The 94,673-nt window shown below is 37.0% G+C and carries 92 protein-coding genes, 1 tRNA gene, 3 pseudogenes and 1 other annotated feature (1 of these 97 running past the window's edge); of the genes and pseudogenes, 27 read left to right on the top strand and 69 right to left on the bottom strand.

The window, feature by feature from the left end:
- Positions 1 to 113 precede the first annotated feature (113 nt).
- From nox to HMPREF1135_RS11570, 9 genes are all read right to left on the bottom strand, one after another.
- The gene (gene nox, locus HMPREF1135_RS11610; RefSeq protein ID WP_007595402.1) at positions 114 to 1,448 is read right to left on the bottom strand and encodes a H2O-forming NADH oxidase; all 1,335 of its coding nucleotides are present in this window, start codon (positions 1,446 to 1,448) and stop codon (positions 114 to 116) included.
- Between the two features lie 125 nt (positions 1,449 to 1,573).
- Entirely contained in the window at positions 1,574 to 2,869 is a 1,296-nt protein-coding gene (locus HMPREF1135_RS11605; RefSeq protein WP_007595401.1) for a TRAP transporter large permease, read from the bottom strand.
- Entirely contained in the window at positions 2,866 to 3,402 is a 537-nt protein-coding gene (locus HMPREF1135_RS11600; RefSeq protein ID WP_007595399.1) for a TRAP transporter small permease, read from the bottom strand. The genes HMPREF1135_RS11605 and HMPREF1135_RS11600 overlap by 4 nt, the downstream gene beginning before the upstream one ends.
- 56 nt (positions 3,403 to 3,458) lie before the next feature.
- Positions 3,459 to 4,517: a TRAP transporter substrate-binding protein gene (locus HMPREF1135_RS11595; RefSeq protein ID WP_007595398.1), complete on the bottom strand. Its 1,059-nt coding sequence runs from the start codon at positions 4,515 to 4,517 to the stop codon at positions 3,459 to 3,461.
- A 126-nt stretch (positions 4,518 to 4,643) separates the two neighbouring features.
- A complete protein-coding gene (locus HMPREF1135_RS11590; RefSeq protein WP_007595397.1) occupies positions 4,644 to 5,366 on the bottom strand; it encodes a response regulator transcription factor in 723 nt (240 codons plus the stop codon).
- Between the two features lie 12 nt (positions 5,367 to 5,378).
- A complete protein-coding gene (locus HMPREF1135_RS11585) occupies positions 5,379 to 6,842 on the bottom strand; it encodes a sensor histidine kinase (protein WP_007595396.1) in 1,464 nt (487 codons plus the stop codon).
- 70 nt (positions 6,843 to 6,912) lie between these two features.
- The gene (locus tag HMPREF1135_RS11580) at positions 6,913 to 7,602 is read right to left on the bottom strand and encodes a hypothetical protein (protein ID WP_007595395.1); all 690 of its coding nucleotides are present in this window, start codon (positions 7,600 to 7,602) and stop codon (positions 6,913 to 6,915) included.
- Positions 7,574 to 8,122, bottom strand: a complete 549-nt coding sequence (nrdG, locus tag HMPREF1135_RS11575; RefSeq protein ID WP_007595393.1) for an anaerobic ribonucleoside-triphosphate reductase activating protein — start codon at positions 8,120 to 8,122, stop codon at positions 7,574 to 7,576. Before nrdG ends, HMPREF1135_RS11580 begins: the two co-directional genes overlap by 29 nt.
- Positions 8,122 to 9,150, bottom strand: a complete 1,029-nt coding sequence (locus HMPREF1135_RS11570) for a 3-deoxy-7-phosphoheptulonate synthase (protein ID WP_007595391.1) — start codon at positions 9,148 to 9,150, stop codon at positions 8,122 to 8,124. The genes nrdG and HMPREF1135_RS11570 overlap by 1 nt, the downstream gene beginning before the upstream one ends.
- 259 nt (positions 9,151 to 9,409) lie before the next feature.
- On the opposite strand from HMPREF1135_RS11570, the gene tyrS reads away from it, so the two are divergent.
- Positions 9,410 to 10,636 carry a tyrosine--tRNA ligase gene (gene tyrS, locus HMPREF1135_RS11565; RefSeq protein WP_007595389.1) on the top strand — a complete coding sequence of 409 codons (1,227 nt, stop codon included), beginning with the start codon at positions 9,410 to 9,412 and terminating at the stop codon, positions 10,634 to 10,636.
- A gap of 814 nt (positions 10,637 to 11,450) precedes the next feature.
- Positions 11,451 to 12,970, top strand: a pseudogene (locus HMPREF1135_RS14475) (IS1634 family transposase); the annotation flags it as partial.
- A 1,345-nt stretch (positions 12,971 to 14,315) separates the two neighbouring features.
- Here HMPREF1135_RS14475 and HMPREF1135_RS11545 read toward each other — a convergent pair.
- Positions 14,316 to 14,843 carry a hypothetical protein gene (locus tag HMPREF1135_RS11545; RefSeq protein WP_007595382.1) on the bottom strand — a complete coding sequence of 176 codons (528 nt, stop codon included), beginning with the start codon at positions 14,841 to 14,843 and terminating at the stop codon, positions 14,316 to 14,318.
- Positions 14,843 to 15,973, bottom strand: coding sequence for an AAA family ATPase (locus HMPREF1135_RS11540; RefSeq protein WP_007595378.1), 1,131 nt, complete (start codon positions 15,971 to 15,973; stop codon positions 14,843 to 14,845). The genes HMPREF1135_RS11545 and HMPREF1135_RS11540 overlap by 1 nt, the downstream gene beginning before the upstream one ends.
- 227 nt (positions 15,974 to 16,200) lie before the next feature.
- On the opposite strand from HMPREF1135_RS11540, the pseudogene HMPREF1135_RS14560 reads away from it, so the two are divergent.
- Positions 16,201 to 16,446: pseudogene (locus tag HMPREF1135_RS14560) on the top strand (IS1634 family transposase); the annotation flags it as partial.
- A 473-nt stretch (positions 16,447 to 16,919) separates the two neighbouring features.
- Here the strand turns inward: HMPREF1135_RS14560 and HMPREF1135_RS11535 are convergent.
- The 3 genes from HMPREF1135_RS11535 to nrdD form a co-directional block, all read right to left on the bottom strand.
- Entirely contained in the window at positions 16,920 to 17,708 is a 789-nt protein-coding gene (locus HMPREF1135_RS11535) for a hypothetical protein (RefSeq protein WP_007595376.1), read from the bottom strand.
- A gap of 91 nt (positions 17,709 to 17,799) precedes the next feature.
- A complete protein-coding gene (locus HMPREF1135_RS11530; RefSeq protein ID WP_007595368.1) occupies positions 17,800 to 18,363 on the bottom strand; it encodes a TetR/AcrR family transcriptional regulator in 564 nt (187 codons plus the stop codon).
- Positions 18,364 to 18,502: 139 nt separating this feature from the next.
- Complete coding sequence (nrdD, locus tag HMPREF1135_RS11525) at positions 18,503 to 20,671, bottom strand: anaerobic ribonucleoside-triphosphate reductase (RefSeq protein ID WP_007595367.1); 2,169 nt, start codon at positions 20,669 to 20,671, stop codon at positions 18,503 to 18,505.
- A 275-nt stretch (positions 20,672 to 20,946) separates the two neighbouring features.
- Here nrdD and HMPREF1135_RS11520 point away from each other — a divergent pair, with 275 nt between their 5' ends.
- From HMPREF1135_RS11520 to HMPREF1135_RS11485, 8 genes are all read left to right on the top strand, one after another.
- Complete coding sequence (locus HMPREF1135_RS11520) at positions 20,947 to 21,885, top strand: FMN-dependent dehydrogenase (protein WP_007595366.1); 939 nt, start codon at positions 20,947 to 20,949, stop codon at positions 21,883 to 21,885.
- A gap of 166 nt (positions 21,886 to 22,051) precedes the next feature.
- Entirely contained in the window at positions 22,052 to 23,002 is a 951-nt protein-coding gene (locus HMPREF1135_RS11515; protein ID WP_007595365.1) for an ABC transporter permease, read from the top strand.
- A complete protein-coding gene (locus HMPREF1135_RS11510) occupies positions 22,992 to 23,786 on the top strand; it encodes an ABC transporter permease (protein ID WP_007595364.1) in 795 nt (264 codons plus the stop codon). Before HMPREF1135_RS11515 ends, HMPREF1135_RS11510 begins: the two co-directional genes overlap by 11 nt.
- Positions 23,787 to 23,872: 86 nt before the next feature.
- Positions 23,873 to 25,453, top strand: a complete 1,581-nt coding sequence (locus tag HMPREF1135_RS11505) for an ABC transporter substrate-binding protein (RefSeq protein WP_007595363.1) — start codon at positions 23,873 to 23,875, stop codon at positions 25,451 to 25,453.
- Positions 25,453 to 26,217 carry an ABC transporter ATP-binding protein gene (locus tag HMPREF1135_RS11500; RefSeq protein WP_007595362.1) on the top strand — a complete coding sequence of 255 codons (765 nt, stop codon included), beginning with the start codon at positions 25,453 to 25,455 and terminating at the stop codon, positions 26,215 to 26,217. The genes HMPREF1135_RS11505 and HMPREF1135_RS11500 overlap by 1 nt, the downstream gene beginning before the upstream one ends.
- A 25-nt stretch (positions 26,218 to 26,242) precedes the next feature.
- The gene (locus HMPREF1135_RS11495) at positions 26,243 to 26,995 is read left to right on the top strand and encodes an ABC transporter ATP-binding protein (RefSeq protein ID WP_007595361.1); all 753 of its coding nucleotides are present in this window, start codon (positions 26,243 to 26,245) and stop codon (positions 26,993 to 26,995) included.
- 149 nt (positions 26,996 to 27,144) lie between these two features.
- A complete protein-coding gene (locus HMPREF1135_RS11490) occupies positions 27,145 to 27,594 on the top strand; it encodes a DUF3290 domain-containing protein (protein ID WP_007595360.1) in 450 nt (149 codons plus the stop codon).
- 3 nt (positions 27,595 to 27,597) lie between these two features.
- On the top strand, positions 27,598 to 28,287 hold the full coding sequence (locus tag HMPREF1135_RS11485; protein ID WP_007595359.1) for a DUF421 domain-containing protein: 690 nt from the start codon (positions 27,598 to 27,600) through the stop codon (positions 28,285 to 28,287).
- A gap of 70 nt (positions 28,288 to 28,357) precedes the next feature.
- On the opposite strand, the gene HMPREF1135_RS11480 is transcribed toward HMPREF1135_RS11485, so the two are convergent.
- The 7 genes from HMPREF1135_RS11480 to HMPREF1135_RS11450 all read right to left on the bottom strand — a co-directional run bounded on the left by HMPREF1135_RS11480 (position 28,358) and on the right by HMPREF1135_RS11450 (position 33,511).
- The gene (locus tag HMPREF1135_RS11480; RefSeq protein ID WP_007595358.1) at positions 28,358 to 28,849 is read right to left on the bottom strand and encodes an HD domain-containing protein; all 492 of its coding nucleotides are present in this window, start codon (positions 28,847 to 28,849) and stop codon (positions 28,358 to 28,360) included.
- Between the two features lie 97 nt (positions 28,850 to 28,946).
- The gene (locus HMPREF1135_RS11475) at positions 28,947 to 29,798 is read right to left on the bottom strand and encodes a transporter substrate-binding domain-containing protein (protein WP_007595357.1); all 852 of its coding nucleotides are present in this window, start codon (positions 29,796 to 29,798) and stop codon (positions 28,947 to 28,949) included.
- A 24-nt stretch (positions 29,799 to 29,822) separates the two neighbouring features.
- On the bottom strand, positions 29,823 to 30,596 hold the full coding sequence (locus HMPREF1135_RS11470; protein WP_007595356.1) for an amino acid ABC transporter ATP-binding protein: 774 nt from the start codon (positions 30,594 to 30,596) through the stop codon (positions 29,823 to 29,825).
- Between the two features lie 19 nt (positions 30,597 to 30,615).
- Positions 30,616 to 31,287: an amino acid ABC transporter permease gene (locus HMPREF1135_RS11465; RefSeq protein ID WP_007595355.1), complete on the bottom strand. Its 672-nt coding sequence runs from the start codon at positions 31,285 to 31,287 to the stop codon at positions 30,616 to 30,618.
- Entirely contained in the window at positions 31,268 to 31,927 is a 660-nt protein-coding gene (locus HMPREF1135_RS11460) for an amino acid ABC transporter permease (RefSeq protein WP_007595354.1), read from the bottom strand. The genes HMPREF1135_RS11465 and HMPREF1135_RS11460 overlap by 20 nt, the downstream gene beginning before the upstream one ends.
- 223 nt (positions 31,928 to 32,150) lie before the next feature.
- Complete coding sequence (locus HMPREF1135_RS11455; protein WP_007595353.1) at positions 32,151 to 32,984, bottom strand: CAP domain-containing protein; 834 nt, start codon at positions 32,982 to 32,984, stop codon at positions 32,151 to 32,153.
- Between the two features lie 74 nt (positions 32,985 to 33,058).
- Positions 33,059 to 33,511, bottom strand: a complete 453-nt coding sequence (locus HMPREF1135_RS11450) for a hypothetical protein (protein WP_008749950.1) — start codon at positions 33,509 to 33,511, stop codon at positions 33,059 to 33,061.
- 151 nt (positions 33,512 to 33,662) lie between these two features.
- Between HMPREF1135_RS11450 and HMPREF1135_RS13580 the strand changes: the two are divergent.
- Positions 33,663 to 34,187, top strand: a pseudogene (locus tag HMPREF1135_RS13580) (transposase); the annotation flags it as partial.
- Positions 34,188 to 34,298: 111 nt separating this feature from the next.
- On the opposite strand, the gene HMPREF1135_RS14470 reads toward HMPREF1135_RS13580, so the two are convergent.
- From HMPREF1135_RS14470 to trkA, 15 genes are all read right to left on the bottom strand, one after another.
- On the bottom strand, positions 34,299 to 34,442 hold the full coding sequence (locus HMPREF1135_RS14470) for a cyclic lactone autoinducer peptide (RefSeq protein ID WP_008749952.1): 144 nt from the start codon (positions 34,440 to 34,442) through the stop codon (positions 34,299 to 34,301).
- A 118-nt stretch (positions 34,443 to 34,560) separates the two neighbouring features.
- A complete protein-coding gene (locus tag HMPREF1135_RS11435; protein WP_007595342.1) occupies positions 34,561 to 35,079 on the bottom strand; it encodes an NUDIX hydrolase in 519 nt (172 codons plus the stop codon).
- Positions 35,080 to 35,119: 40 nt separating this feature from the next.
- Positions 35,120 to 35,563 (bottom strand): MarR family winged helix-turn-helix transcriptional regulator, encoded by a 444-nt coding sequence (locus HMPREF1135_RS11430; RefSeq protein WP_007595340.1) that lies wholly within the window; start codon positions 35,561 to 35,563, stop codon positions 35,120 to 35,122.
- Between the two features lie 75 nt (positions 35,564 to 35,638).
- The gene (locus tag HMPREF1135_RS11425) at positions 35,639 to 36,184 is read right to left on the bottom strand and encodes a glutathione peroxidase (protein WP_007595338.1); all 546 of its coding nucleotides are present in this window, start codon (positions 36,182 to 36,184) and stop codon (positions 35,639 to 35,641) included.
- Between the two features lie 14 nt (positions 36,185 to 36,198).
- Complete coding sequence (locus HMPREF1135_RS11420; protein WP_007595336.1) at positions 36,199 to 37,116, bottom strand: NAD(P)/FAD-dependent oxidoreductase; 918 nt, start codon at positions 37,114 to 37,116, stop codon at positions 36,199 to 36,201.
- Positions 37,117 to 37,181: 65 nt separating this feature from the next.
- On the bottom strand, positions 37,182 to 37,490 hold the full coding sequence (gene trxA, locus HMPREF1135_RS11415; RefSeq protein WP_007595330.1) for a thioredoxin: 309 nt from the start codon (positions 37,488 to 37,490) through the stop codon (positions 37,182 to 37,184).
- A gap of 79 nt (positions 37,491 to 37,569) precedes the next feature.
- Complete coding sequence (locus HMPREF1135_RS11410) at positions 37,570 to 38,967, bottom strand: alanine/glycine:cation symporter family protein (RefSeq protein WP_007595329.1); 1,398 nt, start codon at positions 38,965 to 38,967, stop codon at positions 37,570 to 37,572.
- A 35-nt stretch (positions 38,968 to 39,002) separates the two neighbouring features.
- Positions 39,003 to 39,764 (bottom strand): tRNA threonylcarbamoyladenosine dehydratase, encoded by a 762-nt coding sequence (locus HMPREF1135_RS11405; protein WP_007595328.1) that lies wholly within the window; start codon positions 39,762 to 39,764, stop codon positions 39,003 to 39,005.
- Between the two features lie 166 nt (positions 39,765 to 39,930).
- Positions 39,931 to 40,479: a DUF2812 domain-containing protein gene (locus tag HMPREF1135_RS11400; protein ID WP_007595326.1), complete on the bottom strand. Its 549-nt coding sequence runs from the start codon at positions 40,477 to 40,479 to the stop codon at positions 39,931 to 39,933.
- Between the two features lies 1 nt (position 40,480).
- Positions 40,481 to 40,801 carry a PadR family transcriptional regulator gene (locus HMPREF1135_RS11395; protein WP_007595324.1) on the bottom strand — a complete coding sequence of 107 codons (321 nt, stop codon included), beginning with the start codon at positions 40,799 to 40,801 and terminating at the stop codon, positions 40,481 to 40,483.
- A gap of 504 nt (positions 40,802 to 41,305) precedes the next feature.
- A complete protein-coding gene (locus HMPREF1135_RS11390; protein WP_007595321.1) occupies positions 41,306 to 42,205 on the bottom strand; it encodes a MetQ/NlpA family ABC transporter substrate-binding protein in 900 nt (299 codons plus the stop codon).
- Positions 42,206 to 42,279: 74 nt separating this feature from the next.
- On the bottom strand, positions 42,280 to 42,960 hold the full coding sequence (locus HMPREF1135_RS11385) for a methionine ABC transporter permease (RefSeq protein WP_007595319.1): 681 nt from the start codon (positions 42,958 to 42,960) through the stop codon (positions 42,280 to 42,282).
- Entirely contained in the window at positions 42,917 to 43,987 is a 1,071-nt protein-coding gene (locus HMPREF1135_RS11380; protein WP_007595317.1) for a methionine ABC transporter ATP-binding protein, read from the bottom strand. The genes HMPREF1135_RS11385 and HMPREF1135_RS11380 overlap by 44 nt, the downstream gene beginning before the upstream one ends.
- Before the next feature lie 84 nt (positions 43,988 to 44,071).
- A complete protein-coding gene (locus tag HMPREF1135_RS11375) occupies positions 44,072 to 45,520 on the bottom strand; it encodes a TrkH family potassium uptake protein (RefSeq protein ID WP_007595315.1) in 1,449 nt (482 codons plus the stop codon).
- Positions 45,520 to 46,878, bottom strand: coding sequence for a Trk system potassium transporter TrkA (gene trkA / locus HMPREF1135_RS11370; protein ID WP_007595313.1), 1,359 nt, complete (start codon positions 46,876 to 46,878; stop codon positions 45,520 to 45,522). The genes HMPREF1135_RS11375 and trkA overlap by 1 nt, the downstream gene beginning before the upstream one ends.
- Positions 46,879 to 47,062: 184 nt before the next feature.
- On the opposite strand from trkA, the gene HMPREF1135_RS11365 reads away from it, so the two are divergent.
- Positions 47,063 to 47,299, top strand: coding sequence for a hypothetical protein (locus tag HMPREF1135_RS11365; protein WP_007595311.1), 237 nt, complete (start codon positions 47,063 to 47,065; stop codon positions 47,297 to 47,299).
- A 48-nt stretch (positions 47,300 to 47,347) separates the two neighbouring features.
- Here HMPREF1135_RS11365 and HMPREF1135_RS11360 read toward each other — a convergent pair whose 3' ends face one another.
- From HMPREF1135_RS11360 to lepB, 16 genes are all read right to left on the bottom strand, one after another.
- Positions 47,348 to 48,361, bottom strand: coding sequence for an SH3 domain-containing protein (locus HMPREF1135_RS11360; RefSeq protein ID WP_007595309.1), 1,014 nt, complete (start codon positions 48,359 to 48,361; stop codon positions 47,348 to 47,350).
- Entirely contained in the window at positions 48,352 to 49,173 is an 822-nt protein-coding gene (locus HMPREF1135_RS11355) for a CvfB family protein (protein WP_007595307.1), read from the bottom strand. The genes HMPREF1135_RS11360 and HMPREF1135_RS11355 overlap by 10 nt, the downstream gene beginning before the upstream one ends.
- Before the next feature lie 9 nt (positions 49,174 to 49,182).
- The gene (locus tag HMPREF1135_RS11350; RefSeq protein ID WP_007595305.1) at positions 49,183 to 49,893 is read right to left on the bottom strand and encodes an acyl-[acyl-carrier-protein] thioesterase; all 711 of its coding nucleotides are present in this window, start codon (positions 49,891 to 49,893) and stop codon (positions 49,183 to 49,185) included.
- Between the two features lie 24 nt (positions 49,894 to 49,917).
- Entirely contained in the window at positions 49,918 to 50,565 is a 648-nt protein-coding gene (locus tag HMPREF1135_RS11345) for a gamma-glutamyl-gamma-aminobutyrate hydrolase family protein (protein WP_007595303.1), read from the bottom strand.
- A gap of 69 nt (positions 50,566 to 50,634) precedes the next feature.
- Positions 50,635 to 50,706, bottom strand: a tRNA-Gln gene (locus HMPREF1135_RS11340).
- Positions 50,707 to 50,824: 118 nt separating this feature from the next.
- Positions 50,825 to 51,517, bottom strand: a complete 693-nt coding sequence (locus tag HMPREF1135_RS11335) for a hypothetical protein (RefSeq protein ID WP_007595302.1) — start codon at positions 51,515 to 51,517, stop codon at positions 50,825 to 50,827.
- The gene (locus HMPREF1135_RS11330; RefSeq protein ID WP_007595301.1) at positions 51,514 to 53,313 is read right to left on the bottom strand and encodes a hypothetical protein; all 1,800 of its coding nucleotides are present in this window, start codon (positions 53,311 to 53,313) and stop codon (positions 51,514 to 51,516) included. The genes HMPREF1135_RS11335 and HMPREF1135_RS11330 overlap by 4 nt, the downstream gene beginning before the upstream one ends.
- Before the next feature lie 25 nt (positions 53,314 to 53,338).
- Positions 53,339 to 54,127, bottom strand: coding sequence for an exodeoxyribonuclease III (locus HMPREF1135_RS11325; protein WP_034211461.1), 789 nt, complete (start codon positions 54,125 to 54,127; stop codon positions 53,339 to 53,341).
- Positions 54,108 to 55,745: an ABC-F family ATP-binding cassette domain-containing protein gene (locus HMPREF1135_RS11320; protein ID WP_007595296.1), complete on the bottom strand. Its 1,638-nt coding sequence runs from the start codon at positions 55,743 to 55,745 to the stop codon at positions 54,108 to 54,110. Before HMPREF1135_RS11320 ends, HMPREF1135_RS11325 begins: the two co-directional genes overlap by 20 nt.
- Positions 55,745 to 57,031: an aminotransferase gene (locus HMPREF1135_RS11315; protein WP_007595293.1), complete on the bottom strand. Its 1,287-nt coding sequence runs from the start codon at positions 57,029 to 57,031 to the stop codon at positions 55,745 to 55,747. The genes HMPREF1135_RS11320 and HMPREF1135_RS11315 overlap by 1 nt, the downstream gene beginning before the upstream one ends.
- Before the next feature lie 10 nt (positions 57,032 to 57,041).
- Positions 57,042 to 57,356: a hypothetical protein gene (locus HMPREF1135_RS11310; RefSeq protein ID WP_007595291.1), complete on the bottom strand. Its 315-nt coding sequence runs from the start codon at positions 57,354 to 57,356 to the stop codon at positions 57,042 to 57,044.
- An 81-nt stretch (positions 57,357 to 57,437) separates the two neighbouring features.
- The gene (pgeF, locus tag HMPREF1135_RS11305) at positions 57,438 to 58,295 is read right to left on the bottom strand and encodes a peptidoglycan editing factor PgeF (RefSeq protein WP_007595289.1); all 858 of its coding nucleotides are present in this window, start codon (positions 58,293 to 58,295) and stop codon (positions 57,438 to 57,440) included.
- Positions 58,292 to 58,633, bottom strand: a complete 342-nt coding sequence (locus tag HMPREF1135_RS11300) for a YraN family protein (RefSeq protein ID WP_007595287.1) — start codon at positions 58,631 to 58,633, stop codon at positions 58,292 to 58,294. The genes pgeF and HMPREF1135_RS11300 overlap by 4 nt, the downstream gene beginning before the upstream one ends.
- A complete protein-coding gene (locus HMPREF1135_RS11295; protein ID WP_007595286.1) occupies positions 58,626 to 59,270 on the bottom strand; it encodes a ribonuclease HII in 645 nt (214 codons plus the stop codon). Before HMPREF1135_RS11295 ends, HMPREF1135_RS11300 begins: the two co-directional genes overlap by 8 nt.
- 9 nt (positions 59,271 to 59,279) lie before the next feature.
- Positions 59,280 to 60,119, bottom strand: a complete 840-nt coding sequence (gene ylqF / locus HMPREF1135_RS11290; protein WP_007595285.1) for a ribosome biogenesis GTPase YlqF — start codon at positions 60,117 to 60,119, stop codon at positions 59,280 to 59,282.
- Positions 60,120 to 60,140: 21 nt separating this feature from the next.
- Complete coding sequence (lepB, locus tag HMPREF1135_RS11285; RefSeq protein ID WP_007595283.1) at positions 60,141 to 60,671, bottom strand: signal peptidase I; 531 nt, start codon at positions 60,669 to 60,671, stop codon at positions 60,141 to 60,143.
- A gap of 70 nt (positions 60,672 to 60,741) precedes the next feature.
- On the opposite strand from lepB, the gene fumC reads away from it, so the two are divergent.
- The gene (fumC, locus tag HMPREF1135_RS11280; RefSeq protein ID WP_007595282.1) at positions 60,742 to 62,106 is read left to right on the top strand and encodes a class II fumarate hydratase; all 1,365 of its coding nucleotides are present in this window, start codon (positions 60,742 to 60,744) and stop codon (positions 62,104 to 62,106) included.
- A 14-nt stretch (positions 62,107 to 62,120) separates the two neighbouring features.
- The gene (locus HMPREF1135_RS11275) at positions 62,121 to 63,491 is read left to right on the top strand and encodes an MATE family efflux transporter (RefSeq protein ID WP_007595281.1); all 1,371 of its coding nucleotides are present in this window, start codon (positions 62,121 to 62,123) and stop codon (positions 63,489 to 63,491) included.
- Positions 63,492 to 63,536: 45 nt separating this feature from the next.
- On the opposite strand, the gene HMPREF1135_RS11270 is transcribed toward HMPREF1135_RS11275, so the two are convergent.
- The 3 genes from HMPREF1135_RS11270 to HMPREF1135_RS11260 all read right to left on the bottom strand — a co-directional run bounded on the left by HMPREF1135_RS11270 (position 63,537) and on the right by HMPREF1135_RS11260 (position 68,667).
- The gene (locus HMPREF1135_RS11270) at positions 63,537 to 64,250 is read right to left on the bottom strand and encodes a GTP pyrophosphokinase (protein WP_007595280.1); all 714 of its coding nucleotides are present in this window, start codon (positions 64,248 to 64,250) and stop codon (positions 63,537 to 63,539) included.
- A gap of 54 nt (positions 64,251 to 64,304) precedes the next feature.
- On the bottom strand, positions 64,305 to 65,075 hold the full coding sequence (locus HMPREF1135_RS11265) for an Mrp/NBP35 family ATP-binding protein (RefSeq protein WP_007595279.1): 771 nt from the start codon (positions 65,073 to 65,075) through the stop codon (positions 64,305 to 64,307).
- A 133-nt stretch (positions 65,076 to 65,208) separates the two neighbouring features.
- Positions 65,209 to 68,667: a DNA polymerase III subunit alpha gene (locus HMPREF1135_RS11260; RefSeq protein WP_007595277.1), complete on the bottom strand. Its 3,459-nt coding sequence runs from the start codon at positions 68,665 to 68,667 to the stop codon at positions 65,209 to 65,211.
- Positions 68,668 to 68,844: 177 nt separating this feature from the next.
- Here HMPREF1135_RS11260 and HMPREF1135_RS11255 point away from each other — a divergent pair, with 177 nt between their 5' ends.
- The gene (locus tag HMPREF1135_RS11255; protein WP_007595268.1) at positions 68,845 to 69,102 is read left to right on the top strand and encodes a type II toxin-antitoxin system RelB/DinJ family antitoxin; all 258 of its coding nucleotides are present in this window, start codon (positions 68,845 to 68,847) and stop codon (positions 69,100 to 69,102) included.
- 171 nt (positions 69,103 to 69,273) lie between these two features.
- Here the strand turns inward: HMPREF1135_RS11255 and HMPREF1135_RS11250 are convergent, their stop codons facing one another.
- The 13 genes from HMPREF1135_RS11250 to HMPREF1135_RS11190 form a co-directional block, all read right to left on the bottom strand.
- Positions 69,274 to 69,813, bottom strand: a complete 540-nt coding sequence (locus HMPREF1135_RS11250; RefSeq protein ID WP_242824857.1) for a hypothetical protein — start codon at positions 69,811 to 69,813, stop codon at positions 69,274 to 69,276.
- The gene (locus tag HMPREF1135_RS11245) at positions 69,791 to 70,021 is read right to left on the bottom strand and encodes a DUF3791 domain-containing protein (RefSeq protein ID WP_007595266.1); all 231 of its coding nucleotides are present in this window, start codon (positions 70,019 to 70,021) and stop codon (positions 69,791 to 69,793) included. The genes HMPREF1135_RS11250 and HMPREF1135_RS11245 overlap by 23 nt, the downstream gene beginning before the upstream one ends.
- Positions 70,018 to 70,254, bottom strand: a complete 237-nt coding sequence (locus HMPREF1135_RS11240; protein ID WP_007595265.1) for a DUF3791 domain-containing protein — start codon at positions 70,252 to 70,254, stop codon at positions 70,018 to 70,020. Before HMPREF1135_RS11240 ends, HMPREF1135_RS11245 begins: the two co-directional genes overlap by 4 nt.
- A 7-nt stretch (positions 70,255 to 70,261) precedes the next feature.
- Positions 70,262 to 70,843 carry a rhomboid family intramembrane serine protease gene (locus HMPREF1135_RS11235; RefSeq protein ID WP_007595251.1) on the bottom strand — a complete coding sequence of 194 codons (582 nt, stop codon included), beginning with the start codon at positions 70,841 to 70,843 and terminating at the stop codon, positions 70,262 to 70,264.
- 49 nt (positions 70,844 to 70,892) lie between these two features.
- A complete protein-coding gene (locus HMPREF1135_RS11230; protein WP_007595250.1) occupies positions 70,893 to 71,339 on the bottom strand; it encodes a DUF1934 domain-containing protein in 447 nt (148 codons plus the stop codon).
- Between the two features lie 289 nt (positions 71,340 to 71,628).
- Positions 71,629 to 72,432, bottom strand: coding sequence for a glutamate racemase (gene murI / locus HMPREF1135_RS11225; protein WP_007595249.1), 804 nt, complete (start codon positions 72,430 to 72,432; stop codon positions 71,629 to 71,631).
- Positions 72,433 to 72,438: 6 nt separating this feature from the next.
- The gene (locus tag HMPREF1135_RS11220; protein WP_007595248.1) at positions 72,439 to 73,488 is read right to left on the bottom strand and encodes a D-alanine--D-alanine ligase family protein; all 1,050 of its coding nucleotides are present in this window, start codon (positions 73,486 to 73,488) and stop codon (positions 72,439 to 72,441) included.
- Entirely contained in the window at positions 73,488 to 74,168 is a 681-nt protein-coding gene (locus HMPREF1135_RS11215) for a GntR family transcriptional regulator (RefSeq protein ID WP_007595247.1), read from the bottom strand. Before HMPREF1135_RS11215 ends, HMPREF1135_RS11220 begins: the two co-directional genes overlap by 1 nt.
- 20 nt (positions 74,169 to 74,188) lie before the next feature.
- Positions 74,189 to 75,067: a 4-(cytidine 5'-diphospho)-2-C-methyl-D-erythritol kinase gene (gene ispE / locus HMPREF1135_RS11210; protein WP_007595246.1), complete on the bottom strand. Its 879-nt coding sequence runs from the start codon at positions 75,065 to 75,067 to the stop codon at positions 74,189 to 74,191.
- Positions 75,068 to 75,180: 113 nt separating this feature from the next.
- Positions 75,181 to 75,819: a GNAT family N-acetyltransferase gene (locus HMPREF1135_RS11205; protein WP_007595245.1), complete on the bottom strand. Its 639-nt coding sequence runs from the start codon at positions 75,817 to 75,819 to the stop codon at positions 75,181 to 75,183.
- A complete protein-coding gene (locus tag HMPREF1135_RS11200) occupies positions 75,797 to 76,315 on the bottom strand; it encodes a peptidylprolyl isomerase (RefSeq protein WP_007595243.1) in 519 nt (172 codons plus the stop codon). Before HMPREF1135_RS11200 ends, HMPREF1135_RS11205 begins: the two co-directional genes overlap by 23 nt.
- Positions 76,316 to 76,461: 146 nt before the next feature.
- The gene (gene pyk / locus HMPREF1135_RS11195) at positions 76,462 to 77,898 is read right to left on the bottom strand and encodes a pyruvate kinase (protein ID WP_007595242.1); all 1,437 of its coding nucleotides are present in this window, start codon (positions 77,896 to 77,898) and stop codon (positions 76,462 to 76,464) included.
- Between the two features lie 115 nt (positions 77,899 to 78,013).
- On the bottom strand, positions 78,014 to 78,835 hold the full coding sequence (locus HMPREF1135_RS11190; protein WP_007595239.1) for a hypothetical protein: 822 nt from the start codon (positions 78,833 to 78,835) through the stop codon (positions 78,014 to 78,016).
- A gap of 181 nt (positions 78,836 to 79,016) precedes the next feature.
- Positions 79,017 to 79,261 (top strand) — a binding site (T-box leader).
- Positions 79,262 to 79,322: 61 nt separating this feature from the next.
- On the opposite strand from HMPREF1135_RS11190, the gene aroF reads away from it, so the two are divergent.
- From aroF to HMPREF1135_RS11135, 11 genes are all read left to right on the top strand, one after another.
- A complete protein-coding gene (gene aroF, locus HMPREF1135_RS11185; protein WP_007595238.1) occupies positions 79,323 to 80,336 on the top strand; it encodes a 3-deoxy-7-phosphoheptulonate synthase in 1,014 nt (337 codons plus the stop codon).
- Between the two features lies 1 nt (position 80,337).
- A complete protein-coding gene (trpE, locus tag HMPREF1135_RS11180; RefSeq protein ID WP_007595235.1) occupies positions 80,338 to 81,801 on the top strand; it encodes an anthranilate synthase component I in 1,464 nt (487 codons plus the stop codon).
- Positions 81,798 to 82,364 (top strand): anthranilate synthase component II, encoded by a 567-nt coding sequence (locus HMPREF1135_RS11175; RefSeq protein WP_007595233.1) that lies wholly within the window; start codon positions 81,798 to 81,800, stop codon positions 82,362 to 82,364. The genes trpE and HMPREF1135_RS11175 overlap by 4 nt, the downstream gene beginning before the upstream one ends.
- Before the next feature lie 231 nt (positions 82,365 to 82,595).
- On the top strand, positions 82,596 to 83,612 hold the full coding sequence (gene trpD, locus HMPREF1135_RS11170; RefSeq protein ID WP_007595231.1) for an anthranilate phosphoribosyltransferase: 1,017 nt from the start codon (positions 82,596 to 82,598) through the stop codon (positions 83,610 to 83,612).
- Complete coding sequence (gene trpC / locus HMPREF1135_RS11165) at positions 83,605 to 84,408, top strand: indole-3-glycerol phosphate synthase TrpC (RefSeq protein WP_007595229.1); 804 nt, start codon at positions 83,605 to 83,607, stop codon at positions 84,406 to 84,408. The genes trpD and trpC overlap by 8 nt, the downstream gene beginning before the upstream one ends.
- A complete protein-coding gene (locus HMPREF1135_RS11160) occupies positions 84,395 to 85,006 on the top strand; it encodes a phosphoribosylanthranilate isomerase (protein WP_007595228.1) in 612 nt (203 codons plus the stop codon). The genes trpC and HMPREF1135_RS11160 overlap by 14 nt, the downstream gene beginning before the upstream one ends.
- A complete protein-coding gene (gene trpB, locus HMPREF1135_RS11155; protein ID WP_007595227.1) occupies positions 84,993 to 86,183 on the top strand; it encodes a tryptophan synthase subunit beta in 1,191 nt (396 codons plus the stop codon). Before HMPREF1135_RS11160 ends, trpB begins: the two co-directional genes overlap by 14 nt.
- The gene (trpA, locus tag HMPREF1135_RS11150; RefSeq protein ID WP_007595226.1) at positions 86,176 to 86,946 is read left to right on the top strand and encodes a tryptophan synthase subunit alpha; all 771 of its coding nucleotides are present in this window, start codon (positions 86,176 to 86,178) and stop codon (positions 86,944 to 86,946) included. Before trpB ends, trpA begins: the two co-directional genes overlap by 8 nt.
- Before the next feature lie 229 nt (positions 86,947 to 87,175).
- Entirely contained in the window at positions 87,176 to 91,438 is a 4,263-nt protein-coding gene (locus HMPREF1135_RS11145; protein WP_007595225.1) for a 2-hydroxyacyl-CoA dehydratase, read from the top strand.
- 111 nt (positions 91,439 to 91,549) lie between these two features.
- Complete coding sequence (locus HMPREF1135_RS11140) at positions 91,550 to 92,974, top strand: putative DNA modification/repair radical SAM protein (RefSeq protein WP_007595224.1); 1,425 nt, start codon at positions 91,550 to 91,552, stop codon at positions 92,972 to 92,974.
- A complete protein-coding gene (locus HMPREF1135_RS11135) occupies positions 92,974 to 93,738 on the top strand; it encodes a TIGR03915 family putative DNA repair protein (RefSeq protein ID WP_007595223.1) in 765 nt (254 codons plus the stop codon). Before HMPREF1135_RS11140 ends, HMPREF1135_RS11135 begins: the two co-directional genes overlap by 1 nt.
- Before the next feature lie 87 nt (positions 93,739 to 93,825).
- On the opposite strand, the gene HMPREF1135_RS11130 is transcribed toward HMPREF1135_RS11135, so the two are convergent.
- Positions 93,826 to 94,673 carry the end of a peptide ABC transporter substrate-binding protein gene (locus HMPREF1135_RS11130; RefSeq protein WP_007595220.1) on the bottom strand. It continues 850 nt past the right edge of the window, so 848 of the gene's 1,698 nt are visible here — the last part of the coding sequence; its start codon lies off the right edge, out of view — the gene reads right to left on this strand; the stop codon is at positions 93,826 to 93,828.

Genomic DNA, 94,673 nt, shown 5'->3' with positions numbered 1-94,673 from the left:
TAAATTTTTCATTGCAAGTTAATTTTACCACAAAAATAGGACCTTTCGCATGATCGAATGGTCCTATTTCTTTTAGGTACTTATTTCACAGCCCCTTTTGGTTTACTATAATTTTATTTTGCGGATAATGCAGCCATTGTGATGTAGTTATATGGCTGATTAAAATGTGGAAGGAAGAATATATCAAGCAGTTTAAGCTTGTCTATAGTTACCTTCTCCTGTATTGCAAGCGAGAACATATGGATACCCATTGACATATCATATGTAGATGCCATCTGTGCCCCAAGTATCACTCTCGTCTTTGCATCATATACTATCTTTATATTTACCTTAGGATTTGTTGTTTCAATAAATGTTGCCTTTTGTAAGTCTTCAAATGAAGTGGAAAGCACATCCATACCGAGCTGCTTTGCCTTCTGCTCGCTAAGTCCTGTGGATACAAGTTTTAAATCATAAATTGAAATAGCATTTGATCCCTGAACACCGATAGTTTCAAGTTTCTTACCGCATGCATTATATGCGGCTATAATTCCCGAACGTACGGCATTTGTTGCAAGTGCGATATATGACTTCTCTCCTGTAGAGTTAAAAAGCACTGTTGCACAGTCGCCGATTGCATATACATCCTTCTTGCTTGTCTGCTGAGTCTCATCAACTATATATGCACCGTTTGACATTGTTTCAAGATAATCTTTTCCAAGCTCGGTATTAGGTCTGAATCCTATAGCAAGAATAACCATATCACACTGATATTCATTCTTATCTGTTACTATAGCCTCTACCTTGCCGTTACCCTTAATCTCCTTTACAGTCTCACCGAAAGCAAGCTTGATACCGTGATCTGAGAGGTTCTTGTCCATAAGTGCACTGAACTCCGGATCATAGTAACTTGAAAGTGAGGTCTTTGCTATATCAACAACTATTACCTTCTTATTATGTCTCTCAAACGCCTCTGCAAGCTCTACTCCGATATATCCCGCACCGACTACCGCAATTGTCTTGATATCAGGATTTTCAAGCTTCTTAATTACTTCTTCGGCATTTTGGAAAAGCTTTACAAGCTGAACATTCTCCAAATCTTTGCCCGGTATCTGTGGTACTATAGGAAGTGAACCTGTAGCCAGTATCAATTTGTCATAGCTTTCTTCTACCTTCTGACCGTTCTCCAAAGTTGCATATACAAACTTTTTATCAAAGTCTATTCTCTCAACCTTGCTGTTCATATTTACTTTTGCGCCCTGTGACTCAAGCTTTTCCTTGTTTGAATAGAAAAGTCCGTCAGGCTTTGATATCTGACCGCCTATCCAAAGTGCCATACCACATCCCAGGAAGCTGATATTTGAGTTCTGATCGAATACTACTACCTCATCTCCCTCATTGAATCCTGTGATTGTATTGATTGCACAAGTACCTGCATGATTTGCTCCAACAACTACTACCTTGCTCATATTTTCCTCCAAAATATATTTTAATATTTATTGTCATCTCTTTAACAAATTGTACTATGTTTTATAACTTTTAACAAGCATTTTCGGGCTTGTACAGTTAAATTTTTTAAAATATATTTTGTTATTTATAAGCTTCCCAAAAGCATTGGAAGTCCAAGGCTTATAACAGGTATAAATGTTATAAGTAAAAGTGTGATTATCATACAAAGATAGAATGGCAATGTTGCCTTTACTACCTTTTCCATAGGCAATTTTGCTACGGCCGAACCGATAAAGAGTACTCCTCCAACCGGTGGTGTAAGAAGTCCTATACCGCAGTTTAAGATAACCATTACACCGAACTGTATCGGTCCTATTCCTATAGAGTTTGCTATCGGAAGAAGTATAGGTGTGGCAATAAGTATGATAGGTGCCATATCCATGATACATCCGAGTATAAGCAAAATAAGGTTAAGAAGTAATGCAAGTATTATAGGGTTGTTTGTAAACCCTGTGATTGCACTTGCAGCCATATCCGGAACATGAAGTGTTGTAAGGCAATATCCGAAGATACTTGATGTTGAAATAAGGATAAGTACAATTGACAATGTATTTACACATTCATCAAGAGTCTTCCATACACCCTTCCAGTCAAGACCTTTATATATGAATACGCTGACAATAAGGCTGTAGATAACCGCAATAGCTGCCGACTCTGTAGCTGTGAACACACCGCCTACTACACCTACAACTACTATAAGCACTGCCGCCAATGCCCAGAATGATACGCTGAGCTGCTTTAAAAGCACCTTCATTGAGAACTTCTCACCCTTCGGATAATTCTTTCTCACAGAAATTATGTATGAACCGATCATAAGTGATACTGCAAGCAATGCTCCCGGAATATATCCTGCAAGGAATAAGCTTCCTACCGATACACCGCCCGCTGTGGTAGCATATATAACCATGTTATGTGAAGGAGGTACCAAAAGTCCCTCGCATGATGATGTAATTGTAACCGCTGTAGAAAAATCCGCATCATATCCCTGATCCACCATCATAGGTATAAGGATTGAACCGAGTGATGCCGTATCTGCTGCCGCAGAACCTGAAATTCCTCCAAAGAAGTATGAAGCCACGATATTAACCATCGCCATACCTCCACGCATCCAGCCTACACAGGCATTTGCCAGTGCAATAAGTTTCTCCGATATACCGCCGCTTCCCATAAGGCAACCCATTGTTATAAAGAACGGTACCGCCATAAGTGAGAATGATGAAATACCCTTAACCATCTGCTGACATATTGTTGAAAGCGGTTGTCCCTGTGCCAAAAGGCAGAGCAAAGATGAAAGTGCTACCGCATATGCAATCGGGAAACGCAAAAATATCATTACAAAAAAGCTTATAAGTAATATAGTAATTGCTACTCCTGTACTCATGCCTGCACCTCCTTAGGATCTTCTTTTAAGCAAATAGCCTTTATATGGTTATAAAGTGCCTCAAGCTCAAATATTAACATTGCAACACCTGCTAAAGGTATCGGGAAGTACTGCCAGAATTTTGAAAGTCCCGGCATACTTACATAAGTACCCTTTGCACCAATCTTCATAGCATATTTCCAGCCTACCACTATCATTACCACTGCAAGTATCAAAACCGCAACATCTGAAAGCACATCCAAAAATCTTACAACACTCTTAGGCAGATACGGATCAAAGGCCGTCATTCTGATATGTGCGCCTCTTCTTATTGCAAGTGCGGCTGAAAGCACTGCCATATATGCCATAAATGTAAGAACTATCTCCTCACTCCATGCAGGATCCGGTATAAATGATATATATCTTCCGGCAACCGCCATTGTTGTGATGGCAATATCTCCTATCAATAAAAGTTTACAAATAAGCAAAACAAATTTGTATGTAGCATCATATGCCGGCTTTATTTTATCTACCGCCTTAAAAAAATCTGACATAATTACCTCTTATTCTATCAACAAACCTCTTGGAGAAGTCTCCAAGAGGCATAATATTATTTATCCAAGTCAACTATCTGCTGATATAATTCTTTCTGATCAGTTGTGTTCTTTTCGATAACATTCTTTGTAGCTTCTTTCCAAGGTGTTTTGTCTGTTACTTCAACAACATTTACACCTGATGACTTAAGCTCCTCTAAAACTTTGTCCTCCGCCTTTTGAGCGATTTCTCTGTTTACCTCACCTACATACTTTCCTGCTTCAACAAGGATATCCTGCTGCTCAGGTGTAAGCTTATTCCAAGCGTCATCTGTGATTACTACCTGGAATGCTCCAAGTGTATGACCGTCAAGGATGATATTAGGTGCCACCTCAGGGAAAGCGTTTGACTTATAGTTTGTTATAGGCTGCTCCGCACCGTCTACAACACCTGTCTGAAGTGCTGAATAAAGCTCATTAAATGCAACTACTGTAGGAGATGCACCGAGACCCTCAACCATTCCGTTCATTACAGGGTCATTTGAAACTCTCATCTTCATTCCCTTTAAATCCTCAACTGAATTTACAGGATTCTTTGTAAAGAAATGTCTGAAACCTTCCTCTCCATAGTACAAGCTCTTGATACCAAGGTTAAGATCTGATGTTTCCTCTAAGAACTCCTTTGACAGATCACTGTCTACAAACTTCCAGAAATGCTCTCTTGAGTTAAATGTGTACGGTAATGAAAGAAGTGAAGCCTTCTTTGCACCATAGCTTGTAAGAGCGAAAGCTGAAATTCTTGACATATCTACTGTACCTGTTCCACCAAGCATTCCGTCAAGTACATCGTTCTCTGAACCGAGTACACCGCTTGCCTGAACATCGATATGAATCTTTCCGCCTGAAAGCTCTTCCACCTTCTCCTTGAATGCCGTACCGCTCTGTCCTACGATTGTATCAAGCGGGTTTACCTCCGCATAAACCAAGGTTACCTCTGCACCCTCGCTACCGCCGTCTGCCTTTGCAGCAGTTGTTTCGTTGCTGTTTGCTGCAGTTGTTGTTGTCTCAGGACTCTTAAGTCCGCAAGCTGATAATGCTAATGTAGCGATTGCTAATGCAAAAAATCTCTTTTTCATTGTTCCTCCAAAAAATAAATACTTAAGACTAAAAAGTCTTACATCTCTTTTATATATTCTATATTTAAGAAAAACTTATGTGAATGGTAATATTTTAATATAATCAGTAAATTTTTAATCTTTAAATTAAATGTTACCCCTGTACTCTGAAGGACTCATTCCTACAGCTCTTTTAAAAACCTTTGTAAAGTAGTTTGAATCCGTATACCCCACACTTGCACCGACTTCTTTTATATTAAAGCTGACATCCTTTAAAAGTACCTTTGCCTTTTCTATTCTCAGATTGGTCAGATAATTTATAAAGGTATCATCAAAGAGCTGCTTAAATATCTTTGAAAAATAAACATCAGAATAACCAAGTATACCTGCCACATCACCGGCACTTATATCTCTTTTATAATTTTCCTTTATATATTTTTTTATAATGCTTTTTTGTGAATCCTGAAGATTTTCACTTTTACCGTCATCAAAACTTATTTCTTTTATACTTGATATGGCTTCAGTGATAAGTCCTGTAAGCTTTTCCTCCTTCCACGGCTTCAAAAGATAGTCAAATGCCTTTATATGCATAGCCTCTATGGCGTATTCAAATCTGTCATATGCCGTTATAAATATGATAACACAATCAGGATTCTTCTCTCTTATAAGCTTTGCCAACTCTATTCCGTTCATACCCGGCATTTCAATATCCAAAAGTGCAATATTTATATCTGTATTTTCAACTATACCTGCCGCCTGCTTTCCGTTACTTGCCATGAAAATATCAAGCTCATTTAAAAAAAACTTCTTAATTGTTTTTTCAAGTACCTTAAGCTCAAGGTTTTCATCATCAGCTATCAGTAAATTCACATTTTCTCCTTCCTAAACGGTTTGCGGTATCAGAAAATATACCACTGTCATCTTTCCTTCTTTGGAGTATATTCTCAAATCACCTGTTTTATATATATTCTTTATACGCTTATAGATATTTCCGAAACCTATTCCGAGTTTTGCGGTAGGCCTCTCTCTCATAAAATCTTTCAGCTGATTAAGCCTTTCAGTACTCATTCCGACACCTGTGTCCGCAACAATAATGTGAAGCATATTTTCTCTTTCCCATACTCTTATGACTACCTTACCGCCCTCTTCCTTTTTGGAAATCCCATGTACTATCGCATTTTCCACTATAGGCTGAAGTGAAAATGACGGAATATACACCTTATCATTTTCAACTTTTGAAACTATATCGTATGAAACACGGTCACCGAAGCGCATCTTTTGTATATACATATAATCATTTACAATACTCAGTTCCCTCTCAAGACTCACCTGCTTTTCATCGGTCTTTAAGCTGTATCTGAATATATTTCCAAGTGCCCTTATCATATCCTCGGTATCCTTGGCATCTTCCAGATTGGCCGAAGCCGCTATGATATTTAAGGTATTAAATAAAAAATGCGGATTGATCTGATTTTTAAGCAGGTCAAATCTTGCCTCATTGAGCCTTTTTTCCATGTTCATCTTTTCCATGGCCTCTTTGTGCAAAAGTTCCGAAAGCTCATACCTTTCCTCCAAACTTGAAATATATACCGAGGTGGCATGCTTCATCTTGTTAAAGGCATTTGTCAAATCTCCCATCTCATCCTTATTGCGTATTATGATATCCTTATCTGAAAAATCATTTTTGGCAATATTTTTTGATATCTCAACCATCCTGTTTATCGGTGAGATTATAAGAGCCTGTAGCTTGAATGCCATATAAATTATCAATACTATGATAGGTATCAGTATTATCCCCAGTACAAGAGGCATTTTCTTAAAGAATTCGGATCTCTTTTGATATATGGCATTTTTCTCACTGAGAGTAACATCCATCAGTCTTTCCCCATAGCTTATCAGATAATCCTGCATTTCATACACATTATATACTTTTTCTATAAAGTCCTTGGCTTCATATTTATCATCCAGTATTTCCTGTCTTTTGGCCGCATATACCGGATAGCTGTTTTTTATACTCCATATTTTGGCATATCTTTCATTATCCATATGCATTATATCAAGTTTCAACTTGTCAACTATTTCATCCGTTCTTTTGCAACTTGCCAACAATTCATCTATATTGTCCCTGTTTCTTATAAAGATGCTAAAGTCCGCCTTTTCTTTTGTCATCGCATCCTGCAACTCATAACAAAGCGATATCTCATTTATTATCTCACCGAAACCTGAAGAGGTATATTCCACAACAAAAAAATCAAAACATAAATTCACTATCAACGCAGAAACTACGGCAATAATGAAGATACCGATTTTTACTTTTATTGATTGATTTAAAACTTTTTTTCTCATAAATGCCATCCTAAAAATGTATAATAAAAGGATACTACAAAAAATTTTTTTCTTCCATAGTATCCCTCATTTATATATTATGTATTTCCAGTATATTTGATAATAAAAATCCCAAAAATGTTTTCTTTTGATATCTTATAAAATCACTGTAGGCAAGCTTATACCCTCTACCCCATGATGATATATAAAAAAAGTCTTCTCCGTTTTCTTTTTTACAGTCATAAATCAGCACATAATGTGCATATATCTTTGCTGTATTGCCGGTTTGAATATCTGTAACCTCTATTCCCTTTTCCTTTTTTAGAAAAGATAAAAGATCCGGTCCTACTCCGAGTATTACAGGCATCCCTGTATGCAGACTTTTATTTACCTTTGAAAGTATATTGTATCCCAATCCCCATCTTGCTTTCAAAGAAAGTTTATTTTCTCTGAAATAAGAATTTATTCCTCTTGCAAGGGCAAATCCTGTCAGTCCCTTTATAAGAGGTGTATCAAGTATATTTAAATACTTCCTGTAGACCATAAGTACAAAGGCTGTAAATGTATTTTTGCTTACTGTATTTTTGCTCTTATATACAGACTTCCAAAAGCACATCAAAAAATTGCATATGGCAATTATTCCGCAACCGTATTCTTCTATATCTTTATAGCCAAGGTTTAGAAACCAGCCTTGATTTCCGCCTGTATAAGATTTTTTATCATCTGTTATAAGAAGATCGTTTTCAAGCGATCTACATGCTGTGGTCGGCAAATGTGGCATCTCCCTCCCAAAGTACTGTCTTTCCTTCTTTAGCACTTTGTTTCACATCTATAATTCTCTGATTTGAACTTCCCCTAAATCTCAATGTAATATCATAGAGTTCCTGTACAAACTCACCGTCCACCATCACATCACAAAGCGATAGGATTTTCGATGTTTCATCAAAATAGGCTCTTCCGCCCGGAACAAGGTCCACATCATAGGTGTACCCTGAATATATCCAAAGGTTTTTATCAGGATATCTTTTTTTAAACTCCTCTATAAGCGGCAGTATTCCCTTTTGATTTGCCTTTTCCATAGGTTCTCCGCCAAGTATGGTAATTCCCGATATATACTCGGGCTCTACAGATTTTAATATATCCTCTATAGTTTCATCTGTAAATTCTTCACCGTATTTAAAATCCCATGCCGTCTCGTTAAAGCAACCTTTGCACGCATGTGTACAACCTGATACAAACAGAGAAGTCCTTACTCCCGGACCGTTTGCTATATCATCATATTTTATATTTGCATAATTCATTATAACATTTCAGCCATTTCCAAAAGGAGCTTCTTTGAATCTTCAAATCCTAAGCATGGATCTGTAATAGATTTTCCGTATATATGCTCCTCAATTTTCTGGTTTCCTTCTTCTATATAGCTCTCAATCATTACACCCTTTACAAAATTTCCTATCTCCTGTGAATATCTCATAGAGTGTAACACCTCTTTTACTATACGAACCTGCTCTTTATACTTCTTATTTGAATTTGAATGATTTGCATCCACAATAACGGCAGGATTTTTAATATCTCTTTCCATATAGAGATCCAAAAGAAGTCTAAGATCCTCATAGTGATAGTTCGGCAGGCACTGGCCGTGCTTATTTACCGCACCTCTGAGTATTGCATGTGATAAAGGATTTCCGTCAGTCTTTATCTCAAAGTTTCTATAGATAAACTCATGTGACTGCTGTGCGGCATATATCGCATTGAGCATTACGGACATATCACCGCTTGTAGGATTTTTCATACCTACAGGTACATCAACTCCTGACGATGTAAGTCTGTGCTGCTGATTTTCCACAGACCTCGCACCGACTGCAATATAACTCATTAAATCATCCAGGTATCCGAGATTGTCAGGGTAGAGCATCTCATCTGCTGTAAATAACCCCGTTTCTTCTATAACTCTAAGATGCATCTTTCTGATTGCGATAATTCCCTCATGTACATTGGGCTTTTTCTCAGGATTCGGCTGATGCAAAAGCCCCTTATATCCGTCTCCGTTGGTTCTGGGTTTATTTGTATAGACTCTTGGAATAACTATTATTTTATCCTTGACTTCCTTCGCCACTTTTACAAGTCTGCTTGCGTAATCAAGCACGGAATCCTCATTATCTGCAGAACAAGGACCTATTACAGCCAAAAACTTTTTGCTGTTTCCTGTGATTACATCAGCTATTTCTTTATCAAATTCTTTTTTCTTTGCCACAAGTTCTTTACTTAAAGGATACTTTTCTATGATTTCTTCCGGACTCGGAAGATTTCTAATATATTTTATTCCCATAGTTGCCTCTTTCATTATATATGTTTCAAACTTAAATTATGTGAAACTTTACTTAATGTATTTATAGTCATACGGCATTTTTGTCCGTAATATTTTAACAGTATAAATTAATCGTAAAAAATTATCAAGTCTTTATTGCTTTAAAGTTCTGAACTTTAAATATTCAAAGTTCAAGCTTGATTCTTTTTAATTACTTTGTTATACTTCTTTTTATGAATTTTTATCAGCCGAAGCTGCAATAAATAAAGGATGGATATGTATGAATTGTTATGATGAATTAAAGGCAAGAGGACTTATTGCCCAGGTTACAAATGAAGAAGAAATCAGCAAAATGATAAATAACGGAGAAGCCACATTCTATATCGGTTTCGACCCTACAGCAGACAGCTTACATGTAGGTCATTTTATGGCGCTTTGCCTTATGAAGAGACTACAGATGGCAGGCAACAAGCCTATCGCTTTGGTAGGTGGAGGTACCGGTATGATTGGGGATCCTTCAGGAAGAAGTGACCTTAGAAAGGTGCTTACTATAGAAGATATCGATCACAACTGTGAATGTTTCAAAAAGCAGATGAGTCGCTTTATTGAATTCGGTGAGGATAAAGCCAGAATGGTAAACAATGCCGATTGGCTTAGAGATCTCAACTATATGGAATTTATCCGTGATATAGGTCCGCATTTTTCAGTCAACAATATGCTCAGAGCAAAATGTTATGAAAACCGTATGGCAAACGGACTCTCATTCCTTGAGTTTAACTATATGATACTTCAAAGTTTTGACTTCTATAAGCTTTTCCTTGACTACGGCTGCAATATGCAGTTCGGTGGTGACGATCAGTGGTCAAATATGCTTGGCGGTACCGAGCTTATCAGAAGAAAGCTTGGAAAAGATGCACATGCTATGACTATTACTCTTTTACTGAACTCTGAGGGTAAAAAGATGGGTAAGACTGTAGGTGGTGCAGTTTGGCTTGATCCAAATAAAACAACTCCTTTTGAGTTCTATCAGTACTGGAGAAATCTTCCTGATGCTGACGTTCTCACATGCCTTAGGATGCTTACCTTCCTTCCTCTTGAGCAGATAGAGGAAATGTCCAAATGGGAAGGTGCCAAACTTAATGAAGCTAAGGAAATCCTTGCAATGCATCTTACAGAGCTTGTACATGGCAAGGAAGAGGCCGATAAGGCAAATGCAGCAAGCAAGTCTCTATTTGTAGGCGGTGGCGATATGAGCAATGTTCCTACATATGTTCTGCAGGATGAGGATTACAGAGACGGTACTATAGATCTTTCAGGTGTGCTTGTAGTAAGCGGACTTTCAAAGACCAGATCCGAAGCCAGAAGAAATATCGAACAGGGCGGTGTTTACATAGAAGGTGAAGTTATAAATGATGTAAAGAAAACTTTTACAAAAGAAGATTTTGCAGGCGAAGGACTTCTTGTTAAGAGAGGAAAGAAAAACTTCTGCAAGGTTAAATCAGAATAAAATTTTTTAAGGGGCTGTCGGGAAGTAAAATTACTTATTTCCCGACAGCCCCTTATATATAAAACATTGATATATCACTGTACAAAAATAATGTTTCAAAAAATCATCTTAAATGATCATTTGCTTCATATATATAAACAAATATATATAGAGCAAGTGTAAGAAAAAAACTTAATATTTCCAAAAATAAACTATCAACAATTATTCCTATTATACATACTGCCATTGAAGCAGCTATTCCAAAAAAGTAGATAGATAGTAGTTTAGAAATCTTATTATAATTATAATATCCTGCTTTCATATTTGCCAAGGCTCTGGATATATTATTATCTTTGCAAAATAAAAAATATAAGCCTAATACAATTGAAATTATTAAAATTATTATACATTTAAACATTTATGACCAACCCACAACATTCCAAACACTATAAGAAAACATTTTTACAATATACTTTTTAAGGTAGTTATAGACTGTCGCCGTTCTTATACCGCATAGGATTAATCTTCTTCATATATTATCCTTCCCAAGACTGATGAAAAAACAGTTAAAACTAAAAAATATATTTTCTAATAGTTTTTTCAAACTATAGAATACAATTATATACTTTGAATCTTTGTATTGTCCATTATTTCACAATTATTTACATCTTCTATACAAAGGACTTTCTATTTCGTTCTTAAATATTTATATTATAACTATATACATGAATGTTTTTTATGTCAATCTAATTCCATTTTTTTAAATTTGTTTAAACCTCATCTTCCCGGGTCTTTGACAGTTTGTTTGCCTAAATAGGCATAAAAAAAGTCCTGGCATGAACCCACTAGAGATGATGTTATGAAATGGGCTCGTGCTGAAGCAAAACTTGAAACACAGAAGTACAAAAAAGATAAAATAGTAAATATTTCTTTTAACTCAAGCAAAAGACTACAGCCACAGCAACAGGTCTTCTATCGTGTAGGTTACCTGTTTTTGCAGTACTTTTATTATAAACTTGGCTTACATAAAGTTTGCAGAAAGATAAGGGATAAGTATAGCTTCAAGTTTGATATCAACTCTATATTATCCGATTTGATTTACTCAAGAATACTCGAACCTTCCGGTAAACGCTCAAGTTACTCTTGTTCTATGGGATTTTTAGAGCCACCATCTTACCAATTACATGATGTATATCGCTCTTTAAATGTACTCGGTAAAGAATGTGACCTTATACAATCTGAAACTTATAGAAATAGTCATTTAGCAGGTAAGCGCAATGATAAACTTCTTTTTTATGATTGTACTAACTATTATTTTGAGATTGAGGATGAAGATGGCATTAAGAGATATGGCAAAAGCAAAGAACATAGACCAAACCCTATAATACAAATAAACAAACCTCTATTAAACCACTTGAAGAAAAAATTTTAAAAGAGTTTGATTGTCAAAAGTTTATTTACTGTAGTGATACCGGACTTGGTTTGGAAAAAATAAGAAAGCACAATCATATGGGTGAAAGAGCTTTTGTAGTTACCCAATCAATAAAAACGCTTAATGCACAGGATAGGCAATGGGCTTTAGATACTAAGGGATTTAAAAGTTTGTACGATGATAAAGTGGTAGATCCGGCTGAAATCTCAAAGGATGATGAGACTATATATTACAAAAATACTCCTTATACACCGAAAGATTTGCCTCAAAGACTTATCATCACATATTCACCAAAATATGCTAAATACCAGAAGTCTATTAGAGAAAAACAAGTTGAAAGAGCTAAGTTAATGCTTGAAAGAGGCAGTATCAAAAAAGAAAGAAGAAATCCTAATGATCCGGCCAGGTTTCTTGGTAGTATTGCGGTAACTGATGATGGTGAAACAGCAAATGTATATAACTATCTTAATACAGAAAAAATAGATGAGGAAGCCAAGTATGATGGTATGTATGCCGTCTCAACAGACCTACTTGACGATAATGTAAGTGAAATACTAAGTATAAGTGAAAAGCGTTGGCAAATAGAAGAATGCTTTAGAATTATGAAAACCGAGTTTGAAGCAAGACCGGTATTTTTACAAAGAACTGATAGAATTACGTTTCACTTCTTAACCTGCTTTTTAGCCTTGATTATTTACAGATATCTTGAAAAATTTTTAGAACACAAGTATACATGCGAAGAGATTCTAAAGACCTTAAAAGATTTTAATTTTGCATATATAAAAGAGCAAGGTTTCATACCTCTATATAAACGAACAGAGCTCACAGATAAACTGCATGAGATTTGTCATTTTAATACAGATTTTGAATTTATAACCAAAAGTCAAATGAGGACAATACAAAAACAAAGTAAAGGAAAATAAAATACTATTTTTTAAGTTTCAAAACGAAATAAAAATGCCCTGAAAGCCGGTAAAACACTGGGTTTCATGGGCATTTTAAGTTTTGAAACTGTCAAAGACAGGAATTTATTTAAAACCATTATAGATTGAGTAGAATGTGAAATCAAATAATTTCCTTGACCTTTCACACCACGATGTGTACCTTTAGGTACACATCGGCTCTTTAGCTTTCATATAATTGTAGGTAATATCCGGCTAAAGATATATATCCAAGCTCGACTATTCGCTTCTTGTCTAATACCATATTGAGTATTAGCACAGAATGCCATATTACTTTTCGGTGTTTTACTATCTCAAATATATCCCCTTCGGATAAATAAATTCAAGTTCCACAGTTTCTTTATTTCTATTTATACTCTCTTCAATTGTTTCCAATAAAATTCTTTAATATAGTATCTCATTTATTCATCTGTTTCTTATAACCGTTGTTTCATATCTTCCAACTTAAAGTGATTTACCTTACCTATCCCTTTATATACTTTTGTAATTTCAAAATACTATTTTCATTGTTTCATCCATTATAACTATTCTTTACCTCCAGAAGTTTCTTCTTCACCTTTTCCAATGATTTTGTATGTTCTAGGAATCAAAGTCCTCTATAGTTGTAAAAAAGTATGTATCAGATACTCAGTCTTGCTGATTATAAAATAGATCTAATGGAAAACTTCATCAATGAAAACATATTTTTATTTTACTTCTCTTAACAGTCATATAAAAATTGTAAATGCTAATAAACTTCAACTACATGAATTAGTAATTTACATGGATATTATATTTCTATTTTGAAAAGTACAGAAAATCATTTTTTGATTTCATTGTAATTAATTCGGTTGATAGAGTTTCTATCGATAAACTTTACCAACTGAATTTTTTGCATCTGAGTTATAAACAGAATTCCTCTATATTCTTCATACAAGAATCAATGTGACCATTATTTATGGATAGTTTTGCAGAATACGTCTTTGAAAACGATTCATTACAAAGAGTTATCTACATAGCTAAATGACAAATGTTATTTTCCGTCAAATTAACATAAATCCAATATTTCTGCCATAATCATCTCATGAAACGAGATGTAAACATGCATCATATGTCTGGTAAGATCAAACAGCTCTTAACCTTATAAGAAACATTATGTAAGGAATACGAAAATGAAAAAATGTACTTTTTGAAACAATCCAAATCTTTACACCGCTGTCAAGGAAATCTTTAATAGATAATAAGGAGCCTACTCGCCTTATTAGACTCCATAAGTTTAACGGATTAAGATCTATAAGGCAAGCCTACCCATGTACAGTAACTGATTTTATTGAAAATTTTTATTTTCTAATTTACTTAGTTCACATTTAAATCCTGAAAATACTCCAACCGGTTCTGTTCTCCACAATTTTTTAAAATTAAAGTCTTTATCTTTAAGTATACAACGGATTCTCTGGTTTGTAGCTTTATTAAAATCCGTTTTAAATTCTTTTTTTGATTTACTTTTTAACAAGTCCTTAATATTATTTATATTGCAACTTCTAACCAGTTCATCTTCTATATTATGTACCTGAGGAATAAGTATAACATCCTTTATCTTTTTACTTTTTACCAGACGTTTTAGGTATTCTATATTAGCTTCTAAAGTTTTTGTATTATTTGTATCTGTATCAAAAACTAAAATAATAACATGGTTTTCCTTAAAATTCCTTATACGAGTATTTTTAATTGATTTTTCAACCACATTAAAAACTTCAACTTTACCGGCTTTAATATATTTATACTCTTTACTTAAAACTTCCACCAATTTTTTTTCATTTTCTCCCTCAACATAGTACTGGTATATAAAGTCCATCAGTCAATATCCTCCAAGTCATACAATAATTCCAATCTTGGAGCTGCTGTGAAAACATCATTTTCCAATGCATTTCTTACAGAGTCTGTAGTTTTTTTTAATTTGCTTGATGCAGACTCACATGCAATAGAGATATTTCCTCCATTATTAGCTTTTTTCATAAACCAAAACGCATGCTTAGGCAAATTCATGTCTACAATATCTAAGTTATGGGTTGTAAAAAACAGCTGTTCCCCCTCTTTTAGCTTAGATATCATTACAGATAGCATGACTCTTTCTATATCGCTATGTATATATGAAAACATTTCATCACAATAATAGAATCCGTTTTTATGTTCTATTATTGATGTCAACAAATCGGCTATATATATTCCGGCTTTAGTACCGCTTGAAAGGATATTATTCGGATCCAGCAATTCACCCTCTTGTATAATAAGCTTTTTATTATCCATAACTATAGCATAAGTATTGTCAATATCCTTTACTCTTATAACATCCACAATGGAATTATCTAATGTCGTAAGTGTGTTTTTTAAGATCTTTAAATACCTAGCATTTTCCAAGTCACCGATTTTTATATTGCTGCTAATGCTAAAAGGATATATAAAATACCAGCCAAATCCAACAGCCTTTGAAAACTTCTCCAAGCCCCCAAGACCATTTAATTCCTTAACTTCCTTACCTAAGTCAATCTTTTTGGCACATCTTTCATAGCTGTCTTCTTTTTTAATTTTTACCCATTTAATAGATATTTTACATCTATCAATTGAATACTCTTCATCTCCTTTAGGAGGAATATTAACCTCCACTCTACATAAATGAGTTTTATCCGGTATGAAATCAATTAAAAAATAACTTTCCTTTTCAACATCAGCTATACTGTCTGTTATATTTACAAGTTCTTTCCTTCTTATAAAACTAAATATAGTTTTAAACATTTTCCCCAAAGAAGTCTTTCCGCTTGCATTTGTACCAATCAATATATTTACTTTTCTATATCTGAAATTGGGAAAATCCGGAAGAAATTCATTTTCTATTGTACTGTTTAATATCTTTTTAGGATATGAAAAATTTATGTGAAAGTCTTTAAATGCACATAAATTGTTTAATTTTACATTCATAATTATCATAGGCTTCCCCTTTTATTACTTCTTGTTAATAGAACTAATATATTAAATTATAGCATATTTATATTAATTTTCAATTATTTAATAAATATCATTTATAACCCTAGATTATTCACAGCAAAGCCATATAATTACTATATTTTAACTGTACATTGTTTTTCACCTATCAAGTGAATACAAAAGATTATCCATTTTTTATAAAATTAAGGTGCGGGTCTTCAACAGATACTTTTAGCAACCTTTTTTTCATATACCAATATATTCTTCGTACTATGGATATTCTTTATAGGAACTATTACGAGTATATCTCTTACCTATACGAACAAAGTGGAAATATTATAAAAAGAGATCAATCAGTCTGTTACTTTGACTGTGCTAATTATTATTTTGAAACAGAAACTTAAGATGTATTTGAAAGTGAACAAACGTTTGCCATTTCTCTTGAAAAGGAGATAACGCAAATGTTCAAAGGCAAATAGAAACATTACAAAATATAAAAGTATACAATGTACAAGATATGCACTATATGTCAACATATAAAGGTTGACATGCACTTAACGCATTAAATACCATTTACGACCTGAAATCGGACATAAAGTATTATCAACCCAAAGAATTGCATTAAAAAATAAATCAAATTTTTGTAAAATATTTTGTGCTTAAAGGAAATGTACATACAACATTTCTAGTAATAAAAAATGTCAAAAGCACTTATCTTACAAAGGCTTTCGGCATTTTTATTTTCTTAAGCTGTTGAATATATGATTTACATTTTATAATACTAAGTATAAAGTGGAAGTATAGGGCTGTCAGAAATAATCAAATTAAGTCCCTACAATATAAAATGGAAGTATCTGAGAAACCACATTTTTGCCTTTCCCCAAATACTTCCTTTTTTCTATATTTTTTAATCGATATGTTAAATTGACAAATATAAAATTAAGTTTGACTATTTTAAACCTCTAAAATACTCTGTCTTAATATTCTTTTTATCAATTCCATTTTCGGTAAGGAATATCTTCATAGCCTCGACATCATCTTTTTGTCCTGATAAAAGATACATGGCTGTATTTCCATATTTATCTATTGACTTCTTTAATTGTTCTTTGCTTTTAGAAATACTATCTGCATTTTCATAAGTCAAATTTGTATATGACTTTGTAAGTTCTGATATTTCCCCATCAAAGGCAGTCACTCCTTTATTTAGATGACTTAGACTAATTTCATATTTCCCAACCCTTTCTCTGATAATCGGTCTTATTGCTGCAATACCCACATCAGATGCAAAACAGACAAGCACTTCTTTGTCGTATGGAAGTGGTAATCCGGCTCCCACCCAGTTCATCTTAACCTTACTGCCTGTCGGTAAGGATGTGAAGTTTTTCTTATATGTACTGCCACTATTATGTGTTAAAATAAGTATCTCATTCTCATCGGGATTTGAGGCAATGGTCAACCAACGGCTTTTTTCTTTACCATCATATGTGGCTCCTGATACTGCATCACGAGTATTTTGTCCACTCTGTGTTAAGCTGATATTTGCATAAGAGCCGGCTTTCCATGTCATAGATTCAGGTTTTGTCATATGAATAAGATAAATATCTCCACCTAAACTTTCAACAGATTTGACCTCTAAAGTTTGACTACGCCCGAGATAGGCAATTAGCCCCCAGCTAATGAGGCTTATAGCTACAATAAAAGATATAATAATTACTAACATTTTTTTACCTCTTTTCATCTTTACTCCTTATTTATTAATGGGAAAAGTTTTTGAATGAATAAATAATATATTCATTCACATATATTCAAAAAATAAAGAATTTAATTCTTTATTTTAAGATACCCTTAATGAAGTTGGTTGCAAGTATTTCAATGATTCTACCGATATCATGAAAATCATTTTCTGTGATATTCATATCCATATAGTAAAATAAATTATAAACCTGTAAAATATCCTGAATTTTTTCTTGTGAATAGCCCTCTTTCTCCATGCGATCGGTAAATGTCTTCACCAAAAATTTATGAAAGTGATTGGCTGCTTTGCCTTCTTCTGAAGAATAGTAATTGTGAAGTTCTTCAGAAACGGCGGTATTATACCATTCTGCCAGAATTTTATTTGATGAAACCAAGCTTCGTGACTGCCTAAAAAGTTTACTGATAAGTTCAACCATATCCATCTTCCAGTCAATTTCATTTATCATTGCCTGACGCACACGGTTATTTTCGTCTATATAAATATCTAAAAAAATAGCTTCTTTACTTTCATAATAATTATAAAAAGAACCGACTGCCACACCGGCTTGTTTTGCAATTTCTGAAATTCCTGTCCCTTTATAGCCCTTTTTAGAGAATACATCATAGGCAGCTGTCTTTAATGCCTGTTTCTTGTCCAATGCTATAAACCTCCTCCAATTCATATTGTGAATGAATTTTATTTTTTATTCATTCACAGTATACCAACTTATAACCATCCTGTCAACCAACAAAAAAGCTGTCGCACCTACAGGTGCAACAGCTTTTTTATGATTTTAATTATAGATGTAATACTCTGTCCGCAATCTCCTGAGTTCTTCCCTGGTTCCAGAACTGTGTTCCTATATAACCGCAGGTTCTTCTTGCAACATTAAGCTTACTTTGATCCGTATTTCCGCATTTAGGACATTTCCATACAAGCTTACCCGCATCTTTAACGATCTTTATCTCTCCGTCAAATCCACACTCCTGACAGTAGTCGGACTTGGTATTCAGCTCAGCATACATTATATTGTCATAGATAAATCCAAGCAAACTCATTACGGCTTCAAGATTATCCTGCATATTCGGAACTTCTACATAACTGATGGCACCGCCCGGTGAAAGCTTTTGGAATTCACTCTCAAACTTAAGCTTTGTAAATGCATCAATATTCTCAGATACATGTACATGATAGCTGTTTGTAATATAGTTTTTATCTGTGATACCTTCTATAATACCGAATCTTTTTTGGAGTGCCTTGGCAAATTTATATGTTGTGGACTCAAGCGGTGTACCGTATAATGAATAATCAATATTCTCCGCCTGCTTCCATTCATTACATTTATCATTCATCTTCTGCATCACACTGAGTGCAAAAGGTTTTGCCACATCATCTGTATGGCTCTTTCCGGTCATATACTTTACGCACTCATAAAGTCCGGCATATCCAAGGCTTATGGTTGAATATCCACCATACAAAAGCTTGTCTATCGGCTCACCCTTCTTTAATCTGGAAAGAGCCCCATGCTGCCAGAGTATAGGTGCAACATCTGAAGGTGTTCCCTTTAATCTCTCATGTCTTGCTCTGAGTGCACGATGGCAAAGTTCAAGTCTTTCCTCAAAGATATTCCAAAACTTTGTAGTATCTCCACCTGATGAAAGTGCAACATCTACAAGATTTATAGTAACAACACCTTGATTGAATCTGCCGTAGTATTTAGGCTTACCGTTCTCATCCACATAAGGTGTTAAAAAGCTTCTGCATCCCATAGGTGTGTAGCAATTTCCGTTGCCGTTTTTATCCACCTTATACTCAAACATCTTCTTTTCCGAAACATAATCAGGTACAAGTCTCTTTGCGGTACATTTTGCAGCAAGCTTTGTAAGATGGTAATATCTGGTTCCGGGGCGAATATTGTCCTCCTCTAAAACATATATAAGCTTAGGGAATGCAGGTGTTACCCAAACACCGTTCTCATTCTTTACCCCCTGATATCTCTGTCTTATCATCTCTTCAATGATAAGTGCAAGATCTTCTTTTTCTCTTTCGTCCTTGGCTTCATTTAAGTACATAAATACTGTGATAAACGGAGCCTGACCGTTTGTAGTCATCAAAGTCACTACTTGATACTGTATAGTCTGTACACCCTTTGTGATTTCTCTGCGAAGTCTTTTTTCAATAATCTCTTCTTTTCTTTCAGTAGACACATTTAATCCGTACATCTCGGCTTCCACTTCATCACGGATCTTCTGTCTGCTTATATCCACAAAAGGAGCAAGATGGGTAAGAGAAATACTCTGTCCGCCATACTGGCTTGAAGCAACCTGCGCAATTATCTGTGTCGCAATATTACATGCTGTCGAAAAGCTGTGCGGCTTCTCAATAAATGTGCCTGATATGACAGTCCCGTTTTGAAGCATATCCTCAAGATTTACAAGATCACAGTTGTGCATATGCTGTGCAAAATAATCCGCATCATGGAAGTGAAGAATACCTGTCTTATGAGCTTCCACTATCTCAGTATCAAGAAGTATTCTTTCTGTAAGATCCTTTGAAACCTCTCCTGCCATATAATCTCTTTGCACTGATGCAACTGTAGGATTCTTGTTTGAGTTCTCCTGCTTTACTTCCTCATTGTCACATTCTATAAGCGCCAATATCTTATCATCTGTTGTATTTTGTTTTCTCTTTATACTCTGAACATATCTGTATGTGATATATCTTCTGGCTACCTCATAAGCATTCTCTCTCATGATGCCGTCCTCTACCATATCCTGTATCTCTTCCACGCTCATCGCACGGTTCATACTCATGCACTGATTCTCTACAGTATTGGCAATACGGTCAACCTGGGCTTTCTTTAATTTATCATCTTCACCTACTACAGCATTTGCTTTATAGATTGCAGCAATAATTTTTGAAATATCAAAATCAACTTCAGCGCCGCTTCTTTTAATGATCCTCATGTCGGTAACCTCTCTTTATTATTACATAGTATCTGCTTATTGTCGCAGTTCTTATAAGTACCTTTTTAAGAGTATATAACTCTCTCGAATTCATAGTATACACAATATATTGTGCTTGGTCAACGACTTTATTACCACATGGTGTAAGCAGCGGTATGAATATTAAATAGAAAAAATCGACGAAAATTTGCAAAAAAAATTTCAACTGTGGTATTATTAAGTTAAAAGCAATATAAATATTACATAATAACAATATATTTTTAGAAAGGATAATTATGTCGGAAAATGTAAAATGGCCGGGGCCTGCAGGACTTATTCCTGTAACAAGCGGTAAGGCGGAAGATGCAAATGTGCACAACAGAAACTATTTAAATAATATTCTTGTGGAGATGAGAATAATAGATGCAATACTTCCCGATAAGCATAAAAAAATATTCGGGACTGAATTTGACTCTCCGATAATGATGCCTGCTTTTTCTCATTTGAATAAGGTCGGCAAGGACGGCAATAAGCCTATGCTTGAATATGCAAAGGCTGCAAAGAGCTTAAATATACTCAATTGGGTAGGCATGGAGCCGGATGACGAATTTAAAGAGATAGCGGATACAGGAGCCAAAACTGTCAGAATTATAAAACCTTTTGCCGACCATGATATAATATTTGAGCAGATAGAGTTTGCAAAAAAATGCGGTGCCGTTGCTGTGGGTGTGGATATTGACCATGTTCCCGGAACGGACGGAAAATATGATATAGTTGACGGTATTGCAATGGGTCCGGTTACTCAAAGCGATTTGGAAGAATATGCAAAATTTGCAAAAATACCTTTTGTGGCTAAAGGAGTTTTATCGCTTCAAGATGCCGCAAAGGCAAAACAGGCGGGCTGCAGTGCTATAGTAGTATCTCACCACCACGGTCGCATTCCTTTCGGTATACCTCCCGTTATGATACTTCCCGATATAAAGAATGAAATAAGCGGTATGGAGATATTTGTAGACTGTTCAATAGATACAGGCTATGATGCCTACAAGGCTTTAGCGCTTGGTGCAGATGCCGTATCTGTCGGCAGGGGGATACTTTCTCCACTTTTGAAGGAGGGTGAAAGCGGCGTCATTGAAAAAATAAACAAAATGAATGAAGAACTTTCAGAGCTTATGATGTATACAGGCGTGAAAGATGCAAACTCATTCGATCCTTCGGTTTTATATATAAGATAAAAATACAGGCTTTATTTTTCAATATTTTATATTGTAAAATAAGGCCTTTTTAAATTTGAAACTCATTTTCATTTTCTCTTGACATATCCCTTTCTCTTTTATATTCTATTATCATGTTTACAGCTTTGCTTAAACAAATAAATTTTACCTTTTCTTGGTGGAAAAATTGTTTAAATATATTTTAAAAAGATTATTATCATTAATTCCTATACTTATAGGTATAAGCTTTATATCCTTTGCACTTATATACTTTACAGGCGGCGATGCGGTGGCGGTAAGATATGAAGCCATAGGCGGAGTACTTTCTCCGGAACTTATAAATCAAAAGAGAGAAGAACTTGGTTTAAACCATCCCTTTATCGTTCAATATATAAGCTGGCTTTTGGGGGTGGTTCAAGGTGATATGGGTATCAGCTATGTATCGGGAAAACCGGTATTTGGCTATATTTTCTCTAAACTACCGAATACTCTCTTACTGAGTATCAGCTCTTTACTTACTACCCTAATTATCTCCCTGCCGCTTGGTATACTTTCAGCGGTAAAGAAAAACTCTGTATTTGACAATATTATAAAAGCGCTGTCATTTGTAGGCAATTCTCTGCCCAACTTTTTTGTGGCGCTTGTGCTTTCATATATATTTGCATTACAGTTAAAGCTTCTTCCGGTAATCTCACAGGGAACAAGTATAAAAAGTCTGATACTTCCCACACTTACTCTTGCACTGGCAATGAGCGCAAAGTATATAAGGCAGATTCGTGCACTTATTATATCGGAGCTCTCAAAACCTTATGTGACCGGAGCAAGAGCCAGAGGTATAAAAGAAAATACAATCATATTCTTTAATGTACTGAGGCTTACATCTCTCACTCTCATCACATTGATGTCACTGAGTTTCGGAAGTCTGCTTGGCGGAAGCTCCATTGTTGAGAGTATCTTCATGTGGGACGGAATCGGAAAGCTGGCTATTGAATCTATAAATTTACGTGACTATCCTGTGATTTTGGCTTATGTACTGTGGATGGCTTTTATATATGTATTTATAAATTTAATATCGGATATTTCATATTATTTCTTGGATCCGAGACTTAGAATCGGAGGTGGAAAATATGCGAACTGAAAAATTAATCTTTCCGTCTTTTTTGGTGATTGCACTGCTTGTATTTGCACTCTTTTCTCCAATGCTTACACCTTTTGATATCACAGCACAAAACCTGATGACGGCAAAATCTCCTCCGTCCTTTCCTCATATAATGGGAACTGATATATATGGCAGAGATATGCTTTCAAGAGTGATTGCCGCATCAAGAATCAGTATATTTTCAGCTTTGGCGGTAGTACTTTTGATGGCTGTTATCGGTGTGGTAATCGGAATCTTTTGCGGATATCTCGGAGGAATTGCAGACACTTTACTTATGCGTGTATCGGATATATTTTTGGCGTTTCCGGGACTTGTGCTTGCAATTGCAACTGCAGGACTTTTTAAAAACGGTGTATTCGGGGCGATAATAGCGCTTGCCTCCGTGGGATGGCCAAGATATGCAAGACTCTCAAGAGGTCTTGTACTGTCTACAAAAACCTCCACATATATAAATGCCGCAAAAATAAGCGGCAGTGATACGATACAAATAGTATTTACGGAAATACTTCCAAATATTATCGGACCGATAGTAGTGACGGCAAGCCTTGATATAGGTACAAGCCTTATGGAAATGTCCGCTCTGTCATTTTTGGGACTCGGTGCCACCCCTCCCACTCCTGAATGGGGAAGCATGATAAGTGAAAGCAGGAGTTTGCTTCAGCTAACTCCATGGATCACACTTTCACCGGGAATTGCCATCTTTATCACAGTCTCTATATTCAATATATTCGGTGAATCACTTAGAGATTACTTCAACGTATAAATTAATATACTTTTGAAATTATTAAACAGCACATAAACGGTTAAACAGATGTTTATCCGTAAATATATAAAGGAGTTTTTACATACATGAAAAAACAAATAAAATTACTTTCTGTTGCCTTCAGTGCCGCTCTGCTTCTGGGTGCATGTACCTCTTCTTCAAAAACTTTGTCTGAGAGCTCGGCAGGTTCCGAAACCTCGTCAGTTTCATCCGATACTTCCGATACTGCAAAGACTCTTGTATACGGCACCGGCAGTTACGGTGTGGGTATGTCCGATGCAGGTCTTAATCCACATGAGGACTACTCGGGATGGAGCTGTGTACGATATGGTGTCGGGGAGACATTGTTCAGATTAAATGAAGATATAGAGCTTGTACCATGGCTTGCCGATTCTTACAAGTTCTTAGATGATAATACTCTTGAAGTTGTGATTAAGGACGGAATCAATTTTTCATCAGGCAGAAAGCTTGATGCAGCTGCCGCAAAAGAATGTTTTGAAGATTTGATAGCGGTACATGACAGAGCACCTAAGGATATGAAGATACAGGAAATAAAGGCTGACGGTCAAACACTCACATTTGTAACTACCGAACCGAATCCGGCTCTTTTAAACTTTCTTGCGGAGCCTTATACCGCAATTATAGATATGCAGGCAGGTGTGGATGCAAGTAAGAATATTTCAGGTACAGGTCCTTACAAAGCAACCGCAGTGTCTGACAGTGAAATAAGCCTCGTATCAAGAGATGACTACTGGGGCGGTGAAGTATCAAAGAAAAACATCACCGTAAAGTCTATCACAGACGGTGACACATTGACTATGGGACTTCAGTCGGGAGAACTTGATGTAACCTCCGGACTTCCTTATGCAAGCTACCCGCTTTTTGAAAATGACAATTATAATATAAACTCTGTGGCCACAAGCAGAGCATTCTTCCTGCAGTTAAACTTTGACAATGAACTTCTCACAAATAAAAACATCAGATCCGCCATAGCTATGGCCATCGATAAAGAAGGCTTTGTAAATGTTTTGCTTGGCGGTCATGGAAAAGTTGCAAACGGACCGTTCCCTATGAAGGATAGCGAAAACCCGACATACAGTTTTTCTCCTGAAAAGTCAAAGGAGTTACTTGCAAACGCAGGATGGAGTGACAGTGATAATGACGGATATGTAGATAAGGACGGCAAAAATTTAGAACTTAACTACATCACATATCCGGGAAGAACCGAGCTTCCTATACTTGCACAAAGTATACAGGCAAACTTAAAGGATATCGGTATCAAGCTTAATATAAACAGTACGGAGAATTATCTTGAGGTGATGAAGGACAGCACTACATGGGATATCTTCGGCAGTGCAATGGTTACAAATCCTACCGGAAACAAGGGATATTTCTTTGATATGACTTCTCTTACCGAGTCACCAAAGAACAGAGGACATTACTCAAATGCCGAACTTGACGAACTTGCAAAAAATCTTTCCACAACATTTGAAAGTGAAAAACGTGAAGAGATTGCAAAAAAGATGAGCGATATTTTAGTGGATGATTGCGGTTTTATATTCGTTTCACACTTACAGATGAGTCTTGTAAGCAAGAAAAATATAAAAGGTCTTACTCCTATGCCAAGTGACTATTATGAATTCAGTAAGGATCTGGTAATCGAATAATGAAAGAACTTTTGAAATTTGAGAATATAAATATTTCATATGAAAAAAGACAAGTTTTATATGATCTGTCATTTTCTCTTAACTCCGGTGAAATTCTGGGTGTAGTCGGAAACAGCGGTTGTGGAAAATCCACATTGCTAAAGAGTATCTTGGGGCTTTCAGGCCCCAAAGTACTTTCCGGTAATATTTTTTTTGAAAACGAAGATCTGTTATCACTTAATGCTTCTGAAATGAGGAGAATTCGCGGTAATCGTATCAGTATGGTTTTTCAGGAATCCGGTATTCATACCAATCCTTTAAAAACTATAGGTGACACTGTTTTTGAAAGTATGAAAGCACATAAACAGATTTCAAAAGAAGAAGCTCTTGATATTGCAACAGGCATCTTTGAAAACCTCTCATTACCTGACCCGAAAAGGATTTTGAGAGCATACCCATTTGAGCTTTCAGGCGGTATGAATCAAAGAGTGGGTATAGCGCTTGCCATGCTGAACAGACCTTCTTTAATTTTAGCCGATGAGCCTACCAGTGCACTTGATCCTATAGTTGCTGTGCAAATAGTGAATGAGCTGAAATCACTGCGTGAAAAGTACAATACAGCTGTTATACTTGTAACCCATAATATAAAAATAGCAAAAAGTATCACAGACAGGATATTGGTATTAAATAACGGTAAAACGGTTGATTACGGAAAAACATGTGACGTACTCTCCTCTCCTAAAAATGATTTCACAAAGGAGCTGATACTTTCCGCTTTCGGTTAGGGTATCTCTTTATTTCGGAGTATATATGAATGATATTTTAATTATAAACAAACTTACAAAACAATTTGACGGCGAGAAAAAGCCAAGTATTGAAAATATCGATCTTACATTAAAATCGGGACGATGCCTTGGCGTTGTAGGTGAAAGCGGTTCAGGAAAAAGCACACTTGCAAGAGCAATAACAGGTTTGATACCGGTAACATCCGGAGAAGTTATATTTGACGGCAAATGTATCAGTAAATTTTCAGCCTCACAGTACAGGAGAATATACAAAGATTTACAAATGATTTTTCAGCTTCCGAGGGAGAGCTTTAATCCTGTCAGAAGCCTTGGTGAGAGCATAGTTTTAAACCTGAAAAACTTCGGTTTTAGAGGTAATTATAAAAACAAAGCGATATCTCTTTTAAACCGCTGTGGTCTTGATTCTTCTTTCTATGGTAAATATCCCGGTGAAGTCAGCGGAGGTGAATGTCAAAGGGCCGCTATTGCCAGAGCCATCGCCTGCTCACCAAAACTTCTTATCTGTGATGAGGCTACCTCTGCACTTGATATGATAGTTCAAAGAAAAATAATATCACTACTGGGTGAACTGAAGGATGAACTGGGAATGGCGATACTTTTTATCTGCCATGATATATCTTTGGTTCATTATATGTGTGATGATGTAGCCGTGATGAAGGACGGTCATATAGTGGAAAAAGATGTTACAAGCAGAATAATCCACCGCCCGCAAAATGAATATACCAAGGCACTTATAGAAGCATCCGATGTATACTGATTTATCGGATGCTGTTTTTATTAAACGTATGTAAAATCACCTTAATAAAAGTATAATATCGCTTAAAATATCCGGTATGAAACAGCTTGAATCCAAATAGAGTTTATGCTATAAATTACAAAGATTATTGAAAGGAGTGCAAGTATCATATGAATTTTTATACTATGGATTATATTATAGAACACCAGTCTACCGATATGATTATCAGATCCACTTTTATCATTCTTCTCTTAGCTATCGTTATAATTACAGGCTTTCGCTTTATGAAGGATAGAATGAAAACAAGGCTTAGAGACATTTCCATAGGTATTGCCGTTTTTACATTTATACTTTTAGGAATTCATGTGGAAAATTATACTAAAAACCACAAAGACTTTTCCCAGTCACATGTACTTGTAAAATTTATAGAGAGTGTAGCTACGGCTGCACATGTATCACCTGAAGAAATACTGGTAAATTCCACCACTTTAAAAGACGGTATTATAGTCCGCTACAATGAAGAGGACTATACCGTGCATCTTAATGATGACAACAACTCATATACTTTACAACGTACACATGTTATAGATCATAATGTATATATAAACGGAGAGAGATAATTTATGAATATATATTTATTAGTCGGTATCAAATTTATTCTCGGTATCATGGTAATGATTTTACAGATACATATACTTGGAAAGTATGAGTTCTCTATAAATACTCCGCTAAACCAGATACAAAACTATGTACTCGGTGGAATTATCGGAGGTGTGATCTATAATACTTCCATTTCCATCATAACATTCCTTATTTTTATATTGATCTGGTCTTTAGTCGTTATTATCGTAAAATTGCTGGTCAATATAAAGGCCGTAAAGTCATTGGTAGTCGGAAATCCCGTTATCCTTATAAAAAACGGTAAGGTAAATGTTGAAAACTGCGCCAAAGTAGGAATATCTGCAGACCAGCTTATGCTGCATATACGGATGGAAGGACTCTTTTCTACAAAAGAGGTAAAGTCTGCAATAATGGAAACTAACGGTAAGCTTACCATTATAGATATGCAATCAGCTACACCTAAGTTCCCTATTATTTCAAACGGCAGAATAAACCAAGATATACTTGAGGTTATCGGACACGATGAAAAATGGTTGCTTTCTTCAATCAATGAACAGGGCATTGAAAACATACAGGATATTTTCCTAGGTGAATATGTAAACGGCGAATTGAATCTTACTATTTATCCGAATATTGATAATCTGTTATATAAAAAATGCATAACTATACTGAAACGGCACAGATGCTTGTAGTTTTACTTCCACCTTCACAAAACTGAATACTGAATTAAAAGGGCCCTCTGAAACTTAGAGGGTTCTTATTTTATCTGTCTAAAAACAGGGATTTCAGATATCTTATACCGGTTTCCGTTTTGAAAACCTTTCTCATCATCTCTTCTATTGCTTCTTTTTTCAACTTCATCTCATCTGCATTGACCAAAAAGTCGGCTTCCAATAAAATTTGTAAATCAATGCCGTCAATATCCGTATATGTATGATGATGTGCTATCATAAAGTCTATCCTGTCCAGCATAGATTTTGATATATCTGTATCTTCAAAAAATTTTCCAATCATCGGTGAAGATACCTCTTCCTGCTTTTTACCGTCCGCTTCACCATACTTTTCTCTGAGCGAAGGGCAGGAAATATCATGCACTATAGCGGCTATTTCAAGTGTTTTTTGAGTATTATCATCAAGATTCTCTCCCTTTCCTATATTTCTTGCATATCCCCATACCTTTAAAAAATGATTGATATCCCTAAAGCTGCCCTTGCTTTCTTTTATCATCTTCTCCATTACTTCACTGACAGTCATATAACACCTCTTACAAAAATATTTGCTTAATATTATATATTAATTTTTTACACTTATAAATAAAAAACGGGCTTTTATCCAAAACCCGCTTTAATCCTTATTCCGCTTTTCCGCCTTCTATTACAAGAGTATCTGCATATTCACTGCCATAAGTATCTGTAAGTGTCTCTGCATAATCCTTGTGGAAGAAGTTCTCTTTTCCAAGACTTTCAATCTCTGTATTGATCCATTCAAGTAATGTAGTATTTCCCTTTGTTACAGCCGGTGCGATTGTATCCTTTGCACCAAGATTGTCAATACCTACAGTATATCCCGGATTGCTCTTTGCAAATGCGATAACCTCAGTATTGTCATTTACCCATGCCTTGCCTGAACCGTTTAAAAGCGCATTCTTGGCATTCGCATATGTATCATACTTTTGAAGCTTGATATCAGGATAGTTCTTAATCATATAAGTCTCGGCTGTTGTTCCTGAAATAACTATCATCTCATCCTCAGCCTTCCAATTGTCAAGGCTTGTTACAGGCTCTTTATCGGATGATATAACTCCAAGTCCTACATTCATATATGGAAGTGCAAAATCTACCGCCTCCGCTCTTTCAGGTGTAACTGTAAAGTTTGCAAGTATAATATCAACCTTACCTGTCTCAAGATATTCCACTCTGTTTGCGGCCTCTGTACTTACATAATTGATTTTAACACCAAGATCCTCTGCAAGTCTGTTTCCGAAGTAAATATCATATCCCTGATACTCACCGTTCTCATCGACATATCCGAAAGGATGCTTATCTGAGAAAACACCTATATTTATAGTTCCCGCACTCTTTATCTCATCTAAAGTCCTGAATTTATTCTTAGCAGCACTCTTTGAAGATGAACCACATGCACTGAGTGCCAAAGCTCCTGCAGCCAAAATACCTAACAATCCTATTAATTTACCTTTTTTCATTTTATATTCCTCCTATATGAAAATCTATATATTATATTCTTCCTTATCATCCTTAATGGATTCAAATTCGAAAATATTCAAAAATTGTCTTGCTCTTTCAGTCTTCGGCGAAGTGAAAAAGCTCTTAGGTCTACCCGTTTCCACTATATTTCCTTTGTCAAGGAAATATACTCTGTCGGCAACCGCCTCCGCAAATTGCATCTCATGGGTTACAATAATCATCGTTGAACCCTGTTTAGCCAAATCAAGCATTACATCAAGCACTTCTCTTACCATCTCAGGGTCAAGAGCAGCTGTAACCTCATCAAATAATAAAATCTCAGGATGCATTGCCAACGCTCTTACTATTGCCACTCTTTGCTTTTGTCCGCCTGAAAGCTCTCTCGGATAGGCATTTGATTTGTGTACAAGGCCTACTCTTTTAAGAAGCTCCATCGCCTCCTTTTTTGCACTCTCTTTATCTACTCCGGCTACCTTTGTAGGTGCCAGAATGATATTTTCAAGTATTGTCATATGTGGAAAAAGTTCATAGCTTTGAAAAACCATACCTATTTTTTGTCTGAGTTTTGTCAAATCATTTTGCTTATAGTCAATGACTTTTCCGTCAAGGCTTATACTTCCACCCTGTATTTCTTCCAGACCGTTTATACATCGAAGTAATGTGGACTTACCGCAACCGCTTGGCCCTATAAGTACTATTACCTCTCCCTTGTTCAGTTCAAGGCTCACACCGTCAAGTACAGCATTTTTTCCGTCATAATTTTTTACAACATTGTTTATTTCCAATAATGCCGGCATATTCTCTCCTTCCTTCACACTAATTTCTTTTTTCCAGATATCTTGCAAGCATACTTATCGGGGTACAAGCGATAAAATACATCATAAACACCACCAGATATACTCCGAAAGCCGCATTCGGGCTTGAATTTCTGTTTGCCTCCGTTATCTGCTGTGCCACCTTTATTACCTCAACAACTCCTATCATAAGTACAAGTGATGTAGTCTTTATCATTCTGGTAATCAGGTTAATTGAAAGCGGAATAAGTCGCTTTATTGTCTGAGGTATAATGATGTAGATAAAAGTCTGTTTCTTATTAAGTCCCAGTGCCTCACTGCTCTCATACTGATGCTTGGGAATACTTGTAATAGCTCCCCTTACCAGATCTCCCATCTCAGCAGTTCCCCAAAGGCTGAATACTATGATTGCTGAAAGTTCGGCGGAGATATCTATTCCAAGTGCTCTTGTACTTCCGAAAAATACTATAAACAAAAGTACAAGCTGCGGCATTATTCTTATAATTTCAAGATATATCCTAAGCACCGCTTTTAATATCGGATTTTTAAAAGTCATCAAAATACCGACCAGGATACCCAGGGGGATACTGATAAGCACAGATATTAAACTGATTCTAAGTGCTATACCAAGTCCGCCAAGAAGTCTTATGGCATTCTTTCCTTTAAATATCACATCAAGACCCAAATCCGGCATATCGTACCCTCCTTTCTACATAGGAACCGAGTATTGATACCGGTAATAATATAATTAAATAGAAAAATACCAGCAGTACAAGGCTCTCAACAGTTTTATAATACAGGCCTATCAAATCTTTTGCGGTAAACATAAGATCCATTAAGCTGATAGCCGAGAACACGGATGTTTCTTTCAAAAGAAATATTATATTGGCTACAAATGCGGGTGTACTTATTGAAACAGCCTGAGGAAGTAAAATATAAAAGAGTGTCTGATTGTGGCTAAGTCCAAGACTTAATGCACTCTCTTCCTGTATTTTATCTATAGTTTCTATTCCGCTTCTGAAAGCCTCACACATATAGCTACCTCCCAGAAATGCAAGTCCGAACACTCCGCATACAAAGGCGTCTATCTTTAACCCAAGCTTCGGCAAACCGTAGTATATAAAAAACAACTGTATGATAAGCGGCGTATTTCTGCTCATTTCAATATATACACTTACAAGTTGACTAAGTATCGGTATCTTCTTATGTAAAACAAGTGTACATAAGAGCCCTACAATTATTGCAAGTATGATTCCCAGTATACCTATTTTCAATGTCAGTATGGCTGCATGTATGTATAAAGGAAACACCTGTTTTATAAATTCAAAATCCATAATGTTACTCTCCAAGATACTCTTTGTATCTCTGCATTTATTTTATGGAGATGATAATATCACTATAAACCCTTTTTGTCTATAGGTTTATAGTATTTATTTTTATATCTGCATAATGCCAAAAAATCTTTACAAATATCGTACAGTCTTTAGCAAAAAAACCTATACTCCAAAGCAAAATAATGCTTTAAAGTATAGGTTTAATTTGGTACTTATAAAATATTTATCTTCTTGCACCGAAGTTTTGAACCCAGTAAAGTGTACTGCCGTCATTATAACAACCTACACCTATTAAGCTGAAATCGTCACTTAGTATATTTTCTCTATGCCCCTGTGAGTTCATCCATGAGTCCATAACACTTTCAGGGCTTCTTTGTCCCATTGCAACATTTTCTCCCCAGGTCATAAGTCCTGAAGGCATTAAAGTACGATAGCTTGAACCGTCAGGTCTTGTATGTGAGAACAATGTCACAAGTTCCTTTGCTCTTATATCCGCACTGTTCATAAGTGCACTGTCGGCTGAGAGTGGGGAAAGTCCGTATTTTGCTCTCTCCTCGTTCACAAGCTCAATAACTCTCTGCGCAAGGGCGGCTGTAGAAGTCTGATTTGAAGCCGATCCCGATGTTGTATTTGCACTGTTGTTTTGCCTGCCGTTTGTTTCGGTCATTCTTCCGCCCGGCTGATATGCTCCGCTTGCATCAACAAAGTATCCGTCAGGTGTATATGTGTTTGCATCCATTCTGCCGTCGTTGAAAGGATTCATATAATACCATGTATTATTTACATTGACCCAGCCTACTTTCATATCACCGTTGTTTGTATCCAGATAATACCAGTCTTTTCCGTCTTTTAACCAGCCTGTTTGCATATATCCCGATCCGTTCATATAATACCGGACATTGTTTATACTAAGCCATGATGACCTTACATATGATCCGTCCGAAAGCTGATACCACCATCCGTTATTATCTCTTTTCCAACCTCCGGTTGCTCCAAATGTAGGCACAGCCATCAATAATGTACTTGCTACCAATCCGAGAAAAACTCTTTTTTTCATACATTGCTCCTTTCAATATTAATTTTAAAATTATTATCTAACAAAATATTTACCATAGATAAAATTTGCTTTGTCTATAATCTACTTTCTCCATGATATACTTCTTCTGCAGTATCACTATTGACATCAACTATTACTTTATCAACATTCTCCTTAAAATTAGGGATATTAACAAATATTTCTGAAGATACTTCATCATCGCTGTAAACTGGAATAGCCTTTAAATTAATTTTTAATATACTGTTCTCATATGTTATCACATTTACTTTGAGCTTTGAATAAAAGATAATATCTCCATAAGTTCGATAATAAAAATTGTAATTATCACTATTATTTATAATATAATACCTATTATCAATAAGTTGCTTAATATCTACTTCAAATTTATTTTGTTCATAATACAAAATAGAACCATTATTTTGTGTTTTTTCACAACCTGATAAATATAAAGCACTTAATAACAAAATTAAAAATAAACTATTCTTATAGAATATCATAATTACACCCACTAATCCTAAATTATTCATAGCATAGCTATGTCTGCGGCTGAAAGCCACATAATTACTGCATTTACAAAACTTTCTTACTTTCACCTAAAAAGTGAATAGAAAAAAGACCTCTTTCTTGGTAAAATTAAGGTGTCAAATCAAAACAATGCCAAGGAAAGGAAGTCCTCTTATGTCAATTTTAAACACTATTTCACTTGAAAGCAACAAGAAAATTAAAATAAATTTTAACGGTGGAAATCTCTCTTCTGATGGAGGGCTGCTCCTCATCAAAGAATTTGCTGCAAAGGTAGGTCTTATAAAGCTTTTGAAAAAGCTCTTCAAAATCAATGACCATACAAACAGCCGTATTCATACAGATTCTGATAACCTTATGCAGATGCTCTACCAAATTATAGCAGCCTATTTTGAGGATGATTGTGCAGATAAACTGACTAATGACCCGGTATTAACATCTATTTTGGAAAAAGAAGCCTTGGCTTCTCAACCTACACTATCTCGTTTTTGAAATAGAATGGACAACGACACTCTTACACAGCTTGATTCTATAAATGCAAAAATGCGTGATATTGTCTATTCTATTAAGGCTCCGGAGCACATGTTTTTTGACCTTGATTCTACACTGCTTAACACCTACGGCAAGCAGGAAGGCGAAGGTTTTAACTTTCATTATCAGGCTCACGGTTATCATCCACTACAGCTCTTATCATTTGTGTTAATCCAAATGCATAAATTTCCTTATCATCTTCCAGAAAAATATTATTTTCGATCACATATTGTATGATTTTTTTGATAGCCTTTCCATAACTTAAAATTTACGCAACTTTTTCACTTTGTCAGGTAACTCAGGCTGATGATAAATAAAAGCACACGCTGAATTTGCATTAAAAAGTGCAAATACAAATGAGCATAGAGCAATGCCTTTACTTATTAGCAATAAATACTTTTTCATAGTTAAATCTTCTTCCGGTAATAAATATTACATATAGTTTACCCTAAATAGAAGCAAAATAAAATAACAAATTTCATACAAAAAAGCCGCGATTTTCTCGCAGCTTCAAAAAAACATCTTATAAATTATATAAAACTTCCTTTACATTATCAAAATGTAGGAATTCACCTCTTTTTGCTATCTCTTTTATCTTTGGAACACTTAATATCTTAAAATCCGATACTTCCTCTACCTGCATTTTTATATTTCGCACATCATCTTCCGATATAATATAAGAATACATATCCACAAAATAACTGTTGCTTTCAGTATTTATCCTCTTATAGGTATACAGCTTTTCATAGTCTCTGTCATAAAGATTTATACCTGTTTCTTCCAAAATTTCTCTACGTACGGCATCCTGCGAGTTCTCTCCGGCTCTTACTCCACCTCCGGGTATTTCCCAGAGTCCTCCGGCATATCTCTTATCAGGTGAACGTTTTGTAATCAATACTTTTTTATCCTCTGTAAAGAGTATTCCTATTACAACCAAATGAAATTGTTTAGGGTTTAGAGAAAGATTATATCTGTCTACAGTCTCTCCTGTAGGCATCTTGTTTTCATCATATATGTCCCAAAGTTCTTTTTCTGCACTCATTCTTACTACCGTTGCTGCAAATTGTCAGCTCTTTCAAGGTCTATGCAACATCTCCCATTTCACTTAAAATTTTATTCAGCATGGTACGAAGCTGTGCCATCTCTTCATCATTTATATTCAAACAGCCTCTCATACCTACCGGTATGTCAAGCGCGCTTTCTCTAAGTTCTTCTCCGCTTTTTGTCAATGTAACTATAAGTGTTCTCTCATCTATCTTTGAACGTTCTCTTGTAACATAACCCTTTGATTCAAGCTTCTTTAATACAGGTGTAAGTGTACCTGAGTCAAGGAAGAGTTTATCTCCCAACTCTTTTACATTCAATTCCTTATCTTCCCACATTACCATCATTACAATATACTGTGTATATGTAAGATCAAGCTTATCAAGATATACTTTATATCTTCTTACTATTTCCTTTGAGCAGGCATACAGTGGAAAGCAAAGTTGATTTTCCAGTTTAAGTGAGTCGTACTTATCCGCCATTTTAATATTCCCTCTTTCTTTTAAAAGACTTTAAGGAGCCTTTATTTTCATAAACGCTCCCCTGTCTTTTCTATATTAGATTAATTTTTTTACAGCCTCTTCTACTACTTCAACACCTTCTGTAGGCTCAAATCTTCTTACAACATTTCCGTTCTTGTCGATAAGGAATTTTGTAAAGTTCCACTTGATATCAGGCTTGCTTGCATAGTCGGGATCGGCCTCACCAAGCATCTTTGTAAGAAGCTTTGACATATCATTGTCTGCGCCCCAGCCTGCAAAACCTTTCTCGCTCTTAAGATACTTAAATAACTCACAAGCTCCGTCACCGTTTACTTCTACTTTTGAGAACAACGGGAAAGTTACACCGAATCTTGAACTGCAGAACTTAGCAATCTCCTCATCACTTCCCGGTGCCTGATGTCCGAACTGATTACATGGGAAATCAAGTATCACGAAATCCTTATCCTGATAGTCTGCATAGAGCTTTTGTAACTGCTCATACTGTGGTGTAAATCCACACTCTGTTGCAGAGTTTATTATAAGCACTACCTTGTTCTTATAATCACTAAGGCTTACTTCCTCGCCCTTGTTGTTCTTTGCTTTAAAATCATATATATTCATATCTTTTCTCCTAACTATATATTAAGTGTTTCCACATATTTTGCCGCTGCAATTCCTGCTACCGCACCGTCTCCCGCTGCAGTTACAAGCTGGCGTACTTCCTTTGTTCTGCCGTCTCCTGCCGCAAATACGCCTTCCGTCTTTGTCTTACAGTCTTCACCTGATACGATATAACCTGCCTTATCAAGCTCTACTACATCTGCAAAGGCCGCATTATCAGGTACCTGACCTATTGCTACAAAGAGTCCGTCCACTGCAATCTCTCTTTTTTCACCGGTATTTTTATCTTCTACAACTACTCCTGTAACTGCAAAGGACTCTTCCTTTATCTCCACAATATTTGAGTTTAAAACAAACTCTACATTGTCTTTCTTCTTTAAAGCCGCAACTACAGCTTCCTCAGCTCTGAACTCGTCTCTACGATGTATCACATATACTTTCTTTGCAACATTGGCCAAGAATGTAGCATCCTCTATGGCTGTATTACCTCCACCGTTCACAGCAACAACTCTGTCTCTGTAAAACATTCCGTCACAGGTTGCACAGTATGATATGCCTGAACCAACCAATTTTTTCTCATTAGGAAGTCCGAGAGGTCTGTTCTTTGCGCCGGTAGCAAGTATTACCGACTTTGCATCATAAATTTCCTTTTCAGTCTTTACTTTCTTTATATTACCTTCAAGGCTGATGCCAACCACCTTTTCATATTTTACTTCAGCACCCAGATCTTTTGCCTGATTAAATAAATCTGTGGCAAATTCAAATCCTGAAGTTTTCTTGATAGCAGGATAATTTTCTATCTCAGGAGTATTTATTATCTGTCCTCCATAAGATGCGCCCTCAAGTACGAGTACCGATTTTCCCGCTCTTACTCCGTATATTGCAGCTGACAATCCGGCTGTTCCGGCGCCCACTACTACTATATCGTACATATAATCACTTCTTTCTTTAATGTAAATGTATCTGAATATGCGATACCGCTCTTAATCAGCTACTATTATGCCAACAAAGCCTTTACTTCATCCTTTGTTATAAGACCTACCGACTTGTTTACAACTTCACCGTTTTTGAATACCAAAAGTGTAGGTATTGACATAACATGGAACTTGTTTACCAAATCAGGATTCTCATCCGCATTGATCTTAGCTACCGAGAAACCTTCCGCCTCCTCAGCCACTTCATCAACTATAGGTGAAAGCATCTTACATGGACCGCACCATGGTGCCCAAATATCTACCAATACAGGTTCTTTTGCGTTTAAAACTTCCGCTTCAAAATTCTCACTTGTAATTGTCTTTACTGCCATAACTTTTTCTCCTCCGAATCTTTTCTTAAATAGCTTATGATTATATTTTACACAATCTTATTTTATTGTCAAGTGTTTTTTATTTTTCTTTTCCCTCAGTCTCAAAATATTCCTTTGTCAGCTTAACCACTACATTTGAAAGTAGGAATAGTGCTATAAGGTTAGGTATAGCCATAAGTCCGTTAAAAGTCTCCGATATATCCCATAAAAGCCCGAGGTCCATCGTAGCACCTACTATTGCAGTCAAAGAATATACCACCATAAAAGGCTTTATAACCTTTTCACTGAGTAAGAACTCTATGCATCTTGCACCGTAAAGTCCCCATCCTATAATTGTTGAGAAAGCAAATGAGCACATAGCTATTGCTGTAAATATTGATACTCCGTTACCGTATGTCTTTATAAATCCGCCTATGGTAAGTTCGGCACCTGAAGGCGAACCGAAAGGAATAGTTACTCCCGAGCAAAGTATTACCAAAGCTGTAAGTGTACATATAACTATGGTATCGGCAAACACTTCAAATATTCCGAAAAATCCCTGTTTTACCGGTTTTCCTGTATCTGCCGATGCATGTGCAATAGGGCCTGTTCCAAGTCCCGCCTCATTTGAGAATATACCTCTGGACACTCCCTTTTTCATGCTTAAAAAGAAGCTTCCTATAATACCTCCGGTGACCGCTCTCGGATTGAACGCTCCGTATATAATACTTCCAAAGACCTCAGGTAATCTGTTTATGTTTAGAAAAACAACTCCAAGTGCCAATATTACATATATAAGCGCCATGAAGGGTACAAGCTTTTCAGTCACCGATCCTATTCTTTTGATACCGCCGAGTAAAACCAGTCCCACAAGTAGGGTTACAATGATTCCTATGACCAAGTTTATCATCTCATGTCCACCCGGTTTTACTATTCCATATCCTTCAAGTGCTACATTTATAGCTGCCGTAATCGTATTTACCTGAGTGGCATTTCCTGTTCCGAATACCGTAAGAGTACCGAATGTTGCAAATAAGTAAGCCAAAAACAGCCATCTTTTTGAAAGACCGTTTTGAATATAATACATCGGTCCTCCTACAAGATCTCCATGCTTATTTGTTTTTCTGAAATATACGGCAAGAGTAACCTCCGCGAATTTTGTACACATTCCAAGTATTGCGGATATCCACATCCAGAATACACTTCCCGGACCGCCTATTGATATGGCACCTGCAACACCTGCGATATTTCCTGTTCCCACTGTGGCCGCAAGTGCCGTAGTAGCAGCTTGGAAAGGAGAAAGTGCACCGTCTGCTACATCTCTTTTCTTAAAAATTCTACCGACAGTGGTCTTCATTATATATCTGAATTTTCTTATCTGTAAAAATCCTGTCCTGATACTTAAGAATATGCCTACACCCATAAGAGCTATCATTGCCGGCACACCCCATATGAACCCGCTTAGAGCCGCGTTCAGCTTCGTAATAGTTTCAATCATATTTCCCTCTCAAAATATTATTTAATTGATGATACTTATTCCGTAACATCCTTTATCAAATCCTTTATTACTTCTCCGGCTATTATAAGTCCCACAACAGAAGGGACAAAAGCAACGGAACCCGGGATCGATCTTCTGTCAGTACATTTTCTCTCAGTTCCCGGAGGACATACACAGTGAGAACTGCAACTTATACTTTCATCCTCAAAAGGTACTATAGGCGCTTCTTTTGAATATACCACCTTAAGCTTTTTTATATTTCTTTTCTTAAGCTCACGCCTCATAACCTTTGCAAGCGGGCAAACACTTGTCTTATATATATCGCTCACAATAAAGCCTGTAGGGTCGAGCTTATTTCCCGCACCCATACTGCTTATTATCTTTACATTACTTTCATTTGCCTGCATTACGAGGTTTATCTTGGCAGTGACCGTATCAACCGCATCTATCACATAATCATAATTTGAAAAATCAAATTCGGATGCATTCTCCGGCAAATAAAAGCATCTGTAAGTGGTAACCTTACACTTTGGGTTAATACTCAATATCCTCTCCTTTGCCACATCCACCTTATATTTTCCGATACTTTTTGTATCCGCTATTATCTGTCTGTTAATATTTGTAAGACATACCTTATCATCATCTATAATATCAATAGCTCCCACTCCTGACCTTGCCAGTGCCTCTACACTGTATCCTCCGACTCCTCCGACTCCAAATACGGCAACTCTTGAATTTTTCAGCTTTTCCATGGCTTTTTCTCCCAGCAAAAGCTGTGTTCTTGCAAACTGATCCATATATCTAATTTGGATAATAAATCCATCCTCTCATAATTTTACGCTATCATGCAAGTTTATATTTTATAATGATAATTGTCAATAAATATCAAATATGATTTTTACACAATATTTACAGACAAAAAACCCCTCAAATCCGAAAAACGAATCTGAGGGGTTAATAATTTTATTCCCAAATATCTCTGTCCACATCACTGTTTAAATTTTTCTTTTGCTTACAAATACCTGTAGTAAAAAATATTATTCCGGAAATCATAAATCCAAGCCCAAATACAAGCAGTATCCAAAAAGGTGCATTCTTTTCATTAATATAGTTAAACATTTGAATAAATAAAAATACTCCTAAGATAAATTGTGATACACCAATACTTATAAAAAATGAATATCGCTTTTTCATTTGATTATCTACCTCCTTGCTCTCGGTATAAAGTTCCAATTCTCCATCTGCTTTATTTTTTCTCAAATACACTCTGCCGGCATATTCTGTAATCACACTGATACCGGTCTGCTCCAAAAACTTTAAATATTCCTTTCTGCTTTTACCCATATAATTCGGGATATCTATTTTATATTGAAATTTTGCCGGAGAAACATCTTCAAACTCATATATGCCGTTAGAGTATCCTATAAGCATCTTTCCCTGTTCTCCCTGTTCATTCAGCCAATTCTCTTCCTCGCTTATATCCAAAAAAACTTTTTTAACTGTAGACTTCATCTTACGCCTCCTTTAACTTTCTTGCATTTGAGAGTAATTCCTCCAATCTTGAAATTTCTTTTTCAAAATATTCTTTACCCTCATCCGTTATAATATACTCAATCTTTCTATCCATTGACTGTTCATCAGTCTGTTTTATCCAGCCTTTTTTTTGTAATGTGTCGAGTGCTCCGTATAATGTTCCGGCTCCCAGATTTACACGCCCATCTGTCATCTCCATTATATCCTTCATAAGTGCATATCCATGTGCTTTCCTATGCAGCCTGAGTAAGATGTAATAAATGGACTCTGTCAACGCCCCGCTGTTTGATAACCTACCCATATTCCCTCCTTCTAATTGTTCGGATTTTGAATATTACGTTTTATGTTATTACACTTTTCTATATATCTTTAACTGTAATATATCATAATCCGTAATAGCTGTCAATATTTTTCTCTAAAATATATTAAAATTAATTGTTAAAGTTACTTCTTATTTAAGCTTCAACACAAAAAGATTGCAAAACTATATTCATTTCGCAATCTTTTTTTTAATATATAAAAGCCGACATCTCTGTCGGCTTGTATTTTTTGGGAGGAGAGCCGAATGTATCGGCTCGAGTATTATGAAAAAAATCTTTTATTTTTATAGACTCGCTATCTCTCGTCTATGTTTTGTATTATAGAAAACAAAAGTGGCTAAAGTTTGTTTTTTATGTAAAAGGTTTTTGAATTAGATATGAACAATATATGAACTCTGTCCGGAGCCGGTATTCTTATAAAAAAAGCCGCCGTATATTCCGACTTTTGAAATATACGACAGCTCTTTTTTATTTTTTAGAGAAAATTATTTCCATGCAGGTAAATAAGCACCCTTATATACGTCTTCAATGACTTTCTTCACATCATCACTCTGATATGCCTTTACAATCTTTTTGTAATTCTCATTGTCCTTGTCCTCAGTTCTTGCAACAATAACATTTACATACGGATTGTCTGTTCCCTCCTGTACCTTCTCAAGGAAGATAGAATCGTTCTCAGGATTTAAACCGTTGTCTACAGCATGTCCGCCGTTGATTACTGCGGCAGCCACATCAGGTAAAAGACTTGGTGTATTTGCAGCCTCTACTTCTGTAAACTTGATATTCTTAGGATTCTCTGTAATATCGCTGAGTGTAGGTGTATATCCGGCATCAGGATTTACTTTGATAACTCCTGCACTCTCAAGTACCTTTAAAGCTCTACCGCCGTTTGTAGCATCACTTGGGATTGCAATTGTGTCGCCGTCCTTTAACTCTGAAAGGTCGGTAATCTTCTTTGAATATACTCCAAGAGGTGCAACGATTGTATCACCGATTGCCTCAATCTTATATCCGTTATCCTTTATATCATTTGCAAGATATGCCTTGTGCTGGAAAGCATTTAAATCGATCTCTCCGTCATTTAAAGCTCTGTTCGGCAATGAATAGTCTGCAAACTTTACAAGCTCTACAGTGATGCCTTCTTTTGCCATAGCATCTATTACAGGAGTCCACTGCTCGTTGTTCTCACCTACAACACCGATTTTGATTGTTGTATCGCCTTCTGTCTTAGCGCTCTCCCCCGCTTTAGTGCTTTCTTCCATCTTCTGACTTGCATCAGCCTTTGTACTCTCTGCACTTGTATCCGCCTTCTGACTTGAACCGCATGCAGTAAGTCCCAAAGTTAAAATAGCGCCTACTGCCAATAATTTACTTAATTTTCTCATAATTAACCTCCTTATGATTATATATATATTTTATCAGTGCTCCGAATATAATCAAATCACTGCATAAAATCCTGTTAATGTGTGTTTTTCTTTATTGCTCTGTTTCCAATGCCCTGTATCAAGCTTACCATTACAAGTATAATGATTACCGTTACATAGGTTACATCAGTCTGATTTCTTTGATGTCCGTATCTTATGGCAAAGTCTCCAAGACCTCCACCGCCTATAGCTCCGGCCATCGCTGTAAGTCCCAAAAGTGATATAAATGTAATCTGTACACCTCTGATAATTCCCGTCATACTTTCTCTTAAATACACTCTGAAAATAATCTCTATAGGTGATGAACCCATACTCTGTGCCGCTTCTATCAGGCCGTTGTCCACTTCATGCAATGCACTTTCAATCTGTCTTGTAAAGAAAGGTACAGTACCGAATACCAAAGGAAGTATCGCACCCTTTGTTCCTATTGCAGTTCCTACCACCATTCTTGTAAAAGGTATAAGAGCCGCAAGAAGTATTACAAAAGGTATTGATCTGAACACATTGATAAGCTTATCTAATATATTATAAATAAATGCATTCTTAAGTATCCCCTTCGGTGCGGTCACAACTATCATAACTCCGAATATAAGACCGAATAAAAGTGAAATTGCACCTGATAATACCATCATATTCAAAGTTTGTAAAGTAGCTTCGATAAGTTCATTCGGTTTAGCCGATATGTTTGGTAAGAGAATGTGTAAAAATTCTTTCATCCTTTATCACCTCCACTCCTACTTCCTTATCGTGCAAATGCTTGATAGCGGCATCTATATCGGCCTTTTCTCCGCTGACTATCGCCACGGTTCCTCCTATAGGTGCTCCTTTTACTATTTCCACATCCGCATATATTATATTAAGATTTATATTAAACTTTCTGGAAACTTCCGAAATCAGAGCCTCCGAAGTATTGGCTTTCTTATAACTGAGTCTAAGTATAACTTCTCCGGGACTTAACTTAACCACATCAGAGCCTGATGCTATAAGTCCCTCTATCTTTTGAAGATTTGAGGTGGTCTTTATAAAGTCCTTGGTAATCTGATGTTTAGGGTTTGCAAATATTGAGAATACATCTCCTTCTTCCACTACATTACCGTTTTCCATTACCGCCACTCTGTCACAGATCTGCTTTACAACAGCCATCTCATGTGTAATGACCACTATTGTGATTCCGAGCTTTTTATTAAGACTTTGCAAAAGTTCCAAAATGGAAGCCGTGGTCTGAGGATCGAGTGCCGATGTCGCCTCGTCACATAAAAGTACCTTAGGATCGTTTGCAAGAGCCCTGGCTATCGCCACTCTTTGCTTTTGACCTCCCGAGAGCTGACTCGGATATGAATTTTCTTTATCCGCTATATCTACAAGTGCCAAGAGTTCTCTGACCTTAGCCTTTTTTTGAGCCTTTGTAAGTCCGCTTCCAAAAAGTGAATATTCTACATTATCGGCTACCGTCCTTGACGGCATCAAATTAAAGTGCTGGAAAATCATTCCGATTTTTTTTCTTGCTTTTCTTAAATCTCTAGCTGAAAGGGCTGTCAGATCCTTGTCGTCTACAAATACTTTTCCCGAGTTCGGTCTTTCCAAAAGATTTATACATCTTACAAGTGTGGATTTTCCCGCGCCGGAAAATCCAATAATTCCGAATATCTCTCCCTTTTCTATCACTAAAGATACATCTTTCACCGCATGAACCGTATTACTTCCTGCACTGAAAGTCTTTGTAACATTTTTCAGTTCAATCATTGTATCTTTATTTCCTCTTTCCTATCATATTAGTAGGAATTATAAAGCACCTGCAAAGATTTTGCAAGTGCTTTAAAAATAAAATTATTTATCTTTTCCTATTCTCCATACTCCGGGGCTGAATAAAAGAAGCATCGGATATAACTCAAGTCTTCCCGCCAACATATCAAATGTAAGCACCAGCTTTGAAAAATATGAATATATATTGAAGTTTGCCATAGGTCCCACCTTAGCAAGTCCCGGACCTATATTGTTGAATGTAGCCGCTATGGCTGTAAAATTGGTTTCAAAGTCAAAATTATTGAGTGATAGTAAAAACATTGATATTACATATATCATAATATATGTGAGCATAAATACTCTTATATTGTTAAGTACCGGCTTTTCAAGTACCTTACCGTCCATCTTTATAGTTTTTACACCTCTTGGATGAATATAGTAACCAATCTCCTGAAATACAGATTTTAACATAACTATAATTCTTGAAACCTTAATTCCACCACCTGTACTTCCGGCACAGGCACCGCACATCATAAGGAAGATTATTACATTTCTTGAAAGCTGCGGCCAAAGATCAAAGTCTGTGGTTGAATATCCTGTGGTGGTAATAATCGATCCCACCTGGAATGCCGCATGGTTTAGTGCTATCAAAATATTTTCAAAATATCCTCTGATATTTATTGTGATAATAATAATTGCGGCAAAAATTATTCCGAAATACCATCTCACCTCTTCTATCTTAAAGGCATCTTTTTTATGCTTTCCAAGCAGTAAGAAGTAAGCATTAAAGTTAACACCGAAAAGTATCATAAAGACGGTCACCACCACCTGTATCGCATAGGAATAACTTCCAAGGCTGTCCGCCTTTATACCGAAACCTCCCGTACCTGCCGTACCGAAGGTAATACAGAGGGCATCAAATACAGGCATCTTTACAACAAGTAAAATAACAAACTCTATAACCGTCATTACCAGATATATAAGATAAAGAATCTTTGCAGTATCTCTAAGCCTTGGAACAAGTTTTCCGACTACAGGTCCCGGGCTCTCCGCCTTCATAAGATGCATATTGTAGCCGCCTGCCATAGGAAGTATCGCAAGAAGTAACACAATAACACCCATACCGCCTACCCAGTGTGTAAAGCTTCTCCAGATAAGTGATGTATGGCTGAGGCTCTCCACATCTTCAAGTATACTGGCACCCGTGGTGGTAAATCCTGATACCGTTTCAAATAAAGCATCTACCATATTCGGAATCTCACCTGTAAGTACAAAGGGAATTGCTCCCACCACACTGAGTACTATCCATGAGAGTGCAACCATTACAAAACCTTCTCTTGCAAAGAAAACATTTTCAAATTTTTTCTTACTTGAAATAAGGTATCCTATAATTGCAGACACCGCACCTACAACCAAGTACGCCATGCCCTCATGTTCACCGTATATAAGTGATGTTACCGCCGGTATCAAAAAACAGGCAGACTCCAGCATCATCACCTTTCCCACTATATATAATATAATTGAATAGTTCATTACTTTAATATATCCTCTAAATTTTGCATACCCGTAATTCTTGTTATTATAATAACAGAATCATTTCTTTGTAATGTTGACTTACCGTTAGGTATCATCACTTTTCCGTCTCTGATAATACCGGCAACAAGTACACCTTCTCTTATAGGCAATGCCTCCAAGGTGGCACCTGTCATACCGGAATCTTCCTTTATATAAAACTCCAAAGCTTCTACCTTGCCATGTATAATCCTATAAAGTGCCTCGACATTATTGCTTCCTACACTGTTTTGTAATCCTCTTACGTATCTTACAATATATTCCGCCGTGATATGCTTAGGATAGATCATACTTCCAAGATCGAACTTCTCTATAATATCATCAAATGCAATACGATTTATCTTTGTAACTATTTTGGCATTTGAAACACTCTTTGCATAAAGTGAAAGGAATGCATTCTCCTCATCAATTCCGGTAAGCGAAACAAAGGATGAACATTTCTCTATTCCCTCCTCCAATAATACATCCTTATCAGCCGCATCGCCGTGGATGATGACCGCATTCGGAAGCATTGCGGAAAGTTCCTCACATCTTTCATAGGATTTTTCTATTATCTTTACTTTTATTCCAAGAGGTAAGAGCTGCTTTGCCAGGTAGTAGGCGATCGTTCCTCCACCGACTATCATGGTATCTCTTACACCGCTACTGTTGCATCCGACTTTCTTAAAGAAGTCTTTTGCATTTTCTGTGGAGGCCACAATACTTACAATATCTCCGTTTTGCAGTACAAAGCCACCATTTGGTATAATTACCTCCTCTTCTCTTTCCACCGCACATATAAGTACATCCGACTTTATATTTCTTCCGACATCTATAAGGCTCTTTCCGACAAGTATATTGCCCTCAGGTATCTTATATTCCAAAAGCTCCACTCTTCCTCTTCCGAAAGTATCTATTTCTATAGCCGAAGGGAACCTTAAAAGTCTTGCCATTTCTGTAGAAGCCGCATACTCAGGATTGATAGTCATAGCAAGTCCAAGTTCTTTTTTCATAAATCCGATGTCCTGACTGTACTCAGGATTTCTTACTCTGGCTATGGTATGTTCCGCTCCGGCCTTTTTTCCTACCATGCAGCACAGAAGGTTTAACTCATCCGATTCTGTAACTGCAATCAATAGATCCGAATCTTCTATTCCGGCTTCCTCCAATATACTATGTGTCGCTCCGTTTCCTGTAACACCCATTATATCAAGTCTGGCCGCCAAAGCCTTTACAACCGCTTCATCTGTATCAACTATTGTTATATCATGTCCTTCTGCACTAAGTTGCTCCGCGATAGTCGAACCAACCTTACCGCAGCCTACAATTATTATCTGCATTTCCGTCTCCATTATTGAAATACTTATATTATGTTACCTTGTAACATCTGCCTATTGTAGCACAATAAACTTATATTTGCCATATCTAAGAAATTCACTTCTGCCATATCTAAGAAATTCACTTCTTTACTCTGCATATCTATTTTGCTATACTGTAGAAAAATATATTTGTATGGAGGTTTATGTGAAAGTACAAAATATCAAAGACGTTGATGCTTTTTTCAAAGTAATCGATGAATGCAAAGGAACAGTTGAGCTTGTTTCCCCTGAAGGTGACAGAATCAACCTTAAGAGTAAGCTTACACAGTATCTTTCAATGGCAAACATCTTTTCAAACGGCTATATCAAGGAACTTGATCTTGTAGCACATGATAAAGAAGACGTTGAAAGAATAATAAAATTCATGTATCAGGGTGAATAAAATATATTTACCTAAAAAAGATCCGGCATTAAACTGCCGGACCTTTTTTTATACCTTATAAGCATTCTCATTCTTATAATTTTCCACTATTCTGTATTTTCTACTTGGGCTTTCGGTATCATATCGCTTTTGATAAACACCGTCATCATCCACCCAATAATAAGTACCGTTTATAGCCGACTTGATATAGCATTTTACAAACAGATAGTAGTCCTTACCGAAGCAGTAATCCTTTCCTTCAATAGTTTTCCACTCCGCTTTGGCATATTTGTAGTCCTTGTCCACATACCACCATCTGTTATTATCATTGTAATCCTTTATCCAGCCCCTTACAAAGTTTCCGCTTATATAGCCTTCGGATATATGAAACCATGGATTATATCTGCTTGCAATTCTGCCTACAGCCTTCAGCTTTTCCCCTTCACTTAAGTTTTTTACTATGGAAGATGAGGTATTCGGTGCGTTTCTGACTCTTACACCGCTTCCTGTAACTGTAAGTCTTGCACTTATGGGAATTTCATTAACTCCTGTATCGGTAGAGCTTTGTTTAACTGACTTTTTTTCATAGCCGGGCCTTGCAAACCCCACTATTGTATAGCCTTTCCCTTCAAAGCTTCTCTTTCTTGTCATTACCATACCGCCGTTTGCGATATTTCCGCTGCCGGTATTGCCCTCTATTGTTTCATATGTACCGTCTCTGTTTGCCGAAATTACAATTCCCGCATGATTTACTCTTCTTGATTTTGATGCCTCTGCAGTCAGAATAAGAATGATATCTCCTCTTTGTCCCTTATCAAAAAGCATATTTTTATTTTTGTAATAACTGTATACGCTTTCCGTGGAGGCTGTCTTCATTCCGTCACAAAAAACATGTTCCACTCCGGCCATCCTGAAAATATCCCAAAGAAAAGTCACACACCATGGATATGTTGCCACACTGCCGTCATATACTTCCTGCCCGTAATAATCTGTGTTAAATACTACATTATTGCTTTCCGGCGGATCTTCAGTAACACCGACATATTCTTTTGCTTTGTTTATTACATCATCAATTAAAGACATTTGATGTCTCCGTCCGCTATTTCTATTTTGCCTTCTTTTAAAAGATGTCCTACCGCTCTTTTGAAAGCATTCTTACTAAGCTTAAGCTCCGCCTTTATTCTATCGGGAGAAACGCTCTCATCAAAACCTAAGCTTCCGCCTCTACTCTCAATTATATTGTAAAGAATATCCGCATCGGTAAGCAGCTGTCTGTAAGCCTTTTTTCTCGGACTCAAGTCAAGCTTTCCGTCTTCTCTTACTCTTATAACTCTCATATCAAGTCTGTCACCGATTTTGATGTCCTCAAAACTCTCATTTGGCGGTATCATGCCGTTGTACTTGTCGTCTACCGCTACAAATATACCCATCTTTTTGATTTCAAATACCGTTCCGACAACTTCATCGTCCTTTTTATACGGACTGTTCGGTGAAAGATGTGAATAGACCTTTGCACTGGCCGCAAGTCTGTTACTCTTATCTACATAAAGATATACAAGTATCTCATCACCCTCTTTTACCTTATTCACAGTCTCCTTAAAAGGTAAAAGCACATCTCTTTCAAGTCCTATATCAAGAAACGCTCCTATTCCTGTTGTAGATTTTACAAGTAGTCTTCCGACTTCTCCAACCAAAATTTTAGGTCTTCTTGTAGTCGCAATAAGTCTGTCTTTACTGTCACGATATACAAATACTTCTATCTCACTTCCCACTTCACAGCCTTCCGGTACTTCCTTCATAGGCAAAAGTACTTCTTCACCGTTCCCGTCTGTAAGATATACACCGAAATCTTTCTTTCTGTCAACTTTCAGGCTCTGTATTTTTCCTAATTCCATAAATCCCCCTTAATATTCAAATCTGGCGATAGCATATGTATCTCCCTTTGGATCTGCCAGATTTACAATATATGAATTTTCATTCTTTGTAATTCTAGGTAAAATCACATCATTCAATACGGCCGCCTTCTTGTATTGTACACTTATTTTTTTTACTTTGAAATCTTCTTCAATAATATTTTTTGCTTTACTTACATATACCGCATTATTCATATGATGATTTGTATCCAAATCATTCTTGCTTACCACAATTTCCTTGCCGAGTTCGTACTCTGTCGGTATATCAAATTTTCTGACAATCTCAGTCATATCGAGGCGTTTCTCATTTCCTGCCAAATACTTTTTTAAAGCTTCATCTGTAGGTTTGGTAGGTCTTTTATTGTCCAAATCATAATGAAACCATATGGAATCCGCTTTTACCAAAAACTCACCGTTTTCATCTTTTAAAAAGAAATTTCTATAGCCGTAAAAGCTTTTAAAGTTGTAGGCAAATGTGCCTACTTCCACTTTCTGTGCAAGTCCCGGCAATCTGCTTATATCTATCTGCCAGGAATTCACCCACCAGGCTTCCTTTTTCCCTTGTAAATATTTTATTCCAAGTCCCATGTCCTCAGATTGAAATGTTGAACAGTCCTGAAATAAATTCAAAAGTCCTACCAAAGACAGCTCTCCATTCTCCCCCAACTCACTGTATCTGATTCTTTCATTAAATGAATACATTTGACTACCTTACCTCACTGTCTCTTATTTTAAAAGAGATTTGAAATACTCAAAAATTTCCTCACCTACTACCGCATCATCTCTTCTTTGTTTATAAGACATTCTCTCAGGATGAAACTGTGTAGCTATAATCGGTAATTCTTCATGTATAACGGCTTCACATACTCCGTCCTCGGAGCGTAAAACCGCCTTCAGTCCTTTCCCGAGTTTTTTTGCGCCTTGGTGATGTGCGGAGTTTATATTGAAAGTTTTACCGTAAAATTTTTCAAACAAATTTCCTTCTTCTACACTTTTTACACTGTGTATGCTGTCATTATCATTTTTTCTTGTATGAATATCTCTTGTTGCAAGATCCTGATGTAAACTTCCTCCAAAGTATATATTTATAAGCTGCATACCTCTGCAAATGCCTAAGATGGGCTTTTTTGCCTTTACAAATGCATCTAAAATATCTCTTTGTGCTTTATCAAGCTCTCTGTCAGGCTCATCCGAACCGTTCATTTCTTCACCATAGTAAACAGGATCTATATCTCCACCACCGGGAAGAAGCAGACCGTCACATTTTATGGCTTCATCCACATCAAGAGTTGCGATAACTTCTATATCATTTTCTTTTAAAGCATCGATATAATTTGTCAAGTTTTCAGTCCCTGCAAGTGCTACCTTCTTCATAAAAAATCCTCGTCTATATATACTAAAAAACTCCCACAAACATCATTGTTTGAATGGGAGTTGTAAAAGCTGGGCTACTAGGATTCGAACCTAGAAATGCTGGAGTCAGAGTCCAGTGCCTTACCATTTGGCGATAACCCAAAACTGACTTTAATAGGATACTGCACTTAAATACATTTGTCAATAGAAAAATGAACTTTTTATTTAAAATTTTCAAATAAATAGAGCCTATTAAACAGGCCCTATCTTCTAAAAAATTTTATTCCCATCTTTCAAACAAATCTTCAAACTTCAGGGTATCATCTTTTTTTATAACCTTACTTCTGCCGTCTCCGTAATCATAGCAAAAAGTCGTCCATAGGTTTCTCTTTCCAAATCCTATTTTTACAAGTTTATCTAAAACGATACCGCCCTGTGGAAGCTCTTTTTTTAAAAAATCGCACAGCTCATCAAGAGTTTTTATATCGACAAAATCATTTATACCCTGTTTAAAGGTTATAGACTTATACTCATTGTCGTCTTTATCAAAAATTCTTATATGCTTCATATTTTGATTGAAGTTATTTATTCTCTCGGCTGTTTCATTGCCCTCTATAAGAGAAAAACCTCCCTGCATATAGGCTTTTTCTATCTTATAATCCTTTAATGTATCATCTTTTTCGGTTTCTCTTTCGATGTCCACATTTTTACCGTCATACTTCACATCATAAATATCGCCTTTAAAATCCATATATTTTAAACGGGAACATGTGGCATTTGCAACCATGCATTTTACACTTGCCTCTTCCTGAAATCCCTTTTTAAGGCTTGGCTTTGAAAACTCTTTTTTATCCTCTTTAGACTTTGAGTATTCAGCCATATCATCCTCGGAACTCTTAGGCCTTGATCTATTCATCATTAGAAGAACCGCCACTATCGCTACCGCAACCGCCGCTATAATAATTAAATTCATATCTTCTTCTTTCCGACAGTCGCCTTTTTATCTTCCCCGGCAATAAGTACCATACAACTTCTGCCTTCAACAGATATCTTTCTTTGGTCTTCTGTCTTAACAACATCTTTCTTAAACGGGGTATTTATATCATCCGTATTTACCAATACTTTCCATGAGCTTCCTCTCTTTATGGTAGGAAGCGAAAACTCATGTCTGTCCCAATGCATATTTAAGATAATATATATATCCTGTTTTCCTTCTATAAGTATTCCCATCTGCCTGTTATAGTATTCAAAATCCGGCTTCCACACCTGCATACCGTGGACAGAGGTTTTAGACTTTTCCACGCCCGAAATATACTCTCTTCTGAATTCAAGCATAGCCCTTACAAAGTCAAGAAAGTCCTTATTCTTGTTTACAAGCTTCCAATTGAAATAGCTTATCTCATTGTCCTGACAATATGTATTATTATTTCCGTTCTTTGACTGTAATATCTCATCTCCGCTGCATATACATGGAGTTCCTTTAGATATCATTAAAAGTAAAACAGCATTCAAATACATCCTCTTTCTTAGGTTAAGTACCTGCATCTTTTTTGTATCACCCTCAAATCCGCAGTTCCAGGAAAAGTTCATATTTGATCCGTCAGCATTGTCTTCACCATTGTCTTCATTATGCTTATAATCATATCTGTATATATCGGCAAGTGCAAATCCGTTGATATCCGAAATAAAGTTTAAATAATTGCTCTTATCCGCAATCACATTTGCAACGAAAGGAACCATTCCCTCATCACTTTTCAGATATTTTCTCATATTGTTCATATAATCATAATCCATAGAGATGATGTTTTTGCCCTTGTTTTCATATATCTTATTTGTAAATATGAATTTGCTGTCAAGAAGATAAGGATCTTTTACAATATCATCACAGTAATCAACTCCTGTGAGATGAAAACCGTCTATATGGTATTCAATTTTCCAGTATCTTAATACATCAATTATATAGCTGATATTTTTCTTGGCAAAGAAAAACTCCTGTATGACTCCGATACCTGCTTCATGCAGGGCCTTTACCATACTCTTATATTCATTTACAGGATTTCTGTTTTTTCTCGTAGAATAACTTGCCTTAGGTGCAAAGTTTAAACTGTCTGCATATCCCCAATAGTTTATTCTGATTTTTTCCTGCTTTTCTTTCTTCTCCTTATCAAAAAGGGAAATCCAACTTCCTCCGACTCTTATAAATTCATCAAATTCTGTAGCAGGCATTATATCAGCAAAATCCACGCCAATGTCTTTTAAATAGTCTACCTTACTTATAAGTCCTTTAAATGTACCCTTGTCCACAACCTTTGAGCTGTTTGATTTTGTAAAACCTCTTATATGAAGCCTGTAAATAAATGCTTCATCCAAAGTTTTATTGTCCAAGTTGTTTTCAAAATCATTACCCCAGTCAAATTCACTTATATACACAGGGCTTCTTCTCGGGTTATCTATAAGACTAGTTTTACCGAAACTGTCTCTACCCGAAAAGCATTTACCGTATTCATCCGGAAAAAGTCCTTTTTCATCTTCAAAAGCATACTCAAAAGTTTTCTTAAGGCGTGTATTTACCTGTAAAAACCACACATCTCCTATTCTTGATTCTTTTGGAAACTCTATTCTTTCTACAGGCGCTTCTTCATTTCTTTCATAAAGGTTTAAATAAAGGTGTTCACATTTTCTTATAACCTTTATAAAAAAACAAGAGGGCGTCACAGTCATACCAAGCGGATAAGAATAACTTCTACCTCTCTCTTTCTGAACTACCATAACGCACCTCCTTTAAGTCATATATTTATATTTCAATATCCAGTTCTACCGGACAATGATCCGAACCTAAGATATCACTGTGTATCTTAGCTTCCTTTATTCTATCTTTTAATTTATCAGATACTATAAAATAGTCAATACGCCAACCGACATTCTTTGCTCTGGCACCGCCCATATAGGACCACCATGAGTAAGCATCCGTTTTATCCGGATACAGTACTCTGAAGCTGTCGCAAAAGCCTGAGGTCAAAATAACATCCATCTTGCCTCTTTCCTCATCTGTAAATCCGGCATTTTTCCTATTGGTCTTAGGATTTTTCAAATCTATCTCTTTATGAGCAACATTCAAATCACCGCAGAATATCACCGGCTTTTTTTCTTCAAGCTTTAAGATATAGGAGAGGAAAGCATCTTCCCAAGTCATTCTGTAGTCAAGTCTTGTAAGACCTCTTTGAGAGTTTGGAGTATAGCAGGTTATCAGATAAAAATCTTCATACTCCGCCGTAATAACTCTACCCTCATTATCATGTTCCTCTATACCGATGCCGTAAGTTACATTAAGAGGCTTATCTTTAGTAAATACAGCCACGCCTGAGTAGCCTTTTTTTTGCGCATAATTCCAATAGTCATAATATCCCGGAAGGTCAAGCTCTATTTGACCTTCTGAGAGCTTTGACTCCTGTATGCAGAAAATATCTGCATCAATATCTCTAAAGAAGTCTAAAAACCCCTTGGTAACGGCGGCTCTAAGTCCGTTGACATTCCATGAAATCATTTTCTTTGTACTTGCCATATCAATCATCACTCTCTTCATCTGCTGAAACAGTATATGTAAATCTCTTTCTTGCCATCTCATCAGACTCAAGGTACTCATCATATGTAGTAATCTTGTCTATAAGACTTCCGTTAATGATTTCCATAATTCTGTTAGCTGTAGTCTGTACTACCTGATGGTCTCTTGATGAGAAGATAAGTACACCCTTGAACTTTTCAAGTCCGGTGTTGAGTGCTGTAATAGACTCCATATCAAGGTGGTCGGTAGGCTCGTCAAGTATAAGTACATTTGCTCCGCTTATCATAAGCTTTGATAGCATACAACGAACCTTCTCTCCTCCTGAGAGTACATTCACTTTCTTTACACCGTCTTCACCTGCAAAAAGCATTCTTCCAAGGAAACCTCTTACATATGTAGCATCCTTGATTTCAGAATATCCTGTAAGCCAGTCAACTATTGTTTCATCACCTGAGAAATCCTTGGTATTGTCCTTAGGGAAATAGCTCTGTGTAGTGGTAAGACCCCATTTATAGCTTCCGCTGTCAGGCTCCATCTCTCCTGCAAGGATCTTGAAAAGTACGGTCTTTGCCTTTTCATTAGGTCCTACAAGTGCCACCTTGTCTTCTCTGTTTAACACAAAGCTGATATTATCAAGAATTTTCTCTCCGTCGATAGTCTTTGAAAGATTCTCAACTGTAAGAACTTCATTACCTATCTCTCTTGCAGGTCTGAAGTCGATATATGGATATTTTCTTGAAGAAGGCTTAATGTCATCAAGCTCTATTTTTTCCAAAGCTCTCTTTCTGGATGTAGCCTGCTTTGATTTTGAAGCATTTGCAGAGAATCTTTGGATAAACTCCTGCAACTCCTTGATCTTTTCTTCTTTCTTTCTGTTTGCTTCCTTCATCTGGCGAACCATAAGCTGACTTGACTCATACCAGAAATCATAGTTTCCTGCATAAAGCTGTATCTTGCCATAGTCGATATCTGCAATCATTGTACAGACTTTATTAAGGAAATATCTGTCATGAGATACAACTATAATTGTGTTTTCAAAGTTTATAAGGAACTCTTCAAGCCAGGCAATAGCATCCAAATCAAGGTGGTTTGTAGGCTCGTCAAGTAAAAGTATATCCGGATTACCGAAGAGCGCCTTTGCAAGAAGCACCTTTACCTTAAGGTTTGACGGCATATCACTCATCAATGTATAGTGATGTTCAGTATCGACTCCAAGTCCGTTCAGAAGTGCCGCCGCATCGGATTCTGCCTCCCAACCGTTCATATTTGCAAACTCACCTTCAAGGTCAGCCGCCTTTATACCGTCTTCTTCAGTAAAATCAGGCTTTGCATATATTGCATCCTTTTCCTTCATTATCTCATACAGCCTTGCATTTCCCATTATTACCGTATCCAAAACAGTATATGTATCATATTTGAAATGGTCCTGCTCCAAGAATGAAAGTCTCTCTCCCGGTGTTATTACTATATCACCGTTTGTAGGTTCTATCTTCCCTGAGAGTATCTTAAGGAATGTTGACTTTCCGGCACCGTTTGCACCTATAAGTCCATAACAGTTGCCCGGTGTAAATTTTATATTAACATCTTCAAAAAGGGCTTTCTTCCCTAATCTGAGTGTTATTCCGTTTGCACTAATCATTATAATTCTCCTAAGAGTTTATCAACTGCCGCCATCTTTGTACATAGACACAGAAGGTTTGCCGCTATCTCCAAATCCGCTACAGGCGGGAATGAAGGAGCGATACGAATATTCTTATCATCCGGATCTTTTCCGCCCGGGAATGTAGCTCCTGCACCTGTCATTACAACACCGGCCTTTTTACATTTTGATACAACTTCCTTAGCACATCCGTCCATTGTATCAAAAGAGATAAAGTATCCGCCCTTCGGCTTTGTCCAGCTTGCTATACCAAGACCGCCAAGTTCTTTTTCAAGAGTATCTATTACCATCTCAAACTTAGGTCTGAGTGAGTCGGCATGCTTTTTCATATGCTCTACCATACCGTGAATATCTTTGAAATATCTTACATGTCTAAGTTGATTTACCTTATCATGTCCGATTGTCTGCATCTTCAACTGTTTCTTTATATCCTCAAGATTGTTATGTGATGTTGCAAGTGCCGCAATACCTGATCCCGGGAATGTAACCTTTGATGTGGAAGCAAACTTATATACAAGATCAGGATTTCCCGCTCTCTTACACTCAGCCAAAATCTCTATAAGGTGATCCTGGTCAAGGTCATAGAGATGATGAATTGTATATGCATTATCCCAATAAATTCTGAAATCCTTGGCGGCAGGCTTTAATCTTGCAAATCTTCTTACAACTTCGTCAGAGTATGAGTTTCCTGTAGGATTTGAATACTTCGGTACACACCAGATTCCCTTTATTGAGTCATCCTTTTGCACAAGTTCTTCTATCATATCCATATCGGGACCGCTCTCAAGCATCGGTACACATACATTCTCAAATCCGAAATACTCCGTTATTGCAAAATGTCTGTCATATCCCGGTACTATACAAAGGAACTTTACTTTGTCAAGCTTACACCATGGTGTTGAACCCATTACTCCATGTGTATATGATCTTGAGATACAGTCATACATTACATTAAGACTTGAGTTTCCGTAGATAATAAGGTTATCTGCCGGAACCTCCATCATATCACCCATAAGCTCCTTTGCCTCAGGAATACCGTCAAGTACGCCGTAGTTTCTGCAGTCTGAACCGTTCTCACTCATAAGATCTTTATCTGATGAAAGTACATCCATAAGTCCCATAGAGATATCAAGCTGCTCCTGTGAAGGCTTTCCTCTGCTCATATCAAGTTTCAAGTCTTTGGCCTGCATAGCCTTATATTCAGCCTTCAAGCTTTTCTTAAGCTCCAAAAGTTCCTCTTTTGTCAATTCTGCGTATGGTTTCATTATCTTCTCCTTATACCTGTTTGTTATTTTTGCTCATTTCTTCAAGCTTTGCATTCAACTCATCTAATTTCTTTTGGCATTCAAGTATCTTTGATCTCTGATCAAATACCAGCTCATCATCTTTTAAAAGATCGTTGGCCGCTACATACTCTCCTATAACCATTTTGTAGGACTTTATAATATCCTCTTCTATTTTTATGTCTCTTTTGAGCTTTGTAATATCGGCAATTTCTCTGCCCTTATTTAAAGCATTCTGTGCTATTTTCTGTCCTTCTTCTTTAGCAATACTTCCATATATGCTTAACTTCTTGAAAAAATCTTCCATATAGCCTCCTTTATTCAAATATTAACAGTATAATTACTTTATCAACTTTTAGCAAGTCCAAGGTTACAGTTAGACAATAAATTATTTTAATGCCAAAAATGCGGCCATATTTCCTCTGATATCTCCCATTATTCTATGGGAATAAAGTAAATCCGGATTGCAAGCGGTACAAATATTTGATGTAAATATATTCTCAGGCAAAACTCCCGCCTCTTTTAAGACTGTTTCATTCGCTTTCCAAAGTGAAAGTCTGAAATGATCCTCTCCGTCTTCTCTGAAAATACTCTCGATATCTTCACTTTTAAAATTTTTTGAAAACTCTTCATACACATCTTCACTTACCTGGTAGCAGTCTTGACAAATCCCGGGGCCTATACAGGCAATTACATCCTTTGCATCCGTACCGAAGTTTTTTGCCATCTCATCTATCATTACCGCGCCCATTCTTTTGCAGGTGCCTCTCCACCCCGAATGTGCAAGTCCTATTACCTGTTTTTTTCTGTCATAAAAATAAAGCGGAATACAGTCTGCAAAAAAAGCCCCCAAGGTAATGCCTCTCTCATCAGTTATCAGTCCGTCAATATTTCTGTAGTCTCTTTCAACCGATACTCCCTTACCCATATCGCTTTTATTCACTACTCTTACATTGATGGAATGCTCCTGATATGAGAGCACAAAACTGTCTTCCTTTACTCCCAGCGCTTTTGCCATTCTTTTATAATTCTCAAGCACACCCTCTTTATTATCAGGCTCTCTGCTGAAACTTAAATTCATAGAGGCATAAGGGCCTTCGCTTACCCCTCCTATCCTTGTGGAAAATCCCTGAACAAGCTCCTCATATTTTTCCAATACTTCAAACGAAAAATATTCCACTCCGTTTTCCGCCTTTTTCAGTTTCAAAATGTTTTTATCATTCTTTTTTAATATCTTTATACTCAATAAAATGCTCCTTTTATCCAGTCTATCTTCTCACCCATTATTCCTATACAGTCAAATCTTATACTGTGCATGAAATAATGCTTTTCATTAAGATAATACCTTGCCAGTTTTCGTATTTTCTGTTGCTTAAAATATCCTACAGACTCAAGCGGATATCCGAAGCTTTCATCTTTCCTGTATTTTACTTCTATAAATAATAATACATTGCCTTCTATGGCGATAATATCTATCTCACCGAATCTGTTTCGGTAGTTTCTTTCAAGTATTATAATTCCGTTATTTTCAAGAAAAGAGGCAGCAATTGCCTCCCCCTTGTTTCCGACTTCTCTTTTATTCACTTGCAAAATTTCCTATAAATGATTTTCTGTGTATGGCACATGGCCCTATTTCCTTTAAAGCCGCTATATGTGTCGCCGTACCGTAGCCCTTATTTGATGCAAAGCCGTACTCAGGGTAGATTTTATCATACTCTGCCATAAGCCTGTCTCTGGTGACCTTTGCAAGTATACTTGCTGCAGCTATATTTACACTCTTGGCATCTCCTTTTACTATACCCACCTGCTTTATATTTATATCAGGTATATGTACAGCATCCACCAGTAAAACATCAGGTGTTTTTTCCAGTGCATTTACGGCCTCTCTCATTGCCTCATAAGTAGCCTGTAATATATTTATCTCATCTATCAAAGTATTTGAAGCAATACCTATACCGTACGCTATGGCGTTTTGCTTTATTTCATCAAATAAAACATCTCTTCTTTTTTCCGTCACCTTTTTGGAGTCATTTAAAAAAGGAAGGAAGATGTCCTTCGGCAAAATTACCGCAGCCGCCACCACAGGACCTGCAAGCGGCCCTCTGCCTGCCTCGTCTATACCGGCAACATATGCCAAATCGCTGTATTTATTTTCAAATTCTCTCATGCCCTCAAGTCTTACTCTCTCAAGGGCAAGTTTTTCTTCACTTATTTTCCTCATCCTGTTTTCCTACGGCATTTGTAATGTAACTCTTCCAAGTTTCCCCGACCTGAACTCATTTACAAAGATACTTGCGGCCTTATCATAGTCAAGCTCATTGCCCTTCTTTGTACAACCTCTTAAGTTTGCTATTTTTATTAAAACGGCATTTTCATCATCACCGTCTTCCATCTCAAATCTTTCTGTAAGTATCTCAGGCCTGTTTTTAATAAACCATTTAATAAGTTCAAGCCCCAGCTCTCTGATATCTATAATCATATCGTTTATAGAGCCGATAAATGCAATCATCTCACCGATGTTTTCGTCTTCAAACTTTGGCCAAAGTATTCCCGGAGTATCTAAAAGTTCTATCTGACCTTTAAGTTTTATCCACTGATTCCCCTTGGTAACTCCCGGTTTATTTCCGGTCTTTGCCATTGCTCTTCCTGAAACCGAGTTTATAAGTGTGGACTTTCCGACATTCGGAATACCTGCCACCATTGCTCTTACAGGTCTGTTTTTAATTCCTCTTTTGGCGTCTCTTTCTCTCTTTTCCTTTGAAACATTCTCTATAGCCTTTATCAGTGCATTCACTCCGTTTTTCTTTCTGGAGTCCATAAACATGCACTCATAACCCTGCTCCTTATAATGGCTTGCCCATCTGTTGTTTGCACTCTCATCGGAGAGATCAGCCTTATTTAATATAATAATTCTGGACTTATTGGAGCCCAGTTCCATGATTTCCGGATTTCTTGTAGCCTCAGGTGCTCTGGCATCCGTCATCTCTATAATAATATCCACAAGCTTTATGGCATCTGACATGGCTCTTTTTGCCTTGGTCATATGACCCGGGTACCATTGTATCTTCATAAACTATCCTTTCATCAGGCTCTATTTTATAAAACCTATCCTTTTTACAGGCAATACTCTGATCCATGCATTACCTATAATCATATCTTCCGTCACATTTCCTATTGTAGAGATTCTGGAATCTTCACTTCCGACTCTGTTATCACCCAATACAAAATATTCATTGCTTGCCAACTTAATTTCATCTGCCGCCAAACCGCCCGATGAAGCCTCAAAAAACTTATCCAATGCTTCACCGTCTATATAAACCAAACCTTCTCTTATATTAACACTTTCACCCGGAAGCCCTATTACTCTTCTGATACATATTCTTCCGTCTGTATTTTGAAATGCTATCAAATCATATCTTTTAGGTTTTAAAAAAGTATATGCGGCTTTATTTATAAGTACAGCCTCTCCCTGCTCTATCTGCGGTGACATGGACTGACCGACCATAAAGGTTTTCGCTCCGAATATATACACCACAAACCATGCAAGTGAAAGTATCACTGCCAATTGCATCAATATGTCCAGTATTATTAAAAATCTTGACTCTTGTTTTTTTATTTTCATTTATTGACCTGTTTTTTTATTTTGTTTTTTGTTAAACTGATTATAGCATAAATGATGTTAGGAGAAAACTATGGAATATCGTATAGAGCATGACTCTATGGGCAGTATTGAAGTACCTGTGGACAAATATTACGGCGCTCAAACAGCAAGAAGTCTTTCAAACTTTAAAATTGGTACCGAAAAAATTCCGATGGAGGTGATAAGAGCATTTGCATATCTGAAATCAGCCTGTGCCGCTACAAATCTTGAACTTGGAAAATTGACTGAGGAAAAGTCAAACATTATAAGTAAGGTTTGCAATGAAATACTTGAAGGTAAACTTGACGAGCACTTTCCGCTCTCCGTATGGCAGACCGGCAGCGGTACTCAGAGCAATATGAATGTAAATGAGGTAATTACCAATAGAGGCAATGAGATTTTGGGTAAAAAGCTTTTGCATCCGAATGATGATGTAAATATGTCACAAAGCTCAAACGACACCTTCCCCGCCGCAATGCATATAGCTGCAGTTTTGGAAGTACAGGATAAGCTCCTCCCTTCTTTAGATAAGCTGATACTTGCATTTAAAAAGCTTGAAGAAGAAAATGAAGGAATTGTAAAATCCGGAAGAACACATTTACAGGATGCCACTCCTATCGCCTTTTCACAGGAAATAAGCGGATGGAGGGCTTCCCTTGAAAATGATTATAAGCAAATAGAAAGTGCGCTTCCCTTTATAAAAAAGCTTGCTCTCGGTGCCACTGCGGTAGGTACAGGCCTCAATGCTCCTAAGGGATTTGATACTCTGGTTGCAAAGAATATATCAAAACTTACCGGTAAAGATTTTGTCACAGACAGCAATAAATTCCATGCTTTAACTTCAAAATCCGAACTTGCCTTTGTACATGGAGCACTTTCATCTCTTTCAGGCGATTTGATGAAAACAGCAAATGATATAAGATGGCTTTCAAGCGGACCAAGATGCGGTTTGGGTGAGATATTTATCCCTGAAAACGAACCCGGAAGCTCAATAATGCCGGGAAAAGTAAATCCTACACAGTGCGAGTCGATGACCATGGTATGTGTACAGGTAATGTCAAATAATACGGCTGTAAATATGGCATCAAGCCAGGGAAATTTTGAGCTGAATGTATTTATGCCTGTGCTTATCCATAACTTCCTTCAGTCTGTCAGAATTTTATCTGAAGGAATGGACTCATTCAGAGTTCACTGTGTGTGCGGTATCAAGGCAAACAAACAAAAAATGCATGAAAATCTGCATAATTCACTGATGCTTGTAACCGCAATCAGTCCATATATCGGATATGAGAACGCTGCAAAAGTTGCCAAGCTTGCACATGAGAAAAATATTTCTCTGAAAGAGGCGACTCTTGTCATGAATCTTATGACAGAGGAAAAATTTGATGAGGTATTTAAACCTGAAGAAATGATATAAAAGAAAGGATATTTATGCAACAAACCAAGAAGCAGGATATGACCAAGGGGAATATTACCTTCGGGCTTTTATTATTCTTCTTCCCCATACTCCTTGGAACTTTCTTCCAACAGCTGTATAACACTGCAGACGCGGTTATAGTAGGTCAAAATGTCGGAAAGCTCGGACTTGCGGCCGTAGGCGGAACCACAAGTACAATAATCAATCTTTTTATAGGCGTTTTTGTAGGATTATCCTCCGGTTTCAGTGTAATCGTCTCACAACACTATGGTGCAAAAAATGATAGGCTTGTAAGTATATGCGTTCATACTTCAATTGCGTTTTCACTTATAGTGGGAATCATAGTCAGTATATTAGGTATAATATTTTCAAAGACAATGCTTGCAAATATGAATATTCCGGATGACATGATGTCTATGGCATTACCCTATCTTCAAATATACTTTCTGGGACTTGCACCTAATCTTATCTACAATATGGGAGCCGGACTTCTTCGTGCTGTAGGTGATTCCAAAACTCCGCTTATATTCCTTGTTATAAGCTGTTTCGTGAATATAGTTTTAGATATCATATTGATACGCTATATGAATATGGGCGTAACAGGTGCAGCAATTGCAACCGTTACATCACAAATAATCAGTGCCGTATTGGTCATCATAGTGCTCTATAAAAGAAATGATGCATTAAAATTGAGATTAAAGAGTTTACAAATAAATTTTTCGGAGCTCAGTAAAATGATAAGTATAGGTACTGCCGCAGGAATGCAATCTGCCATGTACACCATTGCAAATATACTTATTCAGGCCTCTATAAACATTCTCGGTACCGATACAATTGCCGCTTTTACCGCCTACGGTAAAATAGACACTCTCTTTTGGATGACTATACAGTCTCTCGGAATCTCCGTTACCACCTTCACCGGACAAAACTTCGGCTACGGTAATAAAGAAAGAGTAAAAAAAGGAATAATATACGGAATGATTTTAGCTGTCGTAGTTACCGGAATAGTAATGATAATGTTAAAGCTCTTTGGAAGAAGTATTTATACCCTGTTTACCAAGGACGAGAATGTGTTAAAGATAGGTACGGATATGCTGAATTTTATGGTTGTCGCCTTCCCGGCATACATTATTATTGAGATCTTCTCAGGGTCTCTCAGAGGAATAGGTGACAGCTGGATACCTATGATAATGACCGCCGGCGGTGTATGTATACTTCGAATAGTCTGGATAATTGTAATGGTACCGAAATTCCCGAATTTCTATACAATACTCTGGGCTTATCCGATTTCATGGATTATCACCAGCACACTGTTTTTGATATACATGTTCAGCTTCAGCAAGATGAAGCTTTGGTTAAAATCCAATATATATACTATTGATTAACAAAAAGGCTGTAACTTAATTTTTCATAAGTTACAGCCCCGCTTTTTATCTCGGTTTTCTTACTTCTATACCTCTTGACTCTATGCTTTGTCTTATATTAAGCATTTGTTGGTCTGTATTTGCTATCACATCTGCACATTCCTTAAGCTGTCTTTCAACATCATCGGAATCAATAAAATCTTTTTTATATTTCAGCTGATGATCAAGGCTCGCCCAAAAATCCATGGCAATAGTCCTTATCTGTACCTCAACCCTCATAGGCTGCTTTTTCTCCGAGAAAAATACCGGTATCTCGATAATAAGATGGTAAGAGCGATATCCGTTTTCCTTAGGCTTTTTTATATAATCCTTTACGGCAATCAGATTTACATCGTCCTGTCTTGTAAGCATATCGGCCACTTCATAAATATCATCAAGAAATGAACAGATAACTCTTATACCTGCCACATCATCCAGATTATTGACTATTGAATCAAGTGTAAGCGGAAGTCCACGTCTTTTTAACTTTTCCACAATGCTTTTCGGCTTTTTTACTCTTGATTTTATCACCTCTATAGGGTTTCTTCTGTTTTTAACCGAAAGTTCATCATTTAAAACTTCCAGCTTTGTCTTTACTTCCCTGATTGCACAGGTATACATCATCATGGCCTCTTGAAATTTCTGTGCCATTTCATGTATTTCTTCAGGTATCTGTACCAAATCGGGAACTTGTACAATGGACTGCTCCAATTCGTTATTCGGGTTATTTGATATATACATAAGCTCTCCACTTCTTTTGCATACTCTTTCCGGTATATTCCCCGGTCAAAATAATTATTTTAAAATATAATCTGCCGCTTCATCAAACCAAGGTGCCTTAACATACTCTACAAGACCTGCGTCCACCTGTCTCGCCACTTCAGGATCTATAGGAAGCTTTGCAAGTACCTTCAATCCTTCTTTTTTTGCTATCTCATCAATATGACTCTTTCCGAATATCTCATGCTTGCTTCCACAATCAGGACACTCAAAATAGCTCATATTCTCAACAAGACCGAGTATAGGAACATTCATCTTTTTAGCCATGTTTACAGCCTTTGCAACTATCATAGAAACAAGCTCCTGAGGACTGGTAACTATTATAATTCCGTCAACAGGTATTGACTGGAAAACTGTAAGCGGAACATCTCCTGTACCCGGAGGCATATCAACAAACATATAGTCGATATTGTTCCATACGGTATCCTTCCAAAACTGCTTTACAACACCTGCTATTACAGGTCCTCTCCATATAACCGGATCTGTCTCATTCTCTAAGATAAGATTTGTACTTACCACATTGATTCCCGTATTTGTAACAGCCGGAACCATAAGCTGATCATATGTAACCCCAAGCTTTCCGCTAAGCCCGAATGCCTTAGGTATGGAAGGTCCTGTGATATCGGCATCTATAATACCGACTCTAAAGCCCTTTGACATTGCCTTTACCGCCATAAGAGATGTTACAAGGCTCTTACCGACGCCTCCCTTTCCGGAGACAATTCCTATAACTTTATTTACACTGCTTTGAGGGTCAAGCTCTTCCCTGAATTCATTATTTGCCATATTAAAAACCGTATAGACCGATGTCTATAATTTCCTTTCTTACTTAGTATAATACTCTATTGAGCACAAAGTAATTATACTAAAATAATCAATATTTTTCTATGCGTTTTGTTACATATCTGACTTTTATATTTTAAATCTTCTCCACTACCTTTACATTGTCGCTGCCAAGTCTTTCGCCAAGTATTCTGACAGCCTCATCCGCAGGCACTCCCCACTCACCTCCAAGGTCCTTTTTTGCTCTTTCTTTTTTCAGATATATAATTACACTGTCATTTCCGCTCATCATACCTATATCTGTAAGGAGGTTTCCAAGATCCTCTTCATAGCTTTCCTTATCGGCATACTGTATCCAAAGTTCTTTTTTCACTCTTCCGAACTCACTTACAGTATCTACTATTAGTTTGCCTTCCTCTTCTCCCGAGGTATCAACTCTTCCCTTAACAAATACTTTTCCACCCTCTACCAGCTCATTGCCGTAGTTTTCAAACGCCTTCGGGAATACCACAAGTTCTATTCTTCCATACAGATCTTCAAGAGTACATATGGCCATCATATCGCCTTTTTTGGTAAATCTTTTATTTACCTCCACCAGCAATCCGCCAATGGTCAACTTAATTTCCGACTCCAAAGGAATCTCTCCGTTTTCATCCGGATAAAAGTCAATGCTTCTTGCATCGGAGTGCTTTTCCAAAAGTGAAATATATTCTTCCAAAGGATGTCCGCTCACATACATTCCCATAACTTCCATCTCATATTTTAGAAGTTCTTCTTTAGGATACTCCTCTATATGAATAAGTTCAGAAACAAAGCTATCCTTATCCTCTTCACTTACCACATCAAAAAATGACATCTGACCGGGGATTACAGCCTTACTCTCCTTGGACTTCTTATCTATGAAAAGTTCCGCATTAAGGATCTTTTCATGTCTGTTTCCCTCCATACCGTCAAGTGCTCCCGACTTTATAAAACCTTCAATGCTTCTCTTATTCAAATCCTTTTGCGGAAGTCTGTTTATAAAGTTTTCAAGCGAAAGAAATTTTCCGTTTAAAGTCCTCTCTCTTACAATAGCATCGGATACCGCTTTTCCTACACCCTTTATGGTGGAAAGTCCGAATCTTATGCCGTCCTCATCCACACTGAATGCTCCCTCACCGAGATTTACATCCGGAGGCAATATCTTTATACCCATATCGGAAAGGCCACCCATATATTCAATAAGCTTGGTCGGATTATCGCTTACGGAAGTGAGTGAAGCCGCCATAAACTCTTTCGGATAATAATATTTCAGATATGCGGTCTGATATGAAACCACTGCATAACATGCCGCATGTGATTTGTTGAAGGCATAGCTTGCAAAGTCGATCATTTCATCAAAGATCTTGTTTGCCACATCTTCCCCTATACCGTTATTTATACAACCCTTGATACCCTTTTCTTCATTTCCGTATACGAAGTTCTTTCGCTCCATCTCCATAATATGTGCCTTTTTCTTGCTCATGGCACGGCGAACCTCATCACTTCCTCCCATTGTATATCCTGCCAGATCTCGCACAATCTGCATTACCTGCTCCTGATATACTATACAGCCATAGGTCGGCTCAAGTATGGAAATAAGTTGTGGCGTATCATAACTTACTTTATCTTTGTTGTTCTTACCTGCAATATATTTCGGTATAAAATCCATAGGCCCCGGACGATAAAGTGAAATACCGGCAATTATATCCTCAAGATTTTCAGGTTTTAATCGCTTCATAAAGCTTTGCATTCCGCCGCTCTCCAACTGGAATACCGCATCTGTCCTTCCTGTAGATATAAATTCATATACCTTTTTATCATCATAGTCGATATTTTTTAAGTCGATATCTATATCATGATTTTTCTTTATCATTGCCAGAGCATTTTGAAGTACTGTAAGTGTGCGCAGTCCCAAAAAGTCCATCTTTAAAAGACCGAGCTCCTCCAAGGTCGTCATGGTAAACTGCGTTGTAACCGCATTATCCACTCCAAGTGCAAGCGGTACATATTCTTCAACAGCTTTTTTGGATATTACAACGCCTGCCGCATGAATACTTGCATGTCTTGGCAGTCCCTCAAGTTTCAAACTGTAATTAATAAGTTCATGAACCACTTCATCACTGTCATACAGTTCTTTTAACTCCTTATTTCTCTCAAGTGCAAGCCCCAAAGTAATATCCTTATCCATAGGTATCATCTTTGCAATACTGTCACATCTTGCATATGGAATCTCCATAGCTCTTCCGACATCTCTTATAACACCTCTTGCCTGCAATGTACCGAAGGTTATTATCTGGCATACTCTTTCACTGCCGTATTTGTTTACCACATATTCAATAACTTCGCCACGTCTTTCATCCGCAAAGTCCACGTCTATATCGGGCATGGAAACTCTCTCGGGATTTAAAAATCTCTCAAAGATAAGATTATATTTTATCGGATCGATATCGGTGATTCCAAGACAGTATGATACTACACTTCCTGCTGCAGAACCTCTTCCCGGTCCTACCGAAATACCCTTGCTTCTTGCATAATTTATATAGTCCCAAACTATCAAAAAATAGTCTATATAACCCATTTTTTCTATTACGCCAAGCTCATAGTACATTCTGCTCTTTATTTCTTCTCTGTTTGGATAATCGTCCGGGTAATTTCTTTCAAAACCGCTTTGACACAGACTTTCCAAATATTCCTTTGCCGACATTTGATTCGGCACAGGATATTCAGGCAATTTGGTCTCACCGAATTTTATTTCCACATCACACATATCCGCTATCTTACCGGTATTTTCAACAGCATCTATTGCATATGGAAATAGTGCCTTCATCTCATCTTCGGACTTTAAGAAAAATTGTCCGCCCTCATATCTCATTCTGTCGGGATCCGACACTGTCTTACCGGTCTGTATACAAAGCAGTATGTCATGTGCTTTTGCATCTTCAGCATTTATATAGTGTATATCATTGGTTGCCACAAGCGGAATATCAAGCTCTTTTCCGATTTTTACCAGAACTTGATTCACATACTTTTGCTCCGGAATTCCATGGTTTTGAAGTTCCAAATAAAAAGAATCATCACCAAACAGATCCTTATATTTTTGTGCGGCCTTTCTTGCATCATCCTCTCTGCCCCTTGATATAAGCTTTGGAATTTCACCTGCCAAACAAGCTGAAAGCGCTATTATACCCTCATGATACTCCTGTAGCAGTTCAAAGTCTATTCTCGGTTTATAATAAAAACCTTCGGTAAAACCTTTTGAAACTATCTTTGTCAGGTTCTCATAGCCCTTATTATTTTTTGCCAGTAAAATAAGGTGATAGTATCTGTCTCCCTGCTTTGCCTGCTTTTCAAATCTTGATGAAGGGCTTACATACACTTCACAACCAAATATCGGTTTGATACCCTGTGCCTTTGCCTCTTTATAAAAATCTATGACTCCATACATCACTCCATGATCTGTAATGGCAAGTGATGTCATATTGAGTTCTTTTGCTCTATTTATTATCTCTTTTATCTTACAGGATCCGTCCAATAATGAATATCCTGTATGTACATGTAGATGTGTAAAAGACATATTTCTCCTCTTTTTTCATTCAATACTTATTATATTATATCATATTTTGGGAAATTGGAGAGTATCTGTAAAAATCAACATTGATTATATTATGTAAATATATTTTATATAACTTTTCTTGTATTTTTCTTTACAAATGCTATAATAAATTCATCAATATAAGAAAGGAGAAGTTTTATGGCACAGACCGTTAATGTAAACTTTCGTCTGGATGAGGCGGATAAAAAGAGAATGGAAAATGTTTGTAATGAGCTTGGACTTTCTATGAGTGCGGCCTTTACTATATTTGCCAAGAAAGTTGGCAGAGAGCATCGTATACCTTTTGAAGTCTCTATGGATCCGTTTTATTCGGAGAATAATGTAGCTCATTTACGCCGAGGAGTGACTGCCCTTAATGCCGGACTTGGTGTAGAGCATGATATTATAGAGGAGTAAAACTTATGCATAAAATATGGTTTGATGAAGCATGGGAAGACTACCTTTATTGGCAAAGTCAGGATAATTCTATCCTGTCGTGGACACTATAATTAATATAATGGGAGATATCACAAAGTATAAGAATTTTGTGATATCTCCCTTTTAAACAATGGACCGCTTATAGATAATCTATTTACAACAGTCATGCTTTCCGTTAAGATTCCTGTACGCATATAAAAGTACATCATTATCTACACTGTTAAATTCTATAAAGCATATATCTCCTACATTAATTTTTATTTTATCATAAACTTTTGCATTTGATATATCTACACATTCCATAGCTACAGATACAGCATCTAATTCTGAAATAAAACCTGTATACATTTCATCATCCGAATCTATCATAACAGTTGATATTCTTTTACTCGAAATTATATATTCGAGGATATTTCCAATAGATATTTCACCGTCCAAGTCATTCATAGATACCGTTTTTATCTCTTTACCCTTCCAGTAATCTATATATAATTTCATTTTGGCTAAATATTCCGTACCCGCAAGACATGAGCTTATTATTTTCTTTTTAAAAACATAAATTCCTGCTTCTCTCCCCTGATCATCATACGCTTTAAATATACAGATATCATCATTTTGATATAGCAGATATCCTACGCTAAAGCTTTCATCATCGGTTGAGTATATCTCATATAGCTTTCCTATTTCCATACTCGCCACTATATTCCCGCTCCAAATCTTCAATCAAATATTCATCACTCATACAATGCATATCGGAAATCCCTTTACTCATCAGTTCATATGTAAATGAGTGATAAAAAAAATCTAAAGATTCCTCAATTGAAATGTTTTTCTTTCGTGCAAAATTTTCTATAATACGTGCATATTTCTTTTGTAATAACACAGGATTTGCATTCATACCGTCAGACCTCTTTTCTTCATCACATCCAAAATATCTTCAATAATATAATCCTTGCCCTGCGTATGTAATACATCATATGACGGTACTATATAACTGTTTAATATGTCGCTGTCCTCTGTCAGTATTTGATATACTTCTCTTCCGTCTTTTCCCAGCTTTTTTGCAAGACCTTCTATACAAAATAACACATATTCCAGAACAGAAATATCATATATTATTTCTCTCTCCATAAATACCCTAGTACCTGTTCATTCTCCCCTTATTCATCACATATCCAAGCAGGGCACCTACTATACCTCCGAGGATATGAGTAAGATTTGAAATATTGTCCTGTACAAAGAAGCCTTGATATATCTGCTCTCCGATATATAAAAGCGCTACAAGAATAAATGTAAAAGGAATTTTTCCTTCTTTAAATCCTGCAAATGATGAAAGCAGTATAAATGCAAACACTACACCGCTTGCTCCAAGCAATCCTGAAGACGGGAATACAAAGAAATGTACCAAACCTGTTACAAGTGCAGTTGCAAGAATAACAAAGAGTATATTTGCCGAACCGTACTTTTCTTCAAGCATCGGTCCTATTACAAGTATCAGCATTATATTACCAAGGAAATGATCAAGATTTGCATGGCCAAGTACATGTCCAAAAAATCTGATATATGTAAGAGGATTAATAAAAGACGATCTGTATACACTGAAGAAGAGTCTTGTGGAAAGTCCTCCCGTAATAACATCCATTACAAATACTATAAAGCTCAAAATAACAAATCCCAATATAACCGGTGAATTGAATGAAATTTTTAATTTATTGTCCATATTTTCTCCTTGACTTAGGTTTAACTAACCTGTTCTAAAAAAGGGCGGATCAACCACCCTTTTTATCTACTCTATCAACAGCTTCAACTATGTGAATGCGCATCTTTGAATTTGATGCCCTATCTCCCTCTATGTAGAGTATGTATTCAACATAGACATTTATCTCTTCTTCGTTCATATCTATGAGCAGAAGCTTTGTCTCTGTTTCCATATCCAATCTTCCAAAGGGAGTGTCATATATTGTTTTGTACCTACTGTTATTGGCAAATACCATCTTGGAATTTACCACACCCTCTTTGATAATTTCAACCCTGTTCTTCTTTACTATTATTGTATTAAGGATAATTTCATCAAAACCTTGGGCTTCTTCCACGTAAGTTATTTTGTGTATATCACCATCAATATAGTGATTTCCTGAAATATTCACGGCAATAGGATCGTTCTCATCATACCTCAAATGAGAGCCGCTAATCTCAATATCTACAAATTCTTTCATAATCTTCTACCTTAAAACCATAGTAGAAGCCGCAATGCGGTCTCTACCCAACCCTAAGCTACCACTGGTTGTTATGCAAATATCAAGTTTAAAATAAAAGAATGATAGTTTACTAGAAAAATGTATCTCCCCACTATTCTATATAAAATAACCTTAAATAAAAAACTGATAACTATGCTCAACAAAGAATGCCTGTCTGCTTTATGTACACTCTTGTCTAGCCAATCCAATTTGTATGCATTCTGCAAAGCTTTAAATGTTTTTTAATCGTAACAATATTTTATTGTCACTAAAATTCCTCTATATTGACTATACCGGCCTTCTTTACTATGCCGGGCATAATAGAAGATGCAAAATCACTAAATCTTTCCGCCATATCACTGACATAAAAGTCATGAAAAACTTCGCCGTCATCCACGGTACAAAGATTCTCACGCTCCAACAAAGATTTCAATTCCTTCGCGGTCTCATATGCAGGATTTACAAGGGAAACTTCCTCTCCCATAATCCTTCCAAAAGTCTTATACAGTAAAGGATAATGGGTACATCCCAATACCAGACTGTCAATATGTCTGCTCTTTAATTCACTAACATACCTTGAAATAATCTCATCTGTAACTCTGTCGTTTATAAGGCCCTCTTCTACCAAAGGAACCAAAAGCGGACAGGCCTTTTGTATTACTTCAAGTTCATTATTTATCTGATGAATAGTTTTCTCATATATACCGCTTGATATGGTTCCGCTGGTACCCACAACTCCAATCCTTCCCACCTTTGTAGTTTTGGCGGCAGTTATGGCACCTGCATGAATAACTCCCATAATCGGTATATCAATCTCTGTCTTTAATATGTCAAGCGCAAAAGCACTGGCGGTATTGCACGCAATCACAATAGCTTTTACATTTTTTGTCTGTAAAAATTTTACAATCTGTCCGGAGTATTTAATAATAGTATCTCTTGACTTGGAGCCGTATGGAACTCTTGCCGTATCTCCAAAATAAACAGTACTTTCATTTGGCATCTGCGACACTATTTCCCTTGCTACCGTAAGCCCTCCGACACCCGAATCAAATATTCCTATAGGTAAATTCAAGAAAAATCACCTTCTCTCAAAAGCCAAATCAATAAGTCTGTCAATCAGGTCTTTCTTTCCGATACCTGCAGCCTCAAATAACATAGGATACATACTTATTGCGGTAAATCCGGGCATTGTATTTATCTCATTAAATACAATTTCTCCGTCTTCCTTTGCAAAGAAGTCCACTCTTGAAAGTCCGAATCCGTCCAAAGCTGTAAAAATCTTTTTTGCGCACTCGGGAAGTTTTTCTCTTACTCCGTCAGGAAGCTTTGAGTCAAGCAATGTAAGTGAATCAAGCTTATATTTTGCATCATAATCATAGAATGTTGCCGCCGATTTTATCTCACCGACTCCGCTTGCCATTACATCTCCCGGTTTGCCAAGCACTCCGCATTCCACCTCATGTCCCACTATAGTTTCTTCCACAAGAACTTTTCTGTCATGATTTAGAGCTTCTTTTATACCTTTTTCCAGTTCCTCTCTGTTTGAGGCTTTTGATACACCTCTTGAAGAACCGGCGTTTGAAGGCTTTACAAATACCGGATAGTCAAATCTGTTTTCAATCCTCTTTATTACTCCTTCAAAATCCTCCCTCGCTTCATAGTCAAGTACCGGCTCATATGCGGCCTGTCTTATACCGAGCTTGTCAACAACAAGTTTTGTATAGATCTTGTCCATACCTACGGCACTGGCTAAAACTCCACACCCTACATAGGGAATCTTTGCAAGTTCCAACAGTCCTTGAACAGTACCGTCTTCACCATAGAGTCCATGCAGTACAGGAAATACCACATCCACATGAATTTCTTTATATTCACCATCTGTCTCTACTATTATACACTTTTTTGTTGCATCAGGCAAAATAAATGCACTTGTTCTTGAATTAATCCAACTTCCGTCTTCCATTGAAGATATATTCTCAACCTTGAGCCATTTACCTTCCTTAGTGATACCGATTAAAATGAGCTCATATTTATCAGTATCCACCTGTTTTGATATATTGGTTGCAGATATTACAGATATCTCATGTTCAGAGGACTGTCCTCCGAATATTATCACTAATTTCCTCATTATTTTGTAGGTGTCTCCTTGATCTTCTTGGAAACATTCACCTCCTGATTATTTATATGCTCGGCAATGATTCTCTTAGCCTCCGACTTGTCTCTGCACTTTAGCGCCTTTAATATCATCTCATGCTCTTCCATAAGCTGATTTCTTGTAGCCTCAGCCTTTACATATTCAAGTCTGTAACGATACATCTGCTCACGTAGATTATTTATCATCTGTACCAGCTTATCATTGCCTGTGCTTGTAAATATTATATCATGAAATTTCTCATCTGCACGTGCAATATCAATAATATCTTTATTTTCTATTGAATCAACAAATTCCTCTTCAGCCTGCTCAAGCTCATTTAACTCCTCATCCGTAATCTTTGTACATGAGAGTTCTATTGCAAGCTCCTCCAAGGCTCTTCTCACTTCCAGAGTATCTCTAAGATTCTTTTCGGTAATCCCTGCAACCTCTGCACCCTTTCTCGGAATCATAAGCACAAGGCCTTCAAGTTCAAGCATTCTTATAGCTTCTCTTATAGGTGTTCTTGACACTCCAAGCTTCTTTGAGAGAGCTATCTCCATAAGTCTCTCACCCGGCTGCAACTCTCCTCTTAGAATTGCCTGTCTTAAAGTTTTAAAAACCACATCTCTCAGTGGCATATATTCATCTCCGTCTGCATGCGAAAAAGCTGTCATTGTATCCTCCATATATCTTTCTATAGTGTATTTGTAATCTGTATATAATTTATTCTGTCGTCTTTTTCCAATATTTCTTTGGTCTTTATCATATCCTCATCATTTTCATAGATACCGAATATTGCGGTTCCGCTTCCGCTCATAAGAGCTCCAAGACAATTGTTATCAAGCATCTTTTGCTTGATATCCGCTATTAAAGGCAAAAGTCTTATAGAAGGCACCTCCAAAATATTGTCGAGTCTCCCGGCAATTTTTTCTATCTTTGTCTTATCGGCTTCATCACTCTCTATAACCGAAACCATTTCACCTACATCTTTATGTATAAATCCTGCCTTATTAAGGCCGTCTATATCAAGGCTCTCATATACCTTTTTTGTAGAAAGACCCGCTTTCGGTTTTACTATTAAAAGTTTCATTTTCGGTAAGGGGCTTAATCGCCTAAGCTTTTCTCCGATTCCGCTTGCCAGTACCGTTCCTCCCATTATACAAAAAGGTATATCCGCACCTAGGCTTGCTCCAAGCTCCAAAAGTCTCTCATCACTTACACCGAGTGTAAAAAGCTCATTTACCGCTTTTAATGTAGCAGCCGCATCTGCGCTTCCCCCTGCCATACCTGCTTCCATCGGGATATTCTTTTCCAGCAAAACCTCCACTCCGAATGTCTTTCCGGTTTCCTTTTGCAAAAGCGCTATGGCCTTGTATATAAGATTGGTCTCATCCATTGCAAAATCCGTATTGTATGATTTAAGTAATATCTTTTTTTCTTCAAGTTCTTTAATTTCAAGTACGTCAAATATATCAACATTTGTCATAACCATTTCTACTTCATGGTAACCGTTTTCTTTTCTTCTCAGTACATCCAAGCATAAATTAATTTTTGCAAATGCCTTCACTTTCATTCAATAAACCTCTGTATTTTACTGCCCCTAAAAATATTGTTCCTAAAATTATACATTAAAATTTGTATAAAAACAACAGTTAGGTTTTTCTAACCTGCGTATGCAATTAAACATCACTCTATTAAAATTTCATTTATTATCACACCAAGTTTTTTAGCAAAACTAATCGATACTATATTTGATTTGTCTATTTGTGCATATACATCAATTATTTTTACAGACTCTCTTAAGTAATCCAGTAAATACCTGCATACTTTAAATGTATATCCGCACCTTCGGTATCTTTCTTCAGTCATATATGAAATATAACATTTTCCGTCTTTATTGTAAAATCCTGCCAGACCCATGAACCCGTTATCATTTTCAAATACATATAATCCGTAGCCGTAGAAATCGTAGTGAAAGGAAATATATTCCTGTAAGTCATTTTTTGTTTTAAAAGGAAATTCTCCAAATTGAGATAAAATTTCAAAGTCGTAGGGTCTCATCTCACGAATATTCATACCTTCCACCTTGCCTATATTAAAAGGCATACCCAGAGTTCTGCAGGCAACCTTCTTTATATATTCCTCATCAATGTCTTCAAGACTTTCCACCGCATATTTTGAAACCGATATATCTATATCTTCTTTACCGAGTACAGCAATTGTGGCCTTGTGAGAGTTAAATGCCTCCCACAAAGCCACATTTTCATCAGATATCAATATATCACAATGCTGTCCTGAAACATTAACACTTTTCAGGAGCTTCATAAGTCTCGCCGAATGTATCCACTGTCATAGTTGCAATCTTCTGCTCTGTATTCGGTCTGTCATTGTAATCTGTATCTGCAGCTGCAATTCTGTCAACTACATCCATTCCCTCGATTACCATTCCGAATGCGGCATATGCTCCGTCTAAATGAGGTGCATCCTGATGCATTATAAAGAACTGTGAACCTGCCGAGTTCGGGCTCATAGCTCTTGCCATTGAAATAACTCCTCTGCTGTGTGCCAAATCATTCTGGAATCCGTTCTGATTGAACTCTCCCTTGATTTGATAGTCAGGACCGCCCATTCCGTTTCCCTGTGGGCATCCGCCCTGTATCATAAATCCTGAAATTACTCTGTGGAATGTAAGTCCGTCATAGAACTTCTCATTAATCAGGCTGATAAAGTTTCTTACAGTGTTTGGAGCTACCTCAGGGTAAAGTTCGATTTTGATTACTGAGCCGTCTGTCATTGTTAATGTTACTATTGGGTTTTTCATGTTTTCTCTCCTTTATAATCCCAATAAAGTCACCCGAATGTATACATCCTTGTGACTTTATTTATAGGACCTTTACGGTCATTCATTTATCTGTATTTTACCATAATTCTACTTATTTTTGTATAAAAAGTATGCTAATTTATTAATTATTTTACTATCTCGACCTGCATTGTATTTGTATATTTTGCAGGTCCTCTCTCAATTTTATCAGGTATGATGCCTGCTGTAATTACTACAAGGTCATTTTCCTTAATGTACTTTCCTGATTTTAATATCTCAACCGAAGATGATATAAGCTCATCTGTAGTATCCGCTCTCTTTGCCCATACAGGAACTACGCCGTAGAAAAGCTGCATCTGACGAACTGTTGAAATACTTGGACTCATTCCGTAAACAGGTATACTTGATCTCCACTTTGAAAGCATTCTTGTGGTGAATCCTGTAATTGAAGGTGCTATTATTGCTTTTGCATCCAATTGGTCTGCTGTATATACTGCTGCATAGCCAACCTGGTTTGAAATATTCTTCTTATCCATCTTATTTACTTTTCTGCCTCTGTAAAGTGCATGGTCAAGATGTGTTTCCGTCTCTTTTGCTATCTTTACCATCATTTTGAGCGCTTCAAGAGGGTACTTACCCATTGCGGACTCACCTGAAAGCATTATTGCATCCGTACCGTCATATATGGCATTTGCAACGTCTGAAACCTCAGCTCTTGTAGGTCTTGGGTTTCTTATCATTGAATCAAGCATCTGTGTAGCTGTAATTACAGGCTTTCCCGCTACAGAACATTTTTCAATAATCTTTTTCTGTATAAAAGGTAATTTTGCAGCATCAATCTCAACACCCATATCACCTCTTGCAACCATGATACCGTCACTTGCTTCGATGATATCGTCCATATTGTCGATACCTTCCTGGTTTTCAATCTTTGAAATAATCTGGATAGTTGAACCCTTCTCCTTTAATATTTCTCTAATCTGACGAACCGCATCTCCGTTTCTTATAAAAGAAGCCGCAATAAAGTCAAAACCGTTGTCACAGGCAAATTTTACATCTTCGATATCCTTCTGCGTAAGTGCTGGCAGCTTTATAGAAACTCCCGGTACATTTACACCCTTTTTCTCTCCAAGCTCACCGCCATTTAGAATTTTAGTATGTATATCGGCTCCTTCAACAGATATTACCTCAAGCTCGATAAGACCGTCATCTATAAGTATCCTGTCTCCCGCCTTTACATCATCATTAAGACCGCTGTAATTGATAAAGCCTTTCTTATCATTTCCCACACATTCGTTTATTGTAAGTGTATATTCATTTCCGGCTACTAAAGTTACCTTCTGACCGCCTTCAAGTAAACCTGTTCTTATTTCAGGACCCTTTGTATCAAGCAGTGCAGCCACATGCTTTCCTGTCTCTTCTCTAACTTCTCTCAGTATATTCAGTCTGCCAAGATGCTCCTCATAATCACCATGTGAAAAATTGAATCTGGCAACATCCATTCCTGCAATCGCCATATCTTTCATAAGTTTTTTATCATTTGTGTTTGGACCCATGGTACAGATAATCTTTGTTCTCTTCATTTCTTTTCCTCTTTATTTTTATAAGCGTAAATACTACCGCTCATTTTTAAATGTATCAAGATATATTTAAAAATGAGCGGCAAACCAATAATACTTCAAAATACGGATGTAAGCTCTATTCCACATGAATATGTGTATATAAATGGTCTGAGCAATACTCCAAATTCCCCTTACATTTAGAACAGAATCTAAACTCCAGTGTATCGTCATCTTTTTCGGTTCTTCCGCAAACCGCACATTTATGTATCGACTCACCTGCCGGTCTTATCTTGGCCGCCTTTTTAAATTTCGCCCTTCCGGCTATATTCTTCGGTGATATTCTATACCAGTTTCTTGTAAGTAAATAGAATATTATAAAGTTAAACAAGCTAAGCCCTATTGATACCTTTGTAATGACGCCACCCATTATAAAACTATATGCTTCAATAAGTAAATATACAAATGCCAAATATTTTGCCTTTATCGGTAATACAAAGTATACATAAAAGCTCATCTCAGGATAAGTTGCTGCAAAAGCCAAAAATATTGACATATTCAGGCTGTCGGGTGTTAGAGGATAATAACTTACAAAATCTCCGTATATTGCATACAGCACAAATGCTCCAACGATAAGGAAGAAATATCCCATAAACATATAGAGATTAAATCTGAAACTTCCCCAAACCCTTTCAAGATTGCTTCCGAGATTATAATACAAATACAGCATTATAGCCCCGAAAAATATACTTTGATCCGGTGCATACATAGTCCATGTAATAAGTCTCCACACCTGACCCGAAAGTATTTTAGGTATATCCAACGATAAATAATTATAATATATTTCAATATTTATCAAGGATATAGCAAAACCTATACTATATAATACAGTCAGATACATCATCAAATTTCTGATTGCATATCTGCCGAATTTTCTTTCCAATTTTTCTAAAAAACCCATCGCACTCCTTTCTTACATCTATTTTTTGATGGACTTTGTGTATTAAAGCCTTTTGCCAAAGAATACGCGCCTATTATAACATTTATACTGCTTGTATGTAAATGATTTGAGTTTTTTAGTATACACCTAAAAATATTTTTGTTGACATAATAAAAATTTTATATTAGAATTCAAAAAAATAATCAAACCGTTGATATGGAGATAAAGTTAGTCATGACTTCACAGAGAGTCCGGGAAGGTGAGAGCCGGATAAGAAACAGTCTAGCAAATGGACCATGGAGGGTGTAGTCAAATGCTTCGGCAAAGTATACTACAACGTACGCATACGTCAGTTGCAAGGGATATGTAGGTATCTTAAAGTGCACAGGTCATACTGTGAATCAAGGTGGCACCGCGATTTTTTATTGTTGAAATTTCGTCCTTGACAAATATCAGCCTTTTTAGGTTTTTATTTGTCAGGGACTTTTTTGTTTACTCAGGAGGACTTATGGTTTTTATATTAAAAGCAGGCATCAGTGAAGAGGCGATACAAAACTTTAGAAAAGAATTTGAAGATATCGGATTTGATACAATATATGCACCGGGAACGGAACATACGGCAGTTTGCTTAATCGGCAACACTTCAAAAATAGATATGGACACTATAGTAGCAACTCATCCGATAGTTGACTACGGAAAAAGAGTTACAGAAACATATAAGGCTGCAGGCAGAACAGTTCATCCTGATGATACTGTCATAAAGGTAAACGACATCAGTATAGGTACCGGTACATTTACCGTTATTGCAGGACCTTGCAGTGTGGAAACAAGAGATCAGATTACAATGGTTGCAAGAAGTATTAAAGACAGCGGAGCTGTAATACTTCGTGGAGGAGCATTTAAACCGAGAACTTCTCCTTACGCTTTCCAAGGACTCGGTAAGGAAGGGATTGACTTTTTGGAAAGTGCCAAGGCCGCAGTCAATATTCCGATTATCTCTGAGGTTATGAATCAAACACAATTACCGCTGTTTGAGAATGTTGACATCATTCAAATCGGTGCAAGAAACATGCAAAACTTTGATTTACTTAAGGAAGTCGGAAAGTTGAACAAGCCTATACTTTTAAAGCGTGGACTTTGCAACACTATTGAGGAATTCCTTATGAGTGCCGAATATATCATGGCATCAGGCAATGAAAATGTCATACTTTGTGAGCGAGGTATCAGAACCTTTGAGACTGCCACCAGAAATACTTTGGATCTTGGAGCGGTCGCACTTTTAAAAGAGAAAACTCATCTTCCGGTACTGGTGGATCCAAGCCATGCGGTGGGCATCAGATCGCTTGTACCGCCGCTTGCAAAGGCCGCACTTGCTGTAGGTGCTGACGGCATTATGGTTGAGGTACACAATGATCCGGCTAAAGCATTATGTGACGGTGCACAATCACTTGACCTTGATCAGTTCGCTGCCCTTATGGATGAAATCAAAAAAAGAGTTGTACTTGAAGGAAGGACATTATAGTATGTATTACCCTACATTAAATGAAATAGAAAAAATAAAAGAAAACAAAGAATACACTCTCGCACCGGTCAGTATGGAAATATTATCCGACTTTATCACACCTATTGAAGCGATAAGGATTCTAAAGAAAGCATCTACACATGCCTATATGTTGGAATCTGCAAAGGCTAACGAGAGTTGGGGAAGATATACATTTCTCGGATTTGATCCCACTCTTTCAATCAGCTGTAATGACGGCAAAATAAATGTGGACGATGAAGAATTTGAGTGTAGCGATCCTACCGGATATCTTAGAGATTTGTTGAAAAAATACAAAAGCCCGAGACTTACCTCTCTACCTCCTTTTACAGGCGGTTTGGTCGGATATTTTTCATTTGACTATATAAACTACAAGGAACCGAGTATCAAAAGAAATGTAGAAGATTCCGAGGGCTTTAAAGATATTGATGTAATGCTTTTTAAAGATGTGATTGTATTTGACCATGTAAAGCAAAAAATTATCCTTATTACAAATATTTCACTTAATGAAGATACTCATATCGCCTATGAGAACTCTGTTAAAAGACTTGAGAAAATAAAAAATCTTTTATTTTCGGGTGAGAAATCCTATGAAACAGGAAAACTGCTCTCTGAAGTAAAACCTTTGTTTTCACAAAACGAATTTTCAGAGATGATTGCAAAGGCAAAGCATCATATCAAGGAGGGCGATATATTCCAGATAGTACTTTCAAACCGCTTGCAGGCAGACTTTAGCGGAAGTCTTTTTGATACCTACAGAGTGCTTAGAACGGTAAACCCTTCACCATATATGTTTTATTTTTCAGGTACCGATGTTGAGATTGCGGGAGCTTCACCTGAAACTTTGGTAAAGCTTGAAGACGGAATACTTCATACCTTCCCACTTGCGGGTACAAGACCGAGAGGAAAAACAGAGACTGAGGATCTGCTTTTGGAAGAAGAATTACTTGCTGATAAAAAGGAACTGGCTGAACACAACATGCTTGTAGACCTTGGAAGAAATGACCTTGGTAAGATAAGCAAATTCGGAAGTGTAAAGGTGGAAAAATTCCACTCTATAGAAAGATATTCGCATGTAATGCATATAGGCTCTACTGTAAGGGGTGAAATAAGACCTGAAAACGATGCACTTGATGCACTTGAAGCAGTTCTTCCTGCAGGTACCCTCTCAGGAGCACCTAAGATTCGTGCCTGTCAGCTTATCGGCGAACTTGAAAACAACAAAAGAGGAGTTTACGGAGGAGCTATAGGATATATTGATTTTACCGGAAATATGGACACCTGCATTGCCATCAGACTTGCCTATAAGAAAAACGGAAAAGTATTTATCAGAAGCGGTGCCGGTATTGTAGCCGACTCGGAGCCTGATAAGGAATATATGGAAAGCATAAATAAGGCAGGCGCTGTAGTCGATGCGCTAAAAAAGGCACAGGAGATAAACAAATGATTTTATTGATTGATAATTATGACAGTTTTTCCTACAACCTGTTTCAAATGGTAGGTGAAATTAATCCTGATATAAAAGTAATAAGAAATGATGAAATGACTGTGGAAGAAATAAAAGCTCTTGCTCCAAAAAAGATTATTATCTCACCGGGTCCCGGAAGACCTGAGGATGCAGGTATAATTATAGATGTAATAAAGGAGCTTGGACAAAGTATTCCGATTCTTGGAGTTTGTCTTGGACATCAGGCAATCTGTATGGCATTCGGAGCAACGGTAACCTATGCCAAGGAGCTGATGCATGGAAAAGACTCTCTTACATATTTTGATACCTCCGGTACTATATTTTTAAATTTACCCCCGGAAAGTAAAGTTGCAAGATATCACTCACTTGCCGCAAGCGAGGATACAATTCCTGAAGAATTAAAAGTGGTAGCAAGAACAGATGACGGCGAAGTAATGGCAGTAGAACATAGTCATTACCCAATCTATGGAGTGCAGTTTCATCCGGAATCCATAATGACAGAATACGGGAAGGAAATGTTGAGGAATTTTATACAGAATTGAAATTTTAGCCATACATTATAGGTTTTATTTTGTAATCCCTGTAGCGATTAGTTCTTTCGCAAAAGCGAGATAGGATTAAGCAACCGAGGACTTGTTTGAGTGTAGTTCGCTGTTCTTCAAGCGAACAAACGAGTTCCGCAGGTTGCGTAAAATCCTACGAAGCTTTAAGAAAGAACTGCGATTGGGATTACAAACTTTAAAACCTATAAGATAATGAACTGAAAGGATACTATGATTAAGGAAGCTATTGTAAAAATTGTAAATAAAGAAGATTTAACTTTTGATGAAGCTTATGCTGTGATGAATGAAATTATGAACGGTGAGACTTCGCCTACACAAAATGCCGCATTTCTTGCAGCTCTTTCTACAAAGAGTGCAAAAGCTGAGACCACACAGGAAATCGCAGGTTGTGCTATGGCTATGAGAGAGCATGCCACAGCTGTTGATACGGATTTTGACCTTTTTGAAATAGTGGGTACCGGCGGTGACAATGCATGTAGCTTTAATATCTCCACCACCTCAGCTTTGGTAGCTGCTGCCGGCGGTATGAAAGTAAGTAAACACGGAAACAGAGCGGCTTCTTCAAAATGCGGTACTGCAGACTGCCTTGAGGCATTGGGCGTAAATATTGAAGAAGATCCCGATAAATGTAAAGAGCTTTTGGAAAAGGTCGGCATGTGCTTTTTCTTTGCTCAAAAATATCACAGTTCTATGAAATATGTAGGAGCTATAAGAAAAGAGCTTGGGTTTAGAACGGTTTTTAATATACTGGGACCTCTTACAAATCCGGCAAAACCGAAGCGCCAGCTCCTTGGAGTATATGATGAATACCTTATAGAACCTCTTGCAAAAGTGCTTGTGGATCTTGGAGTTACAAGAGGTATGGTAGTATACGGTATGGATAAGCTTGATGAAATATCACTCTCCGCTCCTACCAAGGTTTGCGAGATAAATAACGGATCACTCACCACCTATGAGATAAAGCCTGAAGATTTCGGTCTTACACGCTGTGAAAAACAAGATTTGGCAGGTGGTGATCCTAAGGAAAATGCAGCCATTACTCTTGCCATATTAAACGGTGAAAAAGGCCCTAAAACAGATGCGGTACTTTTAAATGCCGGAGCGGCTCTTTATATAGGTGATAAGGCAGGCAGTATACAGGAAGGAATAGATCTTGCAAGAAATCTTATCGAAAGCAAAAAAGCTCTTAAGGTTTTGGAGGATTTTATAAGAGTAAGCAATGAGTAAAGAAATAACTATTTTAGATACAATAGCCACATATACAAAATGGCGAATTGAAGAGCAAAAGAAAAATATTCCGCTGTCTTTGATAAGATCTGAAGCCGAAAATATTCAAGCACCAAAATTCAGTTTTGAAAATGCCTTAAAAAAACCGGGATTATCTTTTATATGTGAATGTAAGAAAGCTTCACCATCTAAAGGTATTATTGCAAAGGACTTCCCGTATCTGGCAATTGCAAAGGAATATGAGGAGGCAGGTGCAGACTGTATATCGGTGCTTACAGAACCTAAGTGGTTTCTTGGAAGTGATAAGTATTTAAAGGAAATATCAAATACAGTTACTCTCCCACTGCTTAGAAAAGATTTTACCGTAGATGAATATATGATATATGAAGCAAAAGCAATGGGTGCATCCTGTATCCTTTTGATTTGCTCCATATTATCGGTTGAAGAGTTGAAGTATTTCAAAGATATAAGTGATGATCTGGGACTTTCCACCCTTGTGGAATGTCATGACGAGTCTGAAATCGAAAAAGCCTTAAAGATAAATTCCCGTATGATCGGAGTAAATAACAGAAATCTAAAGGACTTTTCCGTAAACACGAATAACAGTAAAAGACTTCGAGACCTTGTGCCTAAGGATATCTTATTTGTTTCAGAAAGCGGTGTAAACAGCCCTGAAGATATAAAAAATATCATTGATATGGGAGCCGATGCCGCTTTGGTAGGTGAAGTCCTTATGCGTGCGGAAAATAAGAAATTCACTTTGGATTGGTTAAAGGGTAGATATGACAAAAATTAAGCTTTGCGGCATAAAAAGTGAAGAAGATATCAAGGTAATAAATGAAGTATTACCTGATTATATAGGCTTTGTATTTGCCGAAAAAAGTAAAAGATATATATCATTTGATACGGCAAAAATACTTAAAAGCAGGCTTGATAACAGAGTAAAGGCTGTGGGTGTATTTGTAAATGAATATATTGAGAATATAGCCTATCTTGCCAAAAATAAAATCATTGATATTGTTCAGCTTCATGGAAATGAAGATGACAGCTATATAAATACATTAAAGCAAAAGATAAATGTACCTATAATATATGCCTATCAGATAAAATCAAAGGCTGATATAAAATCAATAAATAAGAACACGGATTTTATCTTATTGGATGCGGGAGCAGGCTGTGGGGAGACCTTTGATGAAGCCTTACTTGACGACTTTGACAGAGAATATTTTTTAGCAGGCGGACTCTCAATAGATAATGTAAAAGAAAAAATAATTAAACTAAATCCATTCGGTGTGGATGTAAGCTCGGGAATAGAAACCGAAGGCAAAAAAGATGCCGCTAAGATAATAAAATTTGTAAATTTAGTAAGAGAGGTAGACAATGACAGATATTAAAGGAAGATTTGGAGTTCACGGAGGACAGTATATCCCTGAAACTCTTATGAATGCAGTAATAGAATTGGAAAAAGCATATAATCATTATAAAAATGATCCTGAGTTTAACAAAGAACTCAATTATCTTCTAAATGATTATGCAGGCAGACCTTCAAAACTTTATTTTGCAAAGAAAATGACTGAGGACCTTGGCGGTGCAAAGATTTATTTAAAGCGTGAGGACCTTACACATACAGGTGCACATAAGATAAATAATGTTCTCGGACAGGCACTGCTTGCAAAAAAGATGGGAAAGACCAGACTTATTGCAGAAACAGGCGCAGGACAGCACGGTGTTGCAACAGCAACCGCGGCGGCATTGATGGGTATGGAATGTGTAGTATTTATGGGTGAAGAAGACACAATTCGCCAGGCACTTAATGTATATAAGATGAGGCTGCTTGGTGCTACAGTTATCCCTGTAACAAGCGGAACAAAAACTCTAAAAGATGCCGTTTCAGAGGCTATGAGAGAATGGACAAGCAGAATAGATGATACTCATTACTGCCTAGGCTCCGTAATGGGACCTCATCCTTTCCCTACTATAGTCAGAGATTTCCAGGCCGTAATTTCAAAAGAAATTAAGGAACAAATACTTGAAAAAGAAGGCAAATTGCCGGATGCCGTACTTGCCTGTGTAGGTGGCGGCTCAAATGCCATAGGCAGTTTTTACAATTTTATTGAAGACAAAGATGTAGCACTTATCGGTTGTGAAGCGGCAGGAAAGGGAATTCATACATTTGAAACAGCCGCTACTATAAATACAGGAAAGCTCGGTATTTTCCACGGTATGAAATCCTACTTTTGTCAGGATGAATACGGTCAGATAGCACCTGTATATTCCATCTCTGCAGGACTTGACTATCCGGGTGTAGGACCTGAGCATTCATATCTTCATGATATAAAAAGAGCAAGCTATGTACCTATAACGGATGATGAATCAGTAGAAGCATTTGAATACCTCTCTAAAATGGAAGGTATCATACCTGCCATAGAGTCCGCTCATGCTGTTGCTCATGCCATGAAAATAGCACCTAATATGAATAAGGACCAAATTATTGTAATCACAATCTCCGGAAGAGGTGATAAGGATTGTGCGGCAATTGCAAGATATAAAGGAGAAGACTTACATGAATAAGATATATGAAGCATTAAAAAATAAAAAAGCGTTTATACCTTTTATCACCTGTGGTGACCCTGATGTTGCAACTACAAAAGCTGCAATACTTGAAATGGTAAAAAACGGAGCCGATTTGGTGGAAATAGGTATACCCTTCTCAGATCCAACTGCTGAAGGTGTGGTAATACAGGGCGCAAATATTCGTGCCCTTGAAGGCGGTATTACCACCGACAAGGTATTTGATATGGTTGCGGATCTCAGAAAGGAAGTTACTGTTCCACTTGTATTTATGACCTATGCCAATGTAGTATTTTCCTACGGTCCTGAAAAGTTCTTTGCCAAATGCAAAGAGATAGGTATTGACGGCATTATACTTCCCGATATTCCTTTTGAAGAGAGAAATGAATTCCTTGATATTTCTGAAAAATATAATATCGATCTCATCTCTCTTATTGCACCTACATCAGATGACCGCATTGCAATGATTGCAAAAGAAGCCAAAGGCTTTTTATACATCGTATCAAGCCTTGGTGTAACAGGAACCAGAAGTGAGATCACCACTGATTTAAACTCCATAGTAAAGATAGTAAGAGAAAACACCGATATTCCATGTGCTATAGGCTTCGGTATTTCAACTCCCGAACAGGCTAAGGAAATGAGTCAGATAGCAGACGGAGTAATCGTAGGTTCAGCCATCATAAAGCTCTTAAAACAATACAAAACCAAAGCTCCTTCTTATATCGGAGCCTATGTTAAAGAGATGAAAGACGCTATTTTGTAATCTTTAATACACTTTTAACCTCTTATTCATTGCCTTATTCCTAGCAATATGCTATGATATAAAATCATGTTTTCACATGTGTGGTTTTGTGTGCAATTTTATTTTTCAAAATAAAAGGCATGTTCAAGCTACTGATTTTAACGGATTGTAAGGTATAATCTTGCAACCGGGTTTCACAGGGGCATAGCCCCATATTATATAATCACAAGCTTATAAAAGAGGTTATAATATGCAAAACACAGAGAAAACCTATGTACTTGGTATAGACATAGGTTCGACTACAGTCAAAATTGCTATCCTTGACAGCAAACATGAAGTAGTATTTTCAGATTATCGCAGACATTATGCAAATATACAGGGGACTTTGGCGGCACAGCTCTCAGATGCCTTTGAAAAAATAGGGGAAGTGAATATCATTCCGATGATCACCGGCTCAGGCGGTCTTACCCTTTCAAAGCATCTAAAGTCAACCTTTGTACAGGAAGTTGTCGCAGTTGCAACCGCACTGAAGGCTGTTGCACCTCAAACCGATGTTGCAATAGAGCTTGGTGGAGAAGATGCAAAAATCATCTACTTCACAGGCGGTATCGACCAGAGAATGAACGGTATATGTGCCGGAGGTACAGGAAGCTTTATCGATCAGATGGCTTCTCTCCTCCAAACAGATGCTATAGGACTTAATGAATATGCAAAGAGTTATAAGTCAATTTATCCTATAGCCGCAAGATGCGGAGTTTTCGCAAAAACGGATGTACAGCCGCTTATCAATGAGGGAGCTACAAGAGAGGACCTCTCCGCTTCCATTTTTCAGGCGGTGGTAAATCAGACTATTTCAGGTCTTGCCTGCGGTAAGCCTATAAGAGGTCATGTGGCATTCCTTGGAGGACCGCTGCACTTCCTTTCAGAACTTAAGCAGGCATTTATAAGAACACTGAATCTTACAGATGAATATATTGTAGATCCTGACAATTCACATCTTTTTGCAGCCATAGGTGCGGCACTTAACTGTGAGAGCAAGGATGCTATGATCGGTATTTCAGATCTTATTGCCAAGCTTAAAGAAGGTATTGAGATGGCGCATGAGATTGCCAGACTTGATCCGCTCTTTGAGACTGAGGCTGATTATGAGGAATTCAGCGGAAGGCATTTCGGCCATAGCGTAAAAACTGCCGAGCTTGAAGATTACAAGGGCAATATATTCCTTGGAATAGATGCCGGTTCCACCACCACAAAGATTGCTTTGGTAGGTGAAGACGGCAGCCTTCTTTGGAATTTCTATTCAAATAACAACGGTTCCCCACTGGCTACAGCTATCTCGGCTATAAAGTCGGTAAAGGAAAAAATCAATCCTGAAGCAAAGATTGTATATTCATGTTCCACAGGATATGGTGAGGCACTTCTAAAAGCCGCCTTCATGCTTGATGAAGGTGAAGTTGAAACAATTGCACACTACTATGCAGCTGCATTCTTTGAGCCTGAGGTCGACTGTATACTTGATATCGGAGGTCAAGATATGAAATGTATCCGTATCAAGGACGGTACAGTAGACTCCGTACAGTTAAATGAGGCCTGTTCAGCAGGTTGCGGTTCATTTATCGAGACCTTTGCAGGTTCGTTGAACTTCTCGGTTCAAAACTTTGCAAAGGAAGCATTGTTTGCAAAGAATCCTGTAGACCTTGGTACCAGATGTACCGTTTTCATGAACTCAAATGTTAAGCAGGCACAAAAAGAAGGTGCTACCGTAGCCGATATTTCAGCCGGTCTTGCATATTCGGTTATAAAAAATGCTTTATTTAAGGTTATAAAAATCTCAAATGCGGCAGATCTTGGAAAACATATAGTTGTACAGGGTGGTACATTCTACAATGATGCAGTACTCCGTGCACTTGAAAAGATTTCAGGCGGTTTTGTTACAAGACCTGATATTGCCGGAATAATGGGTGCATTCGGTGCGGCACTTATAGCCAGAGAAAGATATGAAGGAAAGCAGACCACCATGCTCTCTCTTGATGATATCATAGCACTGCAGTATGACACATCCATGACCAGATGCCGTGGCTGTAACAATAACTGTGTAATGACGGTAAACAAATTTGAAGGTGGAAGAAACTTCATATCAGGAAACAGATGTGAAAGAGGTCTTGGTAAGGACAGAGTTAAAAAGGATGTTCCAAACCTCTATGAATATAAATATAATCGTATGTTCGGCTATGATCCGCTTACAGCCGACAAGGCATTCAGAGGTACTATCGGTATACCGAGAGTTTTAAATATGTATGAGAACTTCCCGTTCTGGGCTGTATTCTTTAGAAACCTCGGATTCAGAACAGTGCTCTCTCCTATGTCAACAAAGAAGATATATGAGCTTGGTATTGAATCAATCCCAAGTGAGTCTGAATGTTATCCTGCAAAGATTACACATGGACATATTTCATGGCTTATAAAGAATGGTGTTCGTACTATATGGTATCCATGTATACCTTATGAAAGAAATGAGCAGCCGGATGCCGGAAACCATTTCAACTGCCCTATCGTTACTTCATATGCTGAGAATATCAAGAATAATGTGGAAGAAATCCGAGAGACAAATACCAGATTCTTGAATCCTTTCATGGCATTTACAAATGAAGAGGTACTTACAAATCAGCTTATCAAGGTAATGAAGCAGGAATTTGACATAAATGAAAGAGAAGTAAAGTTCGCTGCACATGCGGCATGGACAGAGCTTATTCAGTCAAAGAAAGATATCGAAAGAGAAGGTGAAAAGACTATAGAGTGGCTTCATAAGAACAACCGCCACGGTATAGTTCTTGCCGGAAGACCATATCATGTGGACCCTGAAATACATCATGGTATTCCTGATATGATCACTTCATTCGGTATTGCCGTACTTACAGAGGATGCGGTTTCTCATCTTGCCAAGATAGAAAGACCTGTTATCGTAAGCGATCAGTGGATGTATCATTCCAGACTCTATGCTGCTGCAAGTCTGGTAAAGCAGGATGATTGCCTTGACCTTGTACAGCTAAACTCCTTTGGTTGCGGACTTGATGCCGTTACCACAGATCAGGTAAGTGATATACTTACAGGTTCAGGAAAGATCTATACGGTACTTAAGATCGATGAGGTGAACAATCTCGGTGCCGCAAGAATTCGTATACGTTCGCTTATCGCTGCACTTCGTGTAAGAGATAAAAAGAACTTTGAGAGAAAAATACACTCTTCCGCTTATCACAGAAAAGTGTTTACAAAGGAGATGAAGGATGAATATACAATTCTTTGTCCACAGATGTCTCCTATACATTTTGACCTTTTGGAGCCGGCGCTCAATGCCTTCGGCTACCATGTAGAGGTACTCCAAAATGATTCACGTTCCGCTATAGACTGCGGATTAAAGTATGTAAACAATGATGCCTGCTATCCTTCACTTATAGTTGTAGGACAGATAATGGAGGCACTTCTTTCAGGAAAATACGATCCGAATAAGACTGCCATTTTTATGAGCCAAACCGGTGGAGGATGTAGAGCCAGCAATTATATCGGCTTTATCAGAAGAGCTCTTGAAAAAGTGGATATGGAACAGATCCCGGTAATCTCAGTAAATGCCAACGGCATGGAGACAAATGAGGGCTTCAAAATGACTCCTGCAATGATAATAAAAGCAATGCAGGCTGTTGTATACGGCGATCTATTTATGAGAGTCTTGTATGCTACAAGGCCTTATGAAAAGGAAAAAGGCGCCGCCAACAGACTTCATAAAAAGTGGAGAAATCGTGTTATTGATTCACTTTCTGTAAGAAAGCCGAACTTCGGTGAGTTTAAAAGAAATATAAGAGCTATTGTAAAGGATTTTGATAATCTTCCAAGACTCAATATCAAAAAGCCTAGAGTAGGTATTGTAGGAGAAATCCTTGTTAAATTCTCTCCTCTTGCAAACAACCATATAGTTGATTTGCTTGAAAAAGAGGGTGCTGAGGCTGTAATGCCTGACCTTTTGGACTTTTTACTTTACAGTTTCTATAACAGTAACTTTAAAGCTGAGAACCTCGGTATGTCAAAGAAATCTGCATTTATGGCAAATGTAGGTATCAAGGTACTTGAGGCACTAAGAAGTGATGCAAGAAAGGCACTTGAAAAGAGTAAGCATTTCATCGCTCCTTCAAGAATCGATCATCTTGCAAATATGGCAAAGGATTATGTATCTGTCGGAAATCAGACAGGTGAGGGTTGGTTCCTTACCGGAGAGATGCTTGAACTTATAGAGACCGGTACTCCAAATATTGTTTGTACACAGCCTTTCGGTTGTCTGCCAAACCATGTCGTGGGTAAAGGTGTTATAAAAGAGCTTCGCCGTTCACATCCTGAAGCAAATATCATAGCGGTAGACTATGATCCGGGTGCTTCAGAAGTTAACCAGCTGAACAGAATTAAGCTGATGCTTGCAACAGCACAGAAGAATTTGAAAGAACAAAATAAGAAAAGCATATCATAAAGAAGGGAAGCTACCGGATATCATATCCGAGTAGCTTCTTTTTTGGATAAATATTTGAGAAGAAAATACCGCCTTAAATATCCATAAAAACCCCTGTTGACACACGAACGTATGTTTGTGTATAATTTATTTATGATAAACATATGTTCTAATGATGATATTTTTAAAAAGCTTGAAATACTCTCAGATGCCGCTAAATATGATGTTGCCTGCACCTCAAGCGGAGTGGATAGAAAGGGAAAGGGAGGAATGCTTGGCAATAGCGTAGCCTCAGGAATATGCCATACTTTCAGTGGTGACGGAAGATGTATTTCCTTGCTTAAGATACTTATGACAAACCATTGTATTTTTGATTGTAAATACTGTATCAACAGAAAAAGTAATGACATACGCCGTGCATGCTTTACTCCAAGAGAAATCTGCGAGTTGACTGTGGAATTTTACAAAAGGAATTATATTGAAGGGTTGTTTTTAAGTTCCGGTATAATTAACAGTCCGAACTTTACTATGGAAAGGATCTGCGAAACTCTTATTCTGTTAAGAAGCGAATACATGTTTAACGGCTATGTCCATGTTAAGGCAATACCGGGTGCCTCTGATGAATTACTTTTACAGGCCGGCTCTCTTGCAGACAGAATGAGTGTTAATATTGAGTTTCCAAGCGAATCAAGCCTCAAAAAATATGCTCCCAATAAAAGCTTTAATCTTATATCAGATCCTATGAAAAAAATAAAGGATTCCATAGAGATGAATAGGTTAAGTACCGGAAAGAGTTCGAAGCTCCCAAGAAGCAATATAAATAAATATCTTCCCGGAAGTATATTTAATGATGTAGCCCAAATTGAAGGGGATAATATTTTAAAATCGTCACTCATCACCAAACAGGCTGATATTCGCCCCTTTGTACCGTCAGGACAGAGTACACAAATGATTATCGGTGCCGGTGATGACAGCGATTATACTATACTTATGACTGCACAAAATCTGTATAAAAGCTTTGATTTAAAAAGGGTATTTTATTCCGCATATATTCCTATTAATGAGGATTCATCACTGCCAAATCCCGACACACCTGTGCCGCTTTTAAGAGAGCACAGACTTTATCAAGCTGACTGGCTTATTAGATTTTACGGTTTTAATGCACAGGAGCTTCTAAGTAAAGATAATCCGGACTTCAACACCTATATGGATCCTAAATGCAATTGGGCTGTTAAGCATTTGGAGTTTTTCCCTGTCGAGGTACAGACAGCCGATATGGCAAGTTTACTTAGGGTACCCGGTATCGGCCCTAAGGCGGCAAGAAGAATTGTAACTTCTCGCAGATACTCACTGCTTGACTTTAATTTCATTGCCAAGATGGGTGTAGTCTTAAAAAGGGCACAGTACTTTTTAACCTGCAACGGAAAAATGATGTACAAAACCTTATTGGATGAAAAATATATAACAAATAGACTTATCGGATTAAACGGTAATGAGAACCGTCAATACAGCACCGAAAAACAGTTGTCTCTATTTGATGATTTTGGGTTAAAATAATGAAAATATTTACATACGATGATAACTTCTACGCTTTGGCATCATGTATATACACAACTTGGGAATACAGTCTTTGCCATAAGGATGAAAATATAATACTGCAGAAGCATTTATTTACACAGCAAAGTCTGTTTTCGGAAATTGTATATGTAAGCACAGATATTACTAAAGCAAAAAAGGTTATAGAAAGTGTTAAGCACAAGATTTCCATACAAGCATATGAGACTGTTTATATGGCTTTTTTATATTATAAAGATACGGGAAATGATATTTATAATTATCTAAGGCTTGCTTTTAAATATGGTAAAAAAATCAATTATATGTCGGGTGAGGAAGCTGTTATGAAACTTTTAAAGTTTCAAACAGCAGTAAGTCGAGAGATTCATTCCTATAAGGAGGTGACAAGATTTAAAGAAGTGGATAAGGATATGTTTTTGGCAACTATAGAACCGAAGCATAATATACTTGCCGAGCTCTCCTATCATTTTAAAGATAGAATGCCTTCTCTTAACTGGATCATTATAGATTCTTCAAGAAGTATTGCTCTGATTCACCCAAAGGACAGTGAATGTTATCTGCAAATCGTTGAAAAAAATGAACTTGAAGCTGCTACGAAATTAAATGACATTAAAAATCCTTATTCAAAACTGTGGAAAGTATTCTTTGAAAACATTTCAATAGAGGAAAGGGGAAATGTAAATCTACAAAGACAAAATTGTCCTCTAAGAAAAAGAAAGTATATGACCGAATTTATAGATGAATGACAATACCGAAATCCAAAACCGGGTTGTCGTTTAAAATTAACGACAACCCACCTTTTATACTAAAATGTATACTTTTTTATTCAATTCTTACTCAGCTATATCGGCATATTCAAAGTGCCAGAAGCCGTCAGGTGAATGCCAGCTGCCTGTTATCTTATCACTCTGAAGATAGAAATCATTGTAATAAAGAAGCGGAACCATAGCTGTATCCTTCATTATGAAGTCTTCAGCCTGATGTAAGTATCCGAACCTTGTCTGCGGATCTTTCTCTGTAGCCGCCTTGCCCATAAGAGCATCGAACTCAGGATTGCTGTACTTGGCATTGTTATTTCCGTTTCCTGTTAATGCAAGCTCCAAGATATTTGAAGGGTCATTATAATCCATTACCCAACCGTCTCTTGCTATCTGATAGTTACCCGATCTTCTCTGTGGTGTAAATGACTTCCACTCAACGATATTCACCTGTACCTTAAGACCAAGCTCACCCCATGCCTGCTGTAAATACTCGGCAATCTTCTTGTGATAACTTGCATCATTGGTTGAGTAAACCATCTCAGGTAAACCGACACCGTTCTCATATCCTGCTTCTTTTAAAAGCTCTTTAGCCTTTGCAAGATTACCTGCATGATCATCAATATTTATATAAGCTGATTTATCTGTTATATTATCCTGCCATGCTGTGCCGTTCCAGTCTGTTACACCTTCACTTACAAAGCCGCTTGCAGGAGTATATGTACCTGCTGTAATTGTCTCTGAAATATACTTTCTGTCTAAAGCAAGTGAAAGCGCCTCTCTTACTTTAGGATCCTTGAACTCATCTAAGGTAGTATTTAAGTCAAGATAATATGTTCCAAGTATAGGATCTATATGGAAATCCGATCTATCCTTTAATGTTGTAATCTCCTGTGTAGGAACATCCTTAATCATTAAAGCAT

Origin of the sequence: Lachnoanaerobaculum sp. OBRC5-5 (genome assembly GCF_000296385.1) — a bacterium.
Taxonomy (GTDB): domain Bacteria; phylum Bacillota; class Clostridia; order Lachnospirales; family Lachnospiraceae; genus Lachnoanaerobaculum.
This window is presented reverse-complemented; position numbering and strand designations above follow the sequence as displayed.

Bases quoted from the DNA above. Each gene is read 5' to 3' on its own strand.
- HMPREF1135_RS11425 (WP_007595338.1), bottom strand. From the start codon at position 36,184: ATGAATATATATGATTTTAAAGCAAAGAACAACAAGGGCGAGGAAGTA.
- trkA (WP_007595313.1), bottom strand. From the start codon at position 46,878: ATGCAGATAATAATTGTAGGCTGCGGTAAGGTTGGTTCGACTATCGCG.
- HMPREF1135_RS11510 (WP_007595364.1), top strand. From the start codon at position 22,992: ATGCGAACTGAAAAATTAATCTTTCCGTCTTTTTTGGTGATTGCACTG.
- pyk (WP_007595242.1), bottom strand. From the start codon at position 77,898: ATGAAGAGAACAAAGATTATCTGTACCATGGGTCCAAACACAAATGAT.
- HMPREF1135_RS11585 (WP_007595396.1), bottom strand. From the start codon at position 6,842: ATGAGAAAAAAAGTTTTAAATCAATCAATAAAAGTAAAAATCGGTATC.
- HMPREF1135_RS11215 (WP_007595247.1), bottom strand. From the start codon at position 74,168: ATGACAGCTTTTTCGCATGCAGACGGAGATGAATATATGCCACTGAGA.
- tyrS (WP_007595389.1), top strand. From the start codon at position 9,410: ATGAATTGTTATGATGAATTAAAGGCAAGAGGACTTATTGCCCAGGTT.
- HMPREF1135_RS11535 (WP_007595376.1), bottom strand. From the start codon at position 17,708: ATGAAAAGAGGTAAAAAAATGTTAGTAATTATTATATCTTTTATTGTA.
- HMPREF1135_RS11460 (WP_007595354.1), bottom strand. From the start codon at position 31,927: ATGGATTTTGAATTTATAAAACAGGTGTTTCCTTTATACATACATGCA.
- HMPREF1135_RS11335 (WP_007595302.1), bottom strand. From the start codon at position 51,517: ATGAATTTAATTATTATAGCGGCGGTTGCGGTAGCGATAGTGGCGGTT.
- HMPREF1135_RS11405 (WP_007595328.1), bottom strand. From the start codon at position 39,764: ATGGATCAGTTTGCAAGAACACAGCTTTTGCTGGGAGAAAAAGCCATG.
- HMPREF1135_RS11265 (WP_007595279.1), bottom strand. From the start codon at position 65,075: ATGGCAAATAATGAATTCAGGGAAGAGCTTGACCCTCAAAGCAGTGTA.
- HMPREF1135_RS11190 (WP_007595239.1), bottom strand. From the start codon at position 78,835: ATGGGTTTTTTAGAAAAATTGGAAAGAAAATTCGGCAGATATGCAATC.
- ispE (WP_007595246.1), bottom strand. From the start codon at position 75,067: ATGAAAGTGAAGGCATTTGCAAAAATTAATTTATGCTTGGATGTACTG.
- HMPREF1135_RS11270 (WP_007595280.1), bottom strand. From the start codon at position 64,250: ATGTATATATCAAATAACCCGAATAACGAATTGGAGCAGTCCATTGTA.
- nrdD (WP_007595367.1), bottom strand. From the start codon at position 20,671: ATGAGGATCATTAAAAGAAGCGGCGCTGAAGTTGATTTTGATATTTCA.
- HMPREF1135_RS11145 (WP_007595225.1), top strand. From the start codon at position 87,176: ATGCAAAACACAGAGAAAACCTATGTACTTGGTATAGACATAGGTTCG.
- HMPREF1135_RS11345 (WP_007595303.1), bottom strand. From the start codon at position 50,565: ATGAAGAAGGTAGCACTTGCAGGGACTGAAAACTTGACAAATTATATC.
- HMPREF1135_RS14470 (WP_008749952.1), bottom strand. From the start codon at position 34,442: ATGAAAAAGTATTTATTGCTAATAAGTAAAGGCATTGCTCTATGCTCA.
- HMPREF1135_RS11505 (WP_007595363.1), top strand. From the start codon at position 23,873: ATGAAAAAACAAATAAAATTACTTTCTGTTGCCTTCAGTGCCGCTCTG.
- HMPREF1135_RS11600 (WP_007595399.1), bottom strand. From the start codon at position 3,402: ATGTCAGATTTTTTTAAGGCGGTAGATAAAATAAAGCCGGCATATGAT.
- HMPREF1135_RS11160 (WP_007595228.1), top strand. From the start codon at position 84,395: ATGACAAAAATTAAGCTTTGCGGCATAAAAAGTGAAGAAGATATCAAG.
- HMPREF1135_RS11435 (WP_007595342.1), bottom strand. From the start codon at position 35,079: ATGAGTGCAGAAAAAGAACTTTGGGACATATATGATGAAAACAAGATG.
- HMPREF1135_RS11315 (WP_007595293.1), bottom strand. From the start codon at position 57,031: ATGAAACCATACGCAGAATTGACAAAAGAGGAACTTTTGGAGCTTAAG.
- HMPREF1135_RS11260 (WP_007595277.1), bottom strand. From the start codon at position 68,667: ATGTCTTTTACACATCTACATGTACATACAGGATATTCATTATTGGAC.
- fumC (WP_007595282.1), top strand. From the start codon at position 60,742: ATGGAATATCGTATAGAGCATGACTCTATGGGCAGTATTGAAGTACCT.
- trxA (WP_007595330.1), bottom strand. From the start codon at position 37,490: ATGGCAGTAAAGACAATTACAAGTGAGAATTTTGAAGCGGAAGTTTTA.
- HMPREF1135_RS11595 (WP_007595398.1), bottom strand. From the start codon at position 4,517: ATGAAAAAGAGATTTTTTGCATTAGCAATCGCTACATTAGCATTATCA.
- HMPREF1135_RS11520 (WP_007595366.1), top strand. From the start codon at position 20,947: ATGTCGGAAAATGTAAAATGGCCGGGGCCTGCAGGACTTATTCCTGTA.
- HMPREF1135_RS11385 (WP_007595319.1), bottom strand. From the start codon at position 42,960: ATGAAAGAATTTTTACACATTCTCTTACCAAACATATCGGCTAAACCG.
- HMPREF1135_RS11205 (WP_007595245.1), bottom strand. From the start codon at position 75,819: ATGAAGCTCCTGAAAAGTGTTAATGTTTCAGGACAGCATTGTGATATA.
- HMPREF1135_RS11450 (WP_008749950.1), bottom strand. From the start codon at position 33,511: ATGAATAATTTAGGATTAGTGGGTGTAATTATGATATTCTATAAGAAT.
- HMPREF1135_RS11320 (WP_007595296.1), bottom strand. From the start codon at position 55,745: ATGATTAGTGCAAACGGAATAACACTCAGATTAGGGAAGAAAGCCCTT.
- trpD (WP_007595231.1), top strand. From the start codon at position 82,596: ATGATTAAGGAAGCTATTGTAAAAATTGTAAATAAAGAAGATTTAACT.
- HMPREF1135_RS11355 (WP_007595307.1), bottom strand. From the start codon at position 49,173: ATGGAATTAGGAAAAATACAGAGCCTGAAAGTTGACAGAAAGAAAGAT.
- HMPREF1135_RS11240 (WP_007595265.1), bottom strand. From the start codon at position 70,254: ATGGAGAGAGAAATAATATATGATATTTCTGTTCTGGAATATGTGTTA.
- HMPREF1135_RS11200 (WP_007595243.1), bottom strand. From the start codon at position 76,315: ATGAAAAACCCAATAGTAACATTAACAATGACAGACGGCTCAGTAATC.
- HMPREF1135_RS11430 (WP_007595340.1), bottom strand. From the start codon at position 35,563: ATGGCGGATAAGTACGACTCACTTAAACTGGAAAATCAACTTTGCTTT.
- HMPREF1135_RS11500 (WP_007595362.1), top strand. From the start codon at position 25,453: ATGAAAGAACTTTTGAAATTTGAGAATATAAATATTTCATATGAAAAA.
- HMPREF1135_RS11230 (WP_007595250.1), bottom strand. From the start codon at position 71,339: ATGAAAGAATTTGTAGATATTGAGATTAGCGGCTCTCATTTGAGGTAT.
- HMPREF1135_RS11420 (WP_007595336.1), bottom strand. From the start codon at position 37,116: ATGTACGATATAGTAGTAGTGGGCGCCGGAACAGCCGGATTGTCAGCT.
- HMPREF1135_RS11455 (WP_007595353.1), bottom strand. From the start codon at position 32,984: ATGAAAAAAAGAGTTTTTCTCGGATTGGTAGCAAGTACATTATTGATG.
- HMPREF1135_RS11350 (WP_007595305.1), bottom strand. From the start codon at position 49,893: ATGTATTCATTTAATGAAAGAATCAGATACAGTGAGTTGGGGGAGAAT.
- trpC (WP_007595229.1), top strand. From the start codon at position 83,605: ATGAGTAAAGAAATAACTATTTTAGATACAATAGCCACATATACAAAA.
- HMPREF1135_RS11390 (WP_007595321.1), bottom strand. From the start codon at position 42,205: ATGAGAAAATTAAGTAAATTATTGGCAGTAGGCGCTATTTTAACTTTG.
- HMPREF1135_RS11380 (WP_007595317.1), bottom strand. From the start codon at position 43,987: ATGATTGAACTGAAAAATGTTACAAAGACTTTCAGTGCAGGAAGTAAT.
- nox (WP_007595402.1), bottom strand. From the start codon at position 1,448: ATGAGCAAGGTAGTAGTTGTTGGAGCAAATCATGCAGGTACTTGTGCA.
- HMPREF1135_RS11495 (WP_007595361.1), top strand. From the start codon at position 26,243: ATGAATGATATTTTAATTATAAACAAACTTACAAAACAATTTGACGGC.
- HMPREF1135_RS11360 (WP_007595309.1), bottom strand. From the start codon at position 48,361: ATGTCTTTAATTGATGATGTAATAAACAAAGCAAAAGAATATGTCGGT.
- nrdG (WP_007595393.1), bottom strand. From the start codon at position 8,122: ATGAATTATGCAAATATAAAATATGATGATATAGCAAACGGTCCGGGA.
- HMPREF1135_RS11245 (WP_007595266.1), bottom strand. From the start codon at position 70,021: ATGAATGCAAATCCTGTGTTATTACAAAAGAAATATGCACGTATTATA.
- HMPREF1135_RS11375 (WP_007595315.1), bottom strand. From the start codon at position 45,520: ATGAACTATTCAATTATATTATATATAGTGGGAAAGGTGATGATGCTG.
- HMPREF1135_RS11220 (WP_007595248.1), bottom strand. From the start codon at position 73,488: ATGAGGAAATTAGTGATAATATTCGGAGGACAGTCCTCTGAACATGAG.
- HMPREF1135_RS11310 (WP_007595291.1), bottom strand. From the start codon at position 57,356: ATGGAAGATTTTTTCAAGAAGTTAAGCATATATGGAAGTATTGCTAAA.
- HMPREF1135_RS11400 (WP_007595326.1), bottom strand. From the start codon at position 40,479: ATGAAGTCTACAGTTAAAAAAGTTTTTTTGGATATAAGCGAGGAAGAG.
- HMPREF1135_RS11540 (WP_007595378.1), bottom strand. From the start codon at position 15,973: ATGATAATTATGAATGTAAAATTAAACAATTTATGTGCATTTAAAGAC.
- HMPREF1135_RS11275 (WP_007595281.1), top strand. From the start codon at position 62,121: ATGCAACAAACCAAGAAGCAGGATATGACCAAGGGGAATATTACCTTC.
- HMPREF1135_RS11465 (WP_007595355.1), bottom strand. From the start codon at position 31,287: ATGCCGGATTTGGGTCTTGATGTGATATTTAAAGGAAAGAATGCCATA.
- HMPREF1135_RS11135 (WP_007595223.1), top strand. From the start codon at position 92,974: ATGAAAATATTTACATACGATGATAACTTCTACGCTTTGGCATCATGT.
- HMPREF1135_RS11545 (WP_007595382.1), bottom strand. From the start codon at position 14,843: ATGGACTTTATATACCAGTACTATGTTGAGGGAGAAAATGAAAAAAAA.
- HMPREF1135_RS11410 (WP_007595329.1), bottom strand. From the start codon at position 38,967: ATGATTGAAACTATTACGAAGCTGAACGCGGCTCTAAGCGGGTTCATA.
- ylqF (WP_007595285.1), bottom strand. From the start codon at position 60,119: ATGAAGATACAATGGTACCCGGGTCATATGACCAAGGCAAAAAGAGCC.
- HMPREF1135_RS11475 (WP_007595357.1), bottom strand. From the start codon at position 29,798: ATGAAAAAAGGTAAATTAATAGGATTGTTAGGTATTTTGGCTGCAGGA.
- HMPREF1135_RS11485 (WP_007595359.1), top strand. From the start codon at position 27,598: ATGAATATATATTTATTAGTCGGTATCAAATTTATTCTCGGTATCATG.
- trpB (WP_007595227.1), top strand. From the start codon at position 84,993: ATGACAGATATTAAAGGAAGATTTGGAGTTCACGGAGGACAGTATATC.
- HMPREF1135_RS11605 (WP_007595401.1), bottom strand. From the start codon at position 2,869: ATGAGTACAGGAGTAGCAATTACTATATTACTTATAAGCTTTTTTGTA.
- trpE (WP_007595235.1), top strand. From the start codon at position 80,338: ATGTATTACCCTACATTAAATGAAATAGAAAAAATAAAAGAAAACAAA.
- HMPREF1135_RS11570 (WP_007595391.1), bottom strand. From the start codon at position 9,150: ATGGGAATAAAATATATTAGAAATCTTCCGAGTCCGGAAGAAATCATA.
- HMPREF1135_RS11295 (WP_007595286.1), bottom strand. From the start codon at position 59,270: ATGAGGAAAATAAGTGAAGAAAAACTTGCCCTTGAGAGAGTAAGACTT.
- lepB (WP_007595283.1), bottom strand. From the start codon at position 60,671: ATGAAAATAAAAAAACAAGAGTCAAGATTTTTAATAATACTGGACATA.
- trpA (WP_007595226.1), top strand. From the start codon at position 86,176: ATGAATAAGATATATGAAGCATTAAAAAATAAAAAAGCGTTTATACCT.
- HMPREF1135_RS11235 (WP_007595251.1), bottom strand. From the start codon at position 70,843: ATGGACAATAAATTAAAAATTTCATTCAATTCACCGGTTATATTGGGA.
- HMPREF1135_RS11330 (WP_007595301.1), bottom strand. From the start codon at position 53,313: ATGGTAGTTCAGAAAGAGAGAGGTAGAAGTTATTCTTATCCGCTTGGT.
- HMPREF1135_RS11140 (WP_007595224.1), top strand. From the start codon at position 91,550: ATGTTTGTGTATAATTTATTTATGATAAACATATGTTCTAATGATGAT.
- HMPREF1135_RS11580 (WP_007595395.1), bottom strand. From the start codon at position 7,602: ATGCCACATTTGCCGACCACAGCATGTAGATCGCTTGAAAACGATCTT.
- aroF (WP_007595238.1), top strand. From the start codon at position 79,323: ATGGTTTTTATATTAAAAGCAGGCATCAGTGAAGAGGCGATACAAAAC.
- HMPREF1135_RS11175 (WP_007595233.1), top strand. From the start codon at position 81,798: ATGATTTTATTGATTGATAATTATGACAGTTTTTCCTACAACCTGTTT.
- HMPREF1135_RS11395 (WP_007595324.1), bottom strand. From the start codon at position 40,801: ATGGGTAGGTTATCAAACAGCGGGGCGTTGACAGAGTCCATTTATTAC.
- HMPREF1135_RS11325 (WP_034211461.1), bottom strand. From the start codon at position 54,127: ATGAAGAGAGTGATGATTGATATGGCAAGTACAAAGAAAATGATTTCA.
- HMPREF1135_RS11470 (WP_007595356.1), bottom strand. From the start codon at position 30,596: ATGCCGGCATTATTGGAAATAAACAATGTTGTAAAAAATTATGACGGA.
- HMPREF1135_RS11250 (WP_242824857.1), bottom strand. From the start codon at position 69,813: ATGGAAATAGGAAAGCTATATGAGATATACTCAACCGATGATGAAAGC.
- HMPREF1135_RS11255 (WP_007595268.1), top strand. From the start codon at position 68,845: ATGGCACAGACCGTTAATGTAAACTTTCGTCTGGATGAGGCGGATAAA.
- HMPREF1135_RS11490 (WP_007595360.1), top strand. From the start codon at position 27,145: ATGAATTTTTATACTATGGATTATATTATAGAACACCAGTCTACCGAT.
- HMPREF1135_RS11480 (WP_007595358.1), bottom strand. From the start codon at position 28,849: ATGACTGTCAGTGAAGTAATGGAGAAGATGATAAAAGAAAGCAAGGGC.